The organism is Marinobacterium litorale DSM 23545 (assembly GCF_000428985.1).
Taxonomy (GTDB): domain Bacteria; phylum Pseudomonadota; class Gammaproteobacteria; order Pseudomonadales; family Balneatricaceae; genus Marinobacterium_D; species Marinobacterium_D litorale.
Map to the genome: position 1 here is coordinate 1 of NZ_AUAZ01000010.1, position 114,323 is coordinate 114,323.

Sequence of the window (114,323 nt, forward strand, 5' to 3'; positions counted from 1 at the left end):
ATAGAGCATCCGGCTTCTACCCGGATGGTTGCAGGTTCGAATCCTGCTGGCGGTGCCAAGTGAATGATCCGTTCGGTGCGAACGGAAAGGGCGGGCTGAATAACCTGAAAACAACGAAGCCCCGGCAGGTGGCAACCAAGAACCGGGGCTTCAAATAGTCAGTATGACCGGAGATAAGTATGACCCAAACCGCCGAAATAATCCAGCTTCAGGGGCGCCGTATGGCCGACACAGAGGACGGATGGTTCAAGCTGTCTAATACCCTGAGTGAAATGCTCTGTCAAGTTCAACTGAGTGGGCGCGAGTTCCGCTTCCTGCATGCAGTTATCCTCAAAACCATCGGCTACCGTCGCGAGATGGATTGGATTGCCGCAGGTCAATTGGAGGATTTAACAGGCATCACACAGAACCACCAGTCTGAGATAAAGCGCTCTCTGATCGATCGAAAAATCTTGCTCAAAGATGGCAAAAAACTGGGTGTAAATCTAGCTATCGATGAGTGGGTGATCGAGCAAAATTACCCGAAAACGGGTAAAAACAAATTACCCGAAAATGGGTATAAAACTACCCGAAAACGGGTAACGGATTACCCGAAAACGGGTAAAAACCTACCCGAAAACGGGGTACACAATAAGAAAGACAATATTACACAAGAAGATTATAGGGGCGCATCGCGTTGCGATGACCCACCTCAACAGGCTGATCTGAAGCCAAAGGCAAAAGCCCAGTCCAGGGCATCCCAACTGCCGGATAATTTCACCCCCAACGGCAAGCACCGGGAACTAGCCTCAAAACTCGGCGTGGACCTTGCCGGCGAGTTTGAGCAGTTCTGCGATCACCACCTGGCCAAGGGCTCGAAGTTCAAAGACTGGGACGCTGCGCTGCGCACATGGCTGCGCAATGCCGGAAAGTGGTCCAAGAGTGCCCCGCGAAAAACCTACGAAAATCCGAACGACCCTCTGGCCGGAGTGGTGTACATATGACCCCGGCAGAACTGAGCCGCGAACTGGCCCGCGATGCGGCTGGGATCGCACAGCACCTCCTCCCCAACGGCAAGCGCGATGGCCAGGAATGGCGTGTCGGCTCCACATCCGGCGAGGCGGGAAAGAGCCTCGGGGTGCGGATCAAGGGCGAGCGTGCCGGAATCTGGCAGGACTTTGCCACCGGGGAAGGTGGCGACCTGATCGACCTGTGGAGCGCTGTTCGTGGGTGTGACCTGCCTACCGCAATCCGAGAGGCCAAGGCACATATCGGCATCCGGGAGGACGAAAAACCCAGGTTCAGCGGCTACGAAAAACCCCGCTACAAAGCCCCGCGCAAGCCGAAGTGTACCGCGCCGAAATCCGAGGTACTGGAGTATCTGACCAAGGTCCGATGCCTTGAACCACGCACCATCGAGGCGTTCAAGATCGCTGAATCCGGCCATCACATGATTTTCCCGTACATCCGCGACGGTGAGGCCCGGATGATCAAGCAGGACTCGGTGCGCCGGGACGCCAACGGCAAGCGCACGGAGCCGCCCAAGCCCACCAGTGGCGAGCAGGAGCCCTGTCTGTTCGGCTGGCAGGCCATCCCCGACAACGCACGGCATGTGGTGATCTGTGAGGGCGAGATTGACGCCTGTAGCTGGTGGCAGGCCGGACAACCGGCACTGTCGGTTCCGTTCGGCGGCGGCAAGGGCGCTAAGCAGCAGTGGATCGATAACGAGTTCGACAACCTGGAACGGTTCGATGAAATCATCCTGGCGATGGACAACGACGATACCGGCAAGGCCGCGGTGGCCGAAATTATCGACCGGCTGGGATCGCATCGCTGTCGTGTCGTTGAGGGGCTACTGACCAAGGATGCCAACGAGGCGTTGCAGATGGGGGTATTTACGCCCGAGGCTGCCGCCGTATTGGTCAAAGAGGCCCGCGCCTACGACCCCCAGGAACTGCGATCTGCTGCCGACTACGCCGATGACGTGGTGGAGCTATTCCACCCAAAGGGCGAAGAGCCTGGATTTCTCGCGCCCTGGGAAAAAACAACCCACAAATTCAGGTTCCGGGATGCAGAGCTGAGCATCATCAATGGCGTTAACGGGCATGGTAAGAGCCAGATCGTTGGTCACCTGTGTCTCGGGGCCATGGAGCAAACCCGGCGTATCTGTATCGCCTCAATGGAGCTCCCACCAAAGCGCCTACTCGGTCGCCTGACCCGGCAAGCCTGCGCAGTGAATACCGGCATTCCGGCAGAGGACTACATCCGTGCCGCCGTGGAATGGTACAGGGACAAGCTCTGGATATTCGACCTGACCGGGACGGCCAAGACGGATCGACTACTGGAGGTGTTCCTGTACGCCCGCCGCCGCTACGGCATCGACCTGTTCGTGGTGGATTCGCTGATGAAATGCGGCATTGCAGAGGATGATTACAGCGGCCAGAAGCTGTTCATCGAAAAGCTGTGTGACTTCAAGAATAAGCACGGCGTTCATGTGTTTCTCGTTACTCACAGCCGTAAAGGCGAGAGCGAGATGAAGCCCACCGGGAAAATGGACGTGAAGGGCACCGGGGCGGTGACGGATCTGGCGGATAACGTGTTCACCATCTGGCGCAACAAGCCGAAAGAGCGCGAGCTGGAGAAGCTGGAGCAGGGTGTCGCAGACGTTGAGGACGTTGATGCGGCGTATGAGGCGATCAACCAAAAGCCCGACGCTGTTTTCGAGTGCTGCAAGCAGCGTAACGGCGAATGGGAAGGTGGAGTTGGCCTCTGGTTCTGCCCGAAAACCACTCAATACCTGGAGGGGCTGACAGCCCGTCCACACCGGTACGTCCACTACTCCAGTGAAATGCGGGGTGTGGCATGACCTACCTGGAACACCTCGCTATCGACCAGACACAGCGAAAAATCAAGGAATGCAGGCTCGTTATCATGATGTTTGAGAACGATAGATCGAAAGGCAAGCACTGCTCACAAGCGGATCGGTGGAGCTACCAGAGAGCGAAGGAGCAGTTGGCGGACGCGGAGCAGACATTAATCCAGCTGGAGGAAATCGCCAATGAGTGCTGAAAGCGAACGCAACCTAAAGACATCCGTTGAAGAAAACAAACGCCTCCAGCGCGCCCTGATTGACCGGGATAATCGGCTCAGTGAAATACAGGCTTTGTTCAATGAAGCCATGGATAACCGGATCAGTGTCGCCAATGCCGGGGCTATCTCTATCTCCGGCCTGCTGAATGACAAAAAACCAGTCGCGATCACCCGGTATCGGGCGGTGGACGCCGTACTGCTGCCAGCGGATATGCTGCGCAAGCTGGGGGTGCTGGGTGAATAGTCTCGAGATTGCAATCCACAACGAAACCCAGCTAAGGCCGGGTGCGGCGCGGATGTGGCAACTGGCCTGCGAGATTGTGAAGTCAGGCAAGCAATGCTCCATCTGGGTTGGCGAGATGAGCAAGTCCCGCAGCCAGGAGGCGAAGTACCACGCCATGATCAAGGACATTCACCGCTGTGCGTTCCGGGGAAATACGTTTGAGGGCGTGAAGGCGCTCATGGTGGCTGAGTTTGCCGAGGAGATGAAGCAGGCTGGTACGCCATTAACGCATCCGGGCGAGACGGTTTACAGCCACAAACTCAAAGAGTGGGTGACGGTAAGACCAAGCACCCGCAGGTTCAGAAAAGCGGAGGCGGCGGCGTTTATCGAATTTCTCTATGCCCTGGGTACCGAGCTGAATGTGATTTGGGGTGAGCCTGCACTGGCGGCCTATGCGGAATACAGGGAGGCGAGGGCGGCATGACCACACTACTCGACGCATTCAAACCGACAAACCCGCGGTATGCCGCGTATCTGCGAGCAGGCGGTAAAAACAACGCGTATCACTCGTTTGTCGATTTTATCCACTGCATGAAGCAGGCGTTTCCCGGCACGCACTACACCGGGCACTTTGGACGAAACCACGGAACTATTCAGGATCATACGGCATTCACCCGGTTTATCGATGAGACGGTGGACGCTGAAAGGGTTGTGCAGGCTGAATCAGGTCGTTGGGAGATTAAAGCGGAATGAAAAAGGCCGACAAAGACCATTTGAATCGTCTGTTTGAAATCGGGTGTATCGCCTGCCGCGTTCAAGGTACACCCGGGACGCCTGCAGAAATGCATCACCCCCGCGCTGGCGCTGGAGTCGGGCAGAAGGCCTCCCATGGCGATGCCATCCCGCTATGCCCTGCGCATCATCGCGGGACGCATCACCCAGCAGTGCCCAGCATACATCTCGACAAAACGCGGTTTATCGAGCGATTCGGCACGGAGCAAGAGCTGCTGATTCTAACCCGTCACGCACTGGCAAAACTGGACGAGCAGGAGGGTGTGTTTTGATCACTCAAGGACTGACGACCGAGGCAGTTCGCAAGCAAATGATCGGCAATGTTCTGTTTGCCGCACATCATGATGATGCAGAGCGCCCGGTGATGCTGGCGGGCAATATCGAGCTGTGTATCTGGTTCGGTATTTCGGCTGATGATCTGCGTGAGGTGGCAACTAATCTGAAGTGCGACTCAGCGGCGGATGTGCGGAAAGCGGCGGAGCGAATGGCGATAGCGCTGGAGGATGTCGAGTGAGTAGGGTTGAAGCAGGTTTTATATTGGCAAAGCTGGCTGCTCGTGAGGCTCAGCGCGATCTGCTCGCTGGCGATGAGCGTAGTTATCAGCTCCCGGCTGGCGCAGAGGCAAAACGCTATCTGATTGACCCAGTCCCAAAGCCCCGCCAGACGCAGCGTGATCGATGGCAAAAGCGCCCTGCTGTGATGCGATACAGGGCATTTAAAGACCAGGTGCGGGCCTTGGGTATCGATCTGAGGCCGACAGGTGACCGCGTGATTTTCGTGCTGCCTATGCCCCAATCATGGAGTAAGAAGCGCAGAGCGGAGCAGCTTGGTCAGCCCCACCAGGGCAAGCCAGATACAGACAACCTGCTCAAGGCGCTGTGGGATGCGGTACACACAGAGGATCAGCATATTTTTCACGCGGACGCTCTGAAATTCTGGGGCGAGCGCGGGGAGATTATTATCGAGCCTGGGCGGCAGGCCGTCGGGTTTGATGGGCAATCGGTTATCTGGCGGGAGGCGTGATGGCTATCGACAAGCAGATGCGGGCGCGGATCGATAAACTGATCGAGGTCTACCTGAATGACCTGGAGAGCACGACGAAATCGGCGGGGTGGCATCAGCCGAGTACGTTGCAGATGCTGATCGACTATCAGGGTGACCTGCCCGGGCGCTCAGGGATGGATCGATCAAACGATAAAATGGTCCGTGAAATGGAGTTTATCCGGGGTGAGCATGTCGATCTGGGGCTGGCTAAACATCTACTCGGATCACCTGTTGGTACTGGAGAGGTGCCGAAGCATCAAGCACTGGCTGTTCTGGCTAGCCGGTTTTATCGCGGCAAAAGTGGCGATGAGATAGCTGTTTTGATGGGTATGACACTGGATCAGTACAAGGGGCGATTATCGAGAGGGCGGGAAGTGATGGCGCTCGAATTACTCAAAACAGATCGACTTTTCGGTCATTTGGCTTTAGCTGGATAAATATCCAGTTAAGGGTTGCAAAGTCGGCCCTGAGATACTACGATTTAGCTAATCTGGTCGAAGTGACCACGAACAACAGAACCTCGCCACGGCGGGGTTTTTTTGTGTCTGAAACCTGCCTCAGCATCCCCGATTATGATTCGCCCCGGTAAGAAGACATGGCTGGCCATCGCTCTGTCGGCTGTTGCCGGGTTTGAGGGGTTGCGCACCACTGCATATAACGACCCAGTAGGCATTCCGACTATTTGTTTCGGATACACCCACGGCGTCCAGATAGGCGATACCGCCACACCTGAGCAGTGCGAACAGCTACTGACGGACGAAGTTGTCCAGTACGCCCACGATGTCAGCAACCTCGCCGCAGTGCCGCTCTCGCATGAAGAGAAGGCTGCCTATACCTCGTTTGCCTACAACGTTGGCACTGGCGCATTTGAGCGCAGCACTCTCCTGCGCAAACTGAACGCCGGTGATCGCCGTGGCGCGTGTAATGAGCTGCCGCGCTGGGTCTACGCCAAGGGAATCAAACTGCCAGGGCTGGTGAAGCGCCGCGCCGCCGAGCGCGACCTGTGTCTATCAGGGCTGGGTAATGAACACGCATCGAATTAAGGAGCGCCGAGTGAACATCGACCAGCACGCCGATCTTGTGCAACGAACGGCTGCGGGCCTTACGTACACCGTGTCTGGCGGTCTTGTATTGGGTGATGCTCTGCAGTGGCTGAACAACAACGCAGGCGCTGTAGGCGCAATTATGGCCATGCTGACGTTTGCCGTGAACTGGTACTACCAGCACAAGCGTGGGCGCGAGGACTGATGTACACCCGCCTGATCGTCGCTGCTGTCATCGTCGCGCTGGCTGGTGGTCTCTGGTGGTCCATCGAAACGGCAGCCACCCGAGGTGCTGAGCTCAAACAAGCTGAGCAGGCAATCACCCATCTGAGCGACACTATCAAGCAGGAGCGCGCACAACGTGATGAGACTGATCGAATGCTGGCTGTCACCGCTCAGGCCCGTCTCGCAGCCAGTCGCCGGGCGGATCGCCTGTCCGCCGAACTGGAATCGATGGGCGAGTGCGCTGCTACTGATATTCCTGATGATCTGGTTGAGCGGGTGCGCAAGTTCCGAACCCAGACCCCCCTCTCAGATACGCGAGCCCGTGCCGAGAATATGGACTGATCCACTACCAGCCCCCGGTCTCGACGGAACATTCGGCGAGTACATCGGGCAATGCGAACTGGTTGTCAGGCAATGCAATGACGACCGGACCAGCGTCCGAGATTGGTCAACTTCAAAACCCACCCCCCTGCCTGAATGAACCTGAAACGCATGAACGACCTGCGCCGCCGGGTGTGGGAGATCGATGAGCAGATCGCGCAATTACTGCGAGTCGCGCCAGAGTTTCGAAATAGCGCCCGTATCGCGAGTTTGGAAGAGGAAGGACTGCGGTGCGAGAGCGAGATCAAACGCCTGAGAGCGGCGCACAGTGGCGGTGCATGAGGATCGGCGGGGACCCTGGGACGGCCAAAACCCCGCGGGGCAGGCGCAACCACCCGGTTTACGGCATTTTTTCGGTGCTCTAGGGCCGCCACCACCAACCAGCTCAACCCCGCATGGTTGTTGATTTTCTCACTGGCGTGAGTGTCGGCCAATGGATTCAATAAGATGGCAGAGATCAACCGCATAGAGGACGCCTATTCCTGGAATATCACCCGGCTCGCTGAGGCGTTTGGATTTCACCGGGGGACAATCCGGCAGCGCCTCAATGCAGCAGGAGTGATACCGAGCGGGGTTCGCAACGGGGCAAACGTGTACGCCTTGAAGGATGCGGGCCCGGCGATCTTCGCTGATGTTGTAGTGGCAGGCGGGGTCAACCCTGACGAGCTACCCCCCACTGAAATGCGGGCCTGGTATCAGGCTCAGAACGAACGGGTGAAGTTGGAGCAGACGCTGCGCGGGTTGGTGGTGGCTGAAGAAGTCCATCGAGAGATGGGCAGCCTTGCCAAGGCGGTGGCCACAACCCTGGACAGCCTGCCGGATATTCTGGAGCGCGATTGTGGGCTGCCAGGCGAAGCGGTGGACAGGGTGCAAAGCGTGATTGATTCCCTTCGCGACCAGATGTATCAGCGGATTATCGAAGATGATGAACTCGACGGCGAGTGCGCGGCAGATCAAGCATGATGTCGCCGGGCTGATCAAGTCGCCGAGGCGCATCAAGCCGAGCGCTGCTGCATCCGAGAAAATGAAGGTCGTGGACGGCGGCGGAAAAATTGACGATTACCGCCCCGAATTAACACCCTACATGATCCGCCCGATGGATTGTCTGGCCAGCCGCAAGTATGACGCGGTGGTATTCATCGGCCCGGCCCGAACCGGCAAGACAAACGCCCTGATCGACGGCTGGGTCGCCTATGTGATCAGCTCCGACCCGGGCGACATGCTGATCGTGCAGATCTCCGAGGAGAAGGCGCGGGAGTACAGCAAGAAGCGCATCGATAGGATGCTGCGCAACAGCCCGGAGCTGGCGGCGCTGATGTCACCGCACGGGCATGACAACAACGTCCACGACAAGACATTCAAAGCTGGCAACTACCTCGGGATCAAGTGGCCGACGGTCAACGTGCTGTCATCGTCCGATTACCGATTCGTTGCGCTGACCGATTACGATCGCCTGCCGGAGAACCTAAGCGGCGAGGGCGATCCGTTCAGCCTGGCCACGAAGCGTACTCAGACATTCATGTCCTCGGGCATGACGATGGTGGAAACCTCGCCGGGCTGGGATATCACCGACCCAGACTGGAAGCCGGACCCGCGTTACCCGCACATGGCCCCGCCGACAAAAGGGGCGCTGGCGCTGTACAACCTCGGCACCCGCGAGCGGCTGTACTGGCCCTGTGATAGCTGCAGCGAATGGTTCCAGCCGATACTGGAAAACTTCAATCTTGAGCGCCGCCGTCCATTCTGTCCGCACTGCGGCACAGTGATTGAAGATCCGAACAAGAAGCGCGACCTGAACCGGCGCGGACAGTTCGTGCCGGAAGGCTGCACGATCACCCGGGATGGCGTGATCGAAGGTGAGCCCCGAGATACCCGGATCGCCTCGTTTTGGATGGAAGGCCCGGCTGCCACTTTTCAGACCTGGGACTCGCTCGCGATCAAGCTGCAACAGGCTGAAGAGGTCTACGAGCAGACCGGCAGTCAGGAAAAGCTCAAGACCACGATCAATACGGACTGGGGCAGGCCCTACCGCTACCGCAAAGCCGAAAACGCCCGCAGCCACGAGGCTCTACATCAGCGCTCCGAAAAGCTGGGCGAGCGCGTGGTGCCGGAAGGCGTCCGCTGCCTGTTCGGGTCGGTGGATGTACAGGGCGGCAAGAAGCGCCGCTTCGTGGTGCAGGTGCTGGGATACGGTGAGCGCGGCGAGCGCTGGGTGATCGACCGCTTCAGTCTGCGCAAAGCCGAGCGCAAGGACGAGGATGGCGAACTCAAGCGCATCGATCCAGCTGGTCACATCGAAGATTGGGATCTGCTGATCAGCCATGTGATCACCCGGAAATACCCACTGGGTGATGGTTCTGGCCGCGAAATGCCGGTCCTGCTGACCGCCATCGACTCCGGCGGCGAGGATGGTGTGACGGAGAACGCCTACCAGTTCTACCGCTCGATGAAACGCTCCGGCCTGCACCACAAGATCATGCTGGTGAAGGGTGGTAGCACGATCAACGCGCCGCGTATGCGCGAGACCTGGCCGGACAGCACGGGCCGGAAAGACCGGCACGCATCCAGCCGAGGCGATATCCCGCTGCACATTCTGAACACGAACCTGATCAAGGACACGATCAGCAACCACATGGAGCGCACCGAGCCGGGGCCGAACTGCTGCCACTTCCCCGAGTGGCTGGGCGAATGGTTTTTTGAAGAGTTGACCTACGAGCAGCGTGGCCCGGATGGCAAATGGAAAAAGCCCGGCAAAGGCAACAATGAAGCCTTTGACCTAATGGTCTACGCCGATGCCGCGGCAACCAAGCGCGGCTACGACAAAATCAACTGGGACGCACCGCCGCCATGGGCTCGCGACTGGGACAACAACAGCGAGATTCAGGCAGACGGCGTTCGATCCGCCACCCGCAAATCCAACGCACCGCCACCGGCTGAACGGAGGCGAAGCAGAACCAGAGGCAGAATCGGCTGATGGCCTTCACCCAAGACGATCTGGACAGCATCCGCGAAGCGATTGCCAGCGGCGAGAAGTCCGTCACCTATGCCGATGGCAAGTCGGTGACGTATCGCTCGATGGCTGAATTGCATGCCGCTGAGGCGCGGATCGAGAAGGCTTTGGCCGCCGCCGAAAACCGCCGCCCGCGCCGTGGTGTGCGGGTTAATGTCAGCAAGGGGTTGTAATGAGTAAACCGCGCCTGACGATCAAAGCAGGGAGCGATGGCCGATACAGTGTGCTGAACGCCCGCGCTCAGGCGTATGAGGGCGCAACACAGGGTCGCCGTGCTGCCGGTATGGTAGCGCCGCCGTCCGGGCCGAACCGGGCACTGAATGCGTCACTGTCAACGCTGCGCAACCGGTCACGCCATGCGTTCCGAAACAACCCTTGGATCGAGCGGGCGATCAGTCGCAACGTCTCCAACGAAGTTGGCACCGGGATTGTGCCGCTATTCGAATCCAGCGTGCCGGAGTTCAACGAGGCGCTGGAGCAGCTCTGGCTGCCGTGGACCGGTGAGAGCTGCGCTGACGGCTCGCTGGATTTTTACGGCCAGCTGGCGCAAGCGGTACGCACCCGGCGCATGTCGGGCGAGGTGTTCATTCGCGTTCGGTATCGCCCGTTCGCTTGGGGTCTGACCCTGCCGATCCAGTTGCAGGTGATCGAGCCGGATCATGTGCCGCTCGACCTGAATCAGGATCTGGCCAACGGTAACCGGATTATCGCTGGCAAGGAGTACACCAAACGGGGTCGTTTGGCCGCTGTCTGGATGTACCCGGAACACCCGCAGGACGGCTACAGCGTCGGCGCGAATATGCCGGTGCGTGTCCCGGCTGATCAGATTATCCACCACTACCTACCGCTGAGACCGGGACAGGTGCGAGGTGAGCCGGATATTGTTCCGGCCCTGCTGCGCGCCCACACCTACGACAACTACGAAGATGCGGAACTGCGCCGGAAAGAGACCCGCGCACCGTTCACCGCGTTTTTGCAGAAAGAGTACAGCGGCGACAGCGACTGGCAGTTCGACCCGATCACCGGGGAGCCGGTCACGGATGAGGATGGCCTGCCGGAGATCAACGCCCAGCCGGGCACGATCCTGACCGGCCTGCCCGGCGAAAAGCTGACCCTGTTCGACGGCGACAACACCGGAAGTGGCTACAAGGACTACCAGAAGCAGCAGTTATTGGCGATTGCCGCTGGCGCTAAGTCTCTGTACCAGCTAATGACTAACGACTGGGAAGGCGTCAACGACCGGATCTACCGGGCCATGATCCAGGAATACCGCCGGGAAATCGAGATGGCGCAGGATCATTTGTGCATCCACCAGATCTGCGAGCGTGTCGGCTTCTGGTTCACGGATCAAGCTGTGGCCGTCGGCCTGGCTTCCGCACCCGATTATGCCGCCCGATACAACGACTACAACAAGCGCGACTGGCGCACTCACCGCTGGCCGCACATTCACCCGACACAGGATGTTGAGGCCACTGTGACCGAGATCGAACACGATCTGGAATCCCACGACGCCGCCGTTGCCAAGCGCGGCTACCGGGCCGGTGATGTGCAGGCCAAGAACGTGGAATCCCGCAAACGTAAACGCGACCTGGAAAAAAAGGCAGGTCTACAACCTGAGGATGCCTGACCATGAAATGGTTTAAAGCACAAGCCAACGGTGACGGCACTGCCAATGTCACCATCGACAAAATCATTGCATCAGACTGGAGTCCGGATTGGGTCGTGGACTTCTTCGGCGAGAAGTCGGCCCGAGACTTTATCGACGCAGTGGATGCGCTCGGCGATCTGACCGAGATCAACCTGAAACTGAACACGCCGGGTGGTGATGTTTTCTCTGGTATCCGCATCGCTAACTACTTGATCAACCATAAAGCCAAAGTGCACGTCACTGTGGAAGCGATGGCTGCAAGTATCGGCTCTGTGATCATGCTGGCGGGTGATACCCGGACCATGCTGCTCGGAAGCCGCGTGATGGCGCACAAGCCTTCCGCCGGGCTGGATGGGTGGTTTACCGCGGAAGATCTGCGCAACCATGCCGACCGTGTGGACGAGATCGAAAACGCGATCATTGAGCTTTATGTGGCACGCACCGGCCAAACTGAAGAGTCGATCCGCGACATGCTGAGCCAAGGCGACTACTACATGGATGCAGACAAGGCGATCGCGCTAGGCTTTGCTACCGATAAGAGCGAGCAGCTCAAAGCCGCTGCCTGTATGGACCAGGCAATGTTTGAGATGCAGGGTAAGGTACGTGCTGCCGAGACACAGATTCTGGCTGAGCAGGGCAAGATTGCAGCGCTCAAAGATCAGATTAAAGAGCAAGGCAGTAGCATCGAAAGCCTGACTGCCGAACTGGAAGCCTTCCGCAACCCAGCTGCAGCACCGGCTGACGATGTAATCACCAAGTGCGCCGAAGCTGGATTCGCTGATCTGGCCGTTCCGATGGCTCAAGCCAAGCTGCCGATGGCCACCATTGAGCAGCGCCTGAAGCTGGCTGGTGAAATCAAGGATCTGGCCAAAGCCCAGAGCATCGACGCCACCGGCATGATGGCCCACTTGGGCAGCCCTGTAGATCTGCTTCGCCATGCGATCCAAGAGGCCAAAGCCTCGGTCGATCCCAATATCAATTCGAACCACCATCAAAACCGTTCTGAAAATCACGCTGGCAGCTGGTCGGCGGCATTCAGCAAAACCACCAAGTGAGGTGAATCATGACTGTAAAAACCGAAGGCCAGCACGCTGGCGAATTTCTTGTATCCGAAGCGCCCGGCACCCAGTCTCGCGAGAGCGTCACTGTGCTGTCAGGCGAGGTCCTGAAGGCTGGCCATGTGGTCGGTAAGATCAAGGTGGGCACTGCCAGTGCCACTGCTGGTGGCGGCAACACTGGCGATGGCTCAATGGGTGCAATCACTGTGGGTGCCGGAGCGATGGCGGGCGACTACGTGCTCACGATCACCGAAGCGGCCACCAATGCTGGCGAGTTCCAGGTTGTTGACCCGGAGGGCGATGTCGTTGGTCTGGGTACCGTCGGTTCTGAATTCTCTGGCGGCGGTCTGACATTCACGCTGGCCGATGGCGCGGCTGACTTTGCGAAGGGCGACACCTTCACGATCACTGTGGCCGAAGGGTCCGGCAAGATCGTGGAATGGGATCCGGCGGCAAATGACGGTTCCGAGATCGCCGCGGGCGTGCTGTTCGATAACGTCGATGCGACCAGTGGCGACAAGAAGGGCGTCCTGATCGCGCGCCTTGCCGAGGTTAACGGTGCAGAACTGGTGTACCTGTCGGGTGCAACCTCTGGCAACAAGGCGACTGCCGCAGAGCAGCTTGAAAAGCGCAACATCATCGTTCGCTAAACCTACCGAATCAGACCGCTTCACACCGAATTCACAGCCCGCGATTGCGGGCTTTTTAATTTGAGGATCGACCGATATGGCTACTATCGACATTTTTAACGATGACGCGTTCAAGATGGTCACCCTGACCGACGCGCTCAACAAGACCGAATTCCAGCCCTCGCTGCTGCGCAGCATGAATATCTTCACACCACGCCGAGTTCGCACGGAAACCGTGGCGATCGAAGAAAAGAACGGCGTCCTGAACGTCATTGCCACCTCCGCGCGCGGCGCTCCGCTGGAGCAGAAAACCAAGACCAAGCGCAACATCCGTGATTTCCGCACCAACCGTATCGCCAAGCAGGACACTATCACCGCTTCAGAACTGGCCAATATCCGCGCCTTTGGTTCGGAGACGGAGCTGGTTCAGGTTCAGGCAGAAGTGGCTGATCGCCTGAACGGCCCGTCCGGACTGATGCGCGAAATGGAACTGACCTGGGAGCACCAGATGCTGGGTGCGGTTCAGGGCATCGTTTACGACGCAGACAACTCCACCGTGATCAATAACTGGTTCGATGAATGGGGTGTGACGCAGGATGCGGAAATCGACTTCGACCTGGATAACGCAACACCGGCATCCGGCGCGGTGCGCAAGAAGTGCAACCAAGTGATCCGCCAGATGCAGAAGGCTGCCGGTGGTGCATGGGTGCCGGGCCGTACTCAGGTTGTAGGCCTGTGCGGTGACGCATTCTGGGACGACCTGACTGCGCACGAGGAGCCGCGCCAGACCTACCTGAATACTCAGGAGGCCGCGGATCTGCGCAATGATGTCGGCATGCCTTACGAATCGTTCCGTTATGGCGGCATCACCTGGATCAACTACCGCGGTACCGATGATGACTCCAAGGTCGCCATCGGTGCGGATAAGGTGAAGTTTTTCCCGGTAAATGCGCCGGGTGCTTTCCAAGCTGCCTATAGCCCGGGCGAGTGGTTCGACGTGATCAACACCCCGGGACAGGACGTGTACGCAATGACCCTGCCGGACACCTCGGGCCGCAATGCGTTCGTGGACGTGGAGGTCTACAGCTACCCGCTGTTCATCTGCACTCGTCCGAAGATGCTCCAGCGCGGCAAGCGGACCTAACCCTCTGCAAATCCAAGCGCCCCAACCGGGGCGTTTCAGTTTGTGGAGGCACTATGGACAAGACATTCAAACGCCACGCCCGGCGCCTGCTGGTCAAGACCGGCGAGCCCTGCGACTTCGAGCGTTACCACCCGCAAGAAACCATCACCAGCGTACTGGTCCGCATCGACCGCGATGTGGAGGTTGTCAGCGCTGGCGAGACCGAAACCACCGAGTACCGCAATGAGGCTGAAATGCTGGTTGATGATGTGGGCGACCTGAAAAAACGCGACCGCATCCATACCGAGACCAGTGAATGGTACGTCGAAAGCAAAATCAGCAATGACGGATATACGGTCAAGGCCGTTGTAACGGAGCTCTGATGGCACGGGTAAACGGCGATGGTCAGTTAGTCCAGATCAATCGCGATGATATGCAGCGGGTTCGCGACCTGTTGTATGGCTATCGCAACGGTGCAGAGCGAGCCGCACAACGGGCGATCAATAAGGGCGGTCATGCTGGCCGGAAGGCAATTGTTGATGGCATCTACGCCAAGGCAGCGCTCAAGAAAAAAGACATTCGGTCCCGGGCGACATTCTACCAAGCCTCGCTTGGCACGCTCGGGCAAGCATCCTACAAGCTAGTCCTCAAGAGTGGCCCACTCAATCTGCTTGAGTTCTACAGCGCCAAACCCGCAGCTGGGAAAAAGGGCGGCGTGTCGTTCCGCATCTGGCGTGATGGAAAGCGGGAGAAGTACCGCCATGCCTTTATCGCAACTCTGATCCAATCGCGGTACTCCGGTGTGTTTGAGGAGAACGTGGATAGCCCGAAGTACGACAAGGAAAAGGGCATCCCGTGGCGCCGGAAAGAAGGCCCAGGTATCCCAATGATCTACGAGAAAACACCCGGCCTTGCCGCCAAAGCACACGAGCGAGCCATGGAAGTCATGATGGCCGAACTCGACCGGCAAATCGGCTTAATCAACAAGGGTTTCTATGACTGACACCATCCGCGAACAGATCGTTAAGGCGGTCATGTGCCGTCTTGAATCGCTCACCACAATGCCGATCCTGCGGCGCGAACAGTACGCCGACGAGGATGTATTTGTGTGCGTGTGGGATCAGGACCAGACCAGCGAACGCAACGAATACGGCCAATTGACGCACTCCATGCCGGTGGTGATTGAGTACGTCCGCCAGACCGATGACATACGGCGTGACGCTCCAACGGCTGAGTATGCCGAAGCCTCGGGCGCGATGTATGCCGAACTGATTACAACGCTGTTTAACGATGCTGACGGCGTACCCGATCCGACACTGGGCGACCTGGCTGAATCCATGACTGAAACCGGCATGATCCCGTTCACGCCCGAGCCCGGTAGTTCGCTAATCGGCTGCGCTCTACAGATCGAAATCCAGTATCACACCCGCAACGGCAACCCGTTCCAATCCTAACCCGCGCAACCGCGCAATCAATGACATGAGGTAACACACATGGCAAACGCAGATAATGCGCTGCTGCGCATGGAATCCGGCCAGCAGGCGTACCCGATGGCCGCCCTGACTGACTCCGGCGACCGTACTGTATTCACGTCCGCCGCGTCTCCGTGGTCTGGCAAGACTGGCTATGAGCCGGTGGTGCGTCCGAACGGGCTGATCAACGGCGGGGCTGTCACTCCGGCGTCATCCGGATCTGACAATGTTGTCGATGTAGCGGCGCTGACGTGCTACTTGGCGGGTGCGCAGGAATCAGTCGCCGCCGATACTGACGTGACCTGCGCCCGGCCTACTGTCGATACGCATCTGATCTACTCAATCACCGTCACCGCTGCCGGGGCTATCGCGGCTGTGGCTGGCAGTGAGGGCACCAGTTTTACCGAGACGCGCGCCGCTGCCGGTGGCCCGCCGCTGATCCCGGTGGACAGCATCGAGATCGGTCAGGTGCGCCTGTCGTCTCAAACTGCTGCGCCGGTTGTCGCGTCCGAAATTTTCCAGACCGTCGGCCTGCACCAGGAGCGCTACGACTACCCGACTTATACCGTGGACAGCTTCCGTGGCCGCGTAAGCTTTGCCGCTGCGCTGGCAGCCGTACATACCGGCAGCGTGGGCAAGGCCGTCTATGCCAGCTATGCCACACCGATTTTCGCCGACCTGCCGAAGGCGCGTGATTTTGTGGCGCCGGAAGAATCGTTCAGCATCAGCTCCGAGGCGTACTACGGCGGCTCCGAAGGCTCTGTCTCACGCTCGCTTGGTCAGGGTTCATTCACCCAGCTGATCAGCGACGGCGTGACAGACCCGGTGGTCAAAGCCAAGGGTGAAAATCTCTGGTTCGACTTCTACCCCAACAAGTTCCGCGCACCGCATGTGATGAGCCAGGGTGTGCTGGGTATCTCCCGGACATGGCCGGCATCCGGTTCGATGACAGCAGCCTGCACCATCTCCGCGTCGGACGCGGCGAGCGAGGTTGAATCCTGATGTTTGATGCGCAGGCATTCAGCCAGCAGCAGTTCGAGCGACGGCAGGCCGAGGTAAGCCTGCCCGACCTCGCGCCGTTCTTCCCGGATGATGAAAAGCCGGTATTCGTCGTGCAAATGCTGGGTGCTGAAGAGCTGTCTATTGCCGACGAGGCAACGCAGAAGCACGCTATCCTGACCGAGATCACCACAAAGCTGGCGGCCGGCTCTGCGCCGGAGAAGGCGGCGGCGCTGGCTGAAGCGCTGGGTATCAGCAGCGATGACATCCCGGCGCGACTGAAAAAGGAAATGGAGCACGTCCGCCTCGGGCTGGTATCGCCGCAGCTGGATCTACAACAGGTCCAGAAGCTGGCACGGCATTACCCGATCCCTTTCCGGCAGCTGCACAACAAAATCATGGAGCTGACCGGCCAAGGAGCGACAGCCAAGGCAAAGCCCTAGCGCTCTGGCAGCAGAATGATGTCCAGTTGGCGCTCTCGCTGGCGGACAAAAACGGGCGATTCCTGTTCGAGATTCGGCCTGATCTGTTTCCAGAGCGCTACCTAACCGATACCGAAACGCACCTCTGGTCATTCCACTTGGAAGAAAAAGCCGAACGGCACAAGGCGATAAAGCATGGCTGATCTGACCCGCACGATTGAAATTATCTTTGCCGGTACCGACCAGATCGGCCCGACCGTCACCAGCATTGGGAATAAGCTGTCCAGCCTGGAAGGGCAAGTCGGGACCATTACGTCTCCGATGGCTGACTGGACAAAAGACATTCTGGCTGCTGAAACGGCTGTTGTTGGCTTCGGTTTGGCTCTGGGCGGTGTGGCGATCAACCAGGCGGGAGAGTTCAAAACCTCGGTTGATGAGATCGGTACACTATTCAGCGGCACCGAAGAACAGGTCAAGACGCTGGGCGATGAGATCCTGCGCTATGCGCAAGATTCAACGTCATCCATCGAGCAGATCAACGCCTCGGTCTATCAGGCCATTTCAACCGGCACAGATTATGCCGATGCCGTGAAGCTGGTCGCTGATGCCGAGGTACTGGCGACCGGTGGACGGGCCGACCTGAGTCAGGTCACCGACCTACTGGCCAGTTCAATGAACGCCTACGGAGCTGAGGTCACGCAGGCCGGGGATTACACGGATGTACTGTTTACCGCAGTTCAGAAGGGTAAAACCAGCATCCCTGAATTAGCGGCCAGTCTTGGCCAGGTAACAGGCATAGCGTCGGCTGCAAAGGTCCCATTCGAGGATGTAAATGCCGCGATTGCTGCACTGACCATCACCACCGGCAACACCGCTGAATCAACGACCAAGTTCAAGGCACTGCTGACCGAACTGCTCAAGCCGTCCGAGGATCTTACGAGCGCTCTGGGCGGCGTGACACTTGAGGCTGATGGCCTTGATGGTGTCATGGCTGCGCTCAAGGCAGAGACGGGCGGAAGCGCTGAGGAGATGACCAATCTATTTGGGTCAACCGAGGCGGTGCAGGCCGCACTAGCTCTGGCTAATGATAACTCCGGGGCTTTCGCCTCTGCGCTTGAAGCGATGGAGAAGCGCGCCGGAGCAGCAGCTAGAGCTAATGCCGAGCTTGAAAAATCATTCGAGAATATCAACCAGAACCTGCTGAACAACATTCAGGCCGCTTTCGTCACCGCTGGCGAGCCGTTACTTGATGGCTATGACGATATTGTTGGCGAACTATCTAATCTATTCAAGTCGGTATCGTTTGAGTTCAGCGGCGGGGCGTTTGATGAGCTCTACGATGCCGCCGATGGTGCAGCCGATACGATCACCGAAACTTTACGAGGGATTGCCAGCGCATTGCCGGAGGCAATGGAGCAGGTTGATTTCGACACGCTACTAACTGCATTCGACAACCTGGGCGGAAGTATCAGCGGTCTATTCGGGGATCTGGATTTGACCAACCCGGACGATCTCGCTGAGGCCATCCAAGTCTTGATCGACGGCGTATCGTCCCTGACCAATCTCACCGCTGGCGCAGTCGATGGCCTGAAGCCCTTTATTCAGACCATCGCGGGCATGATTGATGACTTCAACAAGTCTGGCGATGGTGCACAGAACCTAGTTGGCTCAATATTCGGCCTGGCTACCGGTATTGATACGTTGCTGCCAGTGATGGGTACGCTGGCGGACTCCCTGATTATCCTCGGTGGCGTTAAAGGGTTTGCGGGTGTATCGAGCGCGGTATCGGGTATAGGACCACTCCTTTTTAATCCGGTGACTGGATTGATTGTTGGGTTTGGTGCGCTGGTGGCTGTAGCCCCGGATATCTACGACTTGAGTCGTGGATTACTTGGTCTTGAGACAAGTACCGAGGCCGCCGCCCGCAGAGCTCAGGAAATGGAGCAGGCTGTCAAGGATCAGCAAGCGGCACTGGATGGAAACACTGAGGCGCTTGCGAGAGCAGACCAGCAAACCCGCGAAATAGTTGAACTGAAAGAGTGGGCCGCAAAATCCGAGGAGCGCATTCGAGCCGAGGTTGAGGCTTCGCGAGGAAGTTACGAAGATCAGGTTGCAACCCTCGTTGCTTTATCTGACGCGCAACGAAAGCAGGCGGAACGCGCCAGAGAAGCGGCAGAGGCTCAGGAGCAGCTAAAAACCACAACCCTCGAACAGGTCGACGCCCTCGATAAGCTATCCAAAGGCGAGTTCGAAATGCTCGATGTCGCCCGGCAAAACGAGCTCATCGAGGCCAAGCGGCTTGCTGTGAAAGAAGGCTGGCTTGGTGAACTGAGCAATGAGAAGGACGCCACCGATGCCCTGGCCAAATCCAAGGAAGAGCTTGCCCAGGCTGCGCAGAACGCCCACGAAAAACAGCTCTTGGAAATGGAGCTGGCTACGCAGTACAGGACCGTACTTGCTGAGCTCGCCAGCGCTGAAACGCTCAAGACGTTAGAGCTTGGTTTCGAGCTAGATCTGGCCGAAATCGAGGCGCAGCGGGATATTGCGTTGGGCGTGTTCGATACCCTGAATACAGCTATCGATAGTACCGCGCAGCTGATGGGCGACCTGTGGGGAACGCTCGCAGATAGCGACCTCGGATTCTCTGATAAGTGGGCGCTTCAGGATCAGATCGACGCGGAAGAGGATCGCCGCGCTAAGGCTTTCGAGCAGCAGCAAAGGCTGACCGAGGAGCAGATCAAACAAATGCAGGCTCAGACCGAGTTGATTCAGGAGCGGGCTGAATCCATGGCGCGTGGCGATGCAGCAATCACCATCGATGGCGCCGGTCTCCAGCCTCACTTGGAAGCCTTCATGTGGGAGATCCTGCGCACTGTGCAAACCCGCGTGAATCAAGACGGTCTCGATATGTTGCTGGGGGTATGAGTCACCATGATTACGATCACCTCGCCAACATTCGACCCGCTTGGCATTGAGTCGGTGGATCCGATTATCGATTCATCTTTGCAGGATATATCTCGCCGAGCAAACAGGATCCAGACGCTTGACGGTGGCGCGACGGCGAACGATGCCGGATTCTCACATGCAGACCGGACATTGGCTGTTGTGTTTCCGTACACCGATACCCAGTTCGAAAACCTATCTCGCATGGTGCGCCTGTATCCGCGCCTGATCGTATCCACTCAAGAAGGGGTGTTTAACGCCATCCCCGAGCGGCTACAGCGCCGCCAGACTAACGCAACCCTGACACTGCTGATCATGGAGAAACTGAGCGCATGAGTAACCACCATACAGCGGCGGCATTAATTCCAGCCCACACCGGCTACCTGAATGCGCTTGATGCTGACGCGAACCCGGCCCAAGTTGTGGTAAGAGATGGCGCTGGGGCGGCGCTGGCAACATTTACGCTTAGCGATCCTGCCGGTACGGTCAATGGCACCACCGGGCAGCTAACTTTGACCGATGCTGGCGGAAGCTACACCGCATCAGCCACCGGCCAAGCTGTTGATGCTCAAATTCAAGACGGAGCAGGCACAGTGTTTTCTGTGCTGCCGGTCATCAAGCACAACGCCGCCGTCCCCGGTTACTGTGTGCTGAATGAGGTCGATCTGACCTCAGGTATGTCGTTGATCCTTGTTGGGCTAACGGTGGGCTGATGGCACTGATCCATTACTGGCCATTCAACGAGGCGTCCGGCAGCGAGGCAGTGGATGTTATCGGTGGATGGGTTGCCACCGTTGCCGGTGACAGCGCAGGCGAGTCTATAGCTGATGGCGTTATGGGGCGCGGGCGTGATCTCGCAGCCACAGCAACAACGTACTCGCCGGCTGGTGCTGGATATATTCAGATGGCCGGAGAAAGCGGCCTGCTGGCGGAGTGGTCTATCTGCGTACTGGTAGACTACCCAATGCCTGGTTCTGTTCCGTTGGGATACTCTGTCACGCTGTTTTCGATGGGCGACTGGGTAAATACTCCGTCCACTTTTGATTGTTGTATCTATGATGACGGCTCTGGGCTGTACGTTGATATCTACGATGAAAATGGCGACTACGGCCACTTCCTGGAATATAACCCTGGAGTGCAGGGCGAACTATTCGGCGGTCCGTTGCTTGTTGTTATTGCCTGCGACGGAACTGCAACGCGACTTGACGTTAATGGCGTGACGCGGGCGACGGCGGCGGCCGGATACAGTATTGACCCATCAGCCAGCTTTGCGCTTGGGTCATATGCTGGCGGAACATCCAGCTATAGCCAGGCCGTGCATGATGATCTGGCGATCTTTGATCACGCTATTTCAGAAAGTGATTCAGCAACGCTATGGAATAGTGGTACTGGATTGCCAGCGATAGCGCTTGAGCCTAATACCGCAAGAACCCTAAGTCAGCCCCTTGGTGAGCCGTCTGGCTTTGTTGTTGAGGGCCAAGGTCCGGCGCTGGGCATCCCGTCTGCAAAGATGTTCGCAGACTGGGCTGCCATTCTCGACCCGTTCACCACTAAACCCTATTACGCCTGCGACATTATCGCGGGCGATACCACGATCCGCGTTCCGATCAGCAGTTGGCAAGCCACGATTCAGGATGGCCGGGCCTCATACGTCCAGGCTGTCATTCCGGCAGCGTCCGGGGTGGCTGATTCTATTCTGGCATTAACCGACCCCGAGTTCGTAATCTGGAAAGGGGTGCTGTACCAGTCCGGCAAAACCAATGAGACCGAGCTGGCGCGGGCGCCGATTCAAACCCCGCAGATATCCGAAGGGCCGACCAACTACACGCTGACCATCAGTGGCTATACCCAGTTTGAAGTGCCGGACGATACCGGGGCTCGGGTGCTGCAAAACGTGCGCAGCCAAAGCATGTCGCCCGATATCCGAGTGCGCTGTGACATTGATTGGTTCCTGCGGCCCGGCCAGACCGCAATCAGCCGGGGTACGCCATTTACAGTGGCCTATATCAACTACTACGCCAACGGAAAAGATCAGTACATGGATGTTGGGGAGCGTTCTCTGTAATGGGCAAGGCGACGATCAGCAGCCATCAGGGCGATGCGCTCTACACCGCCACCGTTGACTACAACGAGACGCAGTACCTGGCTAAGAAAACACTACTCCAACAACTGATCGCGCAATGCGATGGCCGCATCGCTGAGCTCGACAGCCAGATAACCGAGCTTGAGGCGACTCAGGAAGAGGCAAAGGCCGCACTGGATGCGGCGCTTCAACAATACACGACAGAAGCTGAGACGGAGGAGGGTGCGACTACCATCGCACGGGATACCCTGATTCAGGCTCAGAACGATATGCGTGTTGCATCTACTGAGCTGGCAGCAGCAAAAGGCCGCCGCACACAGCAGGTAGCGGCTAAGAAGTCGCACCAGAACGAGCTTACCGAGATCGAGGCTGCCGCCAATCCTGCCGCAGCTGATATGTGGTGTGTTGAATATGACACCCTATTATCTGGTGACAGGGCTACAGTAGAGATCCCCGGCACGAATGGCTCTATATGCCTACTGCCTCGTGCTCATGTTCAAACCGATGGGCTCATGGTGCCCAGAGTCTGGCAGGATCCGCACCAGTGCTATTTCAACGCAGCTGTTGAACCTGGCGTTCAGAAATGGAAACCCACTTACCGGGCCGGGACCGTTACCGCAATCAATGGCGATGGCACCATGAATGTCACGCTGCGGGTGCCGACGCACAATCACGGTTTAGATACCAACATCGACAGCAGTCTCGAATCAGTGCCAGTGCAGTACATGAGCTGCAACGCTGCCGCTTTCGAAGAGGGTGACGATGTTGTGGTTCAGTTCGATGCTAATCAGGCCAATCCAGTTGTCATTGGGTTTGAGCATGATCCTCGACCGTGTGGCGGACTGCGGGTTTGGGTTGATGGGGATAGACACTTCTTGCAGTTGAGTGGCGGTGCAATCGTTTCCAAGCCGACGACTCATGTCGTGGTTACGGGTAATGACTTCGATCACTGGCAGGGTGTCGGCGGTACGCTTAGCTGGAAACCGGCAACAGCTATCGTTTATCTAAATGGATCGCGGCTCACCAATGCGCCCTATAACGTTTATGGCGGCGGACTTCGTGATGGCATCCCTATCGTGTGCTGCATGGGGGCGGGGTATCTGTACTTTTACCGCTACGACAACGGCGCTTGGGTTCGTGAATATCTCTCCGGTTATAACGCGGTATTCGTCCACCCAAGTAACGGCCATTACTTTAGAATAGCCAGTGCAAAATGTACTGCCAGATTTTCATCAGACGGGCTACGCGTAATTATCCGGGGCAGCACTGGCGCTGCTATCTGGGAAAACAACAGTTACTCGATAATCGAAACCAACTCTGGAACGATATCGGATACCGAGGATCATGAGTTTGTTTTGGCTGCTGACTGGTCATTCCAAGATGATCCGCTTGTCCTGAAAACATCGCACACCTACGTGCGCGTAAATGATATGCCAGAGCTTATCAGTGCCAATATCGGAACCGTTTTTGATGAGAGCCACACGGTGACTGATACTGTCACTCTGGCCGGTAATACCGTTTGCAGCTTCTCCGGTTACGACTACACAACCCGTCGACTGCACTCTACGTCATACGTCAACGAGTGGCAGAACACATCAGCCGAATCAGCCGGGCAGACGCATAATGGCAAGCGGCTACTGTCGGCAGATGTCAGAAAGAATCTATTCGTTTTCGATGATCGGAATATATCGATCGAGGAAGATTTTGTTAATAACGTCAACGTCACATTTTCGGTTAACGTTAAATCTGAAATTGATATCGACGGTTCTGTTGAAACAATACACAGCCAAACCTACTCAGACCCAAACAACGCCGGTAGCTATGAGGTGTATAGGGATCCATCAAGTGTTGTGCCCTATGTTAATTGGATCGAAATCGGAAACGGTCTGACGAACCGCAAGAGTTTCGAATTCCTGTTTGATTCGAAAGAGTATGGCGCGAACTGGATAGGGTTTTGTATTGTTTCAAATCCATCTACGGATGAAATATACGCTCAGGCATTCCACCCAACCCAGCCTTTCACGATTTCAGATATCACAACGCTTAACGCCGAACCCGTATAGCGAGGATCCGCATGGCCGCACCCGATAAATTCCCGCGCCCGTTCAAGACGGGCGATACCTTTGCTCTGTCCGGCACCTACGGTATCGGCGACACGCCAGACGATGCCGTTCCGCAGGATTTGACCGACTACACTATTCGGGGCCAGATCCGCACCCGTAACGGCACCCTCGTTGCCGATCTGGTGGCGACTATCGACCCGGATCAGGTGGCAAATACAGGCAAGTACACCCTGGCGCCGAGCAATCCTGATACCAGCGGCTGGGCGATCGGCTACCACAATATCGACCTCGAATTTAGTGTCGGCGGCGTCGTCACCAGTACGCCTACATTCGTCCTGCAGGTCGAGGAGGATGTGACCAAATGAGCAGGGCATGGGTAACACTGGCGCTGATCGAAGCCCCGCTGGTTGATATCGATGATCCTGCGTCCGTTCAGCTCGGTTTTAGCCAGACGGTGCACCAAGTCTGCCTGCAATCGTCCGCGCCGCCGCAGGTAACGCTGGCGCTTACGGCACCGGGGCCACCCGGGCCGCCTGGCGATTCGATTGTATCGCTGCAAGCCGGAACCACCATCAGCGCCCTGCGTGCCGTGTACGAACTCGATGGACAAGTCTATCCGCTCGATGCGGGTGATGCCGATCATATAGAGCTGCTGGTCGGTGTAACGACAACCGCGGCATCTGCAGGCGGCAATGTCTCTGTCCAGCGGTTCGGCAAGTTGTCTGATAGTGGTTGGGCGTGGACTCCTGGAACAATCTGGCTTGGCGCAAATGGCGCACTAACCCAAACGCCACCGACAACCGGCTTTGATCTCGATATTGGCTCCGCCACATCAGCAACTGAAATCATTATTGATTCACAACCCCCAATAGCACTGTGAGGTAACCACCATGGCTCAGGGTTTTCTGGCTCGCGTAGCGGGCAAAACAAAACAGGTATTCGCAATCACTTCATCCGCTGGCGCGGGCGACACTGGAAAGATTCCCGCGCTCGATGGATCGGGCCGTCTCGATCAGTCGTTTATGCCGGTAGGCATCGGGGCCGATACCGTGCAGGCCACGGCGTCTGAGGCGCTATCGGCTGGTGACTTCGTCAACTTCCACGATGATGTAGGTACGTTCTCAGTGCGACTGGCCGATAACTCCAACGGTCGCCAGGCGGATGGTTATGTCACGGCGTCTGTATCCCTGTCAGGCACAGCCACGGTCTACCCGCTCGATGGCGTAAATGCGTCTATGACGGGGCTAACCGCAGGTACACGGTACTATCTCGGCACTGCCGGGGATGTGCTCGCCACGCCGCTCGATGAAACCGCTGGCGGCAATGTCGGCAAGATCAGCCAATACTTGGGGTATGCCAAGTCGACCACTGAGCTTGTGACCAATGATGACGGCTATGTGGAGCTGTAAGGGATGACAGAAAACAAGCCGCTCGTGCGAATTGGCGGGAAGATAATGCAGTTGCCGGATAGTGATTCCATCTCCGGCGCTGCCGCGCCTGTACAGGTTGAATGGTCAGCCACCCAGCTCTATCAGGGCGAGTCCATCACTGGCCAGATCACAAACTACGACAGCGAAACGACTTACACTGTCAGCGCCGTGTTGGGCTCCATCTCAATTACGGATGACGTGATTACGTACACAGCGGACGGCAGCTTCGGCGCGGAAACGCTCACGGTCAATGGCCGGACGTTCTCGATCACGGTGTTGGAATTTGTGCTGACGGACGGCTTGATTGGCACGGCTGGTGAGCAGGGGTTTGGTGCGGGCATCTACCCGGAATCCGATCTGGCAACCGCCGGTCTTTCACCGATGACCGGTTACGACGACCCCGCGCACGACAACTACGGCAACTACCAGCACACCAATGGCAGTGTCATGGTATTCGTGCCGAAGTTCTACTACCGCGTGGGTAATGCCAGTGCGCCACAGTATGCGACCTATGGAGCCAACAGTATCGAAATTGTTGGTATCGAAACCTTTGCAAATCAGGCTGAGGCCAATGCGGCGGGCTGGGCAATGCACCGTGCGTTCATTGACGGTGGTAGTGAGAAGTCGGGCTTCTTCATCGACAAGTACCTGAGCAGTAATGATGGTTCAGGTAATGCAGTGTCGGTTAAAAACGGTGTGCCATTATCGCTGACAACCTCAACAAGCTATACGCGCACCGACGGACTCACCGGCTGCACCGGCATTCTGGCCGATGCCGTGGTGCTGGGGCGTGCGCGAGGCAGTCAGTACAATCAGTGCTCAGCATTCATGCTCGGTGCGCTGGCAATCCTGTCACTGGCTCATGGTCAGATGGCAACAGGCACTATGGCGTGTGCGTGGTACGACGCGGGCGGTACAACTAACTTCCCGAAAGGCTGCAATAACAACGCATTAGGCGACACCAATGATGCCGGCGTGTCGTTCACTACGGCGGGCGACTCCGGCAATGCCAACAAGCCGCTGGCTGGCAGCGGTGTGCCATTTGCCAAGACGACACACAACGGGCAAAACTGCGGCGTGGCTGACCTGAACGGCTCGCTGTTCGATTGCGCTCTGGGCATTACAGCCCCCGGCACATCGGCCACGAGCACGACTGCGCTCAGCAACGACACGATTTATGTACTGAAGGAGTCGGTCGCGCTGGCGTCGTTGACCGCCGGGTGGGATGGCAGTACGGATGCGTGGGGTAACACGACGCACCTGAACACCCTGTATGACAGCGTGACCAGCCCGCACGCGCTGGGCAGCACGACGGGCACGGTGTACTGGGGTAACGGCAGCAATCAGGTGATCGACGGGGCAGGCAGTGGCGTTGCATGGAGTACGGCGGGATTCATTCCGAAGGACAATAACGCAACCAGCGCAACAGGAACAAACCAGTTCGGCAATGACTATCTGTACCGTTACAACCGGCACAATATGTTCCCGGTTGCGGGCGACTATTGGGCGAATGCGGCGGTCGCTGGCGTTTTCTACCGGCTCTTCAACTACACCCGGTCGAACGGCCTCAGCAACGCCGCCCCTCGCGCCTCGGCCTATCTCCAGTAAGGACTACCTATGATTTACTCAGCACTGCACATTGATACAGCCGGGCCAAACGGCACAGCTTTACGGCCCAAAGCGGCTGACGATAGCAGCCTGAACTATATCGGTGAGCGTGACGGGCGGCACTGGTACATCGGCACCGCCGCAGTTGAGCAGCACCCTGAAATCGACCTACGCGAAGAGCCCGCGGCTGAGATATCCGACCTGATCCGGCAAAGCCAGATGGCCGCCGCCCTGAAGCAGGGGCTGCGCAAGCGGATCGACTCAGAGCTGGGGGACATTCACGACCTGATCGCCGACCAGTCCAAGATGCTGGAGATGATCTACGTCATGCTGGCTCGGCTGACGGCGGAGTACCTCGGCGGGTCGCAGATACCCGATGCAGCACGCACCCCATACCTCGCCCGAGCGGAAGCCGTTGTCGCGGCGGTGGACTCAGGTCAAGCGGTGTTGCGTGGGGATTTTGAGGATATGGATGCAGTACTGGCCCGGCTGATCGGGCGGCAGAGCCGGATCAACGAACTGGTGCGCGATGAGTACGCCGCCAAGATCACCGAGGCGCTGGCGTGAGGCAGCTCCTGATCGCCCTCGACCAGCTCGCCAACTGCTGTGTCTACGCACACGGCGAGGGCTTCGGCATGGCCGATGAAACCTTGTCCGCCCGGTGCTGGCGGCTGCGCGATCATACGCCCCGGTGGCGACGGGCCAGACGGGTGATTGATGCGTTGTTCTGGTGGGAGCCGGACCACTGCCGCATCGCGCATGAGTCTGAGCGCCTGCGCCGACACCTGCCGCCAGGCTATTCGTCCTAATCCTCTACCGGCCAAACCCCTTCCAGCTCCTCCCTGATTACATCCACATTCTCCGGCGCCTGAATATTGATAGACACCTGGCCGCCCTGGGCCTGCTTGATCGTCACCCGGATATCATGGTCAATGATGAGCGCTTCGCCTTCGCGGCGGGTGAGTGTCAGCGATGTGGTTTTCATGGGCACCTCCTGTGCTGTTGATTAATCCGTTATAGCGGCCATTTCCCAGCCCGCCGCAGCAGACACTCTACCGCAAGCGCCGTTCGTGGCTCTATCTCTTTCTCCCCGCGCTCCATTAGTCCTACCCATACCCGACTCACACCGAGCTCATCAGCCATGGCTTGCTGATAGAGGCCCAGCGCTTGCCGGGCCTGTTTTAATTGCTCTGGTGTCATTATTCGATCTCGATGCCGATTTTGTCAGCGTCTTCGCGAGAGATAACGATACCATTCGGATGTTCGTAGTAGCAGCTCAGGCCAGAATCAACAGGGTAAACAATAGGCATCTCGTCTTCTTCAAACCGACGTACAGCTTCGCCATCCTCGGCCCACAAAACTGCTACGTTTCCATTCTCATCGATGCGGCCAAAAATTTCGTTTTTCATCTTGATCACCTATCGCTTTGCAGTTCAGGCTCAGCCCCTTGCCTCACCCTATGTATCTATAATAGATAACTTAGTTATCATTGTAAAGGGCAGCAAAGCACTTTTTTGAAATTATTTTTCAGCGCAGCCCGGCTATAATCTTTCCCCAAAACTCACACGTAACATATTGATTCATAAAGGTGCAGCAAGCACCGAAAAGCACTGTGTTTAAATACAGTTAAAACGCCGCAACCTTATGAATTGATTAGAGAAATAGCGTTTTCGTAAACCGTGCATGGTCTGTACGGTGCACTGACGCCGTTCTTAATCAAAATCCGGCAGGTGTGGCTGTGTGATCGGTTTGCCCGCCGCGGCCCAGGCATCGAAGCCACCAGTGATCGATTTGATGTTCAGATAACCCATCGTTTTCAGGCTCTGGGCAGCCAGCGCTGCGCGGCCACTGGTTTTGCAATAGAGCACTATACCGGTATCACGGGACTCAAGCTTGGGATCGCTACCCACCTGGAACTCCAGCATCCCGCGCGGGATATTGATCGCCCCCGGCAGGTGGCCGTTCTGGTATTCGCCGGGTTCACGAACATCAATCAGTACGTCGGCCTGTTGGATGAATTGATCAGCTTCATCGACCGACACTTCGTCGATCTGCTGCTTGGCTTCCTGCACGAGTTCAAGGGCGCTTTTCATGGTGTATCTCCTCGGATAGGGGGTGGGTTTTCGGCTCACTGCCCGTGTGTTTAAGGGTAGCCAGCGTTGTGTCGGGGTCGAGCGTCAGCGCTGCCTTGTACTGGCTGATAAAAACCTGTCCGCCGAACCGCTGCAGAAAATCGCTGCGTTTAAGCTGGTCCATGACCGGGCCCTTCACCTCGGACAGGTGCAGCTGAATATCTGCTGCCTTGAGTCGCTCGGCAATCGCCTCAAGGCTCTCCAGTGCACTGGCATCGATCAGGTTCACCCCGGGACACATTAAAACAACATGGCGAACCTGCGGATGTGAGGAGACCAGCGCCATCAACCTGTCTTCCAGATAGCGGGCATTTGGAAAATAGAGGCTCTCATCGACGCGCAGGGAGAGCATGATCGGGCTGCACACGACCGGGAATCGTTCCACGTTACGGAAATGCTCACTTCCCGGCAGTTGGCCCACCACGGCGATGTGGGGTTGGCTTGTGCGCCATAGAAACAGCAGGAGCGACAGGCTCAGACCCAGAAGGATACCGGTCTCTATACCCAAAGCGAGCACCCCGACCAGCGTGACGACCATGGCGGCACCATCCTGTTTGGAGTAGTTCCAGGTGCGCACGATCGCTTTCAGGTCCACCAGGGTGAGGACCGCGACGATGATAATCGCAGCCAACACGGCTCTGGGCATGCTCTCGAACATGGGGGTGAATAACATGACGACAACAGCAAACCCCAGCGCTGCAAGCGCTCCTGCCAGCGGTGTCTGTGCGCCTGCGTCGTAGCTGACGACTGAGCGGGAGAACCCGCCGGACACCGGCATGCCGCCGCTCAGCGCCGCCAGTATGTTTGCTCCCCCGAGGGCGATCAGCTCCTGGTTGGGTTTGATCCGTTGACGTTTGCGTGCCGCGAAGGTCTGAGCCACAGAGACTGATCCGACAAAGCCGATCAGGCTGATCAGAGCGGCGATCGGCAGCAGCTCCATGATCAGTGGCAGGTCAAACATGGGGAGTGTTAGAGAGGGCAGGCCCCGGGGTACATCGCCGACAACCGGAACACCCAGGTGTTCCAGCCCCAGCGCAATGACCAGTAAAGTTGTAACGACCACGGCTACAACGGGCGCTGCGCGTGTTATATGGGCGGAAAGTGAAGGGGCAATACCCGCCCCAATCAGTACTGATTTTCCGTAACGGCGGGTCAGGTAGAGAAACACCAGGCTGCCGATACCGATGGCCAGGGTGGCCAGGTTGGTATCCGGGAGAGCGAGGGCTGTGGTTCTTACCAGCTCTATCGCAGTGACCCCTTCAGACTTGATGCCCAGAATATGTTTGAGCTGCCCGAGGGTGATCAAAATACCGGAGGCACTGATAAAGCCAGAGATGACAGGGTGGCTTAGAAAATTAACCAGAAAGCCTGCTCTGAGCAGCGCCAGGAGTAGCATCAGAGCACCGCAGAGCAGAGCCAGTGTCAGTGCTGCCTGGGTATACTCGGCACTGCCCTGGGGGAACAGTGGAGCCAGGGCCGCACCGGTCAACAGCGATACGATGGCAACAGGGCCCACGGCCAGCGCACGACTTGTACCAAGCACAGCGTAGACGATAGCAGGCAGGATACTGGCATACAGTCCCATGATTGGGGGCAAACCGGCGAGCATGGCATAGGCCATGCTCTGTGGAATCAGCAGGAGTGTCAGTGTCGCTGCGGCAAGACTGTCCTGAAGTGCGGTGGCGCGGTCATACCCTTTCGCCCAACTTAAGCAGGGCAGGTACCGGGATAGGCGATCAAGGCTCATGGCGCAGATCCAACGGGTTGCGGCGGCAGGTTTTCAAGCGCTTACAGTGCATCCACCGGAATCTTGAGGTAGCGGATGCCATTCGCTTCCGGCGGTGGCATCTCACCGGCGCGCATGTTGACTTGCACCGAAGGGAGTATCAGCTTGGGCATGCCCAACCCGGAATCCCGTTCCTGCCTCAACTGGACGAATTGTGCTTCGGATATACGTTCATTGACGTGAACATTGGATGCCTTCTCCTCTCCAATGGTGGTTTCATTCAAAAACTCATCACGTCCTTCAGCCTTGTAATCGTGACACATGAATACGCGGGTTTCCGCCGGTAACTCGAATAATTTGCGAATAGAGTGGTAAAGCGTTGCCGCATCTCCGCCGGGGAAGTCGCAGCGCGCAGTGCCGTAATCGGGCATAAACAGGGTATCGCCCACGAAGGCTGCATCGCCAATCAGGTAGGTCACGCAGGATGGCGTGTGGCCTGGGGTATAGATCACGCGGGCGGGGATTTGGCCGATGGTGAAGGTTTCCCCATCAGCGAACAGGTGATCGAATTGACTGCCATCGGCCGCGAACTCCGGCCCGGCATTAAACAGACGTCCGAAGGTTTCCTGAACCCGGCCGACCTGGTTTCCGATCGCCAGTTTCCCGCCTAACTTTTCGCGTATATGTTGGGCGGCACTGAGGTGATCGGCATGGACGTGCGTTTCAAGAACCCACTCGAGCGTGTAACCGTGCTCGTGGATATAATTGACGATTTGATCGGCGCTGGTAGTCGATGTCTGGCCTGATTCAGCGGTATAGTCGAGAACCGAGTCGATGACGGCGCACTGTCCGGATACCTGGTCAGCCACTACGTAGCTGTAGGTGAAGGTATCGGCGTGGAAAAACGCTTCAATATGCATCGCCATCGGCTTATCTCCTGCGTGCTGCTTGATAATTAGGTATATCTAATATACCAGTTGGATCGTTTTAGCCCAACCTTTGCAGCAGCTTATAAACTCATCAGGGATGAGGTTCGCCTGTTAATGGTCTACCTTTGACCTGTAGAGCAGGCATTTAATGTATCCGCTCCATGGACCGGTAGCCAACGATAATAATAATCGCGAAACTCTGACTTTTACCGGATGTCCCTTGCGTAACCGGCGCGTGATCGCGTCCGCGCCTGTCTGTCTGGCAGACAGGCGAATCAAGTTGATCGGATTAAGGAGACAGTCGATGCTGCGATCGAAAGATTCGTTTAATACCCGAAGCACCCTTGAGGTCAACGATACAACGTACACTTACTACGCGCTGAAGGAAGGTGAGCTCGGCCAGATACCGGGCGTTGACCGGTTGCCGGTATCGATCAAGGTTCTGCTCGAGAACCTGCTGCGGCATGAAGATGGGGTGGCGTGCAGCCGCGAGGATATACTCGCACTGGCGAATAGCGGAGGGCGCGCGGGAGATGATGAGTTTGCCTATCATCCGGCCCGGGTTTTGATGCAGGACTTTACCGGTGTGCCGGGCGTGGTGGATCTGGCCGCGATGCGCAATGCACTGGTCAAGCGCGGGGCAGATCCGCAGAAGATCAACCCGCTGTCACCGGTGGATCTGGTGATCGACCACTCCGTGACCATCGATCGTTTCGGCAACGCGGAGGCGTTCAAGGAAAATGTCGAGATCGAGATGCAGCGCAACCTGGAGCGCTACCAGTTTCTGAAGTGGGGGCAGGGGGCTTTTAATAATTTCAGCGTGGTGCCGCCGGGCACCGGCATCTGCCACCAGGTTAACCTGGAGTACCTGGCCAAATCGGTCTGGACCGAAGAGGCTGACGGCTGCACTCTCGCGTATCCCGATACTCTGGTGGGTACCGACAGTCACACCACCATGATCAACGCACTGGGTGTACTCGGCTGGGGTGTCGGCGGCATCGAAGCCGAAGCGGCCATGCTGGGCCAACCTATCTCCATGCTGATTCCCGATGTGGTTGGTTTTGAACTGACCGGCGAGCTGCAGGAGGGAATCACCGCCACCGACCTGGTTTTGCGCGTGGTGCAGATGCTGCGCGAACAGGGTGTCGTGGGTAAGTTTGTCGAATTTTATGGCGATGGCCTGGATCATCTGCCGATCGCCGATCGCGCCACCATCGCCAATATGGCACCGGAATATGGTGCTACCTGTGGTTTCTTCCCGATAGATGCTCAGACGATTAACTACCTGCGTCTTAGCGGGCGGGATGAGCAGACACTGGCGCTGGTTGAGAGTTACTGCCGTGCCCAGGGAATGTGGCGTGACGAAGACTACAAAACGCCTGAGTTCGCAGCCACACTGCACCTGGATATGTCCAGCGTCGAACCCAACCTGGCCGGTCCCAAGCGCCCGCAGGATCGGGTTCCTGTGAAAGGCCTCAAGGGGGCTATCGACGAGTATATCGAGCTTGCCGGCAAAAAGGGTCAGATCGATACCCCAGCGCCGCTGGACGGATCTGGTGAGCCCATGCATCACGGCGATGTGGTGATTGCCGCCATCACCTCCTGTACCAACACCTCGAATCCGGCGGTTATGCTGGGCGCAGGCCTGGTTGCACGCAAGGCGGTAGAAAAAGGGCTTAAGGTCAAACCCTGGGTGAAAACATCATTGGCCCCCGGCTCACGTGTGGTGACCGAATACCTGAATCAATCCGGTGTACAGAAGGATCTGGATGCGCTGGGCTTTAACCTGGTGGGCTATGGTTGCACCACCTGTATCGGTAACTCGGGCCCTTTGCCCGATGAGGTAGAGAAGACGATCAAGGACAACGATCTGATTGTCTCATCGGTTCTGTCTGGTAACCGCAACTTCGAGGGGCGTATCCATCCACTGGTACGTGCCAACTGGCTGGCATCGCCACCGCTGGTTGTTGCCTACGGTATTGCCGGCACCACCCGCATCGATCTTTCCAGCGAGCCGCTCGGAACCGGCCGCGATGGTGAACCGGTCTATCTGAAGGATATCTGGCCGACGAACGCCGAGATCGATGCGCTGGTGCAGAAGATCGATAACGAGATGTTCCGTCGCGAGTACAGCTCCGTGTTCGAGGGGGATGCAAGCTGGCGCGCCATCGACAGCGGCTCCGGAGCCACCTACGACTTCCCGCCCGAGTCCACCTATATACAGGAACCGCCGTTCTTTGAGCCGGAATACGCCGGCAATGTGGGGGATATCAAGGGTGCATCAATTCTGGCGATGCTGGGTGACTCGGTAACCACCGACCATATCTCGCCGGCCGGGGCGATCCCGAAAGACAGCCCGGCAGCGCAGTTCCTGCGCGATCACGGTGTTGAAGAGAAAGACTTTAACTCCTACGGTTCGCGCCGCGGTAACCACGAGATCATGATGCGCGGTACCTTCGGCAACATCCGCATTCGCAATGAGATGACACCGGAGATCGAAGGGGGTTATACTCGCAAAAGAGGAGACACGGAAGCCCGCTTTATCTATGACGTGGCGATGGACTACCAGCAGGCGGGTACGCCCAGTGTTGTTGTGGGCGGCAAAGAGTACGGCACGGGCTCCAGCCGTGACTGGGCGGCCAAGGGGACCCTCTTATTAGGCGTGAAAGCGGTCATCGTTGAAAGCTTTGAGCGAATTCACCGCTCCAACCTGGTGGGTATGGGGGTTCTCCCGCTTCAGTTTACCGGTGAGGATACGCGCAAGACGTTAGGTCTTACCGGTGACGAGCAGATCGATATCCTGGGCTTATCGGGTGAGCTGCAGCCTAAACAGATACTGACGGGTGTTATTCATTACCCTGGGGGGGACAGCCGCGAGATCGAGTTGCTATCGCGGCTGGATACCTGGGTTGAGGTGAAATACTACCAGTCCGGCGGTGTCTTGAGCTTTGTGCTTGATCGTCTGGCCAGCGATAGCTAACAGGTCTGCTCAAGCTCTTCTTCCGTACCGGTTTTCAGCACAGCCTGAGAATCCGGTACGGGAGGTCAGTCTGATCCATCGGCAGCCTATGCTAGAGTAGCCATTCACGTTTTGGGCTGCTGAGGAGCTGAACAATGGCGCCGCTATCCTTCGCTGAAGACTTTTCCAGGTTCACAGTGGATACCGGTGAGGTCAGCATCCATCTGGCCCATGCGGGCGAGGGTGAGCCGCTGCTCCTGTTGCACGGGTATCCGCAAACGCACTGGATCTGGCACCGGGTGGCGCCGGTTCTGGCTGAACGCTTTCATGTCATCTGCCCGGACCTTCGCGGCTATGGAGAAAGCAGTTGCCCGCCGGGAAAGCCGGATCACGCCGGCTACGCCAAGAAAACGATGGCCACCGATATGATCGCGGTGATGGATCACTTTGGCTACGCCAGTTTTGCGGTGGCAGGCCATGACCGGGGCGCTCGGGTTGCGCATCGAATGGCGCTGGATTATCCAGACCGGATCAAAGGGCTTTGCGTGATGGATATCGCGCCGACGCTGCATATGTTCGATCATACCGACCAGGCATTTGCCACCGGTTACTATCACTGGTTTTTCCTGATTCAACCTGATGGGCTGCCCGAGCATATGATCGGGCTTGACCCTGATTACTACCTGTCGGAAAAGCTCCGGCGATGGGCGGCACCGGGTGCCCTGTTTGATCCACAGGCGGTGGCTGAATATCAGCGCTGTTTTCGACAGCCCGAGGTGATTCACGCCAGCTGCGAAGATTACCGGGCCGCCGCAACCATAGACCTGATTCATGACCGGGCGGACTGCAATCGACAGGTCGAGCCGCCTTTGCTGGTGCTCTGGGGAGACAAGGGCTTTGTCCATCGTACCTATGATCTTTTGTCAGTTTGGCAAGGATATGCCAGGCGGGTCGAAGGCCACTCCCTGTCCAGTGGACACTTCCTGCCTGAAGAAACACCGGAGCAGGTCATCGATGCATTACAGCTGTTTTTTAACACTCGCTGAAAAAGGACACACGTAAAAATGGAGTTTCTTCGTCACCCCGGTCGGCTGTTCATGCTCCTACTTGCGCCGGTTGCGCTGGGCGTCGGGCTTTTCCCGCCGGGGCCAATGACCGTGGCTCAGGGGGAAGTGCTGGCTATCACGATCATGACGCTGGGGTTTCTAGTGACCGGTGTCCTGCCGGGATTCATGATCGCGCTCCTGTTCTTTCTTGCCGCTGTACTGCTCAAGGTCGCGCCCCCGGCGCAGATCTTTTCCGGTTTCTATTCGGCAGCGTTCTGGCTGATTGTTGCTGGTATGGTCATTGGTATGGCGATTAAATCCACTGGCCTGGGAGACCGGATCGCAAGCTTGCTGGGTCGTCACCTGGAGCACAGTTACCTGGCCCTGATCGCAGGTCTGATGGTCGTGTGCAGTCTGCTGGGGTTTTTGATGCCCTCGTCCATGGGGCGTGCGGTGATGATGATTCCCATTGGTCTGGCGCTGGCGGAGCGCTGTGGTTTCGAGCCGGACTCCAAGGGGCGTACGGGCGTTGTGATGGCCGTCGCATTCGGCTGTCATATGCCCACCTTCGCGATTCTCCCCGCCAATATCCCCAATGTGGTACTGATAGGCGCTGCTGAGACAATCTATGATCTGGCGTTCAGTTACACCCATTATCTGCTTTTGCATTTTCCGGTTCTGGGGATTCTCAAAGCGGTTTTGATTACCTGGCTGATAGTGAAGGTGTTCCCGGATCGGCCCAATCCGCAACTGACACAGGCCAGTGAGGAAAACGATCAGGGTGTGCCGAATAATGGCCAGATGCGCCTTGGCATCATATTACTGGTAACCTTGGCGTTCTGGATGACCGATAGTCTGCACGGAGTCAGTCCGGCTTGGGTGGGTTTGGCGGCTACCTGTTTTCTGCTGTTGCCCCGCGTCGGACTGGTCGATGCCAAGCGCTTTTCCCAGGGGATGGATTTCACGCTGCTACTGTTTATAGCCGGTGTTTTGGGGCTGGGCAGTCTGGTGGCGAGCTCCGGGCTCGGTAGTTTGATGGCGGTTTACCTGGAGGATTGGCTACCGCTGGAACAGGGCGCGGATTTCACCAATTTTGTCTCTCTGAGTCTGATGTCTTTCATTGCCACTCTGGGTCTTACGCTGCCGGGGGTACCTGCGGTACTGACCCCCATGGCCTCTGATCTGGCTGCCCAGACCGGATGGAGTGTCTCCACGGTATTAATGACTCAGGTTCTTGGTTTCTCCACCATTTTGTTCCCGTATCAGTCAGGGCCGCTGCTGGTGAGCTTACAGTTGGCCAAGGAGCCTCTTAAGCGGATTTTGAAAATTACCCTACCGCTGACGCTGATTACGTTGCTGATTCTGATGCCGCTGGATTATCTGTGGTGGCAGTTCATTGGTGAGTTATAACCGTACTATGTGCGGACGAGCGATGCGCCAATGGCCACCAACGCAGCGCCATTCAACCCGTTTACCACCCGACCCAGGCGGGGCATTTTCAGCCGACGTGCGCGTTCCGCAATCAATGCCAGTGAGCCAAGCCACACTGCACTGATCAGGAAATGGATCAGCGCCATGATTAATGATTGAGCCAGTGCCGAGCCTGCAGGGTCAATAAACTGGGGCAGAAACGCCATATAAAAGATCACGGGTTTGGGGTTCAGTACATTGGAGAGAATGCCCTCGCTGAGCGATCGGAGTGGCTTCAAGCGACGGGTGGGAACGCCCTCTGTTGCCATACTGGGAAACCCGCGCAAAGCGCTGCGCAGGGATACCATCCCCAGCCAGATCAGGTAAATGGCACCGGCTAGTTTGATGGCTGTAAAAGCCCAGGCTGACTGGAGCAGAATCACTGATATGCCGAGAGCAGACACCGTGGCATGAACGAACAGGCCACTGGATATGCCCAGCGTGGTCAGCATCCCGTCTTGCCACCCGCCACGTGCGCTATTCCTCAACACTAACAGTGTATCCACGCCAGGAGAGAGGGTCAGCAGCACAATAGCGACCAGAAACGTAAGTGCGTGGTCCATAGATATCGACTCAATCCGGCTAGCAGATACCTATTGTCGCCGAAATTATAGCCGGAGTCATTGCAGCCTACCGATTATAAAATGTGTGACATATTGCCGCATGGAATATGCTAATTACTATATGCTATATTAGATAAAACTAATTAAAAGAGGTGCTTTCCATGCGGCATCAACAGCCAGATAAAGCATTCAGTCCCCGGCGCAGGGCACTGCTTACAGCGGGCGCGGCAACCGGGTTACTTTCGGTTGTGCCAGCGGGTCAGCTCTGGGCAAAACAGAGAACTTCGGCGCGTATTCTTATTATCGGCGCGGGTGCTGCCGGCTTGGCTACCGCAAACCGGCTACAACGTTCTTTGGCGGGTGCCCGCATCACTTTGGTCGGTGCGCGCCAGCCCCATCTTTATCAGCCGGGTTTTACACTGGTTGCGTCCGGGCTTTGGGATCGACAGCAAGTCATTACCGATACGCGGGATTGGATACCGGGTGGCGTGCGCTGGGTGGAAGCCGATGCGGTGGCGTTTGACCCGCAAGCGCGGCAGGTGGCTTTGAGCAATGGTGCTTCTGAAGCCTATGACGTGCTGATAATCGCAACCGGATGCCAACTTAATTACGCCGATATCGACGGTATGACTCCGGAGCTGATTGGCCAGAATGGGATTGGTAGCGTGTACGCCAGTCCAGCGGCGGCAGAGGCGACAAACAACCAGATCGAACAGCTTATTGCGCGTGGAGAAGGCCGGGCGATCTTTACGTTACCGCCCACGGCTATCAAATGCGCAGGAGCTCCTCTCAAGATGACCTTCACAACGTTGAACCGACTGGAGGATACGGGGCGGCGAGATCAGTTTGACGTGAACTTTTTCACCCCCTTTTCGCAGAAGGTCTTTTCAGTCCCGGTATACAACGAGTTCGTTCTGAACCGTTGGCAACAGCAGGGTGTTAACCTGCACGATAACTGCACCTTAACCGGCATTGAGCCAGAGAACCGGACTGCGTATTTCAGCCGCGAAAACGGTGAGACTGTACGCGAGGACTTCGATTTCATTCACGTAGTCCCGCCCATGAGTGCGCCTGATGCTGTCCGCCAGAGCGAGTTGGCCTGGCAGGACGGAAGCTGGGCAGGGCAGTGGCTGGAAGTCGACCAGTATTCCCTGCAACATCGACGCTTCCCCGAAATTTTCGGCATCGGCGATGTCATCGGAACACCTTTTGGCAAGACCGCCGCCAGCGTTAAGAAGCAGGCTCCGGTTTTGGAGGAGAACATTCTCTCCTATCTGGCCGGGCGACCCCTGGAAGCGCGATACAACGGCTATACCTCCTGTCCTCTGATTACCCGAATTGGACAGGCTGTCCTGGCGGAGTTCGGCTACGGTGGTGAACTCTTGCCCTCATTCCCATTCATTGATCCCACCGAGGAATCCTGGGCGGTTTGGGTTATGAAGGAAAAAATGCTGCAACCGGCGTACTACGCCATGCTAAACGGCCGTGTTTAAGGAGGTGATGCCATGAGTCTGCAACAGATACTTGTTGTGCTGGCCTACAGCGCCAAACCCTACTGGTGGTTGATTGCTCTGGCGATGTTGGCCTTGGCGGTCGCATTTACGCTGGGCTCTATCCGCCGTGGATCGATTAAGCGGCCGGCCTATGCCATAGCGGCAGCCGCTGGGCTGACAGCGGCACTTATTGCTCCGGCATTAACCCACTCGTCGTTGAGCTATGTGGTGACGCCTACGGATTGGTTGGCCCTGGTTGGAATTGGTGTCTCAACCGCTTTTTACACACTGCTTTTACTCTGGCCTTTACTGCGCCGGGAATCGTGATTTGAACGCTAACAGGAGAGATGAATTGATGCTGAAAATGAAGCCTCTGGCTCTGGCCGCTTTATTGGGCGTTTTAAGTGTGCCGGCACTGGCTGCTGACGAGCCGAGAAAGGAGAGCGCTAAAACCACGCTCGGTCTCTACGTCACCGCAAAGGAGGCGTGGACAATGTTGCAGGATGATCCGAAGGCGATTCTGGTGGATGTGCGCGATCCGGTGGAAGCCAAGTTTACCGGCTTTGCCTCAGAAACTGATGTTCATGTGCCCTGGATGGTTGCAGATCCGAGCCGTTGGAGCGAAAAACAGAATAGCTGGGCGATGGCCAGGAATGTGAATTTTGAGCAGCAATTGATGGAAAGACTCAATGCACTCGGGGCAAGCCAGGAGACAGCGGTCATTGTCATGTGCCGTTCCGGGTCAACGCGTAGTGCGCCGGTTGTAAACCTCCTGGCAGAAAAGGGTTTTACCAACGCCTGGACGGTCGTCGATGGCTTCGAGGGCTCCAAGCTGACCGAGGGGGACTCGAAGGGGGTGCGGGCTGTGAACGGCTGGCGTAACTCGGGGTTACCCTGGAGCTATAAAATCGATGCCGATGTTGCCTGGATGCCTGAAAAGAAGGAGGCAGATTAATTATGGCGAATATGCGTAATTTTTTGGTTTTCTGCCTGCTGGTGTTACCGCTCGGTGTTTCAGCGCAGCCCGTTTCCCAGGTGTTGGTTACATTGACCAGTGCTGAACAGCAGACCCGAGGTATGGCAATGGTATTGGCTAATACGATGCAGAGCCAGGGGGCGCGGGTAAGTGTATTGCTCTGTGACAGTGCCGGTGACATGGCCCTGAAGGGGGCCACCAGTGAGCCGTTAAAGCCAAAGGGTGTGACCCCTGAGCAACTGATGAGCAAGTTGATCAAAGGCGGTGGCGTCGTGAAAGTCTGTGCGCTTTACTTGCCCAATAGCGGTCATACAATTGAGGACTTGGCCGACGGCATCATAGTGGCGAAGCCACCTGCCATGGCGGCAGATCTGTTGAACCCCGAAACGAGAGTGTTTAATTTTTGACCATGCTGTTGAAAGAATCCCCGAGGGTGCGGGGATTCTTTCTCAGGCCAACCTTAATCGAAAGGCTGTGGCTTCGGTGTGGCGTCGGTGGAAGGCGGCAGTATCGGCAGCTGGAAGCTGGGCTGATCACCGGTTAACGATTTCAGGAAAGCGACGATCTGGGCATTTTCCTGATCGCTGAACTTACGGCCCAGTTGCAGACGTCCCATGATATCGACCGCCTCGGTGAGTGTTTCGGCCTCGCCGTCATGGAAATAGGGATAGGTCATCTCCACGTTTCTAAGGGTGGGAACCTTAAACATGAATCGGTCGGCATCCTTGCCGGTTACAGCGACTCGGCCTTCTACTTCATTGTTGGTCTGGTAGGGCTCAACCACACCCATTTTCTGGAACGAGGTGCCGCCCACGGCGGGACCGTTGTGACAGGCTACGCAACCGCTGCTTTTAAACAGCTCATACCCGGCAACCTCATCCTGTGTCAGCGCATCCTTGTCGCCCAGGAGCCACTGGTCAAAGGGTGAATTAGGGGTGACCAGTGTTTTCTCGAACTCGGCGATGGCGTCGGTCACCTTATCGATCGTGATCTCCTCTGAGCCGAACGTCAGACGAAAATCGTGCACGTAACCGGGAATCGATTTCAGCACGTCCACGGCCAGTGTATGCGTAAATGCCATCTCACCCGGGTTCGCAATGGGGCCACCGGCCTGTTCTTTAAGATCCGCCGCGCGGCCGTCCCAGAACTGGGCGACGTTCAGACTGGAGTTGAGTACCGTGGGCGAATTAATCGGCCCCTGTTGCCAGTTATGGCCGATGGAGGTCTTCAGGTTGTCCGTTCCTCCCATACTCAGGTTATGGCAGGAGTTGCAGGAGATAAAGCCGGATTTCGACAGCCGCGGGTCGAAATAGAGCTTCTTGCCCAGTTCCGACAGTGCCAAATTGACTTCTTTGACCGGTTCAATGGGCTGAATGGGTTCTTCAGCGAAGGCAGACATTGAGCCGAGCGCCATAGCGGCACTGATGGTCGAGGCGATGAAAGCGCGGTTCGATCTCATAGTAGGCATCCTTTCGATTGGAGCGTTACCGTTAGTCCACATCATTACTTGACCGTTCGGTCATGACATTGACCTGAATCAGTCGGGGGGATGATGTGAACGTCGAAGACACCTTTCAGGTGTAGACCAATGCGTTGGCGCCTGCCAACCAGAATCCCCGTAGACAGACATCATCTGATCAGTGTTCCATTGCATGTTTCAGGTCACGCAACAAGGAACGAACGCCCTCTTCAAGTACCGGGTGGTAATAGGGCATCTCAAGCAGCCGTTCTACCGTCAACTTCTGCTCCACGGCCCAGGCCAGCAGGTGAGCCAAATGCTCCACATCGGGGCCGACCAGTTCTGCTCCCAGCAGTTTGCCGCTGTGTTTGTCAGCCCAGGCCTTCATCATTCCTTCGGTACGATTCAGCACCTTGGCGCGAGCCTGATCGCTAAAGGCGAAGGAGGCGCAGGCGATCTGGTCCGGTTTATACTGTCGGATCTTGCTGGCGCTTATCCCCAGTGTGGCAATCTGAGGATCACTGAAGACCACTGCCAGAGGCGTGGTGCGATGACCGGTGCGCAGATCCGGATAGCGGCCGGCGTTGTTGCCGGCAATGCGTCCCTCATCAGATGCTTCGTGCAGCAGCGGCAGATGGTTGTTGGCGTCGCCGGCGATAAAAATAGCGCTGTCGCCACATTGCAGTGTCGCAGAATCGAAGTGGGGGATACCCTGATCATCCAGCGTCAATGAGGTGTTCTCCAGCCCCAGTTGGTCCACATTGGGGCGTCGGCCGGTGGCAGCGAGCAGGTACTCAAAGGTTTCATTCTGAAGAGTGCCACTCTGGTCTTTGAAACCTACGGTTACGCCGGAGTCGGTTCGCTCAACACTGTCTACTTGCGCATCGGCATCCAGCGGATACTCGCTACTAAACGCCTTGAGGGCAGATGCTCGCACTTCACTGTCCTGAAGTGGCCCGAGCGCGCCGCCAATGCCGAACATCCGTATCCTGACGCCGAGACGATGCAGTGCCTGGCCAAGTTCGAGGCCGATAACGCCGGGGCCAAACACCACGACTGATTCCGGCAGGGTATCCAGTTCGAAAAGGTCATCGTTGCTTAACAGTCGATCCTCGGCTGCACGCAGAAAACCGGGAATCGCAGGCCGGGAGCCGGTGGCGATAACAATCCGTTGGGCTTCGATCTGCTCGCCAGACTCTGTCTCAAGCCGATGATCAGCAACAAAACGAACCCGTTGGTGGATCTGGTCAGCGTTGGGAATCGCTTCCATGCCTTTGAGCACATTGTCGACAAAGCGGTCACGGTATTGGCGAACCCGCTCCAGTACAGCCTTGCCGTCAATCCGGATGTCGCTTACCGTAACGCCGAATGCGGTCGCCTGGCGCGCATGCCAGGCGCTGTCAGCGGCGGCAATAAGCAGTTTGCTGGGCATACAGCCAACGCGGGCACAGGTGGTACCCAGGGGGCCTGGATCGATCAGAACAACTGAATCCGAGTATTTGCGGGCCTGGCGGTAGGCATTAAGCCCGGCGCTGCCTGCGCCGATGATCGCGATCTCGGTGGTTCGCATGTCGAGACTCCCTTCAACGGGTGGGTTTTGATCTATTCGTACTGGCTAATTTAACGATTGCATCGAGCGGTCTGCAACAGTCGATGCTGCCTGAAAGGGTAGACGAGGATACGTGGCGGGTGGGGCAGAATACGAAAACGGCCCCCAAGTGGGAGCCGTTATCATTCAGCGTTTTTTAGGACTGCGTGGTGTATTCGCACCCTGGCTGCGCGGTTGGTGACCGCGGTGGGTATCACCGGAGCGCTGTCCGTCACGGTGTTGAGGCTTGGGCTTCTTGGGGCGGCGACGCCGAGCCGATTTTTGCTCCAGGCGGGATTCGGGCAGCGCATGGACCGGGTCGAAACCGTCGATAACTTCCCGGGTTAGCAGCTTGCTGGTCAGCCGCTCAATGGCCCGGAGTTGAGCGATCTCATCGGCGCAGACCAGAGAGACGGCCTGTCCGGTGGCGCCGGCGCGACCGGTACGACCGATGCGGTGGACGTAGTCTTCCGGCACATTGGGCAGATCGAAGTTCACCACCTGAGGCAGCTGATCGATGTCCAGACCGCGGGCTGCAATATCGGTGGCTACCAGTGCTTGAAGGCGGTTGTCCTTGAACTCCGCCAGGGCCTTGGTGCGGGCGTTCTGACTCTTGTTCCCGTGAATCGCGGCCGCTTTGATGCCCGCTTTCTCCAGCTGAGTGGTGAGCTTGTTGGCCCCATGTTTGGTACGTGTAAATACAAGGACCTGATGCCAGCCGTTATCGTTGATCAGTTTGATCAACAGCGGTGCCTTCTGCTTCTTGTCCACCGGTGCTATCCACTGCTTGACTGTTTCCGCTGTGGAGTTGCGCGGCGTAACGGAGATTTCAACCGGATCGTGCACCAGTCCCTTGGCAAGCTCACGGATCTCTTTGGAGAAGGTCGCGGAGAACAGCAGGTTCTGGCGCTTGGGTGGCAGGACAGCCAGGATCCGTTTGATATCGTGGATAAAGCCCATATCAAGCATCCGGTCGGCTTCGTCCAGCACCAGTACTTCCAGATGATCGAAGCGAACCGCATTCTGCTTGTACAGGTCGAGCAAGCGACCGGGCGTGGCGATCAATACGTCGGCGCCTTTGCGCAGCGCCATCATCTGCGGGTTGATCTTCACGCCACCGAATACAACGGTTGAGCGCAGAGGCAGGTGCTTGCCATAGGTTTCCACGCTCTGGCCGACCTGAGCGGCCAGCTCACGGGTGGGGGTGAGAATCAGCACTCGCGCCTGGTTTGCGCCCGCTCTCTGGCCGGGCAGCAGACGTTCCAGAATGGGCAGGGTAAAGCCGGCGGTTTTGCCAGTACCCGTCTGGGCTGCGGCCATGACATCCTGGCCCTGAAGAACGGCGGGAATCGCCTGTTGTTGAATCGGAGAAGGGGTGTCATAACCCTGTTCAGCAACCGCTTTGACAATAGGGTCGGACAAGCCAAGGCTGGCAAAACTCATTAATAACTCTCTGTTTAAATGGGACGAGAACCGGGGAGGTACGGTAAGCCGGGCAACAGCCGGTGCAGAAACGCTCTCGGAAGGGTGCGAAGCTTACCCTAAAGTGCCCTCTGTGGCTATGTTGGCAGATCAGTCTGAGGGCGCTCGTCCAAGCGATCACGGCCGGTTAGTTTAGGGAACCAGTACATCCACAGCGCAGTTACCGCCAAGGTTCCCACACCTCCGATAACAATGGCCGGCACGGCACCGGCCAGTGACGCCACAACCCCGGCGCGGAACTCGCCCACCTGGTTTGAAGTGCTGATAAAGAGTGAATTGACGGCGCTGACACGGCCTCTCATCTCATCCGGTGTTTCCAGCTGAACCAGGGTCGAGCGTATAACCACGCTGATCATATCCGCGGCTCCCATGATGGTCAGCGCGGCCACCGACAGCCAAAGCGATTGGGACAACCCGAACAGAATGATCATTGCGCCAAAGACAGCGACGGAAGCAAACATCTTGACGCCGACACGACTGTCGATGGGGCGCCAGGCCAGCCAGATCGACATGGCAACGGCTCCGACAGCGGGTGCACTGCGCAGCATGCCGAGGGCCCAGGGGCCCGTCTCCAGAATATCCCGGGCGACAATAGGCAGTAGGGCGGTCACGCTGCCGACCAGTACGGCCACCATATCCAGTGAAATCGATCCGAAGATCACCGGGTTGCGCCAGGTGAATTTGAAACCGCCCAATACAGAGTCCAGCGTGGCGCGCTGCTTTTCGCGTTGCTCATGTTGATAGTCAAGGCCAAAGAGGATAACCGCCGAGAGCAGAGCGCAGGCAGTGCTGGTGCCATACAGAGCCCCTGCGCCAAATATATAGATAACGCCGCCCAGCGCCGGGCCGACGATGGTGGTGGCTTCTCGGCCAGAGGCGGTCCAGGTCATCGCGGGGGCCAGCAGATCCGCACCGACGATCCTGGGCACCATCGCCTGGGTTGCCGGCATTTCGAAAGCCCGTGCCGCGCCCATGGCGATACAGCAGCTATAGATAATTGCCGGTGTTATCACATCGAGCACACTGGTGACCGTCAGTACGGCAATGGTCAGGGTGATGACGCTGCGGCTGATCAGCATGATTGTGCGGCGGTTCAACGTATCCGCCAGATGCCCACCGTAGAGTGTCAGTGCAAGCTGCGGTAGATAGCGCGCGAGCCCGACCAGACCGAGACTCAGGGCGCTGTCGGTCAGGTTGTAAATCTGCCACCCCATCCCCACCAGCAGCATCTGAAAGGCAAAAGATGCAGCCATCTGACCGATCCAGAAACGCATGAAGGTCTTGTGCTTTAGTAGGGAAGGTGTGGTCATGCCAGTCCTGAAAGAGATTGAACAGAAGTAAGAGATGAGGCGGGAAGTGTAACGGATGTTACAGTTGGATGCTTATTAGTTTTTCTTCAAAGTGATCCGGTTTTACGAAGATCAGCGGGTAAGCGCGGGTTGGGAGCGATGGTGTATCTAACTCAAAAGCGGAGCATTCCGGGCGTCTTTGCATTATGACGTAATGATGAACTGCGCAGAATAGCGTGTTCCGGGGACATCATGCGCAACATTAAACTCGCGCAATATCGCTATGCTAGGCGGCCTTTAAGCCGTTAAGTAGATCCACTTTCGAGAAATTGTCTTACCGCCGTGTCGGGATCACTCTCGTTAGAAACTTGCAGTTGAATCTCTTTACGGCTCAGCCTCCGTGTTAACCCGCGACCGGTACTGGCCGTTATCAAAACATCAATGTCATCCAGCGGGTGTGGCTCGTGAGAATCAGAATCGTGGAACGACTCGGCTTTGCTCAGCTCAAGTAACCGCTTGGAAGCTACCTGTCCATCTTCGATGGTATAAATCCAGAACTTTCGACAGCGACCAGGATGGTCTGTGACTGTTTTTCGATTCTGGCTGGTGACAGCAATTTTCATAGTCGGCATCCGGGCGCAGTGACGATTGCGCTGTGAACCATTAATAGAAAACCTGAGCGCCACCGCTTGAAAGCGGTGGCCTCTGGGAAGTGCCGCTTTAAACTCTTTGGCGATTACAACTGCTTGGTGCAGAAGTAAAAGTCCACACAGTCATACTGATCCGACTCCATACGCTCGTTGGCACCCTCAGCCGTCGCAGAGGGTGGCACGATAACCCTGTCCCCTGGCTGCCAGCCTTCCGGGGTTGCTACGCCATTCTCGTCACTGGTCTGCAACGCATCCAGTAGACGCAGGAATTCCGGGATGGATCGACCGTTGCTCATGGGGTAGTAAACCATTGCGCGCAGGATTCCGTTGGGATCGATGATAAAGGTCGCGCGAACCGCAGACGTATCTGCAGCGCCGGGGTGGATCATTCCGTATGCCCGGGCGACGTCCATCTTCAGGTCGGCGATGATCGGAAACGGAATCTCGACCCCGAATTTTTCCTTGATATTGCGCATCCAGGCGATATGCGAGTGATGGCTGTCGATGGACAGTCCCAGTAACTCACAGTTGCGTTTGTTGAACTCCGGCGCCATCTTGGCAAAAGCCATGAACTCAGTCGTGCATACCGGGGTGAAATCAGCCGGATGAGAAAAGAGTACGAGCCATTTCCCCTTGTAGTCATCGAGGCTCTTAACCCCATCAGTTGTCGGTGCGGTAAACTCTGGAGCTCGCTCGTTCAAACGCGGGAGGCCTGAGGTAGTAGCGGTTTCTGCGGGTTCCATAACGGTGCTCCTTACTATTGATTAGATATATCTAATATAAAGGCCGTTAATGTTCATGTGAATACATAAATTGCTATCACGTATATAGCCGCTGTCTATCGGCTTCCTCATCCTCACGGAAAACCGCCGTTCACTAACACTTCTACGATGTGGCTCTGGCTTAGGTGTACTCGGGATGAGCCAATCTGTTAACCGGTTGTTGGTCAGGTTCGACTGGTAAATAACCTTCCATATTGCACGCTTAGTGGTTCTGTGTTTTCTGTAATTTACGTCTGTTTAAACCTAATCAATTGAATTATTTGAGGTTTTAAAGTTGGGCCGTTTCTTGCTCTAGCTCTTTCTGATTCCGCCTGAGAATGATAAGAGCTTAACCGGTGGCCGCCTGCGGAAAGGAGAGGTACGCCGAGGGGAGTACGGCATGTCCCAGATTGAAACGTTTTACGATGTGATGCGACGTCAGGGGATTACGCGTCGCAGCCTGTTGAAGTACAGCAGCCTGACAGCTGCAGCCCTGGGTCTAGGACCCACCTTTGCCCCTAAAATTGCCCACGCCATGGAGACCAAACCGCGTACGCCGGTGGTCTGGCTGCACGGGCTGGAGTGCACCTGCTGCTCCGAATCCTTTATCCGCTCCGCCCATCCGCTGGTTAAGGATGTGGTGCTGTCGATGATCTCGCTGGACTACGATGACACCCTGATGGCTGCTGCCGGCCATCAGGCTGAGGCTGCGCTGGAGCAGACCATCGAGAAGTACAAGGGCGAGTACATCCTGGCGGTGGAAGGTAATCCGCCGCTGAACGAAGATGGCATGTTCTGCATTGTCGGCGGTAAGCCGTTCCTCGATCAGCTCAAGCATGCTGCCAAGGATGCCAAGGCCGTGATTGCCTGGGGTAGCTGTGCCAGCTGGGGCTGTGTTCAGGCGGCGCGACCGAACCCCACTCAGGCGGTGCCGATTCATAAGGTGATCACCGATAAACCGATTATCAAGGTGCCGGGCTGTCCGCCCATCGCCGAGGTGATGACCGGTGTGATCACCTATATGCTCACCTTCGGCAAGATTCCGGAACTGGACCGTCAAGGGCGTCCGAAGATGTTCTACGGCCAGCGTATTCACGACAAATGCTACCGCCGTCCCCATTTCGATGCGGGTCAGTTTGTCGAGCAGTGGGATGATGAATCCGCTCGCAAGGGCTACTGCCTCTATAAAGTCGGTTGTAAAGGACCGACCACCTACAACGCCTGCTCTACAGTGCGCTGGAACGAAGGCACCTCCTTCCCGATTCAGGCCGGTCACGGCTGTATTGGCTGCTCAGAAGATGGCTTCTGGGACAAAGGTGGTTTCTATGACCGTCTGACCGATATCCATCAGTTTGGTATTGAAAAGAATGCCGATGAGATCGGCACCGCCGTGGCCGGTGGTGTGGGTGCCGCCATTGCGGCCCATGCGGCTGTCAGTGCGATCAAGCGGGCGACCAGCAAGGGAGATCAGGAGTCATGAGCGATCTGAACGCCAGTAATCTGGACAACTCCGGGCGTCGCATCGTTGTCGACCCGGTCACGCGCATCGAAGGCCATATGCGGTGCGAGGTGAACGTGGATGAAAATAATATCATCCGTAACGCGGTTTCCACCGGCACCATGTGGCGTGGTCTGGAAGTCATTTTGAAAGGGCGTGACCCGCGTGATGCCTGGGCCTTTGTTGAACGTATCTGCGGTGTGTGTACCGGTACCCACGCACTGACCTCGGTACGTGCCGTAGAGGATGCACTGGGAATCAATATTCCCTACAACGCGCATCTGATCCGGCACCTGATGGACAAGACCCTTCAGGTTCATGACCACATCGTACATTTCTATCACCTGCACGCGCTGGACTGGGTTAACCCGGTTAATGCCCTGAAAGCGGATCCGAAAGCCACCTCCGAGCTGCAGCAGATGGTGTCTCCTCACCATCCCAAGTCCAGCCCCGGTTATTTCCGCGATGTGCAGACGCGCCTGAAGAAGTTTGTCGAGAGCGGCCAGCTTGGCCTGTTCTCCAACGGCTACTGGGACAACCCGGCCTACAAACTGCCACCGGCGGCGGACCTGATGGCCGTGGCGCATTATCTGGAAGCGTTGGATCTGCAGAAGGATATCGTCAAGATCCACACTATCTTTGGCGGCAAGAATCCGCACCCGAACTTCATGGTGGGCGGCGTGGCTTGCGCCATCAATCTGGATGACGTGGGCGCGGCTGGTGCGCCGGTCAATATGACCAGCCTCAACTTCGTGCTTGAGCGTATTCGTGAAGCTCAGGCTTTCACCAAGAACGTTTATCTGCCGGATGTGCTGGCCGTGGCCGGTATCTACAAAGACTGGCTGTACGGTGGCGGTCTGGCCGGTCAGAACGTGCTTTCTTATGGTACCTACACCCAGGTTCCCGGAGACAAGTCCTCCGATCTGCTGCCGGCCGGCGCTATCGTCAACGGTAACTGGAATGAAGTGCTACCGGTGGATGTACGCGATCCCGAGCAGATTCAGGAGTTTGTCAGCCATAGCTGGTACAGCTACGCAGGCGACGAGAACAAGGGACTGCATCCCTGGGACGGTGTCACCGAACCTAACTTCGAACTGGGCCCCAACACCAAGGGCAGCAAGACCAACATCCAGGAGATCGACGAGTCCGCCAAGTACTCATGGATCAAGGCTCCGCGCTGGCGCGGTCATGCCATGGAAGTGGGTCCGCTGGCGCGTTACATCATCGCCTACGTCTCGGGCAAGGAGTATGTGCAGGAGCAGGTGGACCGCTCTTTGTCCGCCTTTAACCAGGCCACGGGCATGGAGCTGGGTCTGAAACAGTTCCTGCCATCGACCCTGGGTCGTACCCTGGCGCGTGCGCTGGAGTGCGAACTCTGTACCGATACCATGCTCGATGACTGGCATGCTCTGGTGAACAACATCAAGGCGGGCGACAGCTCTACCGCTAATGTAGAGAAGTGGGATCCAAGTACCTGGCCCAAGGAAGCACAGGGCGTCGGGATCAACGAAGCTCCCCGTGGCGCTCTGGGACACTGGATCAAGATCAAGGATGGCAAGATCGACAACTATCAGGCGATCGTCCCGACCACCTGGAACGGTACACCGCGCGATCACAACGGCAACATCGGTGCATTTGAGGCGTCCCTGCTGGATACGCCCATGGAGCGTCCGGATGAGCCGGTGGAGATCCTGCGCACACTGCATAGTTTCGACCCCTGTCTGGCCTGTTCGACCCATGTGATGTCACCGGACGGCCAGGAGCTGACCAAGGTGAAAATCCGCTGATAGCGAGGGCGTGCGGAGGTTTCGCGCGCCCGTGGAGGATTCCGCGATGGCACTGGAAAAACAACTCGAACTCGGTGACAGCGAGGACAAGGTCCGCAAGCAGACGGCGGTCTATGTGTATGAGGCGCCTGTTCGTCTCTGGCACTGGGTCACAGTCTTTTGTGTACTGACGCTGGGTATCACCGGGTACTTCATCGGCTCACCTCTGCCCACTCAGCCGGGGGAGGCCAGCGATAACTACCTGATGGGGTATATTCGCTTTGCCCATTTCACGGCGGGGTATATCCTGGCAATTGCCTTTATCGGCCGCATCTACTGGGCCTGTGTGGGTAATCGCCACTCCCGGGAGCTGTTTATTGTTCCGGTCTGGAAAGGACGTTGGTGGTCCGAGCTTTGGCATGAGGTGCGCTGGTACCTGTTCCTGGCAAAGACTCCGAAAAAATACATTGGTCACAACCCGCTGGGGCAGCTGGCCATGTTCGGCTTCTTCGTAATCGGCAACATCTTCATGATCGTCACCGGCTTCGCGCTATACGGTGAGGGCCTGGGCGCGGGAAGCTGGGCTGACCAAATGTTCGGCTGGGTCATACCGTTGTTCGGTCAGAGTCAGGATGTGCATACCTGGCATCATCTGGGTATGTGGTACATCGTGATTTTTGTCATGACCCACGTTTATGTGGCTGTGCGTGAGGACATCATGTCCCGGCAGTCACTGATCTCCACCATGGTCGGTGGCTGGCGCATGTTCAAGGATGACAAGCCTGACTGACCGCGCCGAACGCGCTTCCGCTCTCCTGTCACCCTGGCAGGGACGCCGCCCCGAACATCCGGGGCGGTTGCTGGAGCGCTGCTATCTAATCCCTCTGCATATCTCTCAAACAGCCCTGGCCCGGGAATTGGGCATCTCCAGGCGGCGCATCAATGAGATCGTTAATGGCCAGCGTGCGATAACGGCTGATACAGCGCTTAAACTGGCGGCTTTCTTCAGGACAACGCCCATGTTCTGGCTTGAGAAACAGCAGCTTTGGGAGTTGTGTGAGGCGGGCAAACGTAAAAAGAGTGCCCACTGATTGGAGCACTCTATCGGGGAAGGGTAACAGTCGAACTTAGCTCTTATTCCACCAATCGATGGCGAAGGCGCCAAATGAAGGGCTGGGCTCTACCGGTGAGTAATCGTTTTTAGCGACAGTCACCCCGTTGATTGTGTTGTCTTGAGCGTCGGCCCACCAGTTCCAGGAGCCCTGACCAAACTCCGGAGAAAGAGCGTCGAGGTTAGTTGTCTGGCCCGATGCTTGAGCGTTCTGAACACTCTGGCTTGACTGCTCCCACCAGTTCCAGGCGCCGTTACCGAATTCGGCGGATTCCACGCTGGAGGCGAAAGCCTGAGTACCAGACAGTGAGAGCGCGCTGATAGCGAATGCGAAAGCGGTACCTTTAAAACCTTTTGCGAATACGTTTTTCATGATTAAAGCCTCTTTTGATTCGAAAGTAGAAAGCGTCGGCTCGGTGTTTAGTGGGGCCACTCGCTTGCTGATCGATTGCTTGCTTAGCAACTTGAGATCATTCTACGTCTGAGGCTGTTGTTACTTGTAGATAGCAATAAATTGAAATGGTTTTAACTAAAGGTTTAAACCTAAGCGCTAGAGATCGCTGACAGCGTCATCAAGGTCGCTAACGACCGTTTCCTTAACGTTTGTAACAAGATGGTCAATGAAGAGCCGGGTTTTGGCCGGTAGGTAGCTACGGGAGGAGTAGTAGATCATCACCTGAATAGGGTCCACTTCGTACTCTTTAAGAACCCGGCGGAAACAGCCACTTTCAATGTACTGGCTGGATTGCTCGATACCCACGGTCGCTATGCCAACCCCCATTTCAACGGCTTTTACGGCGGCAGAGAGGTTGTTGACGGTCAGGTTTCCGTGGGGAACCACCTGGATCTGTTCACCGTTTACCCGGAAGTTCCAGTTTTGCTTGCGACCGGATTTCGATGAACGGTAGGCGATGCAGTTGTGTTTTGACAGGTCGTCGAGGGTTTTGGGAGCGCCATGCACTTTGACATAGTCCCGGCTCGCTACCACCACCGGTTGCACCTTGTAAAAGTCCCGAGCAATCAGCGAGCTGTCGTGGTTTAGCATAACGCCGATCCCCACGTCGGCACCTTCTTTAATGATGTCTCCAATTCGGTCCTCGAAGGTCAGGTCCAGCTCAATATCGGGGTACTGCTCCATAAAGGCGGGCAAAAGCGGAAGCACTACCATTCGACCGAAGCTATCGGGCATATTGACTCGAAGCCGACCGCGCGGGGCCTTCTTCTTTTCGGTGCTCAGGCTGATCTGATCTTCAAGTTGTTCAACCAGGTGGCCGGTTCGTCTGAACAGGTCATGCCCATCTTCGGTTAGTGTCAACGAATGGGTACTGCGGTGAAATAGCCGGACTTCCAACGTCTTCTCAAGTTGAGCAATCGACTTGCTTACCGCGGCCGAGGAGATACCCAGCTGTCGGGCTGCAGATGAAAAGTTACCGTTATTGACCACAGCGATGAATGTACTGAGTTGCGTGGGAATCATGTGTTACCTGTGAAACGCTGTTGTATACCCGTCTATGTTAACAGTGGTTTGCCGCCAGCGCGGTTTCACATGGCTAGGTATTTGATGTTTGTGGAGAGAATGTAAGCCGGGATTCGTGTATGGATATGTGCGAGCGTGATTTATGAACGGTATTGACTCGGCGTTGGTCTGCCACGCGGTTGGTTACGTATCGGGTACTTATTGCCAATAGACTATCCAAAAGGCGCTACTGCAACATGAAACAGCTTTTTACCGGCTTTGTAGCACTGCTGTTGGCTGGCTGTACCCATGTAGGGCTTGAGCTAGCTAACCTGCCCGCAAAATTCAGCACAACTCGTCTTTATAAAGATGTCGATTATGGCGCTTTGCCAGTTCAGAAACTCGATATCTATGTGCCACAACTTGACCGACAGGGACCGCTTCCCGTGGTTGTTTTTTTCTACGGTGGCCGGTGGAGTGACGGTTCAAAGGAGATGTATCCGTTCGTGGCTGAAGCCTTCGCCGAGCACGGATATGTCACGGTTATCGCCGATTACAGCAAGTATCCACAGGTTCGCTTTCCTGCCTTTATCGAGGATGGCGCCAAGGCTGTGGCCTGGGTGCATCGTCACATCCATGATTACGGTGGTAACCCGGAGCGGCTGTTTCTCGCGGGGCACTCTTCGGGCGCGCACATAGGGGCATTGCTGGCTGCTGATGAACGGTACCTCAGTGCAGAGGGGCTGAGCTCTGACGTCATTAAAGCGTTCGCTGGATTGGCAGGGCCCTATGACTTCATTCCTCAAGCCGAAGATTTAAAACAGATATTTGGCCCACCGGAGCGCTATCCTCAGATGCAGGTGCCGACCTTCATCGACGGCGGTGAGCCGCCGATGCTGTTGATGTGGGGCGAAGAGGATCAGGCGGTCTGGCGTCGGAATATGGACCGGTTGTCAGCGGCCATTCGTGAACAGGAGGGCCGGGTCGAAACACGTATATATCCCGATCTGGATCACGTTGGTGTTATAGCGAGCCTGACTTGGTTTTTACGGGGCCAGCGCCCGGTCTACGCCGATATTCTGAGCTTTTTTGAGAAACATCGAGCACCGTGATTCTGCACGCCTCGGCACCTGAGGCTTGCGAGTGGTGTATTGCACAGACTCATTCTCTGCGAACAATCCAATCCCTGACGTTAAGGACCGGAAACCGATTTCAGAAAAGCACCGTATACCGAGATTAAACACCTGTATTGGCCGATCGTTTATTCATCACTTTTGAGGTCCGTCGTTATGGCTTTGGCTCTGTATATACTCTTTTTTCTGACCGTTTTTCCGGTGGTACTGGCGGGCGTGGCGGTAAACTGCCGGCTGCGTCAGTTCGGCACCATCGATAACAACAACCCCCGCGCCCAGCAGGGGCAGCTGGAAGGGATCGGTGCGCGCGCCATGGCAGCGCAACAGAATGCCTGGGAAGCGGCCATCCTGTTCGTGGTGACGCTGTTTATCGCTTATTCAGCGGGTTTACCGCTCACCTCTCTTGACGTGCCAGCTGTGCTGTATATGGCTTTTAGGCTTGGGCACGCGGTGTGCTACCTGGCCGATTGGGCTACACTGCGCAGCATCGTCTACTGCGGTGGTTTTTTTACCTGCGTCTACATTGTGTATCTGGCAGCATAGGCAGAAGAATCCGCTAATTATCAGAGAGCGCAGGAAATGGGCCGGGGGCAGGCAGCACTTTTTCAACCATTGATGGAGCAGGTTTTAGGTAATCTGTCACTGTCCATTGATCAATGCAGAACGCTCGAATCCGGCCTTAAAGAGCAGGTCTTTCCAGCAAAACAGCCATTAGTGAGGGCAGGACAGCACTGGCGTCACCTGTTTTTTATCGAGCGTGGCCTGGTACGCCTCTACTACCTGGATACAGATGGTCGAGAGTCCAATAAGTCCTTCTTTACCGAGGGGGCGGTGATCTGGCCCGTGGCACCCAGAGACCGAGAATATCCGGTGCGTTTCGAAATCGCGGCAGTTGAGCAGACGACGGTCATCAGCTGTCCCGTTGGGCCTTTACAGGCGCTGCTGGAGGGTTGTGGGGCCTGGGAGCGTTTCGCCTTACCTTATGCGGAACGCTTACTGGAGAGTAAATTTCAGCGCGAACACGATTTTCTGTTGATGAGTGCACGGGAGAGGTTGGTTCAGTTTGAAGCCCAGAACCCGGAGCTCAGTCAGCGTTTACCGGATTACCATCTGGCCTCGTTTCTGGGTATCACCAATGTGTCCCTGTCCCGGATTCGTCATAAGCCGGGCTGAGCGTTTTTAACATCGGTTAATGTGCGCGTGCCCTTGGGCTGTCATCCTCGGACCTCTCAACCAAAACGAGGTTTAAGGGGTAGAACCATGACTCGATTATCACCTACCGCGCAGCTGTCCCTGGCTGCTTTGATCGGCCTGTCTATCTTGCATCTCATGATGTTAATTGCGCTGTTCAGCAAAGCAGCAGTGGCTCCTCCAGACTTTGTTGGCCCGCTTAACGCGGCTGTCCTGGCCATTTTTATGGTGGCGTTATGGCTCGTGTGGAACAGCCACCCGGCCTATAAATTCTGGCTGGCATTGTCAGCATTGTCGGCGCTACCCGGAGTCGGCCCCCACAAGTTGCTGATAGAGGCAAATGCGCTGGTGATCTCCCCGGTCGTTATTAGCGGGACGCTTTTTGTGATCCTGCTTTTGCGCGACCTCTTTGCAGGCCGCGCTCAGCCGGAGCCGGAGATGGAATCGGCCGGCGAGTAACTGGGAACAGCGCGGGTGAATCAAGCTGTAGCTTCGACTTTTTCCAGCAGGGCGGGCTTAATCTGATCGACCCAGGCTTGCAGCCGTTCTTCGGTGTGCATGCCCTGGGTGCGCTGGTCGATGACCAGGCCGACAAACTGATCCCCGATCGCGGATGCGGAGTACTGGAAGGTGTAGCCCTCGGTGCTCCACTCGCCGATCATTTCCGCGCCGAGGCCGGCAAATACCTGGTAGAGCGCCATCAATGAGCTGGCGAAGCGCTCTGAGTAGCGTTCCTGAGCGCCCAGTCCAAACATGGCGATACGTTTGCCTTTCATGTCCGGCCGTCCCATCATCGCCAGAAACTCCTCCCAATTGGGTTCGAAGCAGCCGGATGCACCCTTGCCCGGGATATCACCTTCACCATAGCTGGGCGTTCCCAGAATAAGCGCGTCATACTGGAGCAGATCTGCTGGAGAGATGCGGTTAACGTTCACCGGTTTATCGGCGATATCGCTGCCAAGAATCTTGTAAAGCTTCTTGGCGATCAAGCGGGTGGTACCGGTCTCGGTACCAAAAAAAATGCCGATTTTACTCATGGTTGCTATCCATTCTGTCGGCAACCCGACACCCCTTAGTACCGGGTGGTCAGGTTGGCGCGGGCGATTTGTTGGGCTTGTGATAAAAAGCCGAATTTACAACCTGTGATGCAACCCATGTACCAGCATGATCACCCATATCAGACGTCGTCCACTATGTTGTAAGCTGACGCTCCAGAGTATGACGCTGCGTGGGGGATTGTCTGTCATGAAGTTTGATGCGCTATTGGAGCAGGTTCAGGCCTGCACCCTCTGTGCTCAACATCTGCCATTTGAACCTAAGCCGATTTTTCAAGCCCACCCCGCAGCGCGGATTTTGATTATCGGACAGGCTCCAGGCCGCAAAGCCCATGAGGCTGGAGTCCCCTTCGATGATCCCAGTGGACAGCGTCTGCGTGAGTGGATGGGGCTCACATCAACTGAGTTCTATGACCGGAAGCAGGTGGCAATTCTGCCAATGGGGTTTTGCTTTCCAGGAACGGGTAAGTCGGGGGATCTGCCACCTCGGCCTGAGTGCGCCCCGGCCTGGCGGGATGCGTTGATGAATCATCTGACGGAGGTCGAATTGACGCTGGTTCTGGGACGCTTCGCTCAAGCCTATTTCTTCGGCGATAGGGGGAGTAGTCTGACGCAGCGCGTGGCGGCCTGGCGTGATACCTGGCCTCAGGCGCTGCCATTACCTCATCCCAGTCCGCGGAATAATCTTTGGCTGCGCCGGAATCGATGGTTTGAGGATCAGGTGATACCTGCGCTGCAGGAACGTGTCGTTCAGCTCTTGAGAATTGAGTGAGGCCAGGTACCCACTGGCAGGATGCAACCATTGGCTGTCTGTGCAAAGCTAAACAGGTTGGAACCCATTGAAAAGGAGCCTGTATGTCGTCACTTATCTACTGTACTGCCCAGTTCAAACCTCGCCCCGGGTGTGACCTGGAGTTGTTCCGGGTATTGCAATCCCTGGAACCCAATACACTGCGCGAGGATGGTTGTGTGCAGTATCGTGTGACGCGACAGATCGCCAGCCCCTTTGCCGAGGGCACCAGCTACCCCATCGTTTTTCACGAAGTCTGGCGAGATATTGAAAGTTTTGAAAGGCACTGCCAACGCGAGGAGATACAGGCTTTCTTTGCACGCTATTGTGAAGCCGAAGCGGGTTTAGCTGAAGCGTGGAATGTGTGTATCTATACCGACGAGCCCGCCTTAGGGTTAGTCTGATGCTCTACCAAGGAGTAGCGAGATGACGCCCGGACAGGAATATCGACTGCCTTCAAGGCTGGAAAAGCAGGATGGCTCTGTCCGCAGAGTCGGATTTGAGCTTGAGTTTTCCGGGATTAGCCTGGCTGATACATCAGCCGCTTTGTGCCGTAGCCTGAACGCGGAGGTCCGCTCGCGCACGGAAGCTGAACAGGTGCTGGAAGCGCCGGGGCTGGGTAAATTTAATGTTGAGCTGGACTGGGAGTTCCTCAAGCGAAAGGCGGCGGAAAGCGGGGAGGCCGGAGAGAACGAGGAGTGGCTGCGCCGTTTGAGTCAGGCCGCTGGATTGCTGGTCCCGGTCGAGGTGGTTTGCCCCCCTGTGGCGATGGATCGTTTGAGCGAGCTGGACACGCTGGTTGAGGCTTTGCGAAGTGCCGGTGCGCAGGGCACAGAGGAGTCGCTGATTGCCGCCTACGGGGTTCATATCAACCCGGAGATTCCGGCATTGGAGGCCGGGCTACTGCACGACTACCTGCGCGCATTCGTGCTGCTTCAGTGGTGGTTGGTGGAGGTGCATGAGGTTAACGCGGCGCGCCGAATCAGCCCCTATATCGGGCTTTATCCAGAAGCTTACGTGCATCGTCTGCTGACGGTTCAAAACCCGGATATGGCAACATTGATTGACGACTACCTGAGCCATAATCCGACCCGTAACCGAGCCCTGGATCTGCTGCCGTTATTGGCCGAAGTGGATGAGCAGCGGGTGCGACAGGTGGTGGAGGACCCCAAAATCAAGTCCCGTCCCACGTTTCACTATCGTCTTCCCAACTGTCAGATCGAGCGCCCGGGTTGGTCTTTAGCGCAATCCTGGAATCGATGGTGGGTTGTGGAAAAGCTGGCCGAGCGGCCCGATGCGTTGAAGCAGTTGGGAGATGCCTTTGTAGCGGCCGAAAAACCGGTTTTGGGTGTCAATCGCAGAGGTTGGGTGGAGCATATTGATCAATGGCTCAAAGACCAAGAGTTGGCGTAACCGGCAACGGCCGGCGTTGGGCACCCAGCTGGTGGTGCACCGCTTTGGCACTGCGTCTGGCCGGAGCCACGCCTGAGCGGATCAGCGTACGCCATCACCCCAGTGGCAAACCACTGGATGCCATGGTGATCAGTGGTGGAAACGATATAAGCCCCGAGCATTACGGTGGCGATATAGACGCCAAAGTGAAAGCGGATCCGGCGCGAGACCAGCTGGAGATCGGGTGGATCAACTGGGCATTGCAGCAGGGCGTGCCCCTGCTTGGCATCTGCCGCGGTGCTCAGCTGATTAATGTGGTTCAGGGGGGAAACCTGCACCAGGATATACGTGCGTTACGGAAAAAGACCTATAACCGTCCCGGACTGTTGCCCACCAAACAGGTCCGTGTAGATCCGGCCTCGCGGTTGGCACAGGTGTGCGGTCGTTTGCACCTGCGGGTCAATAGCCTGCATCATCAGGCCATTCGGGATACAGGGCGATCCCTGAAAGTGGTGGGCTGGGATCTGGACGAGATTACTCAGGCTGTGGAGCAGACGGAAGGACCTCCTGTGTTTGGCGTGCAGTGGCATCCCGAGTATCTGTTCTATCTGCCCTCCCAGTTTGCACTGTTTCGCTGGTTGGTGCGAAGGGCGGATTGAGTCAGACCAGTTTAACCATAATATCGTGTAGCACGTTGGCCGCGGCGTGCAGGCGACGTGAACCGTCCATCATATGGTGATAGATCTCCCGCTTGGAAAGCATCTCCGGGGTCACCTCGCCCTTGAATAACTCCGCCAGCGCGTGGCGATACATGCGCTCGATGCGGCGGTGTGAGTGGCGTGCCGAGTGCGCTTCCTGTTCCACCGCCGGTGGGTAATCAGTGAGCGCTGTAAAACCACGTTCCAGGGCTTCACTGCCCTGCAGCAGCTCCTGGACGATTAACTGCATGTGTCGGTCGGGCGTGACGGAAAGGTCGGTCATTTCATTGATGGTGCTTTTGCTGTGGGTCACAATCCAGTCCAGCGCCTCGATAGCGCGGTAGATATCCTCGCGGTCAATCGGAGTGGAAAAGGCGCGATTGAGCTGGTGCAGGTTTTGGATTTTCAGCGTATCAGCGGCGTGTTCGTCCTGTGACAGCAATTCGGCGGTTTTTTCATCCGCAGTCTGCATGTAGTGGTTCAGATTGCGGATGGTCGCGCTAACCAGGCGGCTTTGTTCAGCCAATAGTCCGAAGAAGTCAGTTGGGCTGGGGATTATTCGATCCAGCAGGCGAGCCAGAAAGCTTTTTTTGTGAGGGTGGTTCATAGCGCGTTTCCTTGAATCAAGCCAATCCAGTTAAATCCAGGCCAGCGTAAAACAGCATCGCGACCATGGCGGCGCCGGGTATTGTGACGAGCCAGGTGGTGGCGATCTCTCGGGCCTTGGTCCAGCGCACCGCACGCGGACGTTCCGAAGCGCCAATTCCCATGATCGAGGATGAAACCACGTGGGTGGTCGAGACTGGCGCGCCGATCAATGAGGCCAGGAACACTACACCCCCGGAAGTGAGTTGAGAGTTGAGTGCGTGCAGGGGGCGAATCTTGTAGATAGCGAAAGCCAGCGTTCGGACAATTCGCCAGCCGCCCAGAACCGTTCCCAGCGTAATCGCCAGGGCGCAGACCAGCATAACCCAGAGAGGGACCTCAAAATGGTCGATCTCGCCGCTAAGCAGTAGACAGAGGGTGAGAATTCCCATGCTCTTCTGAGCATCGTTCGCGCCGTGGGCAAACGCCAGTCCGGCCGTGGAGAGCCACTGCGCTGCGCGCAGCTCCCGATTGATCAGCGGGCTTGCCTGGCGTAGCAGAAAAAGGCCCAGGCGTTGAAGCACAAAGCCAAACCAGAAGCCCGCCAGCGGCGAGAGAAACAGCGCCAGAAGCACTTTCGTTACACCCGTGACATGCCCATCGGTCAGTGCCTGAAACCCCCAGAGTACATGGTCCGGGCCGACTGCGACGACCACAACACCGGCAAGGCCGCCCACTAACGCATGGGATGAGGAGGAGGGCAGGCCGCGCCACCAGGTAAACAGATTCCAGAATGTAGCGGCACCCAAGCCGCAGATTACGACTGTCAGCGAGAGCTGGGTCGGAAGATCATCAAGCGTTACGAACTTGCCGATGGTATTGGCAACGGCGGTCCCCCCCAGAAGGGGCCCGAGAAAGGTAAAGCCACCCACAATGACCACCGACATGGCCGGTGTCATGGAGCGTGACGCAATCACCGAGGCCACCATATTGGAAGCATCATGAAAGCCATTGGTAAAATCGAACAGTATCACCACGAGGGTGGCTAAAACCAAAAAGAACCAGAACTGTTCCATGCAGTACAGAAGTCCCTGATACAGCGCAAACACTTGCGGGGTTATGCGTGGGCTGATAAATCACCCATTATCTGACACCGCGAATGCTGAAGGGCGCGGTGCATCTGAGTTCAGGGTAGCGTATTTTAAGAAAATAACCGACAGGCAACAGGGAAATAACGGAGGGAAGATGGAGGCCAATTCAGCGTGGCGGTATGGGTATGCAGGGTTACTTTTGATAGCTGTTTTGGTGCTGAGCGGCTGCGGGGAGGGACGTCTCGAAACACTTGGGCCGGATGACCGGATCCTTGCCTTTGGTGACAGCCTGACGGAGGGGTATGGAGTGGCACCGGGTCAAAGCTATCCGGTTCAGCTGGCTCAGATTACCGGGCTGGAGGTGATTAATGCCGGAGTGTCCGGCGAGGAAACCTCAGAGGGGCTGGCCCGTCTTGAGCAGGTGTTGCAGCGTGAAGCCCCACAGCTGGTGTTACTGCTGGAAGGTGGCAATGACATACTGCGTAACCGAAATGCGGCACAGATCCGTGAAAATCTGGCTCAGATGATTGAGCAAATCCGGGCAAGCGGGGCGCAGGTCGTGTTGATTGGCGTACCGGAGAAAAACCTGTTTTCAAGTGTTGCGCCCGTATACCGGGAGTTGGCTGAGCAATACGACCTGGTGTTTATCGATACGCTGATTGCGGATCTTTTGCGCACGGCCCGTTACAAGTCGGATCAGGTGCACTTCAATGCATTGGGATACCGCGCTTTGGCCGAAGGGATCGCGGAACGACTGGAGGCCGAGGGTGCGTTCTAGAGCACAGGCTTTATGTACAATGGGCCGCTACACGGTTCAGTATTTGATGATAATCGGGAGGCGATATGGAGTGGACGGTTTATCTTTCGGGTGAAATCCACACGGACTGGCGTGAGCAGATCATCGAGGGGTGCCGCAGCAAGCAGCTACCGATCCGGTTTACCTCTGCGGTGACCGACCACGATGCCAGTGATGCGGCGGGTGATCATCTGGCACCGGACAGTTCTGGCTTCTGGCGCGATCACAAGTCGGCGAAGGTGAACGCGATACGTATCAAAACATTGATAGAACGCTGTGATCTGGCCGTTATCCGTTTTGGGGATAAGTATAAACAGTGGAATGCCGCGTTTGACGCCGGTTTTTGTGCGGCGCTGGGCAAGCCGTACGTGACGCTTCATGGCGAAGATATTATACACCCCCTGAAGGAGGTGGATGCTGGTGCTATGGCCTGGGCACAGACACCGCAGCAGGTGATCGAAGTGCTTGAATACGTTGTCAGTGCCCAGTAAAGGTTGTTTCCGCCGTCAGTCACGGGGGTGACAGCCGCGGCTGGCGACGGAAACGAAAACGATTATCCGAGGCAGTGAGGACAGAATGTCACTGTCTCGTGGAACATTTTGACATCCTGTTGAGCTGCCTGTGGATTGGAGTAGGAGCCGATGTAACGCAGCGACTCCCTGGCGGGCAGCTTGTCGCACTCCGAGTCATGGATCTGGTTGCCGACTTGTGCCTGCACTTCCTTATTCAAATAGAATTTAGCCATTCTCGTTTCTCCCAACGTTGGTCTGTGTGTAGCCCGGTTCGCCGGTATGGCACCGGTGGCATGGCGCGGGCGGGTTTCCCCGCCGCCACCCGCCTGCACGTCAGGGGGGATAGGCCGTGTGCAGTGAGTCGCCATGTTGTTTTTGATATGGCAATTCATGTGCCAGCGCAGCTGTCAAGCTGAGGTCGTCGCTGTTCGGCTTTGTTTGTTGATCTAAATCAATGGATTAGTGGCGGAGCCTGAGTGGGAGATGGAGAGAGGCCGGCGCAGTAAAGCTGTCACTCGTGTCAGCTTTACTGCGTAAATGTTGTTTTATTGACATGGGTCAATAATTTGAAGGTGTGGATTCGGTGGCAGGGATGGCGTGGCTCTACTCTTTGTGCCTGGGTTCACCGTCATCTTTGGGCTGTGCGGGTTCGGACGGCAGTTCATTCACATCCGGCTGCGCCTCAGGTTGTTCCTGTGACGTTTCGCCGCCGCACTCCTCCTCAATATACCGGCGAATATATTCGCTGCCGCGGCTCATGGTGTTGGTGAGCCATAGAATTATGAGACCACCCACCGCGAGAATATAAACCGCATATTCTCTGAAAAGCAGCGCAAGGACCGCTGTGGCGGGTATCAATATCCACAACCCTTTACGGCTACGGTTCTGCAGACTTTCGATCAGCTCTTCCGCCTTGGTCCGGTCGGTGAGGCCGGCATTGATCAGTGACTGTCGCAGGGATTGGTATTCTCGCTCGCGGCGGCGGGCCATACGGCCAAACGGGTCATTCAGTTTCATAGTTCAGTCATTTTGAAGACAGGAACCGCGATGTTAACGTCCCAGACCGTCGGGGTAAAACCTGACGCTCCCGGTTACCGGATTTATGTCTATGCTGTAACCAGAGTCTGAGGGAGTTGGGTGGATGAAAAAGCTGAAAAACGAGAAAGAGCTGATCAAAAAAGCGATCGCTGAGGGTACTCGGTATGGTGAAGAGCGGGGTGCCGTGATTTTTGAGCCCCACGACTCCGCTGAGTTAAAAATTGAATACATTTACAGGCTATTGGTTCACGACGGCGTTATTCAACCGATGCCGGAGGTTCAGGTCTCTCAACAGTCGATGAGACACCGTCTCGCGCTTTGGGCGTCACACCTGTAGCTGTAAAGAATCATGTGGAGGTAATGAATGAAGTTTGACAAGGCAATGCTGGATCCCGCCAAGATGTATACCGCGCCTGTGGAGATCTTGAAGGACGAAGCGCTGAGTCAAGAACAGAAGCTCAAGCTGTTACGACGCTGGGAGTTTGATGAAAGGGAAGAGTCGGTCGCGGAAGAGGAGGCGATGGGTGCAGATCGCTCAAGCCGTCTTGATGAGGTTCTTGAGGCTCTACGGCAGCTCGGTGCGCAGCCCCATGAGCAGGCCGCACCGACTAAACAGGGCGGCGAGTGACTTGGCAGGCACTGCCGGCGGGTGTGGCAGTGCCTTTCACTGTTTCTAGTCAGCAAGCTTCCAACGCAGGGTTTCCCCGGCACGCAGGGGAACAATGACATCAGCGCCAAACGCCATCTCCTGAGGTGCCTGCCAGGGCTCTTTCGTCAGCGTAATGGTATCGCTGTTCCGAGGCAGGTCGTAGAAATCAGCACCGAAATGGCTGGCAAAACCCTCCAGCTTATCCAGGGCCCCCAGGTCGTCAAATATCTCTGCATAAAGCTCGATTGCGGCATAGGCGCTGAAGCAGCCGGCACAGCCACACGCGGACTCTTTAGCCCCTTTTGCGTGGGGCGCTGAATCGGTGCCCAGGAAAAACTTCGCGCTGCCGCTAATGGCCGCTTCCTGGAGTGCGCGTTGGTGGATATTGCGCTTCAAAACCGGTAAGCAGAAAAGGTGAGGGCGGATACCGCCGACCAGCATATGATTGCGGTTGTAAGCCAGGTGCTGAACGGTGATTGTCGCCGCTACATTGTTTCCCATCGCCTGGACGAACTGGGCTGCATCCTGAGTGGTGATATGTTCCACTACCATCTTCATCGTGGTATGGCGGGTGACCAGCGGTGAGAGAACCTCATCGATAAAGCGCTTTTCCCGGTCGAAGATGTCCACATCCTGATGGGTGACCTCACCATGGACCAGAAGCGGCATGTCATTGTCGGCCAACGCGTCGCAGACGGCATCCAGCTTACCCAGATCGGTCACACCGGAGTCGGAGTTGGTAGTAGCGCCCGCCGGGTAGAGCTTCACGGCTGCAATCTTCCCCGTCGCTTTTGCCGCAGCGATCATCTCGGGTGTCGTGTTGTCGGTCAGATAAAGTGTCATTAACGGCTCAAAGCCGCTGCCTTGTGGCCGGTGGTTCAGGATACGCTCGCGATACGCCAGTGCCTGCTCTGCGTCCACCACGGGCGGTTTCAGGTTAGGCATTACAATCGCCCGGCCCATCTGACGGGCCGTGGCCGGCACTGTGTGTTCGAGCACGGCCCCATCTCGGAGATGGAGGTGCCAGTCATCAGGGCGGGTCAGTGTCAGGCGATCGGTCATGGTGAATCTCTCGATAGTCGGTTGGAGGATATCGGCGGCCGATTATAGACAATCAGTGATTCCCCGTCTTGTCTCCAATCTGTAGTCGGGCGGATTCAGGCACCTTCCTGCTTGCGTTGTTCACGATGTTCCGGGCGCAGGCAGTGCTCCTCCTCGTGGGGTAGTCCCGGCTTGAGGGTATCCACCAGATAATCGAATACGGCCTTGAGCGGCGCTTGTTCTGCGGTGGTTACAAGCTGGGTACCGTGCTCGGCGAGACGACGAATAACGCCCTCTCCAGCTGAACCTGCGATTGCAACATCAACCGCGTGCAGCGGATGTCGACTGGCGTCGTCACGGACATGCCATTCATGTAAGGAGCCTGTGTCTGTCAGGCGAATTTCCCAGGCTAACTCCGGGTGATCGTCCCCCGTTGCCACGGCATAAACATGCCAATGATCCGCGCGGCCGGCGTGGGGGGAGACGCGACCATCCTGGCCGGTGGCGATAGCGATCAGTTTGGTTGTCATAGCAGGACCCTGTAAGTAGCGAATGGGCTAAGTCTAGCGAAGTTAAGCGGCGATGGTTTGATCTTGCTCAATCCGTGTCCTTTTCGAAGGGTCATACAGCCTGATCTCCGCCTGCTATGCTTGACTAATATGGTTGGAATTGGTCTTCTGAGTGAGGCTGGCAGGGTGGAAAGGAGTTACAGATGCCGTATTTGGGCGAGAATGGATGGATTCGTTCCTGCATCTTGATGCTGCTGTCGGCAGGTCTGGTGTCAGTCGCTCTCCCTCTCGATGCTGCCGAGCGAGAAGTGCGCGTTGGCGTCTATGAAAATCCGCCCAAGCTGATTATGGGGGATGATGGCCAGCCCTCCGGTATCTTGGGTGACTTACTGGTAGAAATTGCCGAACAGGAGTCCTGGTCACTGACCGCTGTCAGCTGTGACTGGCAGCGCTGCCTTGAACTTCTGCGCCAGGGGCAACTGGATCTGATGCCGGATGTGGCGTATAGCCAGGCCCGTGCTGAATGGGCGAACTTTCACAGCCGCCCGGCACTGCGCAGCTGGTCCCAGCTTTACGCCTCACCTTCGGTAACAATTGCGTCGGCAATGGATCTGGACGGTCAGCGTATCGCTGTATTGGATGGGTCGATTCAACTGGATTACCTGCGCAGGTTGGCGGATGGCTTCGGTTGGGACCTGCGTTTTCTGCGTGTAAATTCTCTGGATGCCGCGTTCGATAAAGTCGCCTCTGGTGCCGCCGATGTGGCTGTTGCCAACCAGCTGTTTGGGGATTACCACGCGCCCTCCTATTCATTGCACTCCACCCCCGTGGTTTTCCAGCCGGTAAAACTGTTCTATGCAACGCCGCAAGGTGAAGGCCTGGAGCTCCTTGGTGCTATCGATCAGTGGCTCGCGCGCTGGCAGGTCGCTCGGGACTCTCCTTACTACAGTGTTCTGGAACGCTGGTCTCAGGGTGACAGAGGGTGGCGACACTCTCCGCTGGTTTGGTCGATTCTGGTAGCGACTCCTCTGCTGTTAGCTGTAGCGCTTTTGTTTGTTTGGATACTGCGCCGACAGGTACGAGCCCGAACCCAGTCATTAAAGCGAAGTGAAGCGAGCCTGAGCGCTGTTTTGTCCAATGTGGATGCGTATATCTTTATTAAGGACGCCGAGTACCGCTATCGCTATGTCAATGCTAAGGTGACGGAGCTGTTTGGCGTAGAGGCAGACAAAATTATCGGTCGTGAAGACCGGGATTTTTTTAGCCCAGATACGGCTGCCAGAATTCGTTCGGAAGATCGTTGCATTATCGAAGAGGGGCAGCGGCTCAGTCAGGAGGAGGTCAATCAGCTACCCGAATCAGAGCCGCGTTATTACTATTCCGTCAAACAGCCGCTGAGGGATGACAAGGGGCATATCGATGGCCTGATCGGCATTGCCACCGATGTCACGGACCAGCGACGCAGCGAAGAGGAGATTCATCGGCTCGCTTTCTACGACGCATTAACGGGCCTGGCTAATCAGAGCCTGCTGGATGAGCGGCTTGAGCATGCCCTGGCCACCTGCAGGCGGACGGGGTTGGGTGGCGCGGTGCTTTTTCTCGACCTGGATAACTTTCGCGACCTGAACGATAGCCTTGGGCATCGCGCCGGTGATCAGCTGCTGTGTCAACTGGCTAATGTCCTGCGTGCCAGGCTTAGGGAGGGAGATACACTTGCGCGTTACAGTGGTGATGCTTATGTGGCGGTATTGGAGGGATTACAGGGCACTCACGATGAGTGTCTGTTCCACGCCGAGAAGGTTGTCAGTGACCTGATTGGCCAGATCAACCGGAATTTCAGCCTCGATAGTGGTAATTACACCCCTTCGGCCAGCATCGGTATCGCGTTATTTAATGAAGACCGGGAGGATGGTCGCGAGCTGATTAAGCGTGCAGAGCTTGCCATGTACGAAGCCAAGGGGATGGGACGAAACAGCTTCTGTTTTTATGACCCCTTTATGCAGGCTCAGGTCAAAGAACGCACCGAACTTGAGGCGGGTATACGGCGTGCGTTGGCCGCCCAAGAGTTTGAACTTCACTACCAGCCCCAATATAACGACAGCGAGCAGTTACTGGGGCTGGAAGCTCTGATTCGCTGGCGTCACCCAGAGCAGGGCATGATTTCACCGGGGGCTTTCATACCTGTGGCTGAAGCCAGTGGACTGATCATGCCGCTGGGGCGCTGGATTCTGGGCGAAGCCTGTCAGCAGTTGGTTCGTTGGCAGAAGCATCCGCGCTTATCGAGCGCTGTGGTCGCGGTCAACATCAGTGCTCAGCAGATGCATGACGAGCGGTTTGTTGGTGAGGTGGTAGGTGCCCTGGAGCAGAGCGGGGCGGATCCTTCGCGTCTGAAACTGGAGCTTACAGAATCGATACTGGTCCGTAACGTCGAAGCGGTGATCGATAAAATGGCCCGACTACGCCGCTATGGGGTTACCTTCTCGCTGGATGATTTTGGAACCGGCTTCTCATCCCTGAGCTACTTGAAGCGCTTGCCGCTTGATCAACTCAAAATTGATCAGGGCTTTGTCCGAGACCTAATGCATGATGCCAACGATGCGGCGATTGTCAGAACGGTTATTGGCTTGGGGGAAAGCCTCGATCTTGGCGTTATCGCTGAGGGCGTGGAGACCCGCGAACAGCGTGATAAGCTGAGAGAGTACGGCTGCTTCTGCTACCAGGGGTATCTGTTTTGCCGGCCGCTACCCGCTCAGGACTTGGAGGATGTTCTATCCGGCTCTTGAGTAACTGCAGTGTTTGCTGGTCCGCAGCCCAGCGCGCACCAGCGCTTCGAGCAGCAGAATTCCCACACGAACACCGTCTATCACCGGGAGTCCCAAGGCCTGCTGGAGCATTGGCTGTTGGGTCGTTAAACCGGCGCAGCCCAGTACCAGAACTTCGCTATGATCCTGGGCGATGATCTGCTGGGCGCGTTGGATCAAGTTGGCTTGCAGATCGGTGTTGTCACTGTGCTCCAGCTCCAGTACCGGCAGCTGCATAGCGTGTACGCCCTGGCAGTGGACCCCGAAGCCGTAGCTTCGGGCGTTACTGGCCAGAATATGCACCGACTTCTGCTGTGCGGTTAAGATCGAAAAGCCACAACCGAGCAGGCTGGCGGCATGCATAGCCGCTTCGCCGATTCCCAGCACCGGCCCCTGGGCCAATTCGCGCGCTGCGTGCAATGCAGTGTCGTCCGCGCAGGCGATCAGATAGCCCTCACAGCCGGCGGTTTCCCCCTCGGCGATGCGGTCTAGAACGCCTGAGGTTGCCCGCGCACCATCATAGAAACCCTCAACACTGGCAACGCCGGCACCGGCGCAGACCGCATCGATATCAAGCATCGGTGCGACCGAGCGGCAGCTATGCGCAATCATCTCGGTCATGAGCTGGCTGTCGTTGGGATTAATCACTCGCAGTTTCATGCATTCAGACTCCGGTGGGGGCTTTGCGAGCACGGCTTTTACGGACGGCCCAGATCGCGATCAGCGCAGAGCTGATCAGGGTGAAAGAGAACAGCGTTGTCATCGTGCCCAGTGCATAGAAGAGCACCGGCGTGGTCACATTGGTCGTCATGCCATAGATTTCCAGCGGCTGGGTGTTGAAGGTGCCGGCGGTCATCAGTGTGCGGGCGAACTCATCGTAGGAGAGCGTAAAGCCGAACAGGCACACACCGATCAGGCTGGGGAGAATCAGCGGAAAAACAACCAGCCGGAAGGTCTGCCAGGCGGTCGCACCCATGTCGATGGCGGCAGCTTCATAACTTTTATTAAAGCGATTGAACACGGCGAACATGATCAGCAGGCCAAACGGCAGGGTCCAGGTCAGGTGTGCGCCAAAGGCGGAGCTGTACCAGGCCGGAGACAGGCCGATGCGGTCGAACATGATGCCGATGCCGAGGCTGATCAGAATCGATGGCAGAATCAGGCTGACCAGTGTCAGGTAGAACAGCGCATCGCCGCCTTTAAAGCTGCGCCGGTAGGCGAGGCCTGCCAGCAGCGAGAACACTGCGGTGCAGAGCATCACTGACAGACCGAGCAGCAGAGAGCGGGTCAGAGAACCGCCAAAATCGCCTACTTGCTGCTCTTCAAAAAGTTGCCGGAACCAGTGCAGGGAGACACCGTTCATCGGGAAGGTCAGGCCACCCTCCGGACCCTGAAAGGACAGAATCGCGATGGTGGCGGTAGGACCATATAGAAAAACGATAAAGAGAATGAAGATAATCGTCAGCGGGATAAAACCCGCCTTGCGTTTTGTTTTGCCAAGGGCTGCCATGGTTACAGCTCCTTCTTGATGTTGATGAAACGGAACATGATGCTGAGCATGATCAGGACGGTGATCAGCAACACCACCGCACCCGCCGCAGCGGCCGGATATTGCAGCAGCGATATCTCATTACGGATCAGTACACCGACCGAGGCGCTCAGGCCGCCACTCATCAGACTCACGGTGATGAAGTCCCCCATGACCAGCGTCACGACAAAAATAGAGCCGATGGCGATGCCCGATTTACACAGAGGCACAACGACCTGAAAAATGGTCTGGAAGGCGCTGGCGCCGGCATCGATGGAGGCTTCGATCAGGTTACGGTCGATCCGCATCATGGAGTTGAAGATCGGCACCACCATGAACAGGGTGTAGAGGTGAACGAATGCCAGCACCACGGCAAAGTCACTGTAGAGCAGCCATTCGATGGGGGCGTCGATCAGGTTGATCTCCTGGAGTGTGGAGTTAACCAGCCCGTTGCGTCCAAGCAGCGGAATCCAGGAGATCATGCGAATGATGTTGGAGGTTAAGAAAGGGACGGTGCAGAGCACAAACAGCACCCCCTGCAGCAAAGGGCTGCGAATATAAAAGGCCAGATAGTAGGCCACGGTGAAGCCCAGTGTCAGCGTAATCGCCCAGGTGGTAATGGCGTAGAAGAAAGTCTTCAGATAGGCGCTCAGGGTAACGCTGGAGGTGAGCAGGAATTCATAGTTCTCGAATATGAAGTCCGGTATCAGCTGGTAGGCATTAAAATCCCAGAAACTGACAATCACGATTGTCGCCACGGGAAACAGCAAAAACAGCAGAATCACCAGTGCCAGGGGGGTCACCTGCAGGTAACTGGGATTGGCGGTCAGAAAACGCATCGAAAACTCTCTCCGGAAAGCGGCTGGGGGCGAAGCGTCGCCCCCTTTTAATCATCGGTACGCGGTTAGGACGCGATAAACTCGTTCCACTTGCGAACCATGTATTTATTTTCATCCATGACGGAGTTCCAGCAGGCGACAGAGCCCATGCGATCCCAGTAGGAGCCGCCATCACGCACGGCACCGGCCGTTTCCATCACCTTGCCATCCGGGCTGAGGATATTGCCCTGGGCTTCTTTTCCTTCGATCCAGTAACCCCACTCGTCTTCGCTCATATACTGCTTGGAGGTGGACGGCGCGGCGGAATAGTAGCCTTGACGGTTCAGGTAGGCCCCGACCCAACCGGAGAGGTACCAGTCGATATACTCGTAGGCTGCATCCAGCTCCAGGCCAGACAGGTGCTTGGCCAGGCCAATACCGCCGCCCCAGGCACGGTAACCCTCCTCCAGTGGCTGGTATTTGCACGCGATGCCTTTGGCGCGAACCGCAGCAACTGCCGGTGACCACATGGACTGGATCACCACCTCGCCGGAGGACATCAGGTTGACCGACTCATCGAAGCTCTTCCAGAAAGCGCGGAACTGACCATCGGCTTTGGCAGCCTTGAGGATCTCGATGGTGGCGTCGATCTCTTCGCGGGTCATGTTGCCCTTATTGGCGTACTGAATCTCACCCATGGATTCGCAGATCATCGCCGCATCCATAATGCCGATGGAGGGGATGTTCAGGATCGAGGTCTTGCCCCTGAATGCAGGGTCCATGATATCGCGCCAGTTGGTGATCGGGCGGCCCACCAGATCCGGACGGATGCCCAGCGTATCCGCGTTGTAGATGGTTGGGATCAGGGTCATCCAGTCAGTGGGTTCATCGGCGAAACGAACCGAGTCTTTACCTTCAACAAAGCCCACGGTGTGCGGCGCGGTGCCCTGTGCGATTTCGGAATCCTCGTTCAGCTTGCCGGTGATAAACAGCTGAGAGATCTTGTCGAAGTTTTTAAGGCGCGAGGTGTTCATCGGCTGCATGGTGCCGGCCGGAAAGGTCTTCTTGCAGATCCAGTACTCGATATCGGCGATATCGAAAGAGCGTGGCTGAGTCACCACACGCTGAGCCACGGCGTCGGAATCCAGTGCCGTCAGCTCCAGGTTGATACCCAGGTCTTCTTTGGCCTTTTGAGCGATGGCGTTGAGGTTGGACACCCCGGTACCGAACTGTCTGAGGGTGACGTTTTTAATGTTCTGGGCCCAGATCATCGGGAAGCCGGTGATGACACCGGAACCCAGTGCGGCCCCACCAACGGCGCTGGCGGTTTTGAGAAAGCCGCGACGGCTCATCCCGCTTGGCTTTTCCTGATTATCGGTACTGGCGCTCACAGTGTCCTTAAGATCTTTCTTGTCGTCGAAACTCATGGTCGATCTCCAGTTGGTTAATCTCAATCAAAGGCCGGGTGCGATATCGCTGCCGGGCCGCAATGGGTTCAAGTCGGTATGGCGCCAACCTACAAAAGCCTGGTCGCCGGCGTTTAACGGTGCCGCCAGATAGTCGGCGTCACTCTGGAACACGGAGAGGCCCAGGCCATCGCTGAACTGACCTCGAAGGTGCACATAGCTGCCCTGGTACTCCACCGACTCCACCCGCATCGGGTCGGGTTGGGCGGACTCGAAGGGCTGTGGGCTGATCTGGATCCGGTCGCAACGCAGTGAAACCGCTGCCTTATTGTCGGTATCGCCTAACGGGGTCGATTCCAGCCTGATCAGACGTTCGTCACCGGTGGTGAGGCCCGAATCGGTCAGTGTGCCCTCAATGATGTTGTGGCCGCCGATAAAGCTGGCGACGAAGGCGGTACTGGGGCGGCTGAAGATGCCGATGGGTTTATCCACCTGTTCGATATAGCCGTTGTTCATCACCACCACCTGATCGGCCAGGGCGAAGGCTTCCTCCTGGGAGTGGGTAACGTGGATAAAGGTGATACCCAGCTGTTGCTGAATTCGTTTCAGCTCCGCCCGCATGCGGGTGCGCAGAAACGGATCGAGCGCGGAGAGCGGCTCATCCAGCAGAATGACCTCAGGCTGATTGATCAGGGCGCGGGCCAGCGCTACGCGTTGCTGCTGACCACCGGATAGCTGTTCAGGGAAAGCCTCAAAAAAGCTCTCCATATTGACCAGCTTGAGCATCTCCAGCGCGCGTGAATGGCGCTCTTGTCTGGATACACCGGCGATCTTGAGACTGAAGGCCACGTTATCCAGGCTGTTCAGATGCGGAAAAAGCGCATAGTTCTGAAACATCAGCGCCGTGCCCCGTTTGCGTGGGGGCAGGGTGGTCACGTTGCGATTATTCAGCAGGATATCGCCTTCGCTGACGCTCTCATGGCCGGCAATCATGCGCAGCGTTGTGGATTTCCCGCACCCACTGGGGCCAAGGAGGCAGCAGTAGGAGCCTCCCTCGATATGAAGGTCGATATTGCGTACGGCAGTACTCTCCCCGTAACGCTTCACGACCCCGACCAGTTCCACAGATCCTTTCTTCATAACTGTTAGCAATCCAAAATTGTTAGCAATTTATCTGTAATAGTTTGCCATTGCCGTGCCAGCTTTTCGGGGAGCCTCTTAAATCTCTATTTCCGGCGGAGAAATATCCGGAGTGAACCGAATAGCTGTCCGATTAGTCAGGATTTATAGGGGTTTTCACCGGTTTTTCGCTCTTTTTGCGCACCTTTTGGGTGCGTAATGCGGATCAATGGTGCATCAATGCGCGATGTGTCGCGTTGCGGAAAATGCACTTCAGGGCTGTATTCAATCGGTATATATTGTTAGCAATTGTTGAGGGGTTTTTATGAGTACGCGTGCGCAGAGTGAGATTCAGCGGATAGTCGAGCGGTTGGGAAGTGCGATTGCCGAGCATCGGTTGCCCCCGGGGACCCGGTTGGTTGAGGCGAAACTGGTAGAGGTTCTGGGTGCCAATCGGAATCACGTGCGGGCGGCGCTGCAAAAGCTGGCATCCGAGTACAAAGTGGTTTCGATTATTCCTAACCGGGGGGCGTGTGTGGCTCAGCCCACTGTGAAAGAGGCACGGGACGTGTTTTCTGCGCGCATCGTGATCGAACGGGCCATCGTTGATCAGGCGATCGAGAATCTCAATGCGAAAAACCGTCACCGGTTACTTAAACAGCTCGAGAAGGAAAATGATGCAATTCAGCGGGGTGAGCGCCAGGAGATGATTCGTGAGTCCGGCAATTTTCACCGTGTGCTGGCGCAGATAGCCGGCAACGATGTACTGGACGAGCTGTTGGCGGGGCTTATCACCCGCACATCATTGATTATAGCGCTCTATCAGGAGACGCCTAACGTGCAGTGCTCCATCGAGGAGCATCAGGCGCTGGTGGACGCGGTTCTGGCTCAGGATCGCGCCCGGGCGACGCAGCTGATGGACGCTCACATGGGCAATATTCAGCGCTATTTACTGCTGGATGAAAGACCGAAAGAGGTGGATCTGCAGGCAGCGCTACAGGAGGGCGAAGCGCTGGGTTGAAGCGGTGTCAAATCGATCTATTGGTGCTAGACTCGACCGATTGTTTGCATCGATGCAAGATGAGCCAATGGACAAAAAGGATTTTTGTGGCGACTGCCACCTGTCGGGGAGCGTGTTTGAGAGCATGACAGATGCTGTCTATCTCATTGACCCCCACAGCTCCCGTGTTGTTGACGCCAATCGGGCTGCGTATGAGTCCCTCGGGATGACGCGCAACGAGGTGGTCGACCAGAGTGTGTTGAGCCTTAACAAAGACGTGATCGGGCTGGATCAGTGGCAGGCGATCGCCGCTGAAATCCTCAAGAAAGGCGGTTTTACCTTTGCCGGCCGCCATAAACGCAAGGATGGCAGCGATTTTCCCGTCGAAATAGTGACCGATGTGACCGAGATCGGTGGTCAGACACTGTTGCTGTCCGTAGCCCGGGACATGAGCCATTACGAACGCCACCGTGACTATCTTACCGATAACGATCATATCCGTACGCTGCTGTTGAATGAGTCCAGTGATGGCCTTTGGGACTGGAACGTCGTCGATAACACCCTGTTTCTCAGCCGCCAGTGGTTTCGCATGCTGGGCTACGGGCCCAACGAAATTGAGCACCCGACGCTGGATACCTGGCGAGACTCCGTGCATCCGGACGACCTGGAGCGGGTAGTTGGCTTGCTTCAATCCCATATGCAGGGCAAAACCTCCCGCTATGAAGCGAAGTATCGGCTGCGCAGCCGGGATGGAAGCTATCGCTGGGTGCATGATCGCGGCTCTGTTGCAGAGCGTGATGACCAGGGCCATGCGTGCCGCGTGATTGGTCTGGTGCTCGATATCACTGAATCACAGCAGTATGCGGAGCAGCTGCTACGGCACTCCCGTCACGATGATCTCACCGGTCTGCATAACCGGCGCGCCGGTTATGAGTTGTTTGAGACCTACCTGGCGCAAAGTCGCGAGCGCGGAGCCACGTTGCAGGTCGTGATGTTCGATCTGGACCACTTCAAACGACTGAACGATCTGCATGGTCACCAGAACGGCGACCGGGCGATCCAGCATTTTGCCCAAATACTTCAGGGCGAGCTGCGCGAATCGGATCTGTTTTTCCGCTGGGGTGGCGAAGAGTTTCTGCTGTTGCTTCCGGAGACCGGCCGTGTCGATGCAGTGGCGCTGGTGCGTCGTCTTCTAAACTGTTTTTCAGAGAGCCGGTTTGTCAGCGATAACGGCGAAACCATTCAGCTCACCTGCAGTGCCGGCATTGCCAGCTATCCTCAGGAGGGCGACTCGATACGCGCCTTGGTCAGTGCCGCTGACAAGGCGATGTATCGCGCCAAGCAGGCGGGCCGAAACCGGGTCGCCTGAGTCACCGCTTCAAGGTCCGTATATCCACACCTAAAGAACCATGGTTTTGACCCTTTCGTGCAGGAGGGGCGGTACCTGCGTTCGTATAAAATCTCGGTAACTGAATTTAACTGGAGACGGACAGCGAAGCCGCTCGTGCCGGGGAGTACGGGCGGGGCTTTTCGGTTGTTGCCGATGAGGTCCGCAGTCTTGCTGCTCGCAGCGCTGAAGCTGCCGGACGCACCGCTGCTTTGATTCAGGCGTCTAACGAGCGCACATTGCGGGGGATGGAGTTGACCGGCAGCACGGCCGACGCGCTGGAGAAGATCGTGGTTGGGGCCGTTGAGGTCTCATCCCTGGTGGCAGAGATCGCCACGGCGGCTCAGGAGCAGGCCGAGGCGATCGAGCAGGTCAGCATCGGGCTGGAGCAGATCGATGAAGTGACACAGCGCAACAGCGGGGGTGCCGAGGAGTGCTCGGAAGCGGCTTCCAAAATGACGGCTCAGGCGGGGAATCTTGCCGGATTAATGTCCCGTTTTCAGGTCTGAGGCGGACCGCCAGTCGCTAAGGAAAGTCCGCTACCCATGTTAACCGGTAGCGGCTTTCCAAACGGTAGAGCAGACTTAGCGACCGAAAAGGAAATTGCTGATCAGCTCCTTACCCCCCTCGGTGGCAAAGGATTCCGGGTGGAACTGGATACCGTGGATCGGATACGCCCGGTGCTTTACGCCCATAATCTCAAAGTCGCCGCCCTGATGAATGCGTGCATGATCGGTGAACGCCTTTTCCGAAAGATTGCCGACCACCGCCGTCACATCCAGGCATTCGGGTAGCGATTCAGCCTCGGCCATCAACGAGTGATAGCGCATGATCTCCAGCTGATCCGGCGTATTGGCGAAAACGCCGGCACCGTTGTGGCTGATTGGGCTGATCTTGCCGTGCATCGGTAGCGGTGCCTTGACGACCTTGCCGCCAAAGACATGCACGATGCCCTGCATCCCCAGGCAAACGCCGAGCAGCGGTGTGGTTGGTCCCAGCTCCCGGATCACCTCGGCACAGACCCCGAAGTACTCGGGATCATCGGGGGAGCCCGGCCCCGGAGAGATAATCAGTCGATCCGGGTTGGCCGCTCGAATCTCCTCAAGCGTCACTTGGTTATTACGTTTAACGACGATATCAAATGACTCTATTTCGCCATTAAGCTTGGCGGTCGAGAGAATTTCACCGATAAACTGATACAGGTTGTAGGTGAAGGAGTCGTAGTTGTCGATGATATAGACCTTCATTCCGCAGGTTCCTTCATGAATGTATCCAGTACCTTCTTGGTGCCGGCGAATTTGCGCCGGATCTCTTCGTATTCATCCTCCGGGTTGGAGTCGTACACGTTGCCGCCACAGGTCTGCACGTAGGCTTCTTCACCGTTGGCGAATACGGTGCGGATCGGAATCGCGAAGGTGCAATCGCCGTTAAAGGAGAAGTGACCCACAGCGCCGCCGTAGGGGCCGCGGCCGTCCGATTCCAGGTCATCGATGATCTTCATCGCCTCAATCTTCGGCGCGCCGGTCAGTGTGCCGGCCGGGAAGTTACTCGCCAGCGCCGAGAACATATCTTCGCTTTCAGAGATGATGCCGACAATCTCGCTGGAGATATGCTGCACATGACTGAACCGCTTGATATCCATCAGGCTGCGCACCTTGACCGTGCCGAAGCGCGCCACACGGCCGATATCGTTGCGGTGCAGATCGACGATCATATTGTGCTCGGCGATCTCCTTCGGGTCGTTCAGCAGGGCGCGGGCGTACTGAGTGTCTTCGGCTTCGTCTTTGCCACGCTTGGTGGTGCCCGCCAGCGGGAAGGTTTCCATCTCACCCTGGCGCAGACGGAACAGCAGCTCCGGGCTTGCGCCAATCAGCTTCTGATCGCCGAACTTCACGTAGTACATCTGCGGTGAGGGGTTTACCTCGCGCAGCTGCTCGTAGATGGCGAGAGTGTCGCCCTCCAGTTTGAAGCGCTTCTTAAAGCCCACCTCGCACTGGAAGATCTTGCCGTCGATGATGTCCTGCTTCACCTTCATAACCGCGGCCGCATGTTCCGCCTGGCTCATGGTCTCGCCCATAGGCTTAATCACCAGGTCACCGTTGGCCACGGCAGGTTCTGCCAGGATCGACTCGATCAGCTCCATGCGGCTGTCGGTATAATAGAAGTAGATAACCTCGCCGGTCATTTTGTCCAGGATCAGACCATCCTTGAACACCCCGAAACGGAACACATCGAACATCTCGCTGTGCTGCAGGTTCAATGTCGGTTCGAAGTAGTTCATGCAGTCGTAACCGATGTAGCCGGTCAGGCCACCGGCGTACTTCCGCGAGATAATATTCTGGGGGACAATCTCGCGCAGCAGGTAATAGGGGTTCTCGCTCTCGAAAGTTTCCGTACTGCCATCACGCTGTTCCACGTGCAGTGCGCCTTCGGTGGCATAGAGCGTCTGCTCCGGGTCAAAGCCGATGATCGAATGGCGCGAGATAAAGCTCTCCTCGCCCAGCGACTCCAGCATGAAGCAGTTATCGAACCGTTTTTCTATCTTTTTGAACAGACCGAAGAAATCGATATCCGCAGCCAGAGTCACGTAATGGGGCTTGCGCGGCAGTTCAATGCGGGCGGGCTTTTTCATAGAGCAGGTTGTTCCCGTTTCAGGATGTTTCCGATTTCAGGGCACGCGAGCCGCGGGTAACCGTGGCGATACCGACCCCGAGGCGGCGGGCAATTTCACGTTGCGGTACACCCTCCTCAAGCAGGCGTAAAATCTGGAGCCGTTTACACACCTCGGTCAACTCCGAAGGGGTCAGCAAGGCTTCCAGCGCCTGTTCCAGGCTTGCCCGATCCGGCTGTTGCAGCAGGTGATCGAGCAGCTCATTAATGTAGAGTGTATTCATGTACTAGTACGATATCGCGTCTGAGTGGGAAGTCAATCGGAAAGTGTCTGATATTGTTGTGTTGTTTCCAGTTTCAGATGAAACTGTGAACTTTCCCCCTGAACTAGAACTACCCCCTCAAGGAATTTCCTTGTACGTCTATAGTGCATACATTCCCTCATGTCTGTAATGAATGACAAACTGAAAGGATTATTTGGAGTGTGCGTTGGCTGACAATACCGAACACAAGCTCGCTGTATTTGACCAAGGACCTGTAGTGGCGGTGGAGTGGTCACCAAGCGATGGCTGGCCAATAATCGCCGCATCCGATAACTACCAGGCCCTGTTACCCTTTAACTCAGAGCAGCTGTCACAACAACCTCGCTTTGCAGACCTCGTACACGGTGAAGATCTGATCAGAATTTCAGCAGAAGTTGAGCTTTTCCTCAGTGAACATCGAAGTCGCTGGGATCAGTACTATCGCATTGTAGATGGAGCCGGGGGATACCGATGGGTGTTCGATCATACCTACGCCACCTACAATAAAAGCGGACAGGTAGAAACGCTCTGGGGCTACCTGCTCGACCAGAACGACCTTGTGGAAGCTCTTCACGGCCAGGAACGCAATAGAGCGCGCTTTCAAAGCATGGCGGAACTCTCCGGAAGCATCGTCTGGGAGTGCACGGCAGAGGGCCTACTTACCTATGTTTCTAGTAATGTTGAACGTGTACTTGGAACGGACTATCGGCAACTCGTCCATAAACGTCGACTCTACGAGTTGGATGGTTTGCAAGTCAGTGAGAGCTGGCAAGATAGTATGCGTAAGAAGCTGGGTTCAGGGGAGGAATTCCACACGATTGAGCACCCTCTTTACACCAGTGATGGAGAAGAGCGGTGGTTTTCTTCCAGTGCGCAGCTCGTTGCAGCTGATGGACAACCCGAGAGCTATTACAGAGGCATAAGCGTTGATATCACCCAGCAGAAGCAGCACGAAGCCTCTGCTGCCGATCAAGAAGCACGCTGGCGCGCAGTGCTAGAAGCGACGGGGCAGGGGGTTTGGGACTGGGACGCTGGCACGAATAAAGTATGGTTTTCCCCCATTTGGAAAACAATGCTTGGCTACAGTGATAGCGAGGTTGGTGACTCGCTAGATGAATGGGAGTCTCGCCTTCATCCGGATGACTATGATCGGGTGTTCAAGGACCTAAATGCACACTTGGAGGGCAAAACCTCTCACTATGAGAATACCCACCGAGTGCGAGCGAAAAATGGAAGCTGGTGCTGGATTTTGGATCGTGGACAGGTATTTAGCCGTGATGCGCAGGGAAAACCGCTCCGGGTTATTGGGACCCACACCGATATTACCGATGAGTACGAATCATCTAATCGCCTGCAACTTCTGGCCGCCAATGTACCAGGTGTGCTTTATCAATTTAAGCTAAAGCCCGATGGCACCTCTGCGTTTCCCTTTGCCAGCTCAGGTGTTGCGGACATCTACGAGTTGACACCTGAAGAGATCCGGGACGATGCGGCGCGGGTTTTTGAGCGAGTCCACCCCGACGATCGGCAACGCGTCACTGACACCATTCATGAATCTGCCCGTAAGCTTTCGGACTGGCACGATGAGTATCGGGTCCTTCTACCGAACAAAGGCCTGCGCTGGCTTAGAGGACAATCAACGCCCCGGAAGGAAGCGGACGGTTCTATAACCTGGCACGGCTTCATCCAAGATATAACCGCTGAAAAACAGGAGCGGGAAGCTCGGCAAGAATATGAGGCACGTTATCGCCTCGCAATGGACGCAACCGGCATCGGCATGTGGACATGGGATTTGAATACGAACGAGGTGAAGTGGTCCGATCGAACTTATCGCCAACTTGGCTATGAGCCCAATGCTTTTCCCATCTCGCTGGAGCGCTTTTTAGAGCTGATGCACCCGGCTGATGAAGAGCGAGTGCTGTCCGCCGTGTATGAGCAGATAGAGCAAGAGCAGCAGTTCGCCTCTCAGTTCCGGCTAAAGCATGCCGATGGTCATTGGGTCTGGATTGATGGCCGTGGGCGAACCACGCAACATGATGATGCAGGTAAGCCGTGTGTGATGATGGGGACGCATACAGATATTTCCCATATAAAAAGAACCGAAGCCGCGCTCGAAACAGCACGTGAGATTGCAGAAAACGCCAGCCAGGAAAAGTCAGCGTTCCTGGCCAACATGAGTCACGAAATTCGCACACCGATGAGTGGAATTATCGGACTCAGTGAGCTTGGGCTGAACGAAAATGACCCAGAGGTCATGAAACAGCAGCTTACCCGGATCCACCAGACTGCCAATCACCTGCTGACTATCCTCAATGACATCTTAGACTTTGAGAAACTCTCAGGCGGGCATGTCGAGGTTGTCAATCGAGCTTTTGAGATCAGAGCGATGTTGGATGGCGTGAGCAGCTTGTTTGAGCAAACGGCTCAACGCCGAGGTCTGCGTTTGATTACTGAGATCGATGAGAGACTCGATGATTTCTACGAGGGGGATGAGCTCCGCTTGCGCCAGGTTATTTCTAACCTGGTGAATAACGCTATCAAGTTCACCGATCAAGGTGAGGTGACGCTGAGCGTCCGCAAGCAGGGTCGACAGGAAGGTCGAGAGATGTTGCTTTTCTCTGTATGTGATACCGGTGCAGGTATCAGCCCTGAAGTTCAAAAAAGATTGTTTCAGCCGTTTGTACAAGGGGGCATGAGCGTTGCCCATCGACAGGGGGGAACAGGCTTAGGGTTGGCGATAAGCCGCCATCTCGTTAGCTTGATGGGGGGGGCACCGATTCAGGTTGAAAGCGAGCCCGGTGAGGGCAGCTGTTTTACGTTTGCAATTCCGTTAAGGCCCGTATCAAGACAGGACTGGGAGCACCAGCAGCCCATAACGCCAGAGCACTCTTCAGATCAGCTTAAGGGGCGTGTGTTACTGGCTGAGGACAACGAAGTCAACCAGGAGGTTGCTCGTGCTCAGCTGGAGCGCCTCGGGCTTTGCGTTAAGGTGGTGCCTGATGGTCAACAGGCGGTAGATGCTGTTCGCGATCAGCACTTCGATTTGGTGTTAATGGATATTCAGATGCCGGTGATGGATGGACTGGAGGCAACCCGCCAGATTCGGGCAATGGATTCGGAAATTCCTGTCGTTGCTCTGACTGCTGCTGTGTTGCCCCAGGATCGGCAACAGGCATTGGCTTCAGGCATGAATGCGGTACTTGGAAAACCGTTTCGCCGCAACGACCTGGTGCAGGTGTTGGCCCGTTGGCTGGATGTTGATGACAGGGATGCTGAGCAGACCGGTAAGCCGCAGCTCGTCCCCGAGCAGGTCAGTGTCCTGGATACGGGCTGGGCACTTGAACAGCTTGGCGGTAACGACACGCTTTATTACCGTTTGCTGGGTGATTTTTTAAATGAACTCCGTACAGACTACCTACCGCTAACGCAGCAGCTAATCGCCCAAACAGGGACGCCCTCCGGTGAGCAGATTGATTGTTGGCAACGTGAAACCCATCGCCTGAAAGGAGCTGCCGGTAATTTGGGAGCGACCGCATTATCGGTGGCGGCGTCATCCGTAAATGAGCGCGTAAAGGGCGAGGAGGTGCCCGATCAGGCGCTGAGAGATGAGCTCTCCCGGAGCCTGACAGCAACAATCGAACATATCGAACATGCTTTGGCTGTGCGCGAGAATGTCGCTGGACCGGTAACGTCAGAGGGTGCGGATAATAGTCGCTCGTTAGGACCTTTACTGGAGGCAATTCAGCGCAACGAGTTCATCGATGATTCAGAGCTGATGCAGTACAGCGATAGTGTACTGCCTGGTGAGGAGTCAAAGTGGCAGGAGGTCAAGTCAGCCTTGAGCAATTTTGACTTTGACCAGGCACAGACTGCGTTAGAGCAGCTACTGCGGGCACGGGGAGACGCTTAACATGTTTAGTCAGCTCCAACGACCAAAGCACCATTCTCTATTAGCTCGGCTGCTTTGGTTCTCCCTGCTGATGCTTGCGGTTGTGACACTGCTAATCGGCCTTTTGGTGAACTACGTAGTTTCCGAGGATAACCTGAATAAGGCCATTAATCAGCAATCCATCTGGAATGATATCGCCGTACGGAAAATCGATGAGGCACTCATAGAACGTGTGAAGCGCCTCGAACAACTCGCTCAGCTGCTGAGTGATGAAAATGGGCTCAAATCCGGTGAGGAAATCCAGTCGATCCTGGATTCTCGCCTTTGGCTTCATGGCGCGTTCAATAGTGGGTTACTGGTCGTTGATCGCACCGGGCGTGCCATCTTTGACTCCCCAACCCTAGAAGGATTAGTCGGCCTGCAACTGGATGACCGGGCCTATTTCCACGTCGCTCGGGATACTCGTAAACCCTACATCTCTAAACCATTGATCGGGCGAGTCACCGGCAACCCCTTCTTTGTGATCAGCGCCCCAATCTTCGATGGTGCAGGAGCGTTTGAAGGAATTGTGACGGGCAATACTCGGCTTCGCGAAGATACCGTGCTTACGTCGGTTTCAACGCTAGAGGTTTCTGAAGAAGACGGTATTTACGTTCTTGATGCTGAGGAGGGGCTGATTGTCGCCTCATCCGACCCATCACTCGTGATGGCTTCACTAGATTCCGTCGCAGATATCGATGTTGTCCGTCAGGCAATTGCCGGTACTTCTGATGGGCGGGCGACCTCTTTTGCCGGTGAGGAGGTGTTTTTCAGTGCTTCTCAACTTGAGACCACGGGATGGTTGGTGATTAACACCACTCCGGTAGAGAGTTGGCTCGGCGCGTCGGACGCATTAGTGCGCCAGATTGTATTCGTTTCATTGGTCAGTCTGGGGGTCGTGGGAGCGATTACTCTGGTCTACCTGCGTCGGCAACTTAAGCCTCTTAAGTTAGCGGTCGAAGAACTAGATCAGATTCAAATTGGTGAGGATAGCCAAACCCAAGCGTTAACCGTGACAAGCAAAGATGAAGTTGGCCAACTGGTTTCGGCCTTCAATCAAGTACTGGATCAGCTTGATCAACAGAAAGGCCTACTTTTGCGGGCGAGAGAGCAGGCAGAGCAGGCGAATGAAGCCAAGTCCCAGTTTCTGTCCAGTATGAGTCACGAGATACGAACGCCTTTAAATGCTGTAATCACACTGGCCGGAATTCAACTTGATCACACCGACGATTCAGAAGGGCGTGTACGTCTGACAAAGGTACAGCGTGCCGGTGAGGAGCTGATGGCGATGGTTGAAGATATCATCAGTTTTATCGAATTGGAGCGAGGGGATATTGAAGCCAGCGTACAAACCTTTGAGCTTGAAGCTCTGTGTACTGAGCTGGGCCATCAATTTGGTGGAGCGGCCTCGGAAAAGGGCCTTGAACTCCTGATATCTGTGGATCCAGACGTTCCAGCGTGGGTCGTGGGGGATAAGCGGCATTTAACGCAAGTGCTCAGCCATTTGCTCAGTAACGCTGTCAAGTTTACCGAAGAAGGCAGTGTCGTTCTTCGGATTGGTAAGGAATCTGAAGAAAAAAATCGAACTCGGTTGCGTTTTGATGTGAAAGATACCGGTTCAGGTATGACTAAAGAGGAGGCCGAGCGCCTGTTCGCAGTCTTTGGTCAGTTAGATGCTAGCCACACGCGTGCGGCTGGAGGCATTGGCATAGGATTGGCCCTCAGCCAACGTTTGGTACAGTTGATGGGTGGAAAGGGTGTCGAACTATCCACCGAAGCGGGCAAAGGCTCCACCTTTGAGTTTGCGCTAACAGTCGAACCGGCGCTAAAAGGACATAATGAGAGAAAAAACGCTCCGACACCCATAGATGGCTGCTCGGTGCTGGTTGTGGATGATCAGGCGATATCCCGTGAGATATTAAGGAGTATGCTTGAAGAGTGGAGCATCGATGTCGATGAAGCTCAGTCTGGCGAACAGGCGATTGCCACGGTAACTGCAACGCTAGAGCGGGAGAGGCGGTATGATGCCATCCTCATGGATTGGGAGATGCCGGGCATTGACGGGCTCTCAGCGTTGAGGGCTATCCATGATCTTTATCAAGCGCCCGATAATACGGAAAAAATGCCCGCCTTGCTGATGGTCTCGGCGCATGATTTGAACCAGATCGGTTTTGGCGACAATGACCGTTACCCGTTCTTACATAAACCGGTAACTCGGTCCGGCTTGTTTGATGCTCTTAATGGGCTGGACTACTTCAGAGCCTTGTCGGCAGCATCGGAGAACGCAGAAACATCGAGCGATGATCTGGTGCTGGTGGTCGATGATAACAAGACCAACCGGGAGGTCATGGGCGCATTGCTGGACAGCTTTGGCCTCAAATATCGGCTTGCAGAATCCGGAGCTGAGGCTATCACGCTGCTAAGTGAAGAAGCATTTGACCTGGTGTTGATGGATATCCAGATGCCGGATATGGATGGGTATGAAGCGACCCGACAGCTCTTGTCCATCCGCCCAGGCACACCCGTGGTGGCTTTGACCGCCGCTTCCCTTGAGAAAGGCCGTCAAGAGGCGTTAGATGCTGGGATGGTCGACTTCCTGACGAAACCGGTAAATCGCGGCCAGTTTAAACAAGCATTGGGACGTTTTGTGACACTCAGACCGATCTCCAATGAAAAGAGTGCATGCCCTTCACCGAAAGAACTAAAGCACCGACCGGAGGTTGGGCCTGCACGCATCCTCTTGGTAGATGATGAACCGATTAACCTTAAAGTGTTGGCTGGCGGGTTGAGCGCTGAGTACCGTTTACAGGTTGCTAACTCCGGTGAAAAGGCGATTGAACTAGCGCGGATAGAGCCCCAGCCCGACCTTATATTACTGGATATTCTCATGGTGGGAATGGATGGTTATGAAGTCTGCCGGTTTCTGAAAGCCGATCCCCATACCCGGCACATCCCTATCATTTTTGTATCCGGATTGAACCAGTCCTATGATGAAGCAAAAGGGCTGAATCTGGGGGCCGTAGATTATATTGCCAAACCATTCGAAATGGCCGTCGTTAAAGCGAGAATCAAAAAGCAGCTGGAAGCAAAAGAGAAAAACGAGCTGTTGGAAAAGATGTCTTATCTTGATGCGCTAACGCACGTAGCGAACCGGCGACAACTCGATGCTGTGTTAGAAAAAGAGATTAAGAGGCTTCAACGCAATAGGGGTGAGTTGGGAATAATCATGTTGGATATTGATTACTTCAAACCCTATAACGATAACTATGGCCATGGCCAGGGAGACGAATGCCTCAAGCAGGTCGCTCAGCGGCTTCAGTCTGTCATCAACAGGCCGGGTGATCTGTTCGCACGATATGGTGGAGAGGAGTTTGTTGCACTGCTACCGGAGACGGGTTTGGAAGGAACCAAGAAGCTTGCAGAAGCGATGCGTCAGGCGGTAGAGGAGCTAGCAATTCCCCATGAATACTCGAACGTAGCGCCTTACGTAACGATTAGCCTTGGGGGTATCGCGAAGTTGCTTACTCGGGATGATAATAAAGAGATCCTCTTAAAGTGGGCCGATAAGGCGCTCTATAGGGCTAAGAGCCGAGGGCGAAACCAAGCCGTGATCGATACCAAGTAATTTTTCATGGTACTGAAACGCCCCGGGTTTCTTGGGCGTTCAGTTGTCTGTTGGTAGGTCATCGCTGCAAAATGGCACCAATCACTTGACGTGGTTCATGACTGAAAGGGTAGTATAGCTCTATAAGTTGTTGTTGATATGAGGTCTTGCAGTGACCCGGCCTGTTGTTCGCTCGTTTTGGCAAAGCTGCGTTATAGCGCTGGTTGTATTCTGCGTATCATCTCCTTCCTTTGCTGATCCTGTCCGCCTGGCCTACCTGGTTTCCGATCTTAGAATCCCTTTCTGGAATATTATGCGCGGTGGTATTGAGGCCCGGGCTTCAGCGTTGGGCTATGAGCTCAGCGTTTTCAGTGCGCAGAACGATACCAAGCGCGAGCTTCAAAACGCGGTGCAGGCACTGAGCAGTGGCATCGATGGTTTGATCCTTTCGCCGACCAACTCTTCCTCTGCGGTCACGCTACTCGGCTTGGCGGAAGAGGCTGGAGTGCCGGTGGTTATAGCGGATATCGGAACCGAGGCCGGAACGTATGTCAGTTATATCGAGTCCGATAACGAGCAGGGTGCTTTTGAGTTAGGCCGTATCCTCGTCAAGACGCTGAATGCCCGGGGCTGGAGCGAGGGTGGCGTCGGCATCGTATCGATACCGCAGTCACGCGAAAACGGGCGAGCGAGAACGCGAGGTTTTATCCAGGCGCTCGAAGGATCAGGGTTTGATACGGCGGGTATCCGCCAGCAGGTGGATTTCTCCTACCGTGAAACATACGCATTGAGCCGTGATTTGATGGCTCAGCATGAGCGATTACGTGCCATCTGGCTTCAGGGGTCGGACCGTTACCAGGGGGCACTGGATGCGATTCGTGATGCCGGCAGGGAGGGCGAAGTCCTGCTGATCTGCTTTGATGCCGAGCCTGAATTTATCGATATGATCCGTGATGGGTCATTGGTGGCAGCGGGTATGCAGCAGCCACGTCTGATGGGCGCCAAGGCGGTGAGTGCCTTGGATGATCATCTCAAGGGCCGGGTTGTGCCGGAACGCCAACAGGTGCCGGTGCTGGCCGTATCGCACGATAACCTTGAGCAATTGTTACCCAGGATACGACGGAATGTATTAGGGCTGGATGTTGAAGGCGCTGATGCAGTTTCGCAACCCTAAGCCCCGTTCTCTTGTCGGTTCTCTGGCCCTTTTAACAGCGCTGAGTGTTGCGCTGGTTACGTCGGTATATGGGGTGTTTTCCTATCAGTCCCAGAAGCACCGAATTGTCTCGGATATGCATACCGATGCGCAGGCGAGCCTGAAAAGCCTGTCCGAGAATAGCCTACCGTTTATCGAAGCCTATGCGCCCCGTGAGTACGAGAAGCTCGTCCAGACTGAAGCGCGTATCAATCACTATGCAGCGATCATTTTGGAAGATTTCAAAATGGGCGAAATTCTGGGCCGGGAGCGTTTTGTTACCGGCCAGGTGCGCCGTGCTGACGGGGATTATGCGGCCTATTCCGAAGCCGATGTAGCCCATCGGGAGAGCCTTGAAGACAGTTACCTGAAAGAGCAGGTGGATCTGGTTCAAAGCGATGGTGAGATCGTAGGGACGCTAACCATTTATATGGATGACGCGCAGATTCGTCAGAAGCTTGATGAGGTTTTGTATAACACCCTGCAAAGCAGTCTGTTTCTGGCTGCGATTCTTATGGCGTTGCTGACCGTCTTTTCCCGGCGTGCTGTGATTCGACCGTTGCAGCAGGTTGCCGAGATTCTAAAAGAACGGGACGAAGACGGCATACCCACCGGGAAGCTGCCCCGGGTTGAGTATCGCGAAATCGCTGCACTGACAAAGATTATGAATGCCATGCTGGAGGTGATCCGCCACGCCCGCAAAGTGACCGAGGAGGAGCGTATCCGGTTACGCGCGGTGCTGGAAGGGACGCATGTGGGAACCTGGGAGTGGAATGTTCAAACCGGAGCGGTGGTTTTTAATGCGCGCTGGGCCGAGATCATCGGCTATACGTTAGAGGAACTGGAACCGGTTTCAATCGAGACTTGGACACGCTTCTGTCACCCGGATGACCTGAAAGAGTCTGAGCGACTGTTAAAAGCGCATTTTGCAGGGGAGGCGGATTACTATCGATGTGAGGCCCGTATGCGACATAAAAACGGGCAGTGGGTCTGGGTTCTGGATCGCGGGCGCGTCAGTCAAAGGACTGCGGATGGCGAGCCGCTGATGATGTATGGCACGCATCAGGATATCACTGCACAGAAGGAGACGGAGAGCACGCTTCGTCAGGCAGCCAGTGTATTCGAGCATGTCCGAGAGGGCATTATGATCACCGATGGCAACGGTCTGATTCAGGATGTGAACGCCGCTTTTAGTCGTATTACCGGTTATTCGATCGATGAGGTGAGAGGGTGTAACCCGCGCCTGCTCAAGTCAGGGCGTCAGAGTGACAGGTTTTACGCATCGATGTGGCAGGCGCTGCAAAGTGAAGGCTACTGGAGCGGCGAAATCTGGAACCGGCGTAAAGGCGGTGAAGTTTATCCGGAGTTGCTCACCATCAGTGCGGTACACGACGCGGACGGCAACCTTCAAAGCTACGTCGCGTTACTGGCCGATATCTCCCGGTTAAAAGAGCATGAGCGCCAACTGGAACAGCTGGCTCACTATGATTCGCTGACAGGTCTCCCCAATCGTTTGATCCTCTCGGACCGGATGCGAAAAGCGATGTCCCAGGCGCAGCGCCGAAAAGAGATTTTGGGTGTTGCCTTCCTCGATCTGGATGGCTTCAAGTCAGTGAATGATCAGTACGGTCATGACGTGGGAGATCAGCTGCTTATCGTAATGGCAGAGCGGGTGAGCCATACGCTGCGTGAGAGTGACACACTGGTCAGGTTGGGCGGCGATGAATTTGTCGCGCTTTTGCCCGATCTCGCCGACACCGATCACTGCCTGGCTATCCTGAGGCGCATGTTGTCCGCCGTCTCTCATCCGATTCATGTCAGTGGCTATCAGGTTCATGTGTCCGCGAGTATTGGTGTGACCTTTTATCCTCAGAGCAGTGAGGTCGATGGGGATCAATTGCTGCGTCAGGCTGATCAGGCGATGTATGAGGCCAAGTTGGCGGGCAAGAATCGTTATCATCTGTTTGATACGGCGCGTGATCGTACACTGCGGGATCAGCACCAGAGGGTTGAGCGGATTCGCCAGGCGCTGAACGACGGCGAGTTCCGCTTGTATTATCAACCCAAAGTGAATCTGCGAACCGGACGGGTGGTCGGTGCGGAAGCCCTGATCCGTTGGCAGCATCCGGAGGATGGGCTGCTGTTACCGGGCCAGTTTCTGCCGGTGGTGGAGAACGATCCGTTGATGTTCGATATCGGTGAGTGGGTGCTCTGCTCGGCACTTCAACGAATGGACCTCTGGCATCAGCAGGGCATTGACTTGGTTGTCAGTATCAATGTGTCGGCCATTGAGCTGCAGATGCCGGGTTTTGTCGAGCAGCTTCGCGCGGCCCTGAACCGTTTCCCGGACTTGGATCCTTCTTTATTGCAGCTCGAAGTGGTTGAGACCAGCGCTCTGGAGAACTTACGGCAGGTATCCCAGGTGATGCATGATTGCCTGGAGATTGGGGTGTCGTTCGCCATTGATGATTTTGGCACCGGCTACTCGTCGTTGGCCTACCTGAAAGGACTTCCGGCTCAGGAGCTGAAAATTGATCAGAGCTTCGTCCGCGAGATGCTCCATGACCCGGAGGATCTTGCCATTCTGCGGGGCATTGTCGGGTTGGCGGGTGCCTTCGGAAAACGCGTGATTGCCGAGGGTATGGAAAGCCAGGAGCATGGCAGCGCGTTGCTGGCGCTTGGCTGCGAGCTGGCCCAGGGATTCGGCATCGCGCACCCCATGCCGGAAGATCAGCTGCCGGACTGGATAAATCAGTACCATCAGCGGCATTGACGCGATAAGGGTGCGATATCGCCTCGGAACCGGTAAAATTGCCCGCCATTCAGATGTCGCCTTTAGCGGTGGCCGTAAACTTGAGGCGCGGAGTGATTGGGCTCCGAGGAGAGAGGTGTGAGCGAGACCCAGAATACAGTGGATAAGCGTATCGATGGCAAGGCCGTTGCGGCCGGGCTGCGCAAAGAGATCGCCGAGAAGGTGAAAGTCCGTCGCGACAAGGGGTTGCCGGCACCGGGGTTGGCTGTTGTGCTGGTGGGTGAAGACCCGGCATCCCGCGTTTATGTGGGCAGTAAGGTCAAGGCCTGTGAAGAGGTCGGCTTTTTATCGCGTAACTATCACCTGAGCGTAGATACCTCCGAAGCAGAGCTTTTGAGCCTGATCGATGAGCTGAATGCCGATGACGCGATCCACGGTATCCTGGTTCAACTCCCCCTGCCGGAACAGATCGATGTTCAGTCGGTGATTGAGCGCATCAATCCGCACAAGGATGTGGATGGTTTTCATCCCTATAACCTTGGCCGTCTGGCGGGCAAAGCCCCGACTCTGCGTCCCTGCACCCCTTACGGCTGTATGCGCCTGCTCAGTGCCTACGGCATTGATCCGATGGGTAAAAAAGCGGTTGTTATCGGCGCCTCCAACATTGTGGGGCGCCCCGTTGCGCTTGAACTGTTGATGGCGCGTGCCACGGTTACCGTCTGCCACTCCAAAACTCAGGACTTGCCCGCCGAGTTGGCTGATGCCGATATCGTTATTGCCGCTGTGGGTATTCCCAAGTTCGTCAAGGGTGAGTGGCTCAAGCCTGGCGCGGTTGTGATCGATGTTGGCATCAACCGTAACGAAGCCGGTAAGTTGGTCGGCGATGTGGACTTTGATGCCGCCTATGACCGTGTATCCGCGATTACGCCGGTACCCGGCGGTGTAGGGCCGATGACCATCGCCTGTTTGCTGCAGAATACACTGGAAGCCTGTGAGGCTATTGAGAACGCCTGAACCATCTTGTATCAGGAGGCCCGGTTGCTGACGCGACTGGGCAGCGCACCCCGATAGCGCTAACATGGCGTATTACCCCGGTGTAATGGAGCCCGGTTTTCAGGGAAGTGGGGTGCAGTAGGGGAATGATGTGACCACGACCAGAACAGATGGATATGTGGCGCCGGAGGCAGAGGTTAGTGCCGAGGGACTGAGCCAGATACTGCGGCTTCAGCAGGAGATTTTCCGGCAGGTATCGGAAAACGAAAACTACAGGGACATTCTCGACTCTGTATGCCATATGGCTGAAGCCTTGCTGCCGAATGCGCTGGCGACGATCATGTTGTTGGACCCACTCAAGGATCATATGGATGTCTGCAGTGCGCCAACGGTGCCCGAAAACGGAAAAAGGGCGTTGGCGGGGCTTAAGCCCGGCCCCGAAAGCGGTTCCTGTGGTAATGCGGTCTATCTGAACGAACCGGTTTTCGTTCGCGATACATTCACCGACCGGCGCTGGCGGGGGCTGCGCTCGCTGGCTCGGGACTTCAACCTCTGTGCCTGCTGGTCGATGCCGATCCGTGATCTGGACGGACGTGCCCTGGGCTCCTTCGCCCTTTCATCCTTTGAACATCGAGAACCGTCCGCCTTCCATAAGTTGCTGCTGGAGGTGGGTGCTTCCCTGATTGGGATGCTATTGCGTCATCAGTCTCAAGCCGAAGCGCTGGATGCCAAACAGCGACGTCTGGAGTTGCTCGCCACAGCACTGCATAACTCGGCGGAAGGGATGATCATTACCGATGCAAACAACCGGATCCTGGAAGTAAACCCGGCGTTTGAGCGGATTACCGGTTATGAGGGCTGGCAGGTACGCGGCATGCGGCCTTCGGTATTCCGGTCGGGCGCTCACGGTGCTGAGTTTTATCGCAATATGTGGGTATCGCTGCTCGCGGATGGCCACTGGAGTGGGGAGGTGATTAACCGGCGTCGGGATGGCTCCCTGCTCACGCAGTGGCTGACCATCAATCTGGTGCGCGATGAAACCGGGCGCGTCGTCAATCATGTGGCTGTTTTTACCGATTTAACCGAGCTCAAGGCGGAGCGCGAGCAGCTGTTGCGAGCGCGCGAGTATGATGCACTGACCGGGCTACCCAACGCTGCCAGCCTGCGTCTGCTGGTTGGGCAGGAAACCCAGCCGCAGTCGCTGCTACTCCTTAACGTCAACAACTTCAGTTTCATCAACTCGGCCTACGGCGTGAAAGTGGGAGATAATCTGCTGCGGGTGGTGGCCAATGAGCTAACCAGAATCGACAGCGGATGTACCGTATTCCGGATTGACGCCGATCAGTTTGCTCTCTACGTGCGCTTGCTCGAACCACTGGAGCCTATCGTAGCGCGCATCCAGCGACATTTTCAGTCCCGCGTTCTGAGAGTCGATGAACTGAGTTTCCATCTCACCTTTAACTATGGCGGCGCGACCGGCACACAGGACCTGCTCCGCCACGCCATGATGGCGCTTAAGGCCGCTCGTTCCATGGGAAAAAATCGGGCGCATATCTTTGACCCGGATGTGGATGAGTCGCGTCAGCAGCACCGTCTCGATTATGTGCAGTGGAATACCTGGCTGCACCAGGCACTGGAAGATGGCGGGTTACAACCCTGGTATCAGGGGATCCGGGATAACAACACCGGCCAGATCAATAAGTATGAAGTCCTGGCCCGCGTCGAACATGATGGCCGGGTATACGCGCCCGGTGCGTTTATCTCGGCGGCCCGGCTGGCCGGTTTGTTGCCTGCGTTAACCCGCCAGATGATCCGGGGCAGTTTTGCCTGTATGGCCAGGAATACGGCTCAGTTCGCTATCAATATCAGTGACGAAGATCTGGACCTGGGGTACCTGGGGCGGTTTCTGGACAGGATGGCGCTTCAGTATGGTGTGGACCCGGGGCGGGTCATCCTGGAGATTCATGAGGGGGTTTCCAGCGGTGCGGCGCGTAGCAGTATCGCGCAGTTGCAAGACTTGAAGCGTCGTGGTTACCAGCTGGCGATTGATGACTTTGGGGCTGAGTACTCGAACTTTGAGCGCATCATGGAGCTGGATGTGGATTACATCAAGATTGATGCCCGGTATATCAAGGATATCGATACCAACCCACGAAGCTATGAGATCACCCGTGCGATCGTGTTTTTTGCCCGCAATGCGGGGATTGCCACTGTCGCCGAGTTTATTCACTCACCGGAGGTCCAGGCCGTTGTGGAGGAGCTGGGTATCTCTTACTCCCAGGGTTTTCTCTTCAGTGAGCCCGCCGCGCGACCGGCGTTTGTTTGAGTCAGTCCATTCCAGGCCTAGAAAAGACGGGCTCCCCTCCGTATGGAAAGGAACCCGTCGGTGCTTTGGCTGCCCGAGATCCGTTTTAGACCGGACCGCGTGCGGACTTCTTGATTTCGATAGTCTTGCTCAGCGCCGCGTCCAGTGACAGTTTCTCGCCTTTGGCGCGGAAGCTCTTCATCTCATCTCGCAGTGTAACCAGCTTGTCACCGGCTGACTGGCCCTTGAAGTCACTCTTTTCAAGCGCCAGCTCTTCAATCGCTTCGTTCCAGGGAATACCTTCATCCAGCGGGATCAGAGAAAAGGATTTGCCGGCAGCCTCAAGGACCATTGGGTCTGCGATGTTGCGAACGAAGATCATCGACTGCATCTCGTCGGCGAAGTCACCGCTGTATTTCTCCAGAAGGGGCTCCATCAGAGCCAGATCGTTCAGAAGGCCTACCAGCAGGCTGATCTTTTCATTCTCCTCCAGCACAACGGCGCCGAAAAGCAGCGAAATGGGCGGCTTGCGGCGGCCCTGAGCGTCAGCTACATCGCCTTCCTGGATAACCAGTTCGCCGCGATAAGCGGTGCCACCGTTGCTGGTGGACTCGGTAAAGTTTGTGTTGAACAGCAGGGACTGTTCTTCATAGTTCTTCAACAGCATCGTCGTGATCCTCGTTCCAAATCTGCTTATCCGTAGCAAGAACCTGGCCGACCCACGTCTATTCGCTAACTCTTTGTAATGTATGAATTATGGGGAATGTCGCAAAAGTGACAGTGAGGTCATTTCGTGCTGTTTGTCATGATTGCTACAGCGGGGGCGATATATTGTCGCAGGTGGGCCACACTGGAGGTGGCGCAGGCTATCCTCAGGTCATAAAAGTTGTTAAATTGATCGAGTTCGCCTCGCGCCCAAGGTGCGAAGGCTGTAGGTGGCATGGATTGCTGTATATAAGGGTTTCCGGAACTCGTCCGGTTCACGTGATATTTCATGCCGTTACACCTGAGCGCACGCAAGTTTATTCGCTATCAAACCTGGGGCTTGACCCTGGCTGTAACGCTGATGGCGCTTCTTCTCCTCACCGTATACCTGGTAAAAGACTGGTATGAGAAAGACCAGTATCTGAACGATATCTCCAGCCGTATCACAGCAGAAAGCAAGGCCTTGCTAAGCCAGGAAATGGACTCCGCTATTTCCGATATCTTGTTTTCGTACCGGCAGGCGGAACGCAGATTGATGGAGGAGTCCAAGGCGCAGGTCGATCAGGCCTGGGCCGTGGCTCAATCTATCCAAGCCCGAAGTGATAACGCTGAGCAAGCTGCCGTGCTGATCCGTGAAGCGTTGCGCGATGTCCGCTTCTTTAATGGCAGAGGCTATTACTTTATCGATGACCTTGAAGGCCGGTGTGTGCTTCTTCCGACGGCTCCGGATCTTGAAGGTACGTCATTGATGGATAATCGGGATGATACCGGCCACTACATCATGCGCGGGCTGCTCAATGCGGTGGATAACGCTGAAGGTGTCGGCTATTCCCGCTATCGCTGGTATGCGCCGGGTAGTGATGAAATGCGTGACAAGATCGCCTATGTGCGTCGATTTGAGCCTCAGAACTGGGTGATTGGTACCGGAGACTACGTCTATAAATTCGAGCAGGATATTAAGGCGGAGGCCCTGGAAAGGCTGCGCGAACGGCGTTTTGGTGATAGCGGCTATTTCAGTGTGATTGATGATCAAGGGCAGTTGCTGGTAAGCCCCGGTTTTAGTCAGTTACAAGGCAAGTTTGTGCATGAGCAGCGGTCTGAATACCGGAGAGTCGGCGAGTTAATACTGGCAGCGGCCTCGGAAGAGGGGCGGTTTGTCGAGTACAGCTGGTACCGTCCCGGATCGGACAGTATGGAGCCCAAGCTTTCGTTGGTTCGAGAGCTGCCGGAGTTAGGCTGGATTATGGTTGCCGGTGTGTACCGGTCAAATTTGGCCTCGCTAATAGCGCAAAAGCGCGAACAGGCGAAAGAGGACTTCTGGAAGCATCTTCGTAACGTAATCCCGGCGTTTATTGTTCTTCTTGTATTGGGCCTTGCGCTTGCTCTGGGATTATCGCGTTGGCTCAGTCGTCTGTTTCATCTTTATCAGAGCGACATCGATCAGCAGCAGTCTGCGTTACGGGATAACGCGGCCCAGTTGAGTATCGCGGCGCGGGTTTTTGACACGGCAAGCGAAGGGATGCTGGTGATCGACGCCAAAAGGCGGATTGTTACGTCGAACCCGGCGCTTTGCCGGATGACCGGGTACAGCCTGGTTGACCTGAAAGGACGTGATCCGGAGCTGTTGTTTGGAGCGGGGGACAACCTGTTACAAATTCAGAAGGCGCTCGATACCCAGGGGCATTGGGAGGGCGAGTTGTGGAGTTTTCACCGGGATGGATATGAAGTTCCGGTCTGGCTGTCGATCACCTGTGTTCATGATGAGCAGGGTGAGCCCGTAAACTACGTGGTGACGATGATCGATATCACCGAGCGTCGGCGTAGCGAAGAGCAGTTACGCCAGCTCGCCGAGTTTGATCCGCTGACCGAGTTGCCGAATCGTCGTTTGCTTCGCAACCGCGCCGAACAGGCGTTGAGTGATGCAGCCTCTAACGGGTCTCCACTGGCAATGATGTTTATCGACCTGGACAGGTTTAAAACCGTTAACGACTCATTGGGCCATGAGGTGGGGGATGAGCTGCTGCAGGTTGTGGCGGGACGGCTCAATGCGGTCGCTGATATGACGCATATGGTCAGCCATCTGGGGGGGGATGAGTTTGTTATCTTGCTACCGAAAGGGGGAGACGCTCGGTACCTGTCCCAGCTCGCGCGCCGTTTTAACACGCTGATCAGTCAACCCATGCACATACAGGGCCGTGAGATGACGGTCACGGCCAGTATTGGTATCGCGGTCTATCCCCAGGATGGGGAGGATTACCCACATCTTAGCCGTAATGCGGATGCGGCGCTCTACCATGCCAAGGAGTGCGGCCGGAACACCTATCGGTTTTATACCGCCGATATGAATGCCCGGGCCAAGGAGCGCTTGGGCATGGAAAACGCGCTGCGCCGTGCACTTAAGGATGATGAGTTCCGCGTCTTTTACCAACCTCAATGGTCTTTGAAGACTGGACGGCTGACAGGTTTCGAAGCGCTGATTCGTTGGGAGAGTGCGGATTTTGGGCGTGTAGCGCCGGATCAGTTTATCCCGTTGGCCGAGGAGACCGGCCTGATCGTTCCGATCGGTCGCTGGGTTTTAGAGACGGCTTGTTGCCAGGCGCGGATATGGCGGGAGCGCAGCGGTGAGGAATTGACTATCGCTGTCAATGTGTCAGCGTTCCAGTTTACCGACGAACTGACGACGCAGGTGGCGCGGGTGTTGGCGGAAACCGGGTTGGCGCCACAGGCACTGGTGTTGGAGCTCACCGAGAGTACATTGATGCAAGACCCGAAGATGGGTGCGCGTCGGTTGCAGTCACTGAGAGCCCTGGGGGTCCGGATTGCACTGGATGACTTCGGTACCGGTTATGCTTCGCTGGCGTATCTGAAAGACTTCCCGTTGGATGAGCTTAAGATTGACAAGGTGTTCACCGACGGGGTTCCGGGCCGTGCCCATGATGAGGCGATTGTCCAGGCCATCATCGATATCGCGTCTAACCTTAAACTGGAGACGGTGGCTGAGGGCATCGAGACAGAAGCGCAAGCACGCTTTATGGCCCGGGTGGGATGCTCAATGGGCCAGGGTTATCTTAAGGCGCGTCCGCTGCCGCCCGATGAAGCCTGGGACTTTTTTCAAAGGGAGTGATCGATTGCCCGGGGCTCGATCAGACGCTCCATCACGCTGATTAGCTGGTCCAGGCTCTGCCTTAGGGGGGAAACCATGCCGCGTGCGGGGGCAAGGTGCTCCCGGTTTAGTAAAGAGAGTATCTGGTCCGTGATCTGGTGATAATGATCATGACAGCTGATCAGATCGCTCATGATCGGATGAGAACCATATCGCTGTTCCCCGGTTTCCTCCAGCCATTGATCAAAGCGACAGGCGTGGGAGTCAGGGGGATTTCCGAGGCCCTCGGACAGATAGGCTTCCAGCGAACGCACCCACGCGCGTTGCTCCACAATCGCGAAAAGGATGGGGAGGTCATCGTCATTGATGCGTGTGCGTCCGTTCCAGCTGGGGTCGGGGCGCCAGCGCGCGATCCATCCCGGTATTTCATCGCCGGGCATGGGGCGGGCGATGCCATATCCTTGGGCAAGGTGGCAGCCTAAAGAAAGCAATACGGCGCCTTGAGCCGTCGTTTCCATGCCTTCAGCAATGGTTTGTCGATGAAAGGCGTCGGCCAACCCCTGAACGCCTTCAAGAATAGTCAGGTCCTCGGGATCGTCCAGCATGTCGCGCACGAATGTCTGGTCGATTTTGAGTATTTTTGCCGGCAGGCGCTTTAAGTGGGTCAGTGTGGAGTAACCGGTACCGAAATCGTCCAGAGCAAACTCCACGCCCAGATCCGCGCAGCGGGTGATGATCCGGCTGATCTCTTCCACATCTTCGAGCGCGCCGGTCTCCAGAATTTCCAGCTCCAGGTCCCCAGGACTCAGTGCCGGGTGGCGCTCAAGACATTGTTGCAGCGTCTCCATAAAATCGGGCGCACAGAGCTGACGGTTATCAACATTAACGCTGACTGGCAGGTGCAGCCCTTCATAAATCCAACGCTCCGCTTGTGTGGCGGCGGTTTCAAGGACCCAGCGGCCCAGCTCCACTGATACGGGGTCGTCGGCAATGGCCGGTAGGAATGTGCCGGGCAGGAGCAGACCACGCTCCGGATGTTCCCAGCGAATCAGTGCTTCGACGCCGATAACCTGCCCCGTACGGAGGTTAACCTTGGGCTGGTAATGGAGCCGAAATTCCTCCCGGGCGAGGGCGAGGCGTATGTGCTCGATCTCCTCGTGATGTCCTCGGACGGCACGGTCACGCTCGGAGTCGAACAGCGCAAAACGGTTTCTTCCCGATTGTTTTGCGAGGTACATCGCTTGATCCGCTTGCCGGATCAACTGATCGCCATCGACGTCAGTGAACTGTGGAAAAAAAGTGACGCCAATGCTGGCGCTGACTTTTACTGTGACATTGCCGATGTCGACAGGTACAGAGACCACATCCAGCAGACGCTCCATTACTGGCGTGGCCTCTTCAGGGTGTTCGAGATCCAGGAAGACACCGATGAACTCGTCGCCTCCAATTCGAGCCAGCGTATCGCCTTCGCGGAGGCAGCGATTGAGGCGCTGGGACAGAATCGAAAGTAATTGATCCCCCAAGGCGTGCCCGAACTGATCGTTAACCTCCTTGAAACCGTCCAGGTCTAGATAAGCCACAGCAACCTGTGTATTCCGGCGCTGACACTGTGTCATCGCCTGGTGCAGTCGGTCGGATAAAAGCGAGCGATTGGGTAGCTTGGTTAACGGGTCGTAATGGGCGATATGTTCGAGTTGAGCCTGCTGTTCTTTCAAAGCGGTTACATCGGAGAACAGGGAAACATAGCGGATTATTTTGCCCTGGTTATTACGCACCGCACTGGTAGTCTGCATGGCCGCGTAAACACTGCCATCTTTGCGACGGTTCCAGATTTCGTCATGCCATTGCCCGTCCGTTTCCAGCGTTTTCCTCATAGTGGCGTAAAACGCGTCATCATGTCGCCCGGAATGAAGAATGCTGGTGTTTTGTCCGATGATCTCTTTTCGTTGGTATCCGGTGATATCACAGAAAGCGTCATTGACGTCCAGGATCGAGCCATCTGCCTGGGTGACCAAAATACCTTCTTTGGCGTGCTCAAATACGCTGGCTGATTGGCGCAAACTGGCCTCTGCCAGCTTTCGCTCGGTAATATCCTCAATGATGCCTTCAAAGAGTACGTTCCCTGTCGGATCGACGCGTTTGCGTGCGGTAACCGACCCCCACAGTGGTGTGCCGTCCAGCCGGACCAGCTCGATTTCGCGGCCATGTATTTCTCCTGCCGCGATTAGATCATCGCTGAGCTGTTGGCGCTCTTCCGGGTTACGGTAGAGTTTGACGACGGGTTGTTGAATAAGAGTCTGGGCTGAGTCAGCTCTGAACATCTGCACCATTGCCTGGTTCACTTCCACGAAGCTTCCATCGGCTCCGGGTGCATTTCGGTATACGCCAATGGGCAGGGCTTTAAAGAGATGTTTGTACTCTTTGAGGTGGTCTCTGTACTGATTTGCGAGCGTGACATCGTGAATGATCGAATGCAGGTATTGCTTGCCACCGATCACGATGGGGCCGGAGTAAACCTGAACATCCCGAACTTCGCCATTGGCCAGTTTGTGTTGGAATTCGAAGTAACGACGCTCTTCACTTCGAGCACGCCGCATCTCGGCCTCAACATCCGATCTGGACAGTTGATTCAGGTCCTGAACTCGGTGGCACCGGATCTGATCAAGGGTGTAGCCGTAAAACCCCAGAGCGGCAGCGTTTGCATCAACGATCAGCCCTGAATCCGCGTCGATCAGGAGCTTGGGTGCGGTATTGCGGTGGAACATCTCTTGGTACAAGAGGTCACCATTGAGTGCGTCCAGAGTCTGTTGCGGGAGTGAGGGGCTTGTTTCGCTCCTCTCAGCTGTGGCCAGTAACTGGGGTTGAGCCGATGGCTTGGTCATCCGACAAAGAAGCTCCGGTTTCAGATACGCCAGGGTATTTTGTAATGGCACGCCGTAAGTGGCTGAAACGAGTGCGTTATGGGTACCTTAATGGAGAAATCCTACTGTGTGAGGCGCGCCGGGTCCAGCGTCCGTTTTGATCGAGAACAACTGGATATCAGGTCTTTGACAATCGACCCCAATATGCGTCCAAAGAGGGCAGACAGGGCGAAAAGATTCATGCATCATAGACTAAAGTCGTAGCTTTCCGGTCAGATGCTCCCATGCGCGTTCACCCGCTCAGACAACAGGTTATCAGCGAAGTCCACGCCCGCCCGTTTCAGAAGCTTTATTCGCCGCTGGCGTTAATCCACGTGGCAGTGATCCTTGATCCCCAGACCCGGCTGTCACAGGTGCAGCATGGTGTTATTGATATGGCCCAGGATATGGGGCTGGCTGATGCCCCGTTAAGTTCCTTTTTCTTCTGTCAGAATGAGCATGTTGGGCTGCGCTTTGAAGTGCATAATGAGTTCTATACGCTCACGGCTTATCGTTTTGGTAGTGAGCAGCTGCCTGACGATTTTATGTCCAGGATTGAAAAGCTGGATGGCGCTTTCCTCTGTGGTTGCGAGGTTGTCTGCTCCGACCAGGTGGAGGATGTGGACACTTGGGTACGAAGTCAGTTTAAGCACCAGATCGTCGGCTCCGAAGTGATGGGGGGAGCCGCCCGTGTCTGGACCGACTTTTACCACCGGGAAGAGAGCGGGCTGACCCGGCTGCAGGTCCTTGATCTTGCTCTCTCTTCTTACCAGCGGGGGCGATTGCTACAACGTCTGTGTGAGATCGAGGTGTATCGACATGTTGCGCTGCTGGCGCTGCCCGATGCCACACGTGCCATGCCGCGTATCACCCGGTTCGATCAGAACCTGGCTCAGATCAGCGCACGGATGTCGTCAGAGCCCGCCGCCGACCTGCTGGATGAGTTAACCGACCTGGCTGGGGATGTGGAGGCTTTGGCTGCGGGTACCGCCAACCGGTTTGCCGCGACAGAAGCTTACTTTGCTGTGTTGGATAAGCGCATCGAAGAGCTGCGCGAAACCCGAATCGAAGGGCTGCAGACCATCGAACAGTTTATGGAACGCCGTGCAGACCCTGCCCATCGCACCTGCCGCTCCGCCGGTGTGCGGATCGAAAAGCTATCGAACCGGATTGCGCGAACCAGCGAAATGATTCGCTCTCAGGTTGATCTATCGACCGAGCAGCAGGTGAGGGATCTGTTGGCAACATTGAGCGGTCGAGCGCGCTCTCAGTTGCGTCTGCAGGCGAAACTCGAGGGTTTCACCGTTATCGTGGTGACCTACTACGCGTTTGACCTTATAGAGAGGACGCTGCGCAATACGATTCCGGTGGAAAAGATGCTGGATGTCGCGCTGTTTATCCTCAGCGGCGGCGTCCCGTTAATAGCGTTGGTGCTTTGGCTTTATATCCGGCGCATGTTGAAGGGTATTGAAGACGATGAGTAGGGGGTGCCTCGCTCAGAGCCAACCCTTGCGTTTGAAGTACCAGTACGGAGCGATGCCGGATGCGACCATCAGTCCCAGTGCCCAGGGGTAGCCAAGCATCCACTCCAGCTCCGGCATCTGCTCGAAGTTCATGCCGTAGATGCTGGCAACCAGGGTCGGTGGCAGAAAGACAACGGCGGCGATGGAAAAGGTCTTGATGATCTGGTTTTGTTGAATATTGATAAAGCCCAGAGCCGCATCCATCAGGAAGTTGATCTTCTCGAACATGAATGTGGCGTGGGACATCAGCGTATCCAGGTCGCGCAACAACTCCCGACAGTTTTCCTGTTGATCGGGGAACTGGCGGATATGGCGCAAAAGAAAGGAGATGGAACGCTGAGTATCCATCAGCACCAGCCTCATCTTGCCGTTGCTGTCCTCCAGCTTGGCCAGTCGGTCCAGTGATTCTTCCATTTCGCCACTGACTCGGTTCTCGAGTACCAGCGTACTGACCGATTCCAGCTCCCGATGAAGGTCTTCCAGTTGGTCCGCCAGGTTGTCCACTTTCTGGTCGAACAGGGATGTGAGTACCTGCAGCGGCGTGCTGGCTTCAATCCAGCCACGGCGGGCGCGCAGTCGCATCAAACGGAAATCTGCCAGCTCCACATCACGTATACTCAGCAGTCGATCAGGTTTTAAGGTAAACGCAACGGTGGATGTGTGATGACGCCCCTCCGCCTGATACAGAAACAGCGAGTGGACATGGATATCCTGCCCTTCCATAAAGTAGCGGGCACTGGATTCGATCTCCTCCACTTCATGCGCATCAGGCAGACTTTCCGGGTAGAGCGACTCCACCAGCCAGCGCTCTTCTTCGTTAGGCTCTTGCAGGTCGATCCAGCTGACTTCTCGCAGCGTTGTCGCCGCACTGTGGTGCTCCAGCTCACACTCGATAAGGTGATCCTGTTTTATCGAGAACGCCCGCATCATGTCAGGATCCTCCTCAGCTGGTTGCCGTGCTGATGACGGTGTAAACCAGATAGCCTGTATAAACAGCGTAGACGATCGTGAGTAAACCACCTTCGAGGCGGTTTATATGGCCGGCCTTGCGAATACCGTAACCGAGCACAAAGAGCGAGAGGGTCAGGCCCGCCATGACAACCCAGTCTCGATACAGCACTTCAGGCTCTACCATCATCGGATGGATGGAGCCTGCGATGCCGACAACCGCCAGGGTGTTGAACATATTCGACCCGATCACATTCCCCAGTGCCAGGTCATGCTCGTTTTTACGAACGGCCACGATGGAGGACGCAAGCTCGGGCAGCGATGTCCCAATGGCGACCACTGTCAGGCCAATGATCAGATCTGAGACGCCCAGTGCCTGAGCAATATCCACGGCGCCCCAGACCAACACCCGGGAGCTGATCACGAGTAGGACAAGCCCCACAAAAAGCCAGATCAAAGCAGGTTTGAGGGCCATCAGCTCTTCATCGAGCTCATGCTCAAAATCGCTACCCAGCGCGTCGCCACGCTGTCGCATCCCCATCCAGATCGACCAGCCCATGCTGAATGCAAAGACCACCAGCAGAACGATCGCGTCCAGCCTGGAGATTTCGCCATCGATCAGCTGATAGCCGGCCAAAAGGGTAACCGCGGCCAGCACCGGCAGCTCTTTGCGCAGAATCTGCGAATGAACGGCAATCGGGCTCAGGAGCGCAGTGACACCGAGAATTAACGCGATGTTGGTTATATTTGAGCCGTAACCATTACCCAGCGCAAGGCCTGGATTTCCTTGTACAGACGCCAGAGCGGATACCACCATCTCCGGTGCGGATGTGCCGAAACCGATGATGACCATGCCAATCAAAAGTGTTGGCATGCCCAGATGTTTCGCGGTTGCTGCTGCACCATCCACGAAGCGATCAGCACTCCAAACCAACAGCGCCAGTCCACCAATAACGGCTAAGATCGCCAGTAACATCCACTCACTCCCGGTCATCGAAAAAAATCTGGGCGCTACTATACCAGTTAGTAGGCAACAGCTCAGGTGTGATGCGCACTTAAGCGACGATTTCGACTGTTATTCAGCAGGGGCAGGGCGTGATGTTTCCGTCTGATTTGTAGAGGATCAAGGCACCAGGGCGCAGGCAGCCAGAAAGTTTAAATCCGGGCTTGTGCTTTCAAATCAGTCTGATAGAATGCGCAGCCACTTGAGTCGGCGCCCTCAATAAGCGCTCTCAGGGAAATGCGGTGAGGTGTCCGAGTGGCCGAAGGAGCACGCCTGGAAAGTGTGTATGTCGAAAGGCATCGAGGGTTCGAATCCCTCCCTCACCGCCATAAAATTTCGTTTTAAATCAATAAGTTGCTGACATTGTGGTCGGCTTTTTTTGTTTTGAACGGGTGTATGGGAACAATCTGGGAATAAGTTATTGATTGTACAGGGTGGTTTCGAATCCCTCCCTCACCGCCATCGAATTCAGAAGCCCTGTTCGTAACCCGGACGGGGCTTCTTCGTATCTGGATACCGCCCAACCTCTCTCCATGCCAGGCTTGCTTGTTACGTTTGCGCACCCTCCCGCTGAGCAATGTCAACCAATCAGCCTACTCGTTGTGTACTTTCGCCATTACGCTGCTGTTTCTAGGCGCCCTGATACGTCCAATGGGTTATATTTAAACTGTATTGTGATTGCGTGTTATCAGAGATTTTCTATTTCCTGAGAAAGGCGGCGCGACGTGGTCAGGTTTGTACGCATGCTGTTGGGGTTGGCCCTGGCGTCCTGGGTTGGTTTTGTCACTCCTGTTTGGGCTGACGAAGTTGTACCCGTGGTGGTCGACCTTGAACAAGGCTGGGAGTACCGCTGGGGTGACTCACCCTTCGACACAGATGGAACCCCCAGGTGGACTCGAGAAAGCAATGCGGAAGATCAGTGGCGATCTATAGGTTTCCCGTCTAACCCACCAGGCCGGAGCGGCCGCGAAAATGTCTGGTACCGGGTCCCGGTGCCGGAAGGTGATTGGCGCGATCCGGTTCTGTATGTATTCAGTATCGATTTAATCGTCCAGGTCTATCTCGACGGGCGCATGATCTATAGCTACGGTGAGTTCGACGAGCGAGGTAAGGGCGAGTTTGCGGGCTGGCCCTGGCATATGATCCCTCTGCCTGACGGCAGTGAGGGGGAGTTTCTCTATTTTCGGGTATTTTCCAACTATCTGGATATTGGCCTTTGGGGCGAGGTCAAGATCATGGAGCGGATGACGCTGTTTGAATATGTCATCGCGAACTCGGTAGAGGGGCTCGTCATTGGCGGCTTTAGCCTGTTGCTGGCTACGGTGGCGCTGCTGTTCGCCAGTATGCAGCAGACACAGCGGCAGATTTTTGTGGCAACGGCCCTCTATGCGTTTGCTTCAGGTGCCGTCGTTTTGGCTAAGAGCCCTGCAAGCCAGCTGATCTGGCAGGCACCATTGGCATGGGACTTTATTGGAGCGATGGGGTATTTTGCGATTCCCGTTGCTATGGCGCTGTTGCTGGAGCAGTGGTTTTCCCGCTCTGTAGGCCGTCTATACCGCAGTATTTGGCGGTTTTTCCTGATGTTTTTACTGGGCTCCGCCCTGATGTCGGCATCGGGGTGGGTGCCGGTTTCCACACTCTACCCTATCTTTGATTTGCTGTTTGCGGGTGCCCTGGTTGCGCTCTTTGTCCCCGCACTTCGATTCCTGAGAGAGTACTCGGCTGACCAGAAGCTCATACTTTCTGCGTTGGGTGTTTTAAGCCTGCTGCTGTTGGTTGATATGGCTGTGGCGCACGGCTTTTTGCCTTGGGATAACGTACCTGTGGCCTGGGGCTCCCTGGTCTTCCTGTTGGCCGTCATTTGGATTTCACTGCGCTTTTTTGTACGGACGCAAAAGGAGCTAAGGCAATTGAACGTTTCTCTTGAGAAGCAGGTTCGTGCTCGGACGGTTGAGTTGGAGCGGCTCTCCTATGAAGACGCGTTGACTGGCTTAAAAAACCGGCGTTTCTTTGACGAGGTGTTCGAGCGAGAAGTGGCGTTGTCACATCGTGAGTCACTGCCTATAAGCGTCCTGATCTGTGATCTGGATAAATTTAAGGTATTTAACGATACCCATGGCCACTCCGCTGGTGATGAGGCCTTGCGGCATGTAGCCAGAGTTTTGACTCAGGTGTTCCGCCAAACAGATTTGATCTGTCGTTACGGGGGAGAAGAATTCGTCGTGATTATGCCAGGTGCCGACGGCACAAATGCACTGGAAAAGGCGGAGCAGCTTCGTTATGCCGTTGCTGCCGATTCAGTAACCAGCAAGGGCGCTGAACTGGGCTATATTACACTTTCGGTAGGCGTAGCTTCGTGGCCGGGAATCGAGAGTGATGCAATGGGGCTGTTAAGTGCTGCTGATCAAGCACTGTATCGCGCAAAACGATACGGCCGCGATCGTGTGGAGGTGGCGATGGGAGAGTCGGCTCAGGCTCACCGTGACGGCCACCAGGGTGGACCGTCACGGGCTTGAGGGTCAAACGATCATATCTACCGTAAAAGAGTGCTGTCCGGCTAGCGCTATAAAATCGTCAACTGCTTGCTGGGTATTGCCGATGAACTCGTTTGAAAAACTGAAACCAGCAATAACACCCGCTTCGTCAGTATGACCTTCGACAAGTTGTTGTAGCCACCAGTTCAGTCCGGCCTGGTCTGGCTTACGTTCTAAAACATTCTCGTAGACCTGTTCAAGAAACGCTTCCTTGTCTTTGCCCGCGTAATCTTTAGCGAATTCCTGACTGGCCACGAATGAGCGAACAACTTCACTAAAATCGAGGTCAATATCCAATCGATCAGACCAGTAGCGATAGCCACCGTGATCAGGGTCACGATCAAATACCGTTTTATAGAGGCGGACGAGCGACTGGTCTTCGCTGAGCGCTTCCTCTTCGGTTTCGACCTCCCGAAGAGAACCATTACTTAACCTCGCGTAGATCGATTGCGCACTTCCGTTGCCGGGCAGATCGGTCATGAACTCGATATCGAAGGTTTGGCCATCCTTGAACAATTTATTCGCGCTTTTCTGGAAGTACCCACGATCTTCCTCTTCATAGACGAGGCCATCGACAACCAAATAGTGGTCATCGCCATCGACATAAGCGCCATCGACAAAGTTACCGTCAGGGTCTGTGGTTATAAAAGTGTATTCGCTCGGATCATCCTCCAGTTCAAACCAGTGTCCGCGAACCACTATTTTGGCGTGATCGGAGTTGCCGGGAGCGTCGTCTCCATAAACGGGGTGGTCATCAGAGCTGCTATCGGAATCGTCGTCAGAGTCGTCACCGGAGTCGTCACCGGAGTCGTCATCGGAGTCGTCATCGGAGTCGTCATCGGAGTCGTCATCAGAGTCGTCATCAGAGTCGTCATCAGAGTCGTCGTCATCGGATTGAGCGAAAAAGTAGCCATCACCATCACGGTCTTTGTATGTGGTTTCGGTCCACTCTTCATCGACCAGTAGCTTTTCAACAATGATCGAGCCGCCGCCGATTATCCGATATTCCATGGTTGCAGAATCAATATCGGTTTCAGACCAGTTACCGTCAGAATCGGCAACCTCTATAACCACGGAGCCATCGACAATCAGCAGTCGTTTCATCTCAGTAGCAGGCATGGGATGTCACTCTTAATTATAAGTTCTTTATCTTCTTACTATCGCCTAAATATTCGGAAAGATCCATTGCGGCTGGGCAGTATTTGTACACTGGTTTAAAGACAGTGGTGCTTCCGAAGATCGACAATTGCAGCATCCATAAGTGCCAGCAATCCATCGACGGCTTTGGAGGCGCGGTCAAAGTAGGCCCGAGTGTCGATAGAGGGTCCTTGCGGGGCAATAAGCTCTTTCTCGATACACTCCAAAAAGTGGTTAATGGCGGGCCGGGTCTGGGCTAACGCAGCGCTATCTCCGGTATTGTTTTCGAGGTGACTGAACGCACGTGCTGTCAGCTCCTGAACTTTTTGATGAAGAAATCGCATTCGCACCCGTTGTTGGGATGTACTCGAGCCGCTCGCCGCGATACCTGTGCCAAGCGCTCGTGCCTGCCCGCTCCACTCGGCGGCCTGAATAACTTCCTGCCAGATGGTGCTGAGATGGGCCAGGTTTCGGTTTCCCTGAGACAGGTCTATCTGGGTTGCCGTATCTTCGATGAGATAAATAACATCCCTAATCAGTCGGTTATGATCGGTCAGGTTTTGCGTGGCGGTTTTTCCGACAACCTGTTTTGTAACCCGCCACTGCTCATGAAGTTCCTGCCAACGCGCGTTGAACGGGGTCTGAACTCTAGTTGCTGTGCTCATTGATACATCGACACGATGGGCGAGACCTTCAACCTGACTCTTTAGCTGCGTGTCGCCAGACAACAGACCGTTGCTCAAGCCACGATGTTGCTGCAAGTCAGTCAACAGCTGGCGTGATAGAGCCAACTGGTTCAGTATCGAACCGATACGGCGCTTTTGAGAGGCCTTTAGGCGACAGTGCAGCAAAAACATGATGCCCGCACTTAGTACAGCCAATGAGATGGCCACATACAGTGTTGGGTCGGTTGGCGTCGGCATACCATTTATTCCGTAAGGTAGGCGAGGTGGTGGGCTAAACCATGAGCCTGCGCAGAAGCGGACAGGTTTGCTCGGTTGCCGATCGATACTTGCTCGGCGAGAACAGCAATATCTCTCACCGCGTGGCTCTGTTGTTCGGTGCTGGTGGCCACTTGGGTAACCTCTGTCGTCAGGGTGTGAATACCGGATCGGGCTTGTTCCAGCAGGGCGGTCACGGAGTCCGCGCCGGCAACGCTCGAGCCGGCAATCTGCTTTAGTTCGGCCATATGCTTACCGACTTGCTCAATTTGGGACTGTACAAGATCAATATTCAGGCTGATCTGTTGGGCTGATTCATTGCAGTGAATGGCAAGCCGGCGGACTTCGTCGGCAACAACGGAGAAACCTCGCCCGCTGTCCCCGGCCCGTGCGGCTTCGATGGCGGCGTTTAGTGAAAGCAGCGCGGTTTGGTCGGCGATCGATGTAATCACTGTCGACATGCTGAGTATGGTTTGGGATGCATCGTTTAACGCAACCATTAACGAGTCAGTTTGGTCCGCCTGAAGAGACATAGTGCGCACGTTTTCGGCGAGATTGTTCAGCTGTTCAAGGCTGGTCTCGATCTCGCGGGTTGCGAGCAGGCTGCTCTGTAGGGACGAGTTTGCCAGTCCCGCGACTTCACGTAAGCCTGTGTCCAGTTCTTCCACCGCGGCCGATGCAGTGCTGGCCGCGTCACTTTGTTTCTCGGCCGAGGTTGTTACCTGTGTGGCGCTTTGTTCAAGTTCGTGAGACGAGTGGGCAATCTCTTCCAGCTTTTGTTGCAGTTCCTGCCGAGCACGTCCCATCTGTACGATCTTTGATCGGACTCCGATGAGGGCTGGGCCACAAACCGGGTAGCTTGTTAGGCACCTTTGAGCTTGCCCGGACGCTTTCGAAAATTCGGAGGCAAGATCAGAGACTTCGCTGAGGATCAGATAGAGCGTTGCCGAGCCCAGATAACCTGATACGACGAGCCAGGGAGTAGACGGTATTTCAGCAGCGATTAACGCTGTTATCAGGCCCATGCAGGTAATAAAAAGGTGAAATCCGATGACACCTTTCAGGCCCATTGCGGTTAGTAGCAGACTTGCGGGGTAGGTCAGCCAACGCATTTTTATCCCTCTGAAAACAAAAAACGCCCCCAGCCGCAAACGGTGAGTGACCGTTACAGTTGGGGGCGTCGTTGCCTGTTAGCGATACACTAGGCGTCTATGCCTTTACAATCTATCGCCGCTATTACTGTTTCAGAAGAGCTCGCAAACCCTATGCCAGGTGAGCGAAGGTGTTGATTATGAAAGGGGAGAGGTACCAGGTGCGGAACTTGGCGGTTTGAAACGGTAAAAATATGAAAGGTAATAGTGCATTTTGCGTCAACCGGGGTCAATAACTGGGCACCGGCAGACGGTGCCCAGCCCGAGAGCCTTTTACTAGGCTGAAAGTTGCGGGTTCAGCGTATAGAGCCCTGTCAGCTTGCATTGGTCAAGAATATGGCCTTTGATCGCCTCGCGCACGGACTGCCCGGTAATCGGGCCCGATATATCGACCTTCTCCACATCCAGTGCGTACAGTGTGAAAACGTAGTGGTGCATGATTTCGTCGTTCCAGGGCGGGCAGGGGCCATCGTAACCGTAGTAGTCCCCTTTCATATCGGCATCACCGGCGAACCAGCTGGTGTAGTCATTGATGCCATGATGCATTCCTTCCGGGGCTGTGGGGCCATTCTTACCTCTGGGAGTCACACCGCTGGCGTGTGTGCCTTCAGCAATTTCGTGGCGGTCTGCAGGAATATCGATCAAGACCCAGTGAAAGAAATCCACGCGTGGCACGAGCTTGGACACGCTCTTGCCCTCCTGGTTCACATCATCGCCTTTGCTGGGTACATCGGGATCATGACAGATGAGAGCGAAAGACCGTGTTTGGGGCGGTGCGCCGCTCCAGGCCAGGTGGGGGCTTACGTTATCAGAGAGTGTTACATGGGTTTTTGGATCCACCTTTCCGAACGCGTAGCGAATGGGGATGACTGAGTTATTATTGAAACTGTTGCTGGTCAGTTGCATCGGTTGTCACCTACGATTAATCAGATCCATGATTGTGGCGCCGCTTACGCCTTTAACAATAATCTAGCATCATATGGCTCAGGATAAAGGCGTTAGCCGAGGAATTTAGCGGTCACTGTTGAAACAGCGGAGGGGATAATGGGAATTGAAGTGGGTGGTTTTTTCGGACTTGTACTGCTGGTGCTTGATGTGATGGCGATCGTCAAGACTATTCAAAGCCACGCCAGCACAACAGCTAAGGTTGTGTGGGTTGTCGCTATTTTGCTTTTGCCGTTATTGGGTCTGATTTTATGGTTTCTGTTTGGCCCCAAAGGGTAGGGTATGGAGCGCCACTCAAGCGCGGAGCCGTTCAGCGAGCGGCATCGGATTGAAAGTATTCGCAGAACTTCTGTTCGGCGTTGTCGCCGAACAGAATGCGACAGGCTTCCTGTAGCCCTGGGTCGGCCTGGAGGGCGGTGCGGGATACCACCTGAGCGATCTTTGATCGGCGGCGCAGAAAATCATCCAACCGGGTGATCATTTCATGCTCCGCAGCCAGCATCAGCTCGCCCCGCAGGTACTCCGAGTTTTCGATCAGCAACTCACCCCAATCGGGGTGGGTTCGAATCCCCTCCAGCACCTCGAATGCCCGATATCCGTAACGACGCCAGAGCCTTGAAGATAGAGGCTCGCTGGAGGAGGGCGGCGTTCGTTCGTCCAGCGCCATCACCCGGGCCTGCTCCATGAAAGCCCTGCGCTGACTGATCTCGCCTTCCCCGTACCAGCGTGTCCCCCTGCGGCGCAATGTAATGCCAAGGGCTTCAATGGCGTCACACACCTCTTCACCCACATTCAGGCAGTCCGTGAGCTTGCCGCCAAAAATACTGAGCCAGGGCGCGTCGGGGTCGGTCTCAATGCAGTGTTTTCTGGAGAGTCGGGTCCACTCCGGCTGTTTATCGTGCGAGTTACCGCTGGCCAGTGGGCGTACACCACAGCGTTCGGCGATGATGTCGTCCACCGTTAGCGGGCGCTTCAGGTTCAGGCGCGCGTTGATATTGCTTAATACGAATTCCCGGTCAGTATCGGTTACCGCCACTTCAGGGTGCTCTACCGGGGTATCGGTGGTGCCGATACAGGTTTTCGGGCCCATAGGGATGACAAAGAACAGTCGCCCGTCATCGGCAAAAAAAGTAAGTATGCGCGGATTTGGCGTCAGCCGATCAACAATCAGGTGAATGCCTTTGGAGAACAGGTGCCGGTTCCGGGTCTGCCGCCCGGCCTGCCGGTTGAGTTGATCCACCCAGGGGCCTGTGGCATTGATCACCGAGCGGCTTGTCAGTCTGATGCGGGCTCCGTTTTGCTGATTCTCGGCGGTTAGCTGCCAGTTGCCATCGGGGGCGCGTTGGATTGTGTGTGCAGCCATATAGTTAACAGCCACGCAGCCCTGATCCATGGCCCGACGGATAAAGTTAAATGTGAACCTGGCATCGTTATCCAGTAGATAGCAATCAGAATATTCGATGCCGGCTTGAACATTGGTCAGATCTAAAATGGGCTCCCGGTCTTGCAGGTCTCTCAATGACAGGCGTTCGGGCCTTTGGGTATGGCCGCGACCGAGTAACCAATATAGCCAGGCGCCGACGTGGACCGCGAAGGGCGGTTTGCGAAAGCTCTTGGGGATGCTGGCCAGAAAGCGAATTTCACGGACGCTGGAAGGATAGGCATCCATCAATCGGTTGCGGCTGCGGCAGAGCTTGTCGACCAAAAAAAGCTCGCCGCTCTCGAGGTACTTGATGCCGCCCCAGGCCAGATTGGAACTGTTGGAGCTGGTTTCACCGGCGAAGTCGCCCCGGTCGATCAGAGCGACTCTTGCTCCGGCGGCTGAGAGCGCAGCTGCGGATACGGCACCGTTGATGCCGCCGCCCAGGATTGCCACATCAAAGGTTTCTGACTCCAGCCGGGCGAGATGGCGTGCACGTAGAGTCAATAGTCAGGCTCCAGCGGCTGGGGCGCGGGTGACCCTTGAGACAGCATCGTGCCAACCGGCCAGTAGTTTTGTTCTATGGATGGCGTCCATGTTTGGATGGTATATCTCCTCGCATTGCCAGAGTTCGGTAAACTCCCGCTGATCGCCGTAGAACCCGGCCTGGCGACCCGCCAGATAGGCAGCGCCCAGTGCCGTTGTCTCCTCTACCCGGGGTTTAAGTACTTGGGTATCGAGCACATCGGCCAGAAACTGCAGCAGCCAGCTATTGGCCACCATACCACCGTCAACTCGCAGCGTTTTGGGGCTGATGCCATCGGCCGACATCGCGGCGAACAGATCGGCGGTTTGATAGGCCACGGATTCAAGGGTGGCACGGGCTATCTCCGCGCGCCCACTGGCACGGGTCAGCCCGAAAAGTGCGCCTCTGGCGTCAGGCTCCCAGTATGGGACGCCAAGCCCGGTAAACGCGGGTACCAGATAAACACCGTTGTTTGAGTTCAAGGAGCGGGCAAGGGTTTCGGTTTCTCTGGCCTGTTGAATAATACCCAGTGAGTCACGCAGCCATTGTACGGCTGCTCCGGCGACGAAGATTGAGCCTTCCAGGGCATAGCTGACATGTCCATCCAGCTGCGAGGCGACAGTCGTGAGAAGCCGCTGGGATGAGTCCACCGGTGCCGAGCCGGTATTAAGCAGGACAAAACAGCCGGTGCCGTAAGTGCTTTTTATATCGCCGGGGGAAAAGCAGCATTGGCCGATGCTGGCGGCCTGTTGATCACCCGCAACGCCGAGAATCGGAATCCGCTGGCCAAGTATGGAGGGGTCTGTATCGCCAAAGTGGTCGGCGCAATTCATGACACGGGGTAACGTCGTAGCCGGTATCCGGAAGGCGTCCAGCAGAGTTTCATCCCATTCGCCCGCGCGAATATTGTACAGGTTGGTACGGCTGGCATTGGTTGCGTCGGTAAGGTGTTGCTTGCCGCCAGTGAGCTTCCAGATCAGGAAGCTGTCAACCGTTCCGAACAGCAGCTCGCCCTGTTCGGCCCGAGCGCGGGCTCCTTCCACCTGATTCAGAATCCAGGCCGCTTTGGTGGCGGAGAAGTAGGGGTCGAGCAGTAACCCGGAGCGGCTGCGTATCTCGGGTTCCAGCCCCTCGGTTCTCAGGCGCGAGCATTCGGGCGCTGTGCGTCGGTCTTGCCAGACAATGGCGTTGTGAATCGACTTACCGGTGTCTCGCTCCCAAATCAGGGTCGTTTCCCGCTGGTTGGTGATGCCTATGCTCAGAACCCGGTAGTTGTTCTCGCGTGCCCAATCGAGCATGCGGCGTACAACGCTCAGAGCGCTGTGCCAGATGTCGTCCGGGTCGTGCTCAACCCAGCCCTGTCGCGGGTAGTGCTGAGGAAACTCCTGCTGGGCACTGGCCAAGGGCACTGCAAGTTGATCGAAAAGAATCGCTCGGCTGCTGGTGGTTCCCTGATCCAGGGCCAGAATACAGGTGCGCTCGGTCATCCCTATCTCCTTGTACTTTCCCTGTCAGTATAGAAAGATTTGTTCGCTTGTTCGTGAAACCGCAAGACAGAGGGAACCCCGTTGGAAAAACTCCGCATTGGGATCGATTTGGGCGGCACCAAAACGGAAGGCGTTGTTCTGGATGAACAGGGCCTG

General features: G+C 56.1%; 114 protein-coding genes and 1 tRNA gene (1 of these 115 running past the window's edge). 75 read left to right on the forward strand and 40 right to left on the reverse strand.

Translation table 11 applies throughout. The annotated features are described in order from the left end of the window. Nucleotides 1-179: 179 nt before the first annotated feature. The 36 genes from G403_RS24460 (at nt 180) to G403_RS0109935 (ending at nt 27,832) form a co-directional block, all read left to right on the forward strand. Complete coding sequence (locus G403_RS24460; protein ID WP_027853830.1) at nt 180-983, forward strand: replication protein; 804 nt, start codon at nt 180-182, stop codon at nt 981-983. Then, nucleotides 980-2,845, forward strand: a complete 1,866-nt coding sequence (locus tag G403_RS0109760; protein ID WP_027853831.1) for a toprim domain-containing protein — start codon at nt 980-982, stop codon at nt 2,843-2,845. The genes G403_RS24460 and G403_RS0109760 overlap by 4 nt, the downstream gene beginning before the upstream one ends. Then, nucleotides 2,842-3,048 (forward strand): hypothetical protein, encoded by a 207-nt coding sequence (locus G403_RS0109765; protein ID WP_027853832.1) that lies wholly within the window; start codon nt 2,842-2,844, stop codon nt 3,046-3,048. Before G403_RS0109760 ends, G403_RS0109765 begins: the two co-directional genes overlap by 4 nt. Next, a complete protein-coding gene (locus G403_RS0109770; protein WP_027853833.1) occupies nt 3,038-3,313 on the forward strand; it encodes a hypothetical protein in 276 nt (91 codons plus the stop codon). Before G403_RS0109765 ends, G403_RS0109770 begins: the two co-directional genes overlap by 11 nt. Next, nucleotides 3,306-3,776: a recombination protein NinB gene (locus G403_RS24465; protein WP_027853834.1), complete on the forward strand. Its 471-nt coding sequence runs from the start codon at nt 3,306-3,308 to the stop codon at nt 3,774-3,776. The genes G403_RS0109770 and G403_RS24465 overlap by 8 nt, the downstream gene beginning before the upstream one ends. Continuing rightward, nucleotides 3,773-4,045 (forward strand): hypothetical protein, encoded by a 273-nt coding sequence (locus tag G403_RS0109780; protein ID WP_027853835.1) that lies wholly within the window; start codon nt 3,773-3,775, stop codon nt 4,043-4,045. Before G403_RS24465 ends, G403_RS0109780 begins: the two co-directional genes overlap by 4 nt. Then, a complete protein-coding gene (locus G403_RS0109785) occupies nt 4,042-4,356 on the forward strand; it encodes a Ref family recombination enhancement nuclease (RefSeq protein WP_027853836.1) in 315 nt (104 codons plus the stop codon). Before G403_RS0109780 ends, G403_RS0109785 begins: the two co-directional genes overlap by 4 nt. Beyond that, nucleotides 4,353-4,598 (forward strand): hypothetical protein, encoded by a 246-nt coding sequence (locus tag G403_RS0109790; RefSeq protein WP_027853837.1) that lies wholly within the window; start codon nt 4,353-4,355, stop codon nt 4,596-4,598. Before G403_RS0109785 ends, G403_RS0109790 begins: the two co-directional genes overlap by 4 nt. After that, nucleotides 4,595-5,107, forward strand: coding sequence for a RusA family crossover junction endodeoxyribonuclease (locus G403_RS25545; protein WP_211232671.1), 513 nt, complete (start codon nt 4,595-4,597; stop codon nt 5,105-5,107). Before G403_RS0109790 ends, G403_RS25545 begins: the two co-directional genes overlap by 4 nt. Further along, on the forward strand, nt 5,107-5,565 hold the full coding sequence (locus G403_RS0109800; RefSeq protein ID WP_027853838.1) for a hypothetical protein: 459 nt from the start codon (nt 5,107-5,109) through the stop codon (nt 5,563-5,565). Before G403_RS25545 ends, G403_RS0109800 begins: the two co-directional genes overlap by 1 nt. Nucleotides 5,566-5,700: 135 nt before the next feature. Further along, complete coding sequence (locus G403_RS0109805) at nt 5,701-6,171, forward strand: lysozyme (RefSeq protein ID WP_027853839.1); 471 nt, start codon at nt 5,701-5,703, stop codon at nt 6,169-6,171. 10 nt (nt 6,172-6,181) lie between these two features. Beyond that, nucleotides 6,182-6,376, forward strand: a complete 195-nt coding sequence (locus tag G403_RS0109810; RefSeq protein WP_027853840.1) for a phage holin family protein — start codon at nt 6,182-6,184, stop codon at nt 6,374-6,376. Beyond that, nucleotides 6,376-6,738, forward strand: coding sequence for a hypothetical protein (locus tag G403_RS0109815; protein WP_027853841.1), 363 nt, complete (start codon nt 6,376-6,378; stop codon nt 6,736-6,738). The genes G403_RS0109810 and G403_RS0109815 overlap by 1 nt, the downstream gene beginning before the upstream one ends. Nucleotides 6,739-6,888: 150 nt before the next feature. After that, nucleotides 6,889-7,059: a hypothetical protein gene (locus G403_RS22835; protein ID WP_156899675.1), complete on the forward strand. Its 171-nt coding sequence runs from the start codon at nt 6,889-6,891 to the stop codon at nt 7,057-7,059. A gap of 165 nt (nt 7,060-7,224) precedes the next feature. Further along, nucleotides 7,225-7,740, forward strand: coding sequence for a DUF1441 family protein (locus tag G403_RS0109825; RefSeq protein WP_027853842.1), 516 nt, complete (start codon nt 7,225-7,227; stop codon nt 7,738-7,740). Continuing rightward, on the forward strand, nt 7,700-9,751 hold the full coding sequence (locus G403_RS22840) for a phage terminase large subunit family protein (protein ID WP_211232672.1): 2,052 nt from the start codon (nt 7,700-7,702) through the stop codon (nt 9,749-9,751). Before G403_RS0109825 ends, G403_RS22840 begins: the two co-directional genes overlap by 41 nt. Next, complete coding sequence (locus G403_RS24925) at nt 9,751-9,960, forward strand: phage head-tail joining protein (protein WP_027853843.1); 210 nt, start codon at nt 9,751-9,753, stop codon at nt 9,958-9,960. The genes G403_RS22840 and G403_RS24925 overlap by 1 nt, the downstream gene beginning before the upstream one ends. Continuing rightward, nucleotides 9,960-11,414, forward strand: a complete 1,455-nt coding sequence (locus G403_RS0109840) for a phage portal protein (RefSeq protein WP_051298825.1) — start codon at nt 9,960-9,962, stop codon at nt 11,412-11,414. The genes G403_RS24925 and G403_RS0109840 overlap by 1 nt, the downstream gene beginning before the upstream one ends. A gap of 2 nt (nt 11,415-11,416) precedes the next feature. Then, nucleotides 11,417-12,490, forward strand: a complete 1,074-nt coding sequence (locus G403_RS24470) for a head maturation protease, ClpP-related (protein WP_027853845.1) — start codon at nt 11,417-11,419, stop codon at nt 12,488-12,490. A gap of 8 nt (nt 12,491-12,498) precedes the next feature. Then, nucleotides 12,499-13,143 (forward strand): head decoration protein, encoded by a 645-nt coding sequence (locus G403_RS0109850; protein ID WP_027853846.1) that lies wholly within the window; start codon nt 12,499-12,501, stop codon nt 13,141-13,143. Between the two features lie 76 nt (nt 13,144-13,219). Further along, on the forward strand, nt 13,220-14,266 hold the full coding sequence (locus G403_RS0109855) for a major capsid protein (RefSeq protein ID WP_027853847.1): 1,047 nt from the start codon (nt 13,220-13,222) through the stop codon (nt 14,264-14,266). Between the two features lie 53 nt (nt 14,267-14,319). Beyond that, nucleotides 14,320-14,628, forward strand: a complete 309-nt coding sequence (locus tag G403_RS0109860) for a hypothetical protein (protein WP_027853848.1) — start codon at nt 14,320-14,322, stop codon at nt 14,626-14,628. Continuing rightward, the gene (locus G403_RS0109865; protein ID WP_027853849.1) at nt 14,628-15,248 is read left to right on the forward strand and encodes a hypothetical protein; all 621 of its coding nucleotides are present in this window, start codon (nt 14,628-14,630) and stop codon (nt 15,246-15,248) included. Before G403_RS0109860 ends, G403_RS0109865 begins: the two co-directional genes overlap by 1 nt. Next, nucleotides 15,241-15,699: a hypothetical protein gene (locus tag G403_RS0109870; protein WP_027853850.1), complete on the forward strand. Its 459-nt coding sequence runs from the start codon at nt 15,241-15,243 to the stop codon at nt 15,697-15,699. The genes G403_RS0109865 and G403_RS0109870 overlap by 8 nt, the downstream gene beginning before the upstream one ends. 39 nt (nt 15,700-15,738) lie before the next feature. Then, nucleotides 15,739-16,719 (forward strand): hypothetical protein, encoded by a 981-nt coding sequence (locus G403_RS0109875; protein ID WP_027853851.1) that lies wholly within the window; start codon nt 15,739-15,741, stop codon nt 16,717-16,719. Beyond that, a complete protein-coding gene (locus G403_RS0109880) occupies nt 16,719-17,159 on the forward strand; it encodes a hypothetical protein (protein ID WP_027853852.1) in 441 nt (146 codons plus the stop codon). Before G403_RS0109875 ends, G403_RS0109880 begins: the two co-directional genes overlap by 1 nt. Before the next feature lie 174 nt (nt 17,160-17,333). Then, a complete protein-coding gene (locus G403_RS0109890; protein WP_027853853.1) occupies nt 17,334-20,063 on the forward strand; it encodes a phage tail tape measure protein in 2,730 nt (909 codons plus the stop codon). A gap of 6 nt (nt 20,064-20,069) precedes the next feature. Next, nucleotides 20,070-20,417, forward strand: coding sequence for a hypothetical protein (locus G403_RS0109895; protein ID WP_027853854.1), 348 nt, complete (start codon nt 20,070-20,072; stop codon nt 20,415-20,417). Continuing rightward, nucleotides 20,414-20,794 carry a hypothetical protein gene (locus tag G403_RS24475; RefSeq protein WP_027853855.1) on the forward strand — a complete coding sequence of 127 codons (381 nt, stop codon included), beginning with the start codon at nt 20,414-20,416 and terminating at the stop codon, nt 20,792-20,794. Before G403_RS0109895 ends, G403_RS24475 begins: the two co-directional genes overlap by 4 nt. Then, nucleotides 20,794-22,146, forward strand: a complete 1,353-nt coding sequence (locus G403_RS0109905; RefSeq protein WP_027853856.1) for a LamG domain-containing protein — start codon at nt 20,794-20,796, stop codon at nt 22,144-22,146. The genes G403_RS24475 and G403_RS0109905 overlap by 1 nt, the downstream gene beginning before the upstream one ends. Then, a complete protein-coding gene (locus G403_RS0109910) occupies nt 22,146-24,227 on the forward strand; it encodes a hypothetical protein (protein WP_027853857.1) in 2,082 nt (693 codons plus the stop codon). Before G403_RS0109905 ends, G403_RS0109910 begins: the two co-directional genes overlap by 1 nt. Before the next feature lie 11 nt (nt 24,228-24,238). Then, on the forward strand, nt 24,239-24,592 hold the full coding sequence (locus tag G403_RS0109915) for a hypothetical protein (protein ID WP_027853858.1): 354 nt from the start codon (nt 24,239-24,241) through the stop codon (nt 24,590-24,592). Beyond that, nucleotides 24,589-25,107, forward strand: a complete 519-nt coding sequence (locus tag G403_RS22855; RefSeq protein ID WP_051298826.1) for a hypothetical protein — start codon at nt 24,589-24,591, stop codon at nt 25,105-25,107. The genes G403_RS0109915 and G403_RS22855 overlap by 4 nt, the downstream gene beginning before the upstream one ends. Nucleotides 25,108-25,117: 10 nt before the next feature. After that, the gene (locus G403_RS0109925) at nt 25,118-25,636 is read left to right on the forward strand and encodes a hypothetical protein (protein WP_027853859.1); all 519 of its coding nucleotides are present in this window, start codon (nt 25,118-25,120) and stop codon (nt 25,634-25,636) included. Between the two features lie 3 nt (nt 25,637-25,639). After that, complete coding sequence (locus tag G403_RS0109930) at nt 25,640-27,265, forward strand: hypothetical protein (protein ID WP_027853860.1); 1,626 nt, start codon at nt 25,640-25,642, stop codon at nt 27,263-27,265. A 9-nt stretch (nt 27,266-27,274) separates the two neighbouring features. Next, complete coding sequence (locus tag G403_RS0109935) at nt 27,275-27,832, forward strand: hypothetical protein (RefSeq protein WP_027853861.1); 558 nt, start codon at nt 27,275-27,277, stop codon at nt 27,830-27,832. Between the two features lie 238 nt (nt 27,833-28,070). Here G403_RS0109935 and G403_RS0109945 read toward each other — a convergent pair whose 3' ends face one another. From G403_RS0109945 to G403_RS0109970, 6 genes are all read right to left on the reverse strand, one after another. Beyond that, entirely contained in the window at nt 28,071-28,250 is a 180-nt protein-coding gene (locus G403_RS0109945; RefSeq protein ID WP_036233291.1) for a carbon storage regulator, read from the reverse strand. 29 nt (nt 28,251-28,279) lie between these two features. Further along, entirely contained in the window at nt 28,280-28,465 is a 186-nt protein-coding gene (locus G403_RS25860) for a helix-turn-helix transcriptional regulator (protein WP_027853864.1), read from the reverse strand. Next, nucleotides 28,465-28,674 (reverse strand): hypothetical protein, encoded by a 210-nt coding sequence (locus G403_RS0109955; RefSeq protein WP_051298828.1) that lies wholly within the window; start codon nt 28,672-28,674, stop codon nt 28,465-28,467. The genes G403_RS25860 and G403_RS0109955 overlap by 1 nt, the downstream gene beginning before the upstream one ends. Nucleotides 28,675-28,977: 303 nt before the next feature. Further along, entirely contained in the window at nt 28,978-29,358 is a 381-nt protein-coding gene (locus tag G403_RS0109960; protein ID WP_027853866.1) for a rhodanese-like domain-containing protein, read from the reverse strand. Continuing rightward, the gene (locus tag G403_RS22860; RefSeq protein ID WP_084403998.1) at nt 29,342-31,144 is read right to left on the reverse strand and encodes a SulP family inorganic anion transporter; all 1,803 of its coding nucleotides are present in this window, start codon (nt 31,142-31,144) and stop codon (nt 29,342-29,344) included. Before G403_RS22860 ends, G403_RS0109960 begins: the two co-directional genes overlap by 17 nt. Nucleotides 31,145-31,185: 41 nt before the next feature. After that, complete coding sequence (locus G403_RS0109970) at nt 31,186-32,049, reverse strand: MBL fold metallo-hydrolase (RefSeq protein ID WP_027853867.1); 864 nt, start codon at nt 32,047-32,049, stop codon at nt 31,186-31,188. A 307-nt stretch (nt 32,050-32,356) separates the two neighbouring features. Here G403_RS0109970 and acnA point away from each other — a divergent pair, with 307 nt between their 5' ends. The 3 genes from acnA to G403_RS0109985 all read left to right on the forward strand — a co-directional run bounded on the left by acnA (nt 32,357) and on the right by G403_RS0109985 (nt 37,467). Next, nucleotides 32,357-35,032, forward strand: a complete 2,676-nt coding sequence (acnA, locus tag G403_RS0109975) for an aconitate hydratase AcnA (protein WP_036233293.1) — start codon at nt 32,357-32,359, stop codon at nt 35,030-35,032. Nucleotides 35,033-35,166: 134 nt separating this feature from the next. After that, entirely contained in the window at nt 35,167-36,057 is an 891-nt protein-coding gene (locus G403_RS0109980; RefSeq protein WP_036233296.1) for an alpha/beta fold hydrolase, read from the forward strand. Between the two features lie 18 nt (nt 36,058-36,075). Then, nucleotides 36,076-37,467 (forward strand): SLC13 family permease, encoded by a 1,392-nt coding sequence (locus G403_RS0109985; RefSeq protein WP_027853870.1) that lies wholly within the window; start codon nt 36,076-36,078, stop codon nt 37,465-37,467. A gap of 5 nt (nt 37,468-37,472) precedes the next feature. On the opposite strand, the gene G403_RS0109990 is transcribed toward G403_RS0109985, so the two are convergent. Further along, nucleotides 37,473-38,090 (reverse strand): LysE family translocator, encoded by a 618-nt coding sequence (locus tag G403_RS0109990; RefSeq protein WP_036233301.1) that lies wholly within the window; start codon nt 38,088-38,090, stop codon nt 37,473-37,475. A 161-nt stretch (nt 38,091-38,251) separates the two neighbouring features. Between G403_RS0109990 and G403_RS0109995 the strand changes: the two genes are divergently transcribed. From G403_RS0109995 to G403_RS0110010, 4 genes are read left to right on the forward strand one after another with little or no spacing between them, the layout of a single operon-like run. Continuing rightward, complete coding sequence (locus tag G403_RS0109995) at nt 38,252-39,583, forward strand: NAD(P)/FAD-dependent oxidoreductase (RefSeq protein WP_051298833.1); 1,332 nt, start codon at nt 38,252-38,254, stop codon at nt 39,581-39,583. Nucleotides 39,584-39,595: 12 nt separating this feature from the next. Beyond that, nucleotides 39,596-39,910, forward strand: a complete 315-nt coding sequence (locus G403_RS22865) for a hypothetical protein (protein WP_036233304.1) — start codon at nt 39,596-39,598, stop codon at nt 39,908-39,910. Nucleotides 39,911-39,938: 28 nt separating this feature from the next. Beyond that, nucleotides 39,939-40,538 (forward strand): rhodanese-like domain-containing protein, encoded by a 600-nt coding sequence (locus G403_RS0110005; protein ID WP_245578242.1) that lies wholly within the window; start codon nt 39,939-39,941, stop codon nt 40,536-40,538. A gap of 2 nt (nt 40,539-40,540) precedes the next feature. Further along, complete coding sequence (locus G403_RS0110010; RefSeq protein ID WP_156899676.1) at nt 40,541-40,966, forward strand: DsrE family protein; 426 nt, start codon at nt 40,541-40,543, stop codon at nt 40,964-40,966. Between the two features lie 53 nt (nt 40,967-41,019). Here the strand turns inward: G403_RS0110010 and G403_RS0110015 are convergent, their stop codons facing one another. The 6 genes from G403_RS0110015 to G403_RS0110040 all read right to left on the reverse strand — a co-directional run bounded on the left by G403_RS0110015 (nt 41,020) and on the right by G403_RS0110040 (nt 47,770). Continuing rightward, entirely contained in the window at nt 41,020-42,018 is a 999-nt protein-coding gene (locus G403_RS0110015) for a cytochrome-c peroxidase (RefSeq protein WP_027853875.1), read from the reverse strand. Between the two features lie 178 nt (nt 42,019-42,196). Then, on the reverse strand, nt 42,197-43,588 hold the full coding sequence (locus tag G403_RS22870; protein WP_036233307.1) for a dihydrolipoyl dehydrogenase: 1,392 nt from the start codon (nt 43,586-43,588) through the stop codon (nt 42,197-42,199). Between the two features lie 165 nt (nt 43,589-43,753). Then, a complete protein-coding gene (locus G403_RS0110025) occupies nt 43,754-45,049 on the reverse strand; it encodes a DEAD/DEAH box helicase (RefSeq protein WP_027853876.1) in 1,296 nt (431 codons plus the stop codon). A gap of 116 nt (nt 45,050-45,165) precedes the next feature. Beyond that, nucleotides 45,166-46,398, reverse strand: a complete 1,233-nt coding sequence (locus G403_RS0110030) for an MFS transporter (protein WP_027853877.1) — start codon at nt 46,396-46,398, stop codon at nt 45,166-45,168. Nucleotides 46,399-46,682: 284 nt separating this feature from the next. Further along, a complete protein-coding gene (locus G403_RS22875) occupies nt 46,683-47,000 on the reverse strand; it encodes a NifB/NifX family molybdenum-iron cluster-binding protein (protein ID WP_036233354.1) in 318 nt (105 codons plus the stop codon). A gap of 113 nt (nt 47,001-47,113) precedes the next feature. After that, complete coding sequence (locus G403_RS0110040) at nt 47,114-47,770, reverse strand: peroxiredoxin (RefSeq protein ID WP_027853878.1); 657 nt, start codon at nt 47,768-47,770, stop codon at nt 47,114-47,116. A 418-nt stretch (nt 47,771-48,188) separates the two neighbouring features. Here G403_RS0110040 and G403_RS0110045 point away from each other — a divergent pair, with 418 nt between their 5' ends. From G403_RS0110045 to G403_RS0110060, 4 genes are read left to right on the forward strand one after another with little or no spacing between them, the layout of a single operon-like run. After that, nucleotides 48,189-49,268, forward strand: a complete 1,080-nt coding sequence (locus G403_RS0110045) for a hydrogenase small subunit (protein ID WP_027853879.1) — start codon at nt 48,189-48,191, stop codon at nt 49,266-49,268. After that, nucleotides 49,265-51,073, forward strand: coding sequence for a nickel-dependent hydrogenase large subunit (locus tag G403_RS0110050; RefSeq protein ID WP_027853880.1), 1,809 nt, complete (start codon nt 49,265-49,267; stop codon nt 51,071-51,073). Before G403_RS0110045 ends, G403_RS0110050 begins: the two co-directional genes overlap by 4 nt. Before the next feature lie 46 nt (nt 51,074-51,119). Further along, nucleotides 51,120-51,842: a Ni/Fe-hydrogenase, b-type cytochrome subunit gene (gene cybH, locus G403_RS0110055; RefSeq protein ID WP_027853881.1), complete on the forward strand. Its 723-nt coding sequence runs from the start codon at nt 51,120-51,122 to the stop codon at nt 51,840-51,842. Then, nucleotides 51,826-52,143, forward strand: coding sequence for a HigA family addiction module antitoxin (locus G403_RS0110060; RefSeq protein WP_084404000.1), 318 nt, complete (start codon nt 51,826-51,828; stop codon nt 52,141-52,143). The genes cybH and G403_RS0110060 overlap by 17 nt, the downstream gene beginning before the upstream one ends. A gap of 36 nt (nt 52,144-52,179) precedes the next feature. Here the strand turns inward: G403_RS0110060 and G403_RS0110065 are convergent, their stop codons facing one another. Continuing rightward, nucleotides 52,180-52,536: a hypothetical protein gene (locus tag G403_RS0110065; RefSeq protein ID WP_027853883.1), complete on the reverse strand. Its 357-nt coding sequence runs from the start codon at nt 52,534-52,536 to the stop codon at nt 52,180-52,182. A gap of 177 nt (nt 52,537-52,713) precedes the next feature. Then, entirely contained in the window at nt 52,714-53,640 is a 927-nt protein-coding gene (locus tag G403_RS0110070) for a LysR family transcriptional regulator (RefSeq protein ID WP_027853884.1), read from the reverse strand. A 236-nt stretch (nt 53,641-53,876) separates the two neighbouring features. Between G403_RS0110070 and G403_RS0110075 the strand changes: the two genes are divergently transcribed. From G403_RS0110075 to G403_RS0110090, 4 genes are all read left to right on the forward strand, one after another. Further along, on the forward strand, nt 53,877-54,731 hold the full coding sequence (locus G403_RS0110075; protein ID WP_027853885.1) for an alpha/beta hydrolase: 855 nt from the start codon (nt 53,877-53,879) through the stop codon (nt 54,729-54,731). 177 nt (nt 54,732-54,908) lie between these two features. Further along, entirely contained in the window at nt 54,909-55,295 is a 387-nt protein-coding gene (locus G403_RS0110080; RefSeq protein WP_027853886.1) for an MAPEG family protein, read from the forward strand. A gap of 36 nt (nt 55,296-55,331) precedes the next feature. Beyond that, nucleotides 55,332-55,925 (forward strand): Crp/Fnr family transcriptional regulator, encoded by a 594-nt coding sequence (locus G403_RS22880; RefSeq protein WP_051298838.1) that lies wholly within the window; start codon nt 55,332-55,334, stop codon nt 55,923-55,925. An 87-nt stretch (nt 55,926-56,012) separates the two neighbouring features. Beyond that, nucleotides 56,013-56,402 (forward strand): hypothetical protein, encoded by a 390-nt coding sequence (locus tag G403_RS0110090; RefSeq protein ID WP_027853887.1) that lies wholly within the window; start codon nt 56,013-56,015, stop codon nt 56,400-56,402. A 20-nt stretch (nt 56,403-56,422) separates the two neighbouring features. On the opposite strand, the gene G403_RS0110095 is transcribed toward G403_RS0110090, so the two are convergent. Next, nucleotides 56,423-56,980, reverse strand: coding sequence for a flavodoxin (locus G403_RS0110095; RefSeq protein ID WP_027853888.1), 558 nt, complete (start codon nt 56,978-56,980; stop codon nt 56,423-56,425). A gap of 208 nt (nt 56,981-57,188) precedes the next feature. On the opposite strand from G403_RS0110095, the gene G403_RS0110100 reads away from it, so the two are divergent. The 4 genes from G403_RS0110100 (at nt 57,189) to G403_RS0110115 (ending at nt 59,839) form a co-directional block, all read left to right on the forward strand. Next, on the forward strand, nt 57,189-57,770 hold the full coding sequence (locus G403_RS0110100; RefSeq protein ID WP_036233312.1) for a uracil-DNA glycosylase family protein: 582 nt from the start codon (nt 57,189-57,191) through the stop codon (nt 57,768-57,770). A gap of 83 nt (nt 57,771-57,853) precedes the next feature. Beyond that, nucleotides 57,854-58,192, forward strand: coding sequence for a putative quinol monooxygenase (locus G403_RS0110105; RefSeq protein WP_027853890.1), 339 nt, complete (start codon nt 57,854-57,856; stop codon nt 58,190-58,192). Between the two features lie 22 nt (nt 58,193-58,214). Then, a complete protein-coding gene (locus tag G403_RS0110110) occupies nt 58,215-59,201 on the forward strand; it encodes an amidoligase family protein (protein WP_027853891.1) in 987 nt (328 codons plus the stop codon). Continuing rightward, entirely contained in the window at nt 59,174-59,839 is a 666-nt protein-coding gene (locus G403_RS0110115; RefSeq protein ID WP_027853892.1) for a gamma-glutamyl-gamma-aminobutyrate hydrolase family protein, read from the forward strand. The genes G403_RS0110110 and G403_RS0110115 overlap by 28 nt, the downstream gene beginning before the upstream one ends. A gap of 1 nt (nt 59,840) precedes the next feature. On the opposite strand, the gene G403_RS0110120 is transcribed toward G403_RS0110115, so the two are convergent. Then, the gene (locus G403_RS0110120; RefSeq protein WP_027853893.1) at nt 59,841-60,485 is read right to left on the reverse strand and encodes a DUF47 domain-containing protein; all 645 of its coding nucleotides are present in this window, start codon (nt 60,483-60,485) and stop codon (nt 59,841-59,843) included. A 16-nt stretch (nt 60,486-60,501) separates the two neighbouring features. Continuing rightward, nucleotides 60,502-61,539 carry an inorganic phosphate transporter gene (locus G403_RS0110125; protein WP_051298840.1) on the reverse strand — a complete coding sequence of 346 codons (1,038 nt, stop codon included), beginning with the start codon at nt 61,537-61,539 and terminating at the stop codon, nt 60,502-60,504. Nucleotides 61,540-61,708: 169 nt separating this feature from the next. Here G403_RS0110125 and G403_RS0110130 point away from each other — a divergent pair, with 169 nt between their 5' ends. Both G403_RS0110130 and G403_RS0110135 read left to right on the forward strand, forming a co-directional pair. Continuing rightward, on the forward strand, nt 61,709-62,332 hold the full coding sequence (locus tag G403_RS0110130; RefSeq protein ID WP_027853895.1) for an arylesterase: 624 nt from the start codon (nt 61,709-61,711) through the stop codon (nt 62,330-62,332). A 65-nt stretch (nt 62,333-62,397) separates the two neighbouring features. Continuing rightward, complete coding sequence (locus tag G403_RS0110135; protein WP_027853896.1) at nt 62,398-62,841, forward strand: YtoQ family protein; 444 nt, start codon at nt 62,398-62,400, stop codon at nt 62,839-62,841. 62 nt (nt 62,842-62,903) lie between these two features. On the opposite strand, the gene G403_RS0110140 is transcribed toward G403_RS0110135, so the two are convergent. Both G403_RS0110140 and G403_RS0110145 read right to left on the reverse strand, forming a co-directional pair. Further along, on the reverse strand, nt 62,904-63,095 hold the full coding sequence (locus tag G403_RS0110140; RefSeq protein WP_027853897.1) for a hypothetical protein: 192 nt from the start codon (nt 63,093-63,095) through the stop codon (nt 62,904-62,906). A 370-nt stretch (nt 63,096-63,465) separates the two neighbouring features. Then, nucleotides 63,466-63,879 carry a hypothetical protein gene (locus G403_RS0110145; RefSeq protein ID WP_027853898.1) on the reverse strand — a complete coding sequence of 138 codons (414 nt, stop codon included), beginning with the start codon at nt 63,877-63,879 and terminating at the stop codon, nt 63,466-63,468. 124 nt (nt 63,880-64,003) lie between these two features. Here G403_RS0110145 and G403_RS0110150 point away from each other — a divergent pair, with 124 nt between their 5' ends. Next, nucleotides 64,004-64,237 (forward strand): DUF5062 family protein, encoded by a 234-nt coding sequence (locus G403_RS0110150; protein ID WP_027853899.1) that lies wholly within the window; start codon nt 64,004-64,006, stop codon nt 64,235-64,237. A 27-nt stretch (nt 64,238-64,264) separates the two neighbouring features. Next, on the forward strand, nt 64,265-64,528 hold the full coding sequence (locus tag G403_RS0110155) for a hypothetical protein (RefSeq protein ID WP_027853900.1): 264 nt from the start codon (nt 64,265-64,267) through the stop codon (nt 64,526-64,528). A gap of 45 nt (nt 64,529-64,573) precedes the next feature. Here the strand turns inward: G403_RS0110155 and pyrC are convergent, their stop codons facing one another. Beyond that, a complete protein-coding gene (gene pyrC / locus G403_RS0110160; protein WP_027853901.1) occupies nt 64,574-65,611 on the reverse strand; it encodes a dihydroorotase in 1,038 nt (345 codons plus the stop codon). 95 nt (nt 65,612-65,706) lie between these two features. Continuing rightward, a complete protein-coding gene (locus G403_RS22885) occupies nt 65,707-66,120 on the reverse strand; it encodes a NifB/NifX family molybdenum-iron cluster-binding protein (protein ID WP_051298842.1) in 414 nt (137 codons plus the stop codon). A gap of 182 nt (nt 66,121-66,302) precedes the next feature. On the opposite strand from G403_RS22885, the gene G403_RS0110170 reads away from it, so the two are divergent. Then, nucleotides 66,303-68,882 carry an EAL domain-containing protein gene (locus tag G403_RS0110170; protein WP_245578247.1) on the forward strand — a complete coding sequence of 860 codons (2,580 nt, stop codon included), beginning with the start codon at nt 66,303-66,305 and terminating at the stop codon, nt 68,880-68,882. Here the strand turns inward: G403_RS0110170 and G403_RS0110175 are convergent. The 5 genes from G403_RS0110175 to G403_RS0110195 form a co-directional block, all read right to left on the reverse strand. After that, complete coding sequence (locus G403_RS0110175) at nt 68,868-69,560, reverse strand: aspartate/glutamate racemase family protein (protein ID WP_027853903.1); 693 nt, start codon at nt 69,558-69,560, stop codon at nt 68,868-68,870. The two genes, G403_RS0110170 and G403_RS0110175, sit on opposite strands and share 15 nt — an antisense overlap. 4 nt (nt 69,561-69,564) lie before the next feature. After that, complete coding sequence (locus G403_RS0110180; RefSeq protein ID WP_036233317.1) at nt 69,565-70,410, reverse strand: ABC transporter permease; 846 nt, start codon at nt 70,408-70,410, stop codon at nt 69,565-69,567. Nucleotides 70,411-70,412: 2 nt separating this feature from the next. Next, nucleotides 70,413-71,267, reverse strand: coding sequence for an ABC transporter permease (locus tag G403_RS0110185; protein WP_027853905.1), 855 nt, complete (start codon nt 71,265-71,267; stop codon nt 70,413-70,415). 65 nt (nt 71,268-71,332) lie between these two features. Next, nucleotides 71,333-72,673, reverse strand: a complete 1,341-nt coding sequence (locus G403_RS0110190) for an ABC transporter substrate-binding protein (RefSeq protein WP_027853906.1) — start codon at nt 72,671-72,673, stop codon at nt 71,333-71,335. Between the two features lie 27 nt (nt 72,674-72,700). Then, a complete protein-coding gene (locus G403_RS0110195) occupies nt 72,701-73,792 on the reverse strand; it encodes an ABC transporter ATP-binding protein (RefSeq protein ID WP_027853907.1) in 1,092 nt (363 codons plus the stop codon). Nucleotides 73,793-74,096: 304 nt separating this feature from the next. Between G403_RS0110195 and G403_RS0110200 the strand changes: the two genes are divergently transcribed. From G403_RS0110200 to G403_RS24930, 3 genes are all read left to right on the forward strand, one after another. Next, entirely contained in the window at nt 74,097-74,792 is a 696-nt protein-coding gene (locus G403_RS0110200; protein ID WP_027853908.1) for a GntR family transcriptional regulator, read from the forward strand. 67 nt (nt 74,793-74,859) lie between these two features. Continuing rightward, nucleotides 74,860-76,140: a sensor domain-containing diguanylate cyclase gene (locus tag G403_RS0110205; protein WP_051298845.1), complete on the forward strand. Its 1,281-nt coding sequence runs from the start codon at nt 74,860-74,862 to the stop codon at nt 76,138-76,140. Nucleotides 76,141-76,250: 110 nt separating this feature from the next. Continuing rightward, nucleotides 76,251-76,667, forward strand: coding sequence for a methyl-accepting chemotaxis protein (locus G403_RS24930; RefSeq protein WP_084404002.1), 417 nt, complete (start codon nt 76,251-76,253; stop codon nt 76,665-76,667). A gap of 75 nt (nt 76,668-76,742) precedes the next feature. Here G403_RS24930 and G403_RS0110215 read toward each other — a convergent pair whose 3' ends face one another. From G403_RS0110215 to G403_RS0110225, 3 genes are read right to left on the reverse strand one after another with little or no spacing between them, the layout of a single operon-like run. Further along, nucleotides 76,743-77,405 (reverse strand): anthranilate synthase component II, encoded by a 663-nt coding sequence (locus tag G403_RS0110215; RefSeq protein WP_027853911.1) that lies wholly within the window; start codon nt 77,403-77,405, stop codon nt 76,743-76,745. Further along, nucleotides 77,402-78,790 carry an anthranilate synthase component I family protein gene (locus tag G403_RS0110220; protein WP_027853912.1) on the reverse strand — a complete coding sequence of 463 codons (1,389 nt, stop codon included), beginning with the start codon at nt 78,788-78,790 and terminating at the stop codon, nt 77,402-77,404. Before G403_RS0110220 ends, G403_RS0110215 begins: the two co-directional genes overlap by 4 nt. A 19-nt stretch (nt 78,791-78,809) precedes the next feature. After that, nucleotides 78,810-79,052 carry a Trp family transcriptional regulator gene (locus tag G403_RS0110225; RefSeq protein WP_027853913.1) on the reverse strand — a complete coding sequence of 81 codons (243 nt, stop codon included), beginning with the start codon at nt 79,050-79,052 and terminating at the stop codon, nt 78,810-78,812. Nucleotides 79,053-79,257: 205 nt separating this feature from the next. Here G403_RS0110225 and G403_RS24480 point away from each other — a divergent pair, with 205 nt between their 5' ends. The 6 genes from G403_RS24480 (at nt 79,258) to G403_RS22910 (ending at nt 93,865) form a co-directional block, all read left to right on the forward strand. Continuing rightward, nucleotides 79,258-82,980 carry a PAS domain-containing protein gene (locus G403_RS24480; protein WP_169719897.1) on the forward strand — a complete coding sequence of 1,241 codons (3,723 nt, stop codon included), beginning with the start codon at nt 79,258-79,260 and terminating at the stop codon, nt 82,978-82,980. Nucleotide 82,981: 1 nt separating this feature from the next. Further along, entirely contained in the window at nt 82,982-86,623 is a 3,642-nt protein-coding gene (locus G403_RS24935; protein WP_027853914.1) for a response regulator, read from the forward strand. Nucleotides 86,624-86,774: 151 nt separating this feature from the next. Next, entirely contained in the window at nt 86,775-87,776 is a 1,002-nt protein-coding gene (locus tag G403_RS0110240; RefSeq protein ID WP_084404004.1) for a substrate-binding domain-containing protein, read from the forward strand. Further along, the gene (locus tag G403_RS22905) at nt 87,757-90,567 is read left to right on the forward strand and encodes a GGDEF and EAL domain-containing protein (protein ID WP_169719898.1); all 2,811 of its coding nucleotides are present in this window, start codon (nt 87,757-87,759) and stop codon (nt 90,565-90,567) included. Before G403_RS0110240 ends, G403_RS22905 begins: the two co-directional genes overlap by 20 nt. A gap of 117 nt (nt 90,568-90,684) precedes the next feature. Further along, complete coding sequence (folD, locus tag G403_RS0110250; RefSeq protein ID WP_027853916.1) at nt 90,685-91,560, forward strand: bifunctional methylenetetrahydrofolate dehydrogenase/methenyltetrahydrofolate cyclohydrolase FolD; 876 nt, start codon at nt 90,685-90,687, stop codon at nt 91,558-91,560. 130 nt (nt 91,561-91,690) lie between these two features. Further along, nucleotides 91,691-93,865 (forward strand): sensor domain-containing diguanylate cyclase, encoded by a 2,175-nt coding sequence (locus G403_RS22910; RefSeq protein WP_156899677.1) that lies wholly within the window; start codon nt 91,691-91,693, stop codon nt 93,863-93,865. 85 nt (nt 93,866-93,950) lie between these two features. On the opposite strand, the gene G403_RS0110260 is transcribed toward G403_RS22910, so the two are convergent. After that, a complete protein-coding gene (locus G403_RS0110260; RefSeq protein WP_027853917.1) occupies nt 93,951-94,511 on the reverse strand; it encodes a hypothetical protein in 561 nt (186 codons plus the stop codon). A gap of 327 nt (nt 94,512-94,838) precedes the next feature. Between G403_RS0110260 and G403_RS22915 the strand changes: the two genes are divergently transcribed. Beyond that, nucleotides 94,839-97,673, forward strand: a complete 2,835-nt coding sequence (locus G403_RS22915) for a bifunctional diguanylate cyclase/phosphodiesterase (protein WP_051298853.1) — start codon at nt 94,839-94,841, stop codon at nt 97,671-97,673. On the opposite strand, the gene G403_RS22920 is transcribed toward G403_RS22915, so the two are convergent. Further along, nucleotides 97,661-100,534, reverse strand: coding sequence for an EAL domain-containing protein (locus G403_RS22920; protein WP_051298855.1), 2,874 nt, complete (start codon nt 100,532-100,534; stop codon nt 97,661-97,663). The genes G403_RS22915 and G403_RS22920 overlap by 13 nt on opposite strands. Nucleotides 100,535-100,797: 263 nt before the next feature. On the opposite strand from G403_RS22920, the gene G403_RS0110280 reads away from it, so the two are divergent. Beyond that, nucleotides 100,798-102,036, forward strand: a complete 1,239-nt coding sequence (locus tag G403_RS0110280) for a DUF3422 domain-containing protein (RefSeq protein WP_027853919.1) — start codon at nt 100,798-100,800, stop codon at nt 102,034-102,036. 12 nt (nt 102,037-102,048) lie between these two features. On the opposite strand, the gene corA is transcribed toward G403_RS0110280, so the two are convergent. Both corA and G403_RS0110290 read right to left on the reverse strand, forming a co-directional pair. After that, complete coding sequence (gene corA / locus G403_RS0110285) at nt 102,049-103,005, reverse strand: magnesium/cobalt transporter CorA (RefSeq protein WP_027853920.1); 957 nt, start codon at nt 103,003-103,005, stop codon at nt 102,049-102,051. Nucleotides 103,006-103,018: 13 nt separating this feature from the next. After that, entirely contained in the window at nt 103,019-103,999 is a 981-nt protein-coding gene (locus G403_RS0110290; RefSeq protein ID WP_027853921.1) for a calcium/sodium antiporter, read from the reverse strand. 268 nt (nt 104,000-104,267) lie between these two features. Here G403_RS0110290 and G403_RS0110295 point away from each other — a divergent pair. After that, nucleotides 104,268-104,355: transfer RNA gene (locus tag G403_RS0110295), tRNA-Ser, on the forward strand. 396 nt (nt 104,356-104,751) lie between these two features. After that, on the forward strand, nt 104,752-106,542 hold the full coding sequence (locus tag G403_RS22925) for a GGDEF domain-containing protein (RefSeq protein ID WP_211232674.1): 1,791 nt from the start codon (nt 104,752-104,754) through the stop codon (nt 106,540-106,542). A gap of 3 nt (nt 106,543-106,545) precedes the next feature. Here G403_RS22925 and G403_RS24485 read toward each other — a convergent pair whose 3' ends face one another. The 4 genes from G403_RS24485 to G403_RS0110320 form a co-directional block, all read right to left on the reverse strand. Then, a complete protein-coding gene (locus G403_RS24485; RefSeq protein ID WP_027853922.1) occupies nt 106,546-107,679 on the reverse strand; it encodes a DUF4214 domain-containing protein in 1,134 nt (377 codons plus the stop codon). 95 nt (nt 107,680-107,774) lie between these two features. Continuing rightward, nucleotides 107,775-108,620: a nitrate- and nitrite sensing domain-containing protein gene (locus G403_RS0110310; protein ID WP_027853923.1), complete on the reverse strand. Its 846-nt coding sequence runs from the start codon at nt 108,618-108,620 to the stop codon at nt 107,775-107,777. Between the two features lie 5 nt (nt 108,621-108,625). Continuing rightward, nucleotides 108,626-109,750, reverse strand: a complete 1,125-nt coding sequence (locus G403_RS0110315; protein ID WP_027853924.1) for a methyl-accepting chemotaxis protein — start codon at nt 109,748-109,750, stop codon at nt 108,626-108,628. A gap of 315 nt (nt 109,751-110,065) precedes the next feature. Further along, nucleotides 110,066-110,695, reverse strand: coding sequence for a YbhB/YbcL family Raf kinase inhibitor-like protein (locus G403_RS0110320; protein ID WP_027853925.1), 630 nt, complete (start codon nt 110,693-110,695; stop codon nt 110,066-110,068). 138 nt (nt 110,696-110,833) lie between these two features. Between G403_RS0110320 and G403_RS0110325 the strand changes: the two genes are divergently transcribed. Further along, the gene (locus G403_RS0110325) at nt 110,834-111,013 is read left to right on the forward strand and encodes a PLDc N-terminal domain-containing protein (RefSeq protein ID WP_027853926.1); all 180 of its coding nucleotides are present in this window, start codon (nt 110,834-110,836) and stop codon (nt 111,011-111,013) included. Between the two features lie 31 nt (nt 111,014-111,044). Here G403_RS0110325 and G403_RS0110330 read toward each other — a convergent pair whose 3' ends face one another. After that, nucleotides 111,045-112,661 carry a glycerol-3-phosphate dehydrogenase/oxidase gene (locus G403_RS0110330; RefSeq protein ID WP_027853927.1) on the reverse strand — a complete coding sequence of 539 codons (1,617 nt, stop codon included), beginning with the start codon at nt 112,659-112,661 and terminating at the stop codon, nt 111,045-111,047. A 3-nt stretch (nt 112,662-112,664) separates the two neighbouring features. Next, entirely contained in the window at nt 112,665-114,167 is a 1,503-nt protein-coding gene (glpK, locus tag G403_RS0110335; RefSeq protein ID WP_027853928.1) for a glycerol kinase GlpK, read from the reverse strand. A gap of 81 nt (nt 114,168-114,248) precedes the next feature. Between glpK and G403_RS0110340 the strand changes: the two genes are divergently transcribed. Then, nucleotides 114,249-114,323, forward strand: partial view of an ROK family protein gene (locus G403_RS0110340; protein WP_027853929.1) — the start only. 825 nt of this gene lie beyond the right edge of the window; the window shows 75 of its 900 coding nt (coding positions 1-75); the start codon lies at nt 114,249-114,251; its stop codon lies beyond the right edge, outside the window.

Bases quoted from the DNA above. Each gene is read 5' to 3' on its own strand.
- G403_RS0109825 (WP_027853842.1), top strand. From the start codon at position 7,225: ATGGCAGAGATCAACCGCATAGAGGACGCCTATTCCTGGAATATCACC.
- G403_RS24475 (WP_027853855.1), top strand. From the start codon at position 20,414: ATGAGTAACCACCATACAGCGGCGGCATTAATTCCAGCCCACACCGGC.
- G403_RS0110075 (WP_027853885.1), top strand. From the start codon at position 53,877: ATGAAACAGCTTTTTACCGGCTTTGTAGCACTGCTGTTGGCTGGCTGT.
- G403_RS0110080 (WP_027853886.1), top strand. From the start codon at position 54,909: ATGGCTTTGGCTCTGTATATACTCTTTTTTCTGACCGTTTTTCCGGTG.
- G403_RS22865 (WP_036233304.1), top strand. From the start codon at position 39,596: ATGAGTCTGCAACAGATACTTGTTGTGCTGGCCTACAGCGCCAAACCC.
- G403_RS0110010 (WP_156899676.1), top strand. From the start codon at position 40,541: ATGGCGAATATGCGTAATTTTTTGGTTTTCTGCCTGCTGGTGTTACCG.
- G403_RS0110105 (WP_027853890.1), top strand. From the start codon at position 57,854: ATGTCGTCACTTATCTACTGTACTGCCCAGTTCAAACCTCGCCCCGGG.
- G403_RS0110135 (WP_027853896.1), top strand. From the start codon at position 62,398: ATGGAGTGGACGGTTTATCTTTCGGGTGAAATCCACACGGACTGGCGT.
- G403_RS0110030 (WP_027853877.1), bottom strand. From the start codon at position 46,398: ATGACCACACCTTCCCTACTAAAGCACAAGACCTTCATGCGTTTCTGG.
- G403_RS0110140 (WP_027853897.1), bottom strand. From the start codon at position 63,095: ATGGCTAAATTCTATTTGAATAAGGAAGTGCAGGCACAAGTCGGCAAC.
- G403_RS0110145 (WP_027853898.1), bottom strand. From the start codon at position 63,879: ATGAAACTGAATGACCCGTTTGGCCGTATGGCCCGCCGCCGCGAGCGA.
- G403_RS22915 (WP_051298853.1), top strand. From the start codon at position 94,839: ATGCCGTTACACCTGAGCGCACGCAAGTTTATTCGCTATCAAACCTGG.
- G403_RS24925 (WP_027853843.1), top strand. From the start codon at position 9,751: ATGGCCTTCACCCAAGACGATCTGGACAGCATCCGCGAAGCGATTGCC.
- G403_RS0109805 (WP_027853839.1), top strand. From the start codon at position 5,701: ATGATTCGCCCCGGTAAGAAGACATGGCTGGCCATCGCTCTGTCGGCT.
- G403_RS22870 (WP_036233307.1), bottom strand. From the start codon at position 43,588: ATGCGAACCACCGAGATCGCGATCATCGGCGCAGGCAGCGCCGGGCTT.
- G403_RS0110100 (WP_036233312.1), top strand. From the start codon at position 57,189: ATGAAGTTTGATGCGCTATTGGAGCAGGTTCAGGCCTGCACCCTCTGT.
- G403_RS0110280 (WP_027853919.1), top strand. From the start codon at position 100,798: ATGCGCGTTCACCCGCTCAGACAACAGGTTATCAGCGAAGTCCACGCC.
- G403_RS22835 (WP_156899675.1), top strand. From the start codon at position 6,889: ATGAACGACCTGCGCCGCCGGGTGTGGGAGATCGATGAGCAGATCGCG.
- pyrC (WP_027853901.1), bottom strand. From the start codon at position 65,611: ATGACCGATCGCCTGACACTGACCCGCCCTGATGACTGGCACCTCCAT.
- G403_RS0109935 (WP_027853861.1), top strand. From the start codon at position 27,275: ATGATTTACTCAGCACTGCACATTGATACAGCCGGGCCAAACGGCACA.
- G403_RS0109860 (WP_027853848.1), top strand. From the start codon at position 14,320: ATGGACAAGACATTCAAACGCCACGCCCGGCGCCTGCTGGTCAAGACC.
- G403_RS22880 (WP_051298838.1), top strand. From the start codon at position 55,332: ATGGGCCGGGGGCAGGCAGCACTTTTTCAACCATTGATGGAGCAGGTT.
- G403_RS0109945 (WP_036233291.1), bottom strand. From the start codon at position 28,250: ATGAAAACCACATCGCTGACACTCACCCGCCGCGAAGGCGAAGCGCTC.
- G403_RS0109855 (WP_027853847.1), top strand. From the start codon at position 13,220: ATGGCTACTATCGACATTTTTAACGATGACGCGTTCAAGATGGTCACC.
- G403_RS0109895 (WP_027853854.1), top strand. From the start codon at position 20,070: ATGATTACGATCACCTCGCCAACATTCGACCCGCTTGGCATTGAGTCG.
- G403_RS0110095 (WP_027853888.1), bottom strand. From the start codon at position 56,980: ATGAGTAAAATCGGCATTTTTTTTGGTACCGAGACCGGTACCACCCGC.
- G403_RS0109760 (WP_027853831.1), top strand. From the start codon at position 980: ATGACCCCGGCAGAACTGAGCCGCGAACTGGCCCGCGATGCGGCTGGG.
- G403_RS0109970 (WP_027853867.1), bottom strand. From the start codon at position 32,049: ATGGCGATGCATATTGAAGCGTTTTTCCACGCCGATACCTTCACCTAC.
- G403_RS0110040 (WP_027853878.1), bottom strand. From the start codon at position 47,770: ATGGAACCCGCAGAAACCGCTACTACCTCAGGCCTCCCGCGTTTGAAC.
- G403_RS0110185 (WP_027853905.1), bottom strand. From the start codon at position 71,267: ATGCGTTTTCTGACCGCCAATCCCAGTTACCTGCAGGTGACCCCCCTG.
- G403_RS0110200 (WP_027853908.1), top strand. From the start codon at position 74,097: ATGAGTACGCGTGCGCAGAGTGAGATTCAGCGGATAGTCGAGCGGTTG.
- G403_RS0110215 (WP_027853911.1), bottom strand. From the start codon at position 77,405: ATGAAGGTCTATATCATCGACAACTACGACTCCTTCACCTACAACCTG.
- G403_RS0110120 (WP_027853893.1), bottom strand. From the start codon at position 60,485: ATGAACCACCCTCACAAAAAAAGCTTTCTGGCTCGCCTGCTGGATCGA.
- G403_RS0109990 (WP_036233301.1), bottom strand. From the start codon at position 38,090: ATGGACCACGCACTTACGTTTCTGGTCGCTATTGTGCTGCTGACCCTC.
- G403_RS0109765 (WP_027853832.1), top strand. From the start codon at position 2,842: ATGACCTACCTGGAACACCTCGCTATCGACCAGACACAGCGAAAAATC.
- G403_RS0109910 (WP_027853857.1), top strand. From the start codon at position 22,146: ATGGGCAAGGCGACGATCAGCAGCCATCAGGGCGATGCGCTCTACACC.
- G403_RS0109850 (WP_027853846.1), top strand. From the start codon at position 12,499: ATGACTGTAAAAACCGAAGGCCAGCACGCTGGCGAATTTCTTGTATCC.
- G403_RS0110025 (WP_027853876.1), bottom strand. From the start codon at position 45,049: ATGAGTTTTGCCAGCCTTGGCTTGTCCGACCCTATTGTCAAAGCGGTT.
- G403_RS0109915 (WP_027853858.1), top strand. From the start codon at position 24,239: ATGGCCGCACCCGATAAATTCCCGCGCCCGTTCAAGACGGGCGATACC.
- G403_RS0109925 (WP_027853859.1), top strand. From the start codon at position 25,118: ATGGCTCAGGGTTTTCTGGCTCGCGTAGCGGGCAAAACAAAACAGGTA.
- G403_RS24485 (WP_027853922.1), bottom strand. From the start codon at position 107,679: ATGCCTGCTACTGAGATGAAACGACTGCTGATTGTCGATGGCTCCGTG.
- G403_RS0110045 (WP_027853879.1), top strand. From the start codon at position 48,189: ATGTCCCAGATTGAAACGTTTTACGATGTGATGCGACGTCAGGGGATT.
- G403_RS0109890 (WP_027853853.1), top strand. From the start codon at position 17,334: ATGGCTGATCTGACCCGCACGATTGAAATTATCTTTGCCGGTACCGAC.
- G403_RS24460 (WP_027853830.1), top strand. From the start codon at position 180: ATGACCCAAACCGCCGAAATAATCCAGCTTCAGGGGCGCCGTATGGCC.
- G403_RS0110070 (WP_027853884.1), bottom strand. From the start codon at position 53,640: ATGATTCCCACGCAACTCAGTACATTCATCGCTGTGGTCAATAACGGT.
- G403_RS22875 (WP_036233354.1), bottom strand. From the start codon at position 47,000: ATGAAAATTGCTGTCACCAGCCAGAATCGAAAAACAGTCACAGACCAT.
- G403_RS0110190 (WP_027853906.1), bottom strand. From the start codon at position 72,673: ATGAGTTTCGACGACAAGAAAGATCTTAAGGACACTGTGAGCGCCAGT.
- G403_RS0109770 (WP_027853833.1), top strand. From the start codon at position 3,038: ATGAGTGCTGAAAGCGAACGCAACCTAAAGACATCCGTTGAAGAAAAC.
- G403_RS22905 (WP_169719898.1), top strand. From the start codon at position 87,757: ATGCAGTTTCGCAACCCTAAGCCCCGTTCTCTTGTCGGTTCTCTGGCC.
- acnA (WP_036233293.1), top strand. From the start codon at position 32,357: ATGCTGCGATCGAAAGATTCGTTTAATACCCGAAGCACCCTTGAGGTC.
- G403_RS22860 (WP_084403998.1), bottom strand. From the start codon at position 31,144: ATGAGCCTTGATCGCCTATCCCGGTACCTGCCCTGCTTAAGTTGGGCG.
- G403_RS0110260 (WP_027853917.1), bottom strand. From the start codon at position 94,511: ATGCTGTTGAAGAACTATGAAGAACAGTCCCTGCTGTTCAACACAAAC.
- G403_RS0110150 (WP_027853899.1), top strand. From the start codon at position 64,004: ATGAAAAAGCTGAAAAACGAGAAAGAGCTGATCAAAAAAGCGATCGCT.
- G403_RS0110315 (WP_027853924.1), bottom strand. From the start codon at position 109,750: ATGCGTTGGCTGACCTACCCCGCAAGTCTGCTACTAACCGCAATGGGC.
- G403_RS0110170 (WP_245578247.1), top strand. From the start codon at position 66,303: ATGCCGTATTTGGGCGAGAATGGATGGATTCGTTCCTGCATCTTGATG.
- G403_RS0109865 (WP_027853849.1), top strand. From the start codon at position 14,628: ATGGCACGGGTAAACGGCGATGGTCAGTTAGTCCAGATCAATCGCGAT.
- G403_RS0109875 (WP_027853851.1), top strand. From the start codon at position 15,739: ATGGCAAACGCAGATAATGCGCTGCTGCGCATGGAATCCGGCCAGCAG.
- G403_RS0110290 (WP_027853921.1), bottom strand. From the start codon at position 103,999: ATGTTACTGGCGATCTTAGCCGTTATTGGTGGACTGGCGCTGTTGGTT.
- G403_RS0110225 (WP_027853913.1), bottom strand. From the start codon at position 79,052: ATGAATACACTCTACATTAATGAGCTGCTCGATCACCTGCTGCAACAG.
- G403_RS0110060 (WP_084404000.1), top strand. From the start codon at position 51,826: ATGACAAGCCTGACTGACCGCGCCGAACGCGCTTCCGCTCTCCTGTCA.
- G403_RS22855 (WP_051298826.1), top strand. From the start codon at position 24,589: ATGAGCAGGGCATGGGTAACACTGGCGCTGATCGAAGCCCCGCTGGTT.
- G403_RS0110220 (WP_027853912.1), bottom strand. From the start codon at position 78,790: ATGAAAAAGCCCGCCCGCATTGAACTGCCGCGCAAGCCCCATTACGTG.
- corA (WP_027853920.1), bottom strand. From the start codon at position 103,005: ATGATGCGGGCGTTCTCGATAAAACAGGATCACCTTATCGAGTGTGAG.
- G403_RS0110005 (WP_245578242.1), top strand. From the start codon at position 39,939: ATGCTGAAAATGAAGCCTCTGGCTCTGGCCGCTTTATTGGGCGTTTTA.
- G403_RS0110175 (WP_027853903.1), bottom strand. From the start codon at position 69,560: ATGAAACTGCGAGTGATTAATCCCAACGACAGCCAGCTCATGACCGAG.
- G403_RS22885 (WP_051298842.1), bottom strand. From the start codon at position 66,120: ATGACAACCAAACTGATCGCTATCGCCACCGGCCAGGATGGTCGCGTC.
- G403_RS0109930 (WP_027853860.1), top strand. From the start codon at position 25,640: ATGACAGAAAACAAGCCGCTCGTGCGAATTGGCGGGAAGATAATGCAG.
- G403_RS0109995 (WP_051298833.1), top strand. From the start codon at position 38,252: ATGCGGCATCAACAGCCAGATAAAGCATTCAGTCCCCGGCGCAGGGCA.
- G403_RS0109980 (WP_036233296.1), top strand. From the start codon at position 35,167: ATGGCGCCGCTATCCTTCGCTGAAGACTTTTCCAGGTTCACAGTGGAT.
- G403_RS0110115 (WP_027853892.1), top strand. From the start codon at position 59,174: ATGGCTCAAAGACCAAGAGTTGGCGTAACCGGCAACGGCCGGCGTTGG.
- G403_RS0109800 (WP_027853838.1), top strand. From the start codon at position 5,107: ATGGCTATCGACAAGCAGATGCGGGCGCGGATCGATAAACTGATCGAG.
- G403_RS0110205 (WP_051298845.1), top strand. From the start codon at position 74,860: ATGGACAAAAAGGATTTTTGTGGCGACTGCCACCTGTCGGGGAGCGTG.
- G403_RS0110110 (WP_027853891.1), top strand. From the start codon at position 58,215: ATGACGCCCGGACAGGAATATCGACTGCCTTCAAGGCTGGAAAAGCAG.
- G403_RS0110065 (WP_027853883.1), bottom strand. From the start codon at position 52,536: ATGAAAAACGTATTCGCAAAAGGTTTTAAAGGTACCGCTTTCGCATTC.
- G403_RS0109785 (WP_027853836.1), top strand. From the start codon at position 4,042: ATGAAAAAGGCCGACAAAGACCATTTGAATCGTCTGTTTGAAATCGGG.
- G403_RS0109905 (WP_027853856.1), top strand. From the start codon at position 20,794: ATGGCACTGATCCATTACTGGCCATTCAACGAGGCGTCCGGCAGCGAG.
- G403_RS22920 (WP_051298855.1), bottom strand. From the start codon at position 100,534: ATGACCAAGCCATCGGCTCAACCCCAGTTACTGGCCACAGCTGAGAGG.
- G403_RS0110130 (WP_027853895.1), top strand. From the start codon at position 61,709: ATGGAGGCCAATTCAGCGTGGCGGTATGGGTATGCAGGGTTACTTTTG.
- G403_RS0110310 (WP_027853923.1), bottom strand. From the start codon at position 108,620: ATGCCGACGCCAACCGACCCAACACTGTATGTGGCCATCTCATTGGCT.
- G403_RS0109960 (WP_027853866.1), bottom strand. From the start codon at position 29,358: ATGAAAAGCGCCCTTGAACTCGTGCAGGAAGCCAAGCAGCAGATCGAC.
- G403_RS0110090 (WP_027853887.1), top strand. From the start codon at position 56,013: ATGACTCGATTATCACCTACCGCGCAGCTGTCCCTGGCTGCTTTGATC.
- G403_RS25860 (WP_027853864.1), bottom strand. From the start codon at position 28,465: ATGACACCAGAGCAATTAAAACAGGCCCGGCAAGCGCTGGGCCTCTAT.
- G403_RS0110195 (WP_027853907.1), bottom strand. From the start codon at position 73,792: ATGAAGAAAGGATCTGTGGAACTGGTCGGGGTCGTGAAGCGTTACGGG.
- G403_RS24470 (WP_027853845.1), top strand. From the start codon at position 11,417: ATGAAATGGTTTAAAGCACAAGCCAACGGTGACGGCACTGCCAATGTC.
- G403_RS0109955 (WP_051298828.1), bottom strand. From the start codon at position 28,674: ATGAAAAACGAAATTTTTGGCCGCATCGATGAGAATGGAAACGTAGCA.
- G403_RS0109780 (WP_027853835.1), top strand. From the start codon at position 3,773: ATGACCACACTACTCGACGCATTCAAACCGACAAACCCGCGGTATGCC.
- cybH (WP_027853881.1), top strand. From the start codon at position 51,120: ATGGCACTGGAAAAACAACTCGAACTCGGTGACAGCGAGGACAAGGTC.
- G403_RS0109840 (WP_051298825.1), top strand. From the start codon at position 9,960: ATGAGTAAACCGCGCCTGACGATCAAAGCAGGGAGCGATGGCCGATAC.
- G403_RS0110180 (WP_036233317.1), bottom strand. From the start codon at position 70,410: ATGGCAGCCCTTGGCAAAACAAAACGCAAGGCGGGTTTTATCCCGCTG.
- G403_RS0109870 (WP_027853850.1), top strand. From the start codon at position 15,241: ATGACTGACACCATCCGCGAACAGATCGTTAAGGCGGTCATGTGCCGT.
- G403_RS0109880 (WP_027853852.1), top strand. From the start codon at position 16,719: ATGTTTGATGCGCAGGCATTCAGCCAGCAGCAGTTCGAGCGACGGCAG.
- G403_RS0110050 (WP_027853880.1), top strand. From the start codon at position 49,265: ATGAGCGATCTGAACGCCAGTAATCTGGACAACTCCGGGCGTCGCATC.
- G403_RS0110155 (WP_027853900.1), top strand. From the start codon at position 64,265: ATGAAGTTTGACAAGGCAATGCTGGATCCCGCCAAGATGTATACCGCG.
- G403_RS0110325 (WP_027853926.1), top strand. From the start codon at position 110,834: ATGGGAATTGAAGTGGGTGGTTTTTTCGGACTTGTACTGCTGGTGCTT.
- G403_RS0110320 (WP_027853925.1), bottom strand. From the start codon at position 110,695: ATGCAACTGACCAGCAACAGTTTCAATAATAACTCAGTCATCCCCATT.
- G403_RS0110125 (WP_051298840.1), bottom strand. From the start codon at position 61,539: ATGGAACAGTTCTGGTTCTTTTTGGTTTTAGCCACCCTCGTGGTGATA.
- G403_RS24935 (WP_027853914.1), top strand. From the start codon at position 82,982: ATGTTTAGTCAGCTCCAACGACCAAAGCACCATTCTCTATTAGCTCGG.
- G403_RS0109985 (WP_027853870.1), top strand. From the start codon at position 36,076: ATGGAGTTTCTTCGTCACCCCGGTCGGCTGTTCATGCTCCTACTTGCG.
- G403_RS0109815 (WP_027853841.1), top strand. From the start codon at position 6,376: ATGTACACCCGCCTGATCGTCGCTGCTGTCATCGTCGCGCTGGCTGGT.
- G403_RS22840 (WP_211232672.1), top strand. From the start codon at position 7,700: ATGATGAACTCGACGGCGAGTGCGCGGCAGATCAAGCATGATGTCGCC.
- G403_RS0110015 (WP_027853875.1), bottom strand. From the start codon at position 42,018: ATGAGATCGAACCGCGCTTTCATCGCCTCGACCATCAGTGCCGCTATG.
- glpK (WP_027853928.1), bottom strand. From the start codon at position 114,167: ATGACCGAGCGCACCTGTATTCTGGCCCTGGATCAGGGAACCACCAGC.